Raw genomic sequence first — 115,343 nt, forward strand, 5'->3', positions numbered from 1 at the left:
ACGACCAGGGCGAGCGGCACGAACGGCACGACCAGGGCGAGCGGCACGAACGGCACGACCAGGGCGAGCGGCACGAACGGCACGACCAGGGCGAGCGGCACGAACGGCACGACCAGGGCGAGTGGGACGAGCGGCACGACCAGGGCGAGTGGCACGACCGCGGCGAACGGAACGGGTTGCAGGACCCGACGGCCGACGACACCTCCGACACCGACGGCACCGACGGCACGGGCGGCACGGGCGGCACGGGCGGCACGGGCGGCACGGGCGACGCGAGTAATTCGGCGAGCGCGGACGGCGCTGCCGATGTGATTCATCGCGGCGAACCGGCCGATCTGCCCGCGGCACCGCGCACAGCATCAGCCGACGCTGGTGCCGCGCAGGAGTTCACGCGACTGGCGCTCGGCGACACGCTCGAAGCCCGCCTCGCCGCCATCAAACACCACGCCCACAACAGCCGGCCCGGCGCAAACACCAGCCGACCGAACCGGCACACGCTCTATGTGCACCTCACCGACAAGACCCTCGCCACCGGCACCGGCGTACTGCGAACCGAAGACCTCGGCCCACTCCTCGCAAGCCAACTCAGCGAACTACTCGGCCACGATCGGGTAATAGTCAAACCCGTCATCGACCTGCACGACCAAGTCAGCGTCGACAGCTACGAGATCCCCGACCGGATCCGCGAACGAGTACGACTACGCCACCCCGTAGAGATGTTTCCCTACGGCAGTCGCGAAACCACGGCGTCGATGGACCTCGACCACGTCGCGCCCTACGACCGCACCGGCCCACCCGGCCAAACCAGCGTCGACAACCTCATACCCCAAGGACGACTCCACCACCGCGCCAAGACCTTCGGCGGCTGGAGCAATCGACGCCTGCCCGACGGAGGAATCGAATGGACCAGCCCGCACGGATTCCGCTTCCACGTCGACCACAAGGGCAGCCGCCCACTCCCACGCCGCCCAAGCCGTTCACGCACCCGACCTCAACCGAGTCGGCGCAGACCGCGCCACCGTCGCCGACCGTGAACTGCGCCTCGTTCCAGCTACCTGGTAGCTGTTGGCAAGGCGTCGAGCACGGCAGCGACGGCCTGCGGATCGCGGCGAGCGATGTTGTGCCCGACCGGGATCTCGTGCACCTGCCAAGCCGGGTCCTTACGCAACCGCTCCGTCAACTCCACGAAAGGGCTCCCCGTCCAGTCACCGCCGCTGATGTACGTACGGCGGAGCGCAGGCCACGGGTTGCCTTCCAGCGTGATGCCCTGGACGAAGCTGGCCAGCGGATGCGCTCGTGCGCGCGGATCCATCCCGTCAGGTACTTCGACCCACCGCCCGTCGGCCCTCGCGCCGGCGATGAACATCTCCCGGAACATTTCGGTGGTCAGCGACCAGCAGGAGTCGCCGTTGTCCGGTACGTACGCGTCGATGAAGACCAGGTGATCAAGCCGATCCCCCAGCCGATCCGCGACGCCCGCGATGACCAGCCCGGCGTAGCTGTGCCCGCACAACGCAACCGACGTACCGTCCAGCCTCTCGACGACCGCGGCCACCTGGTCGACATGCGCCGCAAGATTCGCCGGCCGCTCCAGATCCGCCGACCCCTCCAACTCCAGCCCAGCCAGCGTCACCGCCTCAACCCGGTGCCCCCTCCTCCGCAACTCCCCTGCCACCGAGTCGAAAACCCACCCGCCCTGCCAACCACCCGGCACCATCACAAACTCCACCGCGCCATCCTATGCAGCACTCATTCGCCTAGTGCGTGGAGTGCTTCCAGGAGGGCTTTGTGGTCGGGGACGGGATTGAAGAAGGTTTTGTCGGCTTCTCCGACGAGTTTTATCGCGCGTTGGGCGAGGTTCGCGCCAGTCGGGGTGACGGTTACGCGGATGGCGCGGGAGTCGGTGGGGTCGGGGGTTCGGGTCAGGAAGCCCTTTGTGGTCAGGGTTCTGAGGACCTGGGAGGTCATCATCGGGTCCGTGTTGGCGTGGTCGGCGATGCGGCGTTGGGTCGGGGATTCGCCGGCGACGTGGTTGAGCCACCAGGTGCTCGCGAGGAGGACGAACTGTACGTGCGTCAGCCCGAGCGGCTTCAGCGTCGACGTCATCAGGCGTTGCCAGCTCAGGGTCGCGCGCCAGAGCAGCAGGCCTGGGCTCTCGCGGGGTTCGAGCGCGTCAGCCACCGGGTTGTTCCGCACGTACGCCGAGTGCCGCGATCACGTCCTGGAAGTCCGAGGAGACCGCCGCACCCACCTCGGCGGCGGCATCGTCGGGGCCGTGGGCTTCGCAGCGGTAGGTGATCAGCGTGCCGTCGGCGGTCGGTGTCAGTTCATGCCGCACGCGTACGACGACCCCGGCGTCGGGTACCTCGGTGACATCCTCGAAACCCTTCCCCGCCTCGACCCACGCGAACGTGAACGGCAGCGCCGTCCCATCCGGCAGCACCATCACCGCTTCCGTGCCGGCCGCGAACGGACCGTGCATCTCGATCCGGCGGACTCCCGCGTTCCACTCGGCCCACTTCTCCGGCTCCGCCAGCACCGCGAACACCCGCTCCGCACTCGCCGCACACCTCCCGGTCACCTCGACGGACCACATGTCCCCTCCTTAGATAGTATGCGCACATACTATCTCGCGAAGCCGCGGAACACTCCGTCCGGATCGGCGTTGTCGGCGAACTCGTGGAAGTCCATGTTCGCGATCGAGAAGTTCGCGACGATCGGCTCGACCTGAGACGGGATCGCGCGAAACGTGCGGCCGACCTGCTTGTTCAGTTCGTTCAGGTCGACGAAGAGCACGGTCTGGTCGCGCATTGTCTGCGCATCGGCCACGGCGAGCTCGGCGAGATAGTCCTCGCGCGGGAGGCCTACCAGCTGAGCCGAGGTGAGACCCGAGAGCTCAGGAGACTCGACCGGCTGCAGTGCGGCACCGCAGCGTTCGAAGTCGTTGCTCGGGTGGACAGCGGTCGCCGCTGCCAAGGCATTGCGCCAAGCCTCGTCGTTCGAGTAGTCCGTGCGAACGAACAGTAGGTCGAAGCGAACAACTCTGGGCAGCATCACGCCGCGAGCGTAACCGGACTAGAACGGGAGTTTGGGTTGGGGTGGGGCGTGGGTGGGGTCTACGCCGTCGAAGAGGCTGCTGACGGATTCGCCGGCGTGGATTCGTTTGATGGCCTGGGCGAAGAGGCCGGCTACCGAGGTGATCTGGAGTTCGGGGAAGCCGTCGGGGCGGGGCACCGTGTCGGTGCTGATGACCTCGGTGATGGAGGGGTGGGAGCGGAGGCGTTCGACGGCGGCGCCGGCGAAGAGGCCGTGGGTGCAGGCGACGGCGGCCTGGGTACAGCCGAGGTCTTTGAGCCGGTCGAGGAGTTCGATGATCGAGCCGCCGGTGGCGATCTCGTCGTCCAGGACGATGGCGCGCTTGCCGGCGACGTCGCCGACGATCGCGTCGATAACGACCCGGTCGTCGGCCAGGCGCTGCTTGCTGCCGGCGGCGACGGGTACGCCGAGCAGGCGGGCGAACTGGGTCGCGGTCTTGGCGTTGCCGAGGTCGGGGCTGACGACGACCGTGTCGGACAGGTCGCGGCCGCGGAAGTGGTCGGCGAGTACGCCGATCGCGGTCAGGTGGTCGACCGGTACCGAGAAGAACCCGTGCACCTGCGGCGCGTGCAGCGCCATCGTCAGCACGCGGTTGGCGCCGGCCGTGGTCAGCATGTCCGCGACCAGCCGGCCGCCGATCGAGATCCGGGACGCGTCCTTCTTGTCGGACCGGGCGTACGCGTAGTGCGGCATGACGGCCGTGATCTGCGCCGCCGACGCACCGCGGGCGGCGTCGATCATCAGCAGCAGCTCCATCAGGTGCTCCTGCGTCGGCGGGACGAGCGGTTGCACTATGTACACGTCTCGTTGCCGGCAGTTCGTCTGCAGTTGAACCTGCAGACAGTCGTTGCTGAAACGATGAATCTCCACCGGTGACAGCGGTACGCCGAGATCACGGCAGATCTGCTCCGCCAACTCGGTGTGGGCACTTCCGCTGAACACGACGATTTCTCGCACGGCTCTCCCCGAATGCTGCGACCCGAACAGCTGAACCCTAACCGATGAGTCGCGCGAGCTTTTCCGCGGCTGTCCGGCAGTCCGCCGCCGACGCGTCGAGGTGCGTGACGATCCGCAGCTGGGTCGCCCCGACACCCCCGACGAGTACGCCGGCATCGCGGGCGCCGGCGACGATCTCCGGCACCGTGTGGCCGGTCCCGGCGAGGTCCACGACCACGATGTTCGTCTCGACCTGGTCGGGCTTCACCGACCCCGGCGCGGCGTCCGCGAGCACGGTCGCGATCACCTGGGCGTTGGCGTGGTCCTCGGCGAGCCGCTCGACATTGTGCTCCACGGCGTACAGGCCCGCGGCGGCCAGTATGCCGGCCTGCCGCCACCCGGCGCCGAGGCGTTTGCGCCAGACCCGCGCCTCGCGGATCAGCTCGGTCGAGCCGACGAGCACCGAACCGACCGGCGCGCCGAGGCCCTTCGACAGGCAGACGCTCGCGGCGGCGGCCCGTCCGGCGAACGACTCGAGGGTACGACCGGTCGCGACGGCGGCGTTCCAGAGCCGGGCGCCGTCGAGGTGCAGCGGCAGCCCGCGGGCGTCCAGCTCGTCGGCGAGGTCGTCGTACGCGTGCTGGATCGACCCGCCGCCGAAGTTGTGCGTGTTCTCGACCGAGACAGCCGTCGTCGTGACGAAGTACGGCCCGAGGTCCGGCGCGATCAGGGCGCGGATCTGGTCGAGGTCGATCTGCCCGGCCGGGGCACTCCAGGTGCGCGTGGTGACGCCGCTGACCGCCGCGTGCGAGCCGAGCTCGGCGCGCACGATGTGGGCGCTCGCCTCGCACAGCACCTCACCGCCGGGCGGGACCAGGCCGCGGACGCCGAGCATGTTCGCGAGCGAGCCGGTGACGGTGAACAGCCCGGCCTCGTGCCCGAGCAGCCCCGCGACCGTCTCCTCGAGGCGGTTGATCGTCGGGTCCTCGCCGTACACGTCGTCGCCGAGCGGGACGGACGTCATCGCCGCCAGCATCTCCGCCGACGGACGCGTGACGGTGTCCGACCGCAGGTCGATCGCGTTCATGCCCGGGCACCGCGCAGCCGCTCGGCGACCAGGAACGCCAGCTCCAGCGACTGGTGCCGGTTCAGCCGCGGGTCGCAGGCCGTCTCGTACCGGTTCGCCAGATCCTCCGCGACCAGCGCCTCACCGCCGCCGAGGCACTCGGTGACGTCGTCGCCGGTCAGCTCCATGTGTACGCCGCCAGGCCAGGTCCCGACCTGTTCGTGCGCGTCGAAGAAGCCCTGCACCTCGTCCATCACGTCGTCGAAGTTGCGGGTCTTGTACCCGTTCGGCGTCTCGAACGTGTTGCCGTGCATCGGGTCGCACACCCACGCGATCGGCGAACCGTGGTCGCGAACGGCCTCCAGCAAGGGCGGCAGCGCCGAGCGGATCTTGCCCGCGCCCATCCGGGTGATGAACGTGAGCCGCCCCTCGATCCCCTTCGGGTTCAGCTTGTCGATCAGCGCCCGGATGTACTCCGGGGTCGTGGTCGGCCCGATCTTCACGCCGAGCGGGTTCGACAGCGAGGCGAGGAACTCGACGTGCGCGCCGTCCAGCTGCCGGGTCCGCTCCCCCACCCAGAGCAGGTGGCCGGACACGTCGTACGGCTGCTCGGTGCGCGAGTCGATCCGGGTCAGGGCGTGTTCGTACTCGAGGATCAGCGCCTCGTGGGACGCGTAGAAGTCGACGGTCCGGAACTCGTCCGAGGTCGCGCCGCAGGCCCGCATGAACGCCAGCGCGCGCTCGATCTCGGACGCCAGCTGCTCGTAGCGCCGGCCGACCGGCGAGGACTTCACGAAGTCGGTGTTCCAGGCGTGCACCTGGTGCAGGTCCGCGTACCCACCGGTGGTGAACGCGCGGGTCAGGTTGAGCGTGGCGGCGGCAGCGTTGTAGACGCCCCGCAGCCTGGCCGGGTCCGGGATCCGGGACTCGGGGGTGAAGTCGAAGCCGTTGACGGCGTCACCGCGGTACGACGGCAGCGTCACGCCGTCCCGGGTCTCCTCGCCGGACGAGCGCGGCTTCGCGTACTGCCCCGCGATCCGGCCGATCTTCACCACCGGCACGCTGGCGGCGTACTGGAGCACGACCGACATCTGCAGCAGCACCCGGAGCTTGGCGCGGATGTTCTCCGCGGTCACGCCCGCGAAGGTCTCGGCGCAGTCGCCGCCCTGCAGGATGAACGCCTCGCCGCGGGCGACCGCGCCGATCTTCGTGGTCAGGTCGTCGCACTCACCGGCGAACACCAGCGGAGGCAGCGTCCGGAGCTCCGCGATCACCCGCTCGAGGGCCGAACCGTCCGGCCATTCCGGCTGCTGCAGCGGCTTCAGCGCCCGCAGCTCGTCCAGCGTCGGAACCCCCGGCACCTGCCCCGTCGTCAACGTCGCGAATTGCATGGGGCCAACTTTAGAGGAGGCCACCGAACCGAGCGTGACCGTCTCAGGTCAACGACCCCGGATCCGCCGGTACGTCGACCGCGTGCCGCCGCAGTACCGTCAGCGGAATCGTCTCCAGCGCCCGCACATGCGTGGACGCCAGTACGACGGGAGCCGCGGCGCCGTCGTGGTACGCCTGCAGCCACCGCGCCGCCACCACACACCACCGGTCGCCCGGCCGCAGGCCCGCGAAGCTGTACTCCGGGCGCGGTGTGACCAGGTCGTTCCCGACCGAGGTCTGATGCGTCAGGAATTCCGTCGTCATCACCGCACAGACCGTGTGACTGCCGAGGTCCTCGGGGCCGCTCGTGCAGCAGCCGTCGCGGTAGAAACCCGTGACGGGATCGCTGCCGCACTCCTCGAGCGCTCCGCCGAGGACGTTCAGGTCGCCGTCCATCCCGGCGGGGTCAGCTGGCCTTCGTGTCGCCGAGGCGGACGTGTTCGTCGATCGATTGGCCGGCCTTGAGCAGTTCCTTGGCCTTGTCGGCGTACATGTCGACATACTCCTGGCCGGACAGGCCCATCAGGGCGTACATGATCTCGTCGGTGACCGAGCGGAGCACGAAGCGGTCGCGCTCCATGCCCTCGTACCGGGAGAAGTCCATCGGCTCGCCGAACGCGACGCCCGGGCGGACCAGGCGCGGCAGCAGCCGGCCCTTCTCGCGGTAGAACAGCACCGGCTTCATCCGGCCCGCGGGCTGCAGCTTATGGGTGTCGATCATCGCGACCGGGATCACCGGCACGCCGGCCACGATCGCCATCCGGGCGACACCGGTCTTGCCCTTGTACAGCCGGCCGTCGGGCGAGCGGGTGCCCTCCGGGTAGATCCCGAACAGGCCGCCCTTCTCGAGGATCCCCAGGCCGGTGTTCAGCGCCGCCAGCGAGGCGCGGCCGCCGGAGCGGTCGATCGGGATCTGGCCGACCGAGCGGAAGAACGTGGCGACCAGCTTGCCCTTCAGGCCGGGACCGGTGAAGTACTCCGACTTGGCCGGGAAGACGATCTGGCGAGGCACCGAGACCGGCAGGAAGATCGAGTCGCAGAACGCCAGGTGGTTGCTGACCAGCAACGCCGGGCCGTCGGTGGGCACATGCTCGACACCGGTCACCCTCGGCCGGAACAGCAGCTTGACCAGTGGGGCGACAAAGAACCGTCTCAGGAACAGATAAAGCATCCGTCTCGACCTCCGTCAACTCGCCCGACACACATCTACACCCAGACACGACAACCGCGGCGCGTCAACCGTTCCGGTGCGGACACTACGTTCCAGCTTCCCCCTCAGGCAATGTCACCGCCAGGAATGCGGGTGTTGCTCACCGTGTTGTCACCTGGATGCAGACTGGATGCAGCCAAGATGCGACGATTGTCACGCGCTCCTGAGGCGCGTTGTGAGGACCGTGAACGGCGAGGAGTCGAGCGTGCCAGTGCAAGCCCACGCGGAGGAGTTTCGCAGTGCCGGGACCGGGGAGAACGCCGCCGTCGGCGTGCTGCTGAGTCACGGATTCACCGGCTCGCCACGCTCGATGCGGCCGTTCGCCGAGCACCTGGCCGCCGCGGGGTACGGCGTGGCGGTGCCGCGGCTGCCCGGTCACGGGACCAGCTGGCAGGAGATGAACAAGACCTCCTGGCAGGAGTGGTACGCCGTCCTCGACAACGAGCTGGAGCGGCTCCGCAAGGAGCACGACCAGGTCTTCGTGGTCGGTCTCTCGATGGGCGGCTGTCTCACTCTGCGGCTGGCCGAGGAACACGGTACGGACATTTCCGGCGTGATCCTGGTCAACCCGTCGGTGCAGACCGACGACAAGCGGCTGGCGCTGCTCCCGGTGCTGGCCCGGCTGCTGCCGTCGTTCCCCGGCATCTCGAACGACATCAAGAAGCCGGGCGTCGAGGAGGGTGCGTACGACCGGATGCCGCTGCGCGCGCTGCTCTCGCTGTCGCAGCTGTGGAAGGTCACCCGGGCGGACCTGGCGAAGATCACGCAGCCGGTGCTGTTGTTCCGCAGTACTGTCGATCATGTGGTGGAACCGAGCTCGGGGCGGACGATCCTGTCCTCGATCTCGTCCCGCGACGTGACCGAGACCCTGCTCGAGGACAGCTATCACGTGGCAACTCTGGACAACGACGCACCGCGGATCTTCGCGGACACCGCGGCCTTCATCAGCCGCTTGAGCGGTCGAGACGATGCGTGACAACGGCCTGACCGCGACGTCGTACACGTCGCTCGGCGGCATCGACCCGCTGGTCGCCGAGGCGGTCCTGGACGCACTCAAGGCGGCCGGGATCGCGGCGTACTGCGAGAACCAGAGCGAGGCCCACGACGAGATCTTCGTCGACGCCGAGGCGGTGGACCGGGCCCGCCCGGTGATCGACCGCAGTACCGAGGACGCCGAGTGGCGGTCGCTCGTCGAGCAGTTCAACAAGCCGTCTGCGCCCGGGCACGACGGCGGCGAGGACCCGGTGCCGCGGTGGCCGGCCAGCGAGGACGTCGACGAGAAGTACGAGCCGCTGATCGACGTACCGACCGGGCTGACCGTCCAGGCCGACGTCCCGGCGGAGGAGCCACCGAAGAAGCGGGACGATCCGCACGACCACTTCGTCCCGCCGGAGCCGCCGCGCGGCCCGCGGCTGGACTGGGTCAGCCGGCTCGCCTGGCTCGGCCTGCTCGGCGGCCCGCTACTGCTGATCGCGGCCGCGGTCTTCGACTTCGGCACCGGGCGGATCACCACGCTCGCGGTGGTCGGGTTCATCGGCGGCTTCCTCACGCTGGTGCTCCGGATGAAGGACCGGCTGCCACCCGGCGACGGTGGTGACGACGGGGCGGTCGTCTGAGCTAGCATGCGGATCGTCGGACAATCCGACGACATCGCTTTGGGGAGGTACCCGTGCCACAGGTCACCGAGACCGTCGAGATCACCGGCCACCTGATGGACTCCGGGCTGCTGTCCCGCGTCCTCGACGACATCCGCGGGTACGGCGGCGAGTACACGCTGGACAAGTTCGACCTCGGGTACGACAAGGACGACCCGTCCACCGTGCGGATGACCGTCGGCGCGGAGGACGAGGAGTCGCTGCAGCGGCTGCTGATGCGGATCCAGACCAAGGGCGCGAACCTGGTCGACCCCGGGACGCCGGAGATCACCGAGGTGACCCAGGACGGCGTCTTCCCGGACGGGTTCTACTCGACCACGAACCTGCCGACCAGCGTCCGGCTCGGCGGCCATTGGGTCCCCGTGCAAAATCCCGAAATGGACTGTGGGCTGCTGGTGGAGGGCGACATCGTGCGGACCATCCCGATGTCGGACGTGCGCGCCGGGATGAAGATCATCACCAGCGCGCAGGGTGTGCGGGTGATTCCGCCGATCGTGGTGAACACCGACGAGGGCTTCGGGTTCATGGAGTCCGACGTGTCCTCGGAGAAGCCGCAGCGGGTGCTGGTCAAGCAGGTCGCCGACGGGATGCGCGAGGCGAAGGCGAACGGGCAGAAGGTGCTCTGGGTCGGCGGCCCCGGCATCGTGCACACCGGCGCCGCCCCGGCGATGGTCGCGATCGTCGAGGCCGGGTACGTCGACGTACTGTTCGCCGGCAACGCGCTCGCGACGCACGACATCGAGTCTTCGCTGTACGGGACGTCGCTGGGCGTCGACCTGTCCCGCGGGCGCGGGGTCGAGCACGGGCACGAGCACCACATCCGCGCGATCAACACGATCCGCAAGGCCGGGTCGATCGCGGCGGCGGTCGAGCAGGGCGTGCTGACGTCGGGCGTGATGCACGCGCTGGTGCGGCAGGGCAAGTCGTTCGTGCTGGTCGGGTCGGTGCGCGACGACGGGCCGCTGCCGGACGTGTACACCGACGTCCTCGAGGGTCAGCGGGCGATGCGGGCCGAGCTGGACGGCGTCGGGTACTGCCTGATGGCCGCGACCATGCTGCACTCGGTTGCTACCGGCAACATTCTGCCGGCGTCCGTTCCGCTGACCTGCGTGGACATCAACCCGGCGACCGTGACCAAGCTCGCCGACCGCGGCTCGTCGCAGGCCCGCGGGATCGTCACCGACGTCGGGCTGTTCATCGAGCACCTGGCGCGCGAGCTGTCGCCGGAGTACACGAACAGGAAGTGACCCCGGCGGCGTACAGGGGGTTCGGCGGCCGGGAGGTCGGCTGGACCGAGATCGGGCCGCGCTACGAGTGGGCGTCGGCGCAGTTCCACGACACCGGGAACCCGGTCGAGTTCGAGTACCTGGACATGTACGTCGGCGCGGACACGGCGTACACCGTCGCGATCGAGCGCTGCACCGTGCACCACGTGACCCAGCCGGAGCCGGTCCCGCACGTACTGCGGGCCACGATGATCTTCCGGACCGAGGGCGACGAGTGGAAGATCACGCACCGGCACGCCGACCCGCATGTTTGGATGACCGCATGACCGAACTCGTGCAGCTGGCGGTGTCCGACGGTGTGGCGACGATCACGTTGAACTCGCCGCACAACAAGAACGCGTTGTCGCAAGCGTTGACCGGTGAGCTGCTCGCCCACCTGGAGACGGCCGGCGCGGACGACGCCGTACGGGTGATCGTGGTCCGGTCGGCGCTGGACGTGTTCTGCTCCGGGGCCGACCTGTCCGAGGCGACCACGGTCGGAATGGGCGTCGGCGCGCAGCGGATGGTCGACGTACAGCGCGCGATCGTCGCGAACCCGAAGCCGGTGGTCGCGCGGGTGGCCGGCCCGGTACGCGCGGGCGGGATCGGCATCGTGGCGGCGGCCGACATCAGCGTGGCCGGCGAGAGCGCGACGTTCGCGCTGACCGAAGTACGGCTGGGGCTCGCGGCGGCGACGATCTCGCTGACGGTCCTCCCCCGGCTCACGGACCGCGCCGCGGCGTACACCTTCCTCACCGGCAACGGCTTCGACGCCCTCGAAGCCGCACGCCTCGGCCTCCTCACCCTGACGGTCCCGGACGCCGACCTCGACGAGGCCCTCACCACCCTCCTCGCCTCCCTCCTGAAGGGCGCCCCCCAGGGCCTCCGCGAAACCAAGAAACTCCTCAACCGCACGCTGCTGGCCGACATCGACGCCCGCGGCAAAGACCTCGCCGAGCTGTCCGCCTCCCTCTTCGGCTCCCCCGCCGCCCAAGAGGCCATGCTCGCCTTCCTCAACCGCAAGAAGAAGTAGCTCGCTCCACCTCGATCAGGAGTGGCAGGTGGTCTGACGCCGTGGCTAGGTCGGCTGGGGGGATGGCGTGGAGGTGGCCGGTCAGCGGGGGTGTGAGTTGGGCGGTGTCGATGCGTTTGTGGGGGTTGGAGGAGCTGAAGGTGAAGGCGTCGCCCAGGTCGGTGAGGCCTTCGGTGGTGAGGCGGTTCCAGATGGGGCCGTCGGGTTCCTCGTTCAGGTCGCCGGCGAGGAGGTACGGGGTGCCGAAGGAGCGGCAGAGGGTGAGTACCTGATCGAGTTCGTGGATGCGGCCGCGGGGGTGGAGGCCGAGGTGGCAGACGACCACCGCGAGGCGGGTCGGGCCGAGCTGTAGGACGCCGCCGACCGCGCCGCCGGGGAGTTGGGTGGCGATGAAGTTCAGCCGGCGGCGGACGAACGGGCGCCAGATCCGGCGGCCGCGGATCCCGTCGAGGTGGATGCCGTCGGCAACCAGGATCGCGTTCCGGGCGGACGCCGCGACGTACCGCATCCCGAAGGTTGCGGCCATCGCCCGCCGCTTCCGCCGGGTGCCGAACCAGGTCGGCGCCTCCTGCACCAGCATCACCTCCGGCGCGCACGCGCGCACCACCCGCGCGAGCGCCGCGCGGTCATCGCCCCACCGGTGCACGTTGTACGACAGCACCCGCAGGCCGTCGGTCATGCGTCAGGGTCGCCGTTTGCGTCGGCGTGGTGGAGGTCGGCGTCTGCGCGCATTCCGGTACGCCGGGCCGCGGACTTGCGGGCGGCCCGCTCCAACCGGGTCGAGCGTGCCGCGGCCGTCTTCGCCGTCACGGCCGTGGTCTTCACCCGGACGCGGCGCAACCAGGTCGCCTCCTCGCGCGCCAGGTCGGCCGCGCCGACCATCCCCGCCTCCGGTCCGAGGACCGCGCGCACGATCCGCGCCTCGGGCCGGAACCCGCGGCCGGTCAGCGTCCGCTTGAACGCCTCCCGGGCCGGCGCCAGCAGCAGCTCGCCCGCGTCGGACACGCCGCCGCCGATCACGAACGTGCCGGGGTCCAGCGCGGCGGCGAGGTTCGCCAGGCCGATGCCGAGCCAGCGGCCGACGTCCTCGAGCAGCTCGACCGCGACCGGGTCGCCGTCCTTGGCCAGCTCGGTCACCATCGGGCCGTTGATCTTCCGCGGGTCGCCGCCGGCCGCCCGGAGCAGGTTGTGCGCGACCGGCGAACCGGACAGTGCCAGCTCGCGCGCCTCCCGGGTGAGCGCGTTGCCGGACGCGTACTGCTCCCAGCAGCCGCGGTTCCCGCACTCGCAGCGGTGACCGCCGGGCACGACCTGCATGTGCCCGAACTCGCCCGCGATGCCGAACTTCCCGCGCTGCAAGGCGCCGTCGTTCAGGATCGCGCCGCCGATGCCGGTGCCCAGCGTGACGCAGACGAGGTGGCTCTCACCCTGGCCGCCGCCGAACCGCCACTCGGACCAGGCGGCCGCGTTCGCGTCGTTCTCGACCACCACCGGCAGCCCGAGCCGGCGCTCGACCGCGTCCTGCAGCGGCTCGTGCCGCCAGGCGAGGTGCGGCGCGAACAGCACCGACGACCGGGTCCCGTCGACGAACCCGGCCGCACCGATGCCGACGGCAATCACGTCGTGCCGGGACTCCAGGTCGTGGACGATCTCCGCGATCGCGTCCTCGGTCTCCTTGGGGTCCGTGGTCGGCGTGTCCCGGCGCAGCCGGGCGAGGATGTTGCCCTCCGGGTCGACCACCCCGGCGGCCACCTTGGTGCCGCCGATGTCGATGCCGATCGTCAGAGCTTGTGTCAGAGCCAAGGTTCGACCTTCCTCGCGACCCCCGCCGGACTGTCTCCAGTATCCGTCATCGGGTGGGAGCGGGCTGCCGGGCGAGGTCGGCGGCGCCGATCAGGCCGGCGTCGTTGCCGAGTTCGGCGAGTCCGAAGCTCGCGTGCGGGCGGTTCGACTTGGCCGGCAGGTTCTTCTCGAACGCGCGCTGCGCGGACTTCATCAGCAGGTCCTTCGCCGCGCTGACGCCGCCGCCGATCACGATCTGGCTCGGGTCGAACATCGTCGCCAGGCTGGCCAGCCCCTCGCCGAGCCAGCGGCCGAGGTCCTCGAGCAGCTCGACCGCGCACGGGTCGCCCTTCATGGCGGCCTCGGTGATCATCGGCCCGGTCAGCTCCGCCGGGTCGGTGATCCCGCACACGCTCAGCATCTGCGCCGCCCCGAGCGACCCCGACTCCGCACGGGCCCGGCCCTCGCGGACCAGCGCCGTACCGGACGCGTACTGCTCCAGGCAGCCGCGGGCGCCGCAGCCGCACCGGTGCCCACCGGGTACGACGCGCATGTGGCCGAGCTCGGCCGCGACCCCGTGGGCGCCGCGCAGCAGCTGGCCGTCGATCACGACGCCGCCGCCGATACCGGTACCGACCGTGATGCAGATCATGTGCTCGGCGTCCTTCGCGGCGCCGAACGCGAACTCGCCCCAGGCGGCCGCGTTCGCGTCGTTCTCGACCACGACCGGGACCTTCAGCTGCTGCTCGACCCGGGCACCGAGCGGCTCGTCCCGCCAGGCCAGGTTCGGCGCGAACAGCACGGTCGAACGGTCCGAGGACACGAAGCCGGCGGCGCCGATCCCGACCGCCTCGACGTCGTGCGCGGCGATCAGTTCCGCGGCCGCGTCGCAGATCGCCGCCGCGATCGCGTCGGTGTCGTCGGCCGGGGTGTCGCGGTGCGTGCGGGCGATGATCGTGCCCTGCTCGTCCACCACGCCGGCCGCGATCTTCGTACCGCCGATGTCGATGCCGATCGTCAGTCCCATGGTTCGGGGTCCTCACTCACGTCGATCCGGTCCACCCGGGACCGGGTCGGTTCCTCCTCCGGTGGTGAGGTCCGCGACGCTGCGTCCTCCCGCGCCTGCCGGGCCGCGTCCGCGGCGGCCTCCAGCAGCGACCTCAGCGAGCCCAGGACGTGCGCGGCCGCGGTGGACAGCTGCTCGATCGTCTCGGGGCTGGTGTTCCGCACCCGATGGATCAGCTGACACACCGGGCACCAGACACAGTCCGGCCCGAGCTTGTGCTCGTGTTTCGCGGCTTCCTCGGCTTCCCCGGCCTGAGGTGGTGCGTCGGACGCCGCGTTCTGCAGTACGGCGAACAGCTTCGCCGCCTCCTCCGCGACCGAGCCGACCGGCTCCTTGCTCACCGGCCATCCCCGATCGCCGCTTCCCGCCTCGCAAGCTGCTCGTGGTACTCCGCCGTCAGCCCCTGCGCGAGCTCCTGCGCGGACTCCAGCGGACCGGCACCGCTCGGCACGTCCGAAGCCACCGCCGTACGCGCGGACTCCTTCGGCGCGAACCGGACCTGCAGCCGTCCCTCGTCCAGCCGCGCGCCCGCGACCACACCGCGCGCCAGTGCGGCCGGCAGCGGCAGGACCCGGCGGTACGACCCGACGGTGATGATCAGCTCGTCCCCGTGCCGCGCCAGCTCCAGCTCGTCGGCGGATGCCAGCGGCAACGGCATCGTCAGCGTGTACGTGCGCCCGTCGGTGTCGATGTGCCGGTCCACCCACAACGACGTGTCGTCGGTGGCCCGCGAGAACGGGTCGTCCCCGCCGTACATCTCGACCGCGAACGCCGCCAGTTCCTCGACGCCGACCGGTTCGCAGACGCGGTACGGCGACTCCCAGATCGGCAGCGGCCGGAACGAGTCCGCGACCTCCTCGAGGATGCCCCGCTGGGCGGCGACCCACTGCCGGCGCCAGGTGTCCGCGCCGGCCGCCGGGAACACCCGGTTCGCGACGACGCCGTCCACCCGGTACCCGTACAGCGACAGCCTGGTCAGCGAACGGCGCGCCTCCGCGACCACGACCGCCTCCGGCGTCAGCACCAGCCGCACGGAGGCGTCCGGGCCGGCCAGCAGCGCGCGGATGTCGGCCAAGTCGCCCTGCAGCTTGCGCAACGCGTCGAACACGTTGTCGTCCGGCACCGGCAGGCTGGATCCGCGGCTCAGACTGCTCCCTCTGTTGATGAAGGGCCGGAACGTACGCATCATCTTGCGCTCGGCGTTGAAGATCCGGTCGAGGTACCAGTTCAGCGCCTCCGGCAATCCCAGCAGCCGCAGGGTCTCCGCGGTCGGCGCGCAGTCGACGACGATCACGTCCCAGCGGCCGGACCGGACGTGGTCGCGCACCTCGAGCAGCGCGAGCACCTCCGCGGCGCCGGGCAGCACGGTCAGCTCCTCGGCCTCGATCGGGTCGACGCCGACCATGTGCAGCACCGAGCGCAGGTAGCTCTGGATCTCGCCCCAGGACCGCTCGAACTTGCGCTGCGCGTCGATCTGCTGGACGAACAGCAGGTCGTCGATCTCGGTCGGCTCCTGGCCGACCTCGGAGTCGAACGCGTCCGACAGCGAGTGCGCGGCGTCCGTGGACAGCACCAGCGTGCGCAGTCCGCGGAGCGCGGCGAGCGTCGCCGTACCGGCGGCGGAGGTCGTCTTGCCTACGCCGCCCTTACCTGTGTAGAGCAGTACCCGGGTCACTGGATCAGGACTCGACGCGCTTCTTGAGGCCCTTGAGGGCGGTGTCGATGATGACCTTCTCGGCCTTCCGCTTGAGCATCCCGATCATCGGGATCGCCACGTCGACAGCGAGCCGGTACGTCACCTCTGTCCCCTCCGCACCCAGGTCCTTCAACACATAGGCGCCGTCCATGCCCTTGACCATCTTCGCCTCGACCAGCGTCCAGGTCACCTCGTTGCGGGACCAGACGTAGGCCAGCGTGTACTCGTCGGAGATCGCCCCCGCGTCGACCTTGAACCGCACCTTGTTCGGCCGGCCCGCCTCGTCGGTGGACAGCACCTCGGTCTCCCGCATCGAGTCGGCCCACTCCGGGTAGGCCGCGAAGTCCGCGATCACCGCCATGATTTCCTTGGGGGTCGCGTTCACCTGAATGGTCGAGGTGGTCTGTTCCGCCATCGATTCACCTCTTACCTGTGCTGGGACGGGTGCTGCGAACGGCTGCCGGACCCCCCGATGGATCCGCGTCCTCCCCGGAGACTATCGCGGGATCGGATCCGGTACGGCGTTCGCCCGCCGCGCGGCCCGCCTCGGCCTCGTCCTTGAACCGCCACAGCCGCTCCCGGTACGCCGCGACGTACCGCTCCTCGAGCCGCGCGGCCGCCCGTCCGCGGACCGGTTTCGCCGGGTCGACCCGCAGGTACCAGTGCACGACCACGCCGTCCCGGACGGCCTCCAGCCACCACTCCGCCGTACCGGTCAGGGCACCCGTGACGGACCAGCGCACGCCCTCCAGGCCGCGGCGCTCGGACGGGGTCAGCGTGAGGTCCGGCCACCACTCGCGCCAGAGGGTGTCCGAACCGAGCCGCTCGGCGACGTAGGCTGGATCAGCAACGACCAAGTCGTCGCAACTGATGTCGAGCTGTGGCATGGCTAGAACCTAGTTCCGTGGGTCACATAAACCTGGCTACTTACGGGTAGGTGACTGTAGCGTGCGCCGGAAGTCGACAATTCGTGACCGACTGAGGAGACGCGGATGCGTGAGTACACCGTTCCTGCTGTGACAGAACCGCCCACCGGGAGCCTGAGCGACCCGGTGTGGGCGAACGCGTCCTCTCATCCTGACACCGCGGTGTTCAGCCGGCGTGCAGAATCCGGCTCAGGGGCGACCTGGACCGATGTGACCGCCGCGGAGTTCGCGCAGCAGGTGACCGGTGTGGCGAAGGGCCTGATCGCGGCCGGGGTGAAGCCCGGCGAGCGGGTCGCCCTGCTCAGCCCGACGCGGTACGAGTGGACCCTGATCGACTACGCGATCTGGAGCATCGGCGCGGTCACCGTGCCGATCTACGAGACCTCCTCGCCTTCGCAGATCCAGTGGATCCTGACCGACTCGGAGGCGGTCGTCGCGATCGTCGAGAACGCGACCCACGGCGCGGTGGTCGACTCCGCGCGGGCCGAGGCGCCGGCGCTGCAGGAGGTCTGGCAGATCGAGGCCGGCGCCGTCGACCAGCTGACCGCGCTCGGCCAGGACGTCACCGACGCCGAGTTCGACAAGCGCCGTACGGCGGTCACGCCGGCCGACCTCGCGACGCTGATCTACACCTCCGGTACGACGGGACGCCCGAAGGGCTGCAAGATCAGCCACTCGAACTTCCTGGACGAGCTCGGCCCGGCGGTGAAGATCCTCGACGGCCTCTTCGACACGACCGGTGCCAGCACGTTGCTGTTCCTGCCGCTGGCGCACGTGTTCGCGCGGATCATCCAGGTCGGCTGCGTGATGAAGCGGGTCAAGGTCGGGCACAGCGCGGACGTGAAGAACCTGGTCGAGGACCTCGGCGCGTTCAAGCCGACGTTCATCCTGAGCGTGCCGCGGGTGTTCGAGAAGGTGTTCAACTCGGCCGCGCAGAAGGCGCACGCGGACGGCAAGGGCAAGATCTTCGACGCCGCCGCCGAGACCGCGATCGCGTACTCGCAGGCGCAGGACAAGGGCGGCGCGGGCTTCGGGCTGAAGGCCAAGCACGTGCTGTTCGACAAGCTCGTCTACAGCAAGCTCCGCGCAGTGCTCGGCGGCCAGGTGCAGTACGCCGTGTCCGGCGGCGCCCCGCTCGGCGACCGGCTCGGGCACTTCTTCCGCGGGATCGGCGTACCGGTCCTCGAGGGGTACGGCCTGACCGAGACCACCGCTGCCGTGTCGGTGAACCTGCCCGACGACATCCGGATCGGCACTGTCGGCCGGCCGCTTCCTGGTGTGACGGTCGGGGTCGCGGAGGACGGCGAGCTGCTGTTCAAGGGCGGCCAGGTGATGCAGGGGTACTGGAAGAACGACGACGCGACCGCGGCCGCGATCGACGCGGACGGCTGGTTCCACACCGGCGACCTGGGCGAGTTCGACGTCGACGGGTTCATCCGGATCACGGGCCGGAAGAAGGAGATCCTGGTGACGGCCGGCGGCAAGAACGTCGCGCCGACCCTGCTCGAGGACCAGATCCGCCTGCACCCGCTGGTCTCCCAGTGCATGGTCGTCGGCGACGGCAAGCCGTTCATCGCCGCGCTGATCACGATCGACCCGGAGACGATCGTCGGTTGGGCGACCGAACGCGGCAAGCCCACCGACGTCGCGTCCCTCACCAAGGACCCCGACCTGATCGCCGAGATCCAGAAGGCGATCGACGCCGCCAACGCGTCGGTCTCCCACGCCGAGGCGATCAAGAAGTTCTCCATCCTCCCGATCGACTGGACCCAGGAGTCCGGCGAACTCTCCCTCAAACTCTCCCTCCGCCGCCACATCGTCATGAAGAACCACACCGCCGACGTCGAAGCCCTCTACGCGAAGTAGGTAGAGACAAAGGAAGAGAAATCAAAAGAAGGTTATTCAGAAACTGGGATGACCTGAAGGCAGTAAGGAATAAGGAAAAACAGATATAAAATGGTTGGTCTGATGAGAGTTGGCCGATCAGCCGCCAGTTCGGCGCAGCAGATGATGAGGTAGAACGAGCGTGGAGGCGGTGATGTTGCCGACTCTCCACGGGTCGAGGGCGATCCGGCGGATGCTTCCCAGGTGCTCTTGAGCAGCGCGTTCGCGCGTTCGGCGGGTCCACAGACTGCGCTGATCAGGGCGTTGCGGCGCGGCCTCGCGGCGGCTGCCGGGCAGAGCCCAGGCAGGACGTGGGCGCGGGCGGCGGTCATGTCGTGGGTCGAGCCGGGGGTTCGACGTCGCTGACCCACACCGGATACCCGGTCGGGTCGGCGAGTACCTGGAAGTTGCCGCCGTACTGGTCAGATTTGCCGGAGTACCACAGGTCGTGCCCGGCATCCGATGGTGCGTTGCAGCGAGTCGAGGCGATCAGCGTGCCGTCCGCTAAGCCGGCGCGCGACTTGGCGGGCGGTTTTTGCCGGTACGCCGAGAGTGGCACCACAGGTCATCACGTGGGGTCCTGCCTGGGAAGTCCTCTTTGGCGAGACCGACCCTGACGGCTCGGGCCCACACGACACGCCCGTTCACTACGCCGTTGCCCCAGACAACGACATCCGTAAGTCAGCAATCCCCGGTGAGAAACCTCACCAATTCGGCGGCACCCGGGGTATCATCACGCGAAAATTCGGCCACTGCTCGGACAACACACCGATCAAGCCGAAGTCAGGTCAGTGGAGCCAGCCGACAAGATTTGGGACCAGAATCACTAGTCCAACTGGCTGAGCATCAGCTAGCACTTTCTCCGCACCATAAATTGGCACAACAATACTGCGCCGAATAGGAAGCCAGCTTCAATCGCTGACGCAGTCCCCCAAGCCATCCCAGTTCTCACCGAAGCAGTAGGGGAACTGAAGTGTCGCCGCAAACTCGTCGAAAAGCCCTGCCACTGACGCACACACTTCGCCCCTCGGACTCCATGCACCACCAGTCCGACATCCGGCGCCGGAAGACCTCGACGATCGCGTCCAGGTCGGCCGCCATCCTGCTCACCTGGGACTTCGACAACGAGTCGCTGTCGAGGGTCTCGACCGCCTTGTCCATCCGCTGGGCGGAGACGCCGGGGCGGTAGCAGTCCGCCGCGAGTGGTGCACGATTCGCACTGTTCGCCTTGAGGCGCTCCCAGGCTGGCGAGGGCATCTCCTCAGCCACGACGTAGATGGTGGCGGCTGCTCGATGACACCCCGATCAGCTGCTAACCCCAACAGGTTTCAGGCATCCTGCCAGCAGAACTCCGACTCAACACGCTCCGACAATGCATCGATCACATACTCTCGAGTGACCTTTTCAACGATCAGAACGTTCGACAATGCGAGACTGCCAGCGGCGTGGATTTCATCGGCAATTTCTTGCTGAAGCCGCCCGGGGTCATAAATAGTCAGCCTGCACATTCGGGTACCACTGCGAATCACCACATCGACGAGGTACCCCTTGGATTCGGTCGCGAATTCGTATCCTTCAAGATATTCTGGGAATTTGATTTCAAATGCCATGCGAAACCAATCCTAGTGTCCTGAGTCGGTAATTCGAGTGCAGTAGGCGGCGAGGGTGTCAAGGATCTGGCTGGCGGTCTTGGTTCAGATGAAGGGTTTGGGGTCTTCGTTCCATTCGTTGATCCAGCCGCGGACGTCGGCTTCGACTTCGGTGACGGAGCGGCGGAGTTTGCGGTTGGTGAGTTCAGCGAACCAGCGTTCCACGAGGTTGAGCCACGACGAACTGGTGGGGGTGAAGTGCAGGTGGACCGGGGATGGCGGATCAGCCATTCCTTTACCTTGGGGTTTTGTGGTGGCGTAGTTGTCGAGCACCAGGTGCAGGTCCAGGTCCTTCGGCACCCCGACATCGATCAGTCTCAGGAAGCGCAGGAACTCCTGGTGCCGGTGTCGGCGATAGCGCTGGGCGATCACCGAACCGCTGGACAGGTCGAGCGCGGCGAACAGGCTGGTGGCGCCGGGCCGCATGTAGTCGTGGGTCATCCGCGCCGGTGTCGTCAGCAGGATCGGCATGGTCCGGTCGATCGCCTGCATCTGGCCTTTCTCGTCCACCGCCAGCACCAGCGCGTTCTCCGGTGGGCTCATGTACAGGCCGACGACGTCGCGGACCTTGTCGACGAACAACGGATCCGTCGACGGCTTCCAGGTCTCGATTGCGTGCGGCTTCAGCCCGAACGCACGCCAGATCCGCGACACTGCGCTCTGTGACATGCCGGTGCAAGCAGCCATCGACCGCGTCGACCAGTGTGTGTCCTTGTCTGGCGTGGATTCCAGCGTCTTGACGATCACCTGCTCGATCACGTCGTCGGTGATCGTGCGAGGCCGACCCGGACGCGGCTCATCCGACAACCCGTCCAACCGGCCGGCCTGGAACCGCGAACGCCACTTCGACACCATGTTCCGCGACACCCCGATGTCATGGGCGACCTCGCCGATCGTGCCGCCGTCAGCGCTCCGCAACACAATCCGGGCGCGCAACGCCAACGCCAACGCCTGCGAACGTTTTCCGGCATCGAGCCGGAGGCGAATGCGGCATACGAAGTCAAACGCCTGCCGTCCAGGCTGATGTCAGTGCCGCCGGGGGTCGGTACGAACGCGCAGCATCTCGTGAGGCCGTCACGATGAGCGAGTCCGGAATATACGCGAGCGCCCCATCAACCACTTCTCCGAGCGCCACCACCAACTCGCCCACATCTGCGAACGTGAGCGTTACCGCCCATGGCTGCAGGCCATCGCCGGTCTCGTGTTGAGCCCAGGACGCGGCGACCAACTCAGCGCCAAGGAAACCGTTCCACCGCACGGAGACATCGGTCCGCCGAACGAGGGGCCCGGGCGGTGAGCCATCGTCCAGATCCATCACCAACTGCTCGGTCGGCGGATTCAGATCCCATCTCAGCAGCAGGCTGATTCCGTCGAACTCTAGAATCACAGCCTTAGGGATCGTGTCAACGACCGACGTGGCCTCGGGCCGGTTTTCCCACTCCAGAAGGTCATATTTCACACCGCAGAGTCGTCTTCCCACGAACTGGTCCTCGGCAACTACGACCATCATCTGTACACCCCAAAGTACTGAAACGTGCCCGATGAATCAAAAGCTGCCCCTCTGCCGTCCGGGGCGATGTAGTACTTGCCGCCAGAGAAGTTGCCCTTCGTGATGTCAACGATTCGGGTGCCCGGAGAGGTAAGAATATCGTCCAGCTGTTCCTGACCTGCTTTGCTGATCATACTTGGCGAACCTTTTGGTATAGGGAAGGCGCCCTGGCCCGCATGCTTCGACAACTCATGCCCTGCCCGAGTCAAGTCCTTACCTACGGAGCGTGTCCCGGATGAGGAGAGATTGTCGACTGACCACTTGTCCGAAGCCGTGTCTTCGGGCTCGTGACCGCCCCCACCACCGCCGTCATCGTTCGGGTCGGGAGGTTGTGCGGCAACACCAGACTTATCACTGCTGGCAGATGAGGACTCCCCGCTTCCGCTGTTATGCGCCACAGCCCACAGCAGTCCGACTAGCGATGTGCCCTTGAGGAGGTCTGCTAGTGCCTCGCCGACGGCGAATCCTCCAGCGCCCGCTGCATAGCCGACACCGCCGCCCACGCCGCCGCCGTTTCCTCCGCCTCCTTGCGGCTCTTTGAAGTCGGTGTTGAACCAGTTGTAGGTGCCGGTGGAGCTGGCGTTGATGACGGAGCCGGCGGCGTTGAGGGCGTTCTTGTATTGCTGGTCGGACCATGCCGCGGTTTCACCGGTTAGGTCGTTGCCGGAGGTGACGACGGTGGCGGGTTGTGCCGGGTTGGTTGGGCAGAGTGGGTTGCCGCTGGCGCAGACTGGGTCGCCCGGTGGTGTGTGGGTCGTGTTCTGGGCGTCGTTGTCTATCTGTTCGCGTTCTTTGTCGATCTTCTTCTTGAGCTGGCACTGGGCGTCGCAGACCGGCGGGGGCGGGGGTTTCGGCGGGCATCGATGGGTCCCACAGGAGCCACCAGTGCCTCCACCGCCACCACCGCCGCCGCCACCACCACCACCTCCACCGCCTCCACCACCGCCACGACCACGCCCGCCGTCGTCGGTGGGTTTGACCGGCGGTTTGACCGGTGGCTTAACTGGCGGGGTGGGCTTGTCCGGTGGGCAAATCCACTCGTGGCCGTCGCCCTTCTGCTTCTTCTCACACTTTGTGTGCGGATCACCAGGCTCGTCGATGGGGTAGTTGCCGGTTGGGTCGCTGAGTGTGATGGGGTTGCCTGCAGCATACGAGTACAGGTTCAGAAGCGCGCTGTTGGCGCCTGCGGCGGCGTTGACGGTGTCTTGGCTGTTGAAGGTGGCGGTTCCTGGGTTGTACCAGCGGGCGCCTTGGTTGGTGTCGCCGGAGCGGGGGTCGGTCCAGTCGCCTTGGTAGCCGACGCGGTATTTGAGGCCGGTGGCGCTGGTGGAGTTGCCGAAGGGGTCGTAGGTGCGCGAGTCGGGCAAGCCGGCAGCGAGGGTCGTGTCGGCGGGGTCGAAGCCGGCGAAGACGTCGCCGTGGCGGTCGGCCAGGACGAGACGCTTGGTGGTGTCGTACCCGACCGCGAGGAGTCCGTCGGAGGCGGAGCGGCCGAAGAACTGGGTGCCGTCGGAGACGACCTCGCTGCTGAAGCCGTCGTAGCGCATGCGTGCGGTGCCGGCTTGGACTGGGCGGTCGAGGGCGTCGTAGGTGAAGTCACGGGCCGACCGGGTGATCATGCGGTCGAATGCGTCGAAGCTGAACGCTTCAGTTGTTGTTCCGGTGGTCTGGGTGAGCAGGGCGCCGCGGGGTGAGTAGGTGTAGGTGGAGGTGCCGTCGTCCAGGAGCCGGTTGCGTTCGTCGTACGTGGCGAGCTTGGTGCCGGCGGTGGTGGTGACCTTGGTGCGGTTGGAGTCGGCGTCCCACCCGTAGGTGGTGGTGTTGGTTCCCTTCGTCCAGGACGTGAGCCGTCCGAGCTGGTCGTAGGCGTAGATGTTGTTGCCGGCGCCGGCGACGCCGGTGGTGTTCTTCGAGGTCACGTTGTTGTCGGCGTCATACCCGTAGGCAATCGACGACACAGACGTCTGACCGGCCTTTAGTACGTCGGAGTTCATCCGGCCGTAGCCGTCGTACCCGATCGTGCGGACCCGGCCTGAGCCGTAGTCGATCGAGGCCAACTGGCCCGCCGCGTTGTAGCCGAGGGTCTGCAGGACCCGCGTGACCGGGTCAGTGGCTGTTGCCGGGCGGCCATTCACATAGGTGAAGTCGGCGGTACCGGCCGCGTCGATGCGCTGAGTGAGTTGACCGTCGGGGTCGTAGCCCTGGGTGGAGGTGCCGGATTGGCCGTCGGCGCGCAGCAGCATGCCGCGGTCGTTGTAGGTGTAGCTATTGACCCCGGTGGAGCTGCCAGAAGTGCTGGTGCTGTCGATCGTGCTCGAGGTCGCCAGCCGTCCGTCCAGGTCGTAGGTCAGGTTCCGGGCCGCGGTCGGCGCTTCCGCGTTCGCGCCGGTCTCGCTCTGCAGCCGCCCCGCCGCATCGAAGACCCGGGTCCGGGTGACACCGCCCGGCGACAGCAGCGACACCGCGTTCCCGGCGGCGTCGTAGGACGCGGTCCAGGTCCGGTCCGCAGCCGCGGGATGGGCCGTGGTGGAGGGTTCGATGACCTTCTCGGGCAGGCCGAGCGTGTTGAGCGTGTAGGTGGTCGAGTTCCCGCGCCCGTCGGTGTAGCGGGTCCGGTTACCGGCCGCGTCGTACCCGTAGGAGATGTTGACCTGATCGGTCGCCGACACCGGATCGGTCTGCGTCACCAGCCGACCGAGCGCGTCGTAGGTGTAGATCGTCGCCCGGTTCCCTGACGCAGGTGTCGACGAGACCAGGTTGCCGTCCAGGTCGTACCCGAGGCCAGTGGTGCCCAGGGAAACGTCGGATGCGTTGAGGGTCTTCGAGGCGACCAGTTGCCCGGCCCGGTCGTACATCGCGACACTGCTGCGCTTCATCGCATCCGTCGAGACCACCTGACGGCCCGCGTAGTCGTAGCCCAGCTGGGTGACCACGTTGTTCGGGTCCGTGGCCGTGGTGAGTTGCCCGAGCGAGTCGTAGCTGCTCTGCGCGACCGCGCCCGACGGCGACTGCGCGGACACGACGTTGTCCATGTCGTCATAGGTCAGCCGGGTCACGAAGTTCCCAGCGGTCGGTTTGCGTTCGACATCGGTCGAGGTGACGACGCGGTCGAGGTCGTCGTAGGTGTACTTCTTCACCGCACCCAGCGGGTCCGTGGTCGATTCGACGTCCCCGTTCGGCGTGTAGGCGATCTTCGTGACCGCCCGCTCGTCGTTCGTCGTGCCGGGGGCGTCGACCTGAACGCGCTGGTTCAGGTGGTCATAGCTGAACTTGGTCGTGTTGCCGCGCTCGTCGACCTGCTGCAACAGGTTCCCGACCGCGTCGTAGCTGAAGCTCGTCTTCGGCGTCACCGCGGTGCCGCCCGGCGGCGTGTAGGACGCCCCGCTCACCTCAGACGTGCGGCCGAGCTTGTCGAACGTCGACTTCGTGACGTTGCCGAGTGCGTCCTTCGACGAGGTCGCCTGCCCGAACGCGCCGTACCCGACCGCGGCGGCCGGCTGCACATCGGTCGCTATGCCGCCATCCTGTTCGGCCTTCACCGTCGGCGCGACTGTCTTGACCAGCCGGCCGAGCTCGTCGTTCACATAGCTCGTGGTGAAGTCGGCCTTCGTGGCGCCGCTCGCGTTACCTCGCGGCGTCGTCATCGACGTCGCCAGCCCCCGCTGGTCGTAGGTCCACGACGTCGACATGTTCGACGCCGCACCGCCGGTCGTGTTCTCCACCGTTTGCGACACCCGCCGCCCGGCCACGTCGAACACGTAACTCGTCGCGTCCGTCACAGTCGCTGGGCTCGCGAGGGTGGCGTTCGACCAGCCACCGGTGTCCGTTTGACGGGTGACGTTGCCGGCCAGGTCGTGCTCGTAGGTTGTGGTCCGCTTCAACCCGGCCGGGTCGACGGTCTGCGACGAGACCCTGCCGGCCGGGTCGATCGTGTAGTTGGTCGTGGTCTTGCCGTTGTCGGTGACCGCCTGGGTCCGGTTCCCGGCACCGTCGTAGGTGTCGGCCTCCAGCACGTACGGACGCGTGGAACCGTCCGGGTTGTGGAAAGGATCCAGCGTCTTGGTCTTGAGCGTGTCGTCACCGTTGTATGCGTAGGTGACGACCCGGCCCATCGCATCGACCTCGGCCTGCTTGCGGCCGGCCTTGTCGTACTGCGTCTTCGATCGGACCGCGTAATCGATCCCCTCCCGCGGCCCGTCGGTCGGCGGGTTGTTCGGGTCGGCCGGGAGGTTCATGTCCCAGACCTCGGTCAGCATGTTCAGGTCGGAGTAGTTGTACTCGAACCGGTTCCCGTTCGCGTCCTCCGACCACGTCCGGTTCCCCGCATCGTCGTACCCCTGCTGCGACTGCTTGCCGTCGGCATCGACCGTCGACGCCAGCCGGTTCCGGTCGTCGTAGGTCATCGTCGTGACCCGCGGCTCGTCCGGCGTCTTCAGGTCCCGCGCGGTCGTCTTCACCACGTTGCCGTCCGGGTCGTACTCCAGCTCCGCCTTCTGCTGGTGTTGCTCCCCCGTGACCGCGTCCGTCGTCACCGGCCCCGTCACGCCCGTGACCCGCGACATCTTGTCGTAGTCGTACGACGTCGTCACACCACCCGGGTAGGCATCCGAGATCTGCGTCTCGGTCTTCTTCCGCCCCACCTCGTCATAGGTGTACTTCGTCACCAGCCCCGACGGAGCCGTCACCTGCACCAGATCCCCATACTGGTCATACAGATACTGCGTCACCGCCGTCGCCGACGCGTTCACCTTCACCGACTCGGTCTTCAGCAACCCCGGCGGCATCGGCTTCCCGTCCGGACCCGTCTCCACACCATCGGTATAGGTGTAAAGCTTCACACCACCGTCCGGACTCACATCCGACGCCACGTCACCGTTGACGGTGAGGTTCGAGTACCGCTTGTAGGTGTCGTCGGTCGGTCCCGACGACCGGCCGTCCCGCTGCGTCGCCATCTTGTCCCACCGCGGATCCAACGCCGGCCACGCATCATTCGCGTGATACGTCGTATACGACGTATGACAGTCCACCTCAGCCGAGGTACGGCAGGTCTTGGTCGACGTCACGTTCCCGCGGGCGTCGTACGCCATCGAGACCACGTCGCCCATCTCACTCGTCACCGAGGTCAACCGGCCGGTCTCGTCGTGGGTGTAGCTGCGGACCCCGTACCCCCGGTGACTTGTCCAGTCGGGTGTGGTGTCCGGGGTCCACGGCTGGTGCGTGTCCTCGCCCAGTGGTCTGCCGGTTGCCAGCAGCCAGCCCCCGAGAGCGTCGTACTCGTACATGTACGACGTCTGGTTCGGGCCGGTCACCTGGACGTCCCGGCGCAGGTCCGCGCCAGTGATCTGTGGGGTGCCGATCGTCCAGCCGCCGCCGTTCTCGTCGACATACTTCTGGACCCGGTCACTGGCCGGGTTGTACTCGATCTGCGCCGTCGTCCGACCGCCTGCCGAGGTGATCGAGGAGAGCTGGTCTGCTGCGTTGCGGCCCTGCTGCCAGTGCGCGACCACGTCCTTGGTCGTCAACGGGTGCGAGTACATCGCGACCTCGTCGATCTGCCCGGTGAAGTACTTCACCGCGTCGGTCCCGTACGACGGCCACGCGCCCGGCGCCGCCGCGACCGCCGCACCGATCTGGTTCACCGCGAACTGCTCATGGTTCACGACGCTCTGGGTGATCGTCCCGATCGCGACACCGTCCAGGTACAGCGACTGACGAGTCCCCATCGAGCTCAGCACGACGTGATGCCACTGGTTGTCGTTCACCAGCCCAGTTGAGGTCATCGGCGCGGCCGAGCCGTGCCAGAACTGACCACGAAGCTTGCCGTCGGCACCGACATACAGCACCGGCATTCCACCGGTCGTCGGCTTGCCCCAGCTCTCCTTCTGATATCCGAGCAGCGGCTGACTCGTCGACCCGCTCGTCTTGAACCACAACTCGACAGCCTCGTCACGACTGCGTGTCGCCAAACCGTTCGGCAACTGGACCCGGCCGGCTCCGGCGAACGAGACCGACTTGTCCGCGTCGCCGACCGCGGCCAGCGGGCTGGCCTGGCCGTATTGCACACCCGAGTAGGTGCCGAAGCCGTCGTTCAGCGCGATGTCGATCTCGTTGGTCGCGTTGGCGTCGGTGCCGTCGTCGGACAGCCGGAAGTATCCGTCCGGCCGGCTGTCGAGCACCGCGCTGCGGTAATGCGAGCCCTGCGCCGACCCGTACGAGGTGCACTTCTGCTCCGCGTCACACGACTTGGTCAAGACGTCGCCGGAGTACTCATAGGTCCAGGTCAGCGATGCGCCGCCGACCGGGTCGGTGCTGACCGACGCGACGTGCTTGTTGTCCGCCGTCCAGGTGAACGTCAGCTTCCGGCCGGCCCCGGCGAGACTCGCGGCCGACTGCAGCGTCCCGTCAGCCCGGTACGTCAGCGTGACCGGCTGGCCTTGGGTGCTGTAGATCTTGCTGAGCTTCCCGGTCCCGGCCGCGAACTCGTACTTCGTCCCGGGCACGATCTGCAGCGTCCACGGACCGTTCGCCGACGCAGCGGTCAGGCTCGTCTTGGAGTCCCGCGGTGCCGCGAAGGTGCCGTCGGCGTTCGCGCCGAACCGAACCTGCCGGCCATCTGGGTACGTGACCAACGCGTTGCCGTCGTTCTCGAGCACCAACTGCATGTCGTACCGGCTCGACCAGCCCGCCCCGAACAAGCCCGTGCGCCGCGGGTCCAGACTGTTGTAGGTCCGTGCGACATTCAGCTCCGGACCAGCCACCGGTACGACGACATCCAGCGCCGACGCAGTGTAGTTGCCGACCGCCGGGTCGTACGGCTTGTCCTGCGACTTGCCGTCATTGTTCGCGATATGCCCGGTGATCGCCGGCTGCGGAACATCGGTGAACATCGTGATAGGAGCACCGATCGTGTGCTGCCCGTCGTTGTCCTGAACGTAGATCTGCCACTGGTACTCACGGTTCCAGGCCAGCTTCCCCGCAGGCACCACCCAGGTCTTCGACGACGTGTAGTCGCCGCTGAAGAAGCACCCCACCTCCGGGTTGCCATCTACGACCTCGCAGACCCGGAAGCTGTACTTCAGCGTGCTGTCCGGCTGGTCCGGATCGATCCCGGCCGCCCACACCTGCGGAGTCAACGTGTACGCCTGCGCGCCGTTCAGCGGCCACACCTTCGACAGATCGACCACGGGCGGAACGTTCACGATCGAGACCAACCGCGCCGCCGGTATCACACCCCAATCGGTGTACCAGCGATACACCGTCGTATCTCGATGCACCATCGAGAACTCAAGCTGATAATCGACCCCCGCAGCACTGCCCGGTAGCGGATTGACCGCAACGTCCAGATTGATCTTGCCGCCATGCGGCACCGAGGCCGTCACCGGCGTGGACAGCACCGCCCAGTTCTGCAGCACCCCGTCCTTGTAGATCCGGTAGCTCATGAAGTCGTCGCCCGGCTGCCACGTGAAGTCACCGAGGTTCGTGATCGTCATCGGGAACTTGCCGGCCTTGTCCTGCGTGACATAGTCCGCCGGCAACTGCTGCCGGAACGCGTACGACGCGTGGTACGGCGAGTGCGTCACCGCAAGCTTCGGCGGGTTCGCAGTCGTGATACCCGCGAGCTTCTTCCACGAGTACCGGTCCGACCGCTGGTTCGCGAACAACGCGAACCCGAAGTTCGACCGCTGCCCGTCGACCAGGCTCTGCAGCCACGACACACCGGCCGAGTTGAACGGCAGCGCGTCGTACATCGGCTGACACGCCGTCGTACCCGTCGTGTTCGACACATAACCACGCGAGAAACTCTTCGACGCGATCACCGACGGCGTCACCTGCGGACCCGGATACTTCAGATCCGCCAACGGCGTCGACTGCCACCCCGTCATCGCGCCGTACACATCCAGCTCACGCGACGAACACGTATCCGCCTGGTAGTTGTACACCTCCAACTGCGCCGCCACGATCGTGTCGTACCGGAACGCATCCACCAGACTCGGGAACGACAACAACGACGTGTACGCATTCCACCCCGACGTCGACGAACAGTTCGTCGCACCCGCCGCCGGACGGCACCCGACCTGCAACTCGCTGCCGCCACCGACCGAGCCATTCAACCCGGCACTGACCGCGTAGTTCGGCGTCACCCGATCCGTCGGAATCACCGTCGGATCGATCCGCACCGGGAACACCCGCGCCGGATCGTCCAACCACGCACTGTCCGCCGTGACCTTCAACGCCTGCCGGCCGTCAACCGTCACCAGCTCGTACGACACCGCGCTCGACGTCGCCCGAACCTCGACCGTGTTCGAGTCCTCCATCGACGCCGCCGGAATCCGCGCACGCTCCGTCCCGTGCTCATCAGTCAGCACAACCTCGCGACCGACCAGCGACGCCGACAAGTTGTCGCTCAAGTTCAACGGAAACACGAACGACCGCGGCGCCGTCGCCGCCTTCACAACGATCGTCTCCTTCAGACCGCGCGGCTGCGAATCCAACTGCAGATCCATCCCGGCCATGACCTCGGGGAACACCACCGTGCTCCCCGACATCTGCCCAGCCACCGGCGCCGCCCCGGACACACCCCAACCAACGTTGTGCCCATCACCCAACTCGACACCCGCCACCGGATCCGCATCCGCCTGCCCCGCGATCCACGAACGGATCTCCGTCGAGATCGTCTCCCAGCCACCACCATCACGCGGCTGCAGATTCGCGTCGATCTCCGCCCACGAACCATCCGGCTTCTGGAAGTTCAACGGCGCCGGCGACAACACACTCGTCTCCGTGCCATCCGTGTTCGCGAACGTCTGCGAGAACTGATCCCGCATCTGCGGCAACTCACGGCTCGTCTGCTTGTCGAACCCCTTCACTGGCGCATGCTTCGACGGCACCGGCTCCACCGCCTTCGGCGCCGGCTGCTCCGCCGCCGCATCCACCGGCTTCGCCGGCGTCACCGGGAACATCTCCCGCAACGTCGGCGGCTTCACCTTGTTCCGCCCCACAGCCGGCGCCGGCAGCTTCCCAGTACCGAGCCGCTGCGCCGGAGCCTTCGCCTCGCCCTTCCCCGACATCGCCGCCTGCGGTATCGGCGGCGGCAAACCCGCAGCAACCGCCGGTGCAACCGGCAACGCAGGCCCGACACCAGCCAACGGAACCGCCAGAGCAACAACCACCGCAACGAACCGCGCAACGCGAATCCGACGACGGCGGGCACGAGAAGACAGCCGGGACATGGCCATGAAAGATCCCCCTGGGCGTGGACGACCTGCACCTGAAGCCTGGGGTCCCCCGACCCCACCAGCGCCGACCGGAATGTATCAGCCACCAATCCATCACAGCCAGCAAACTGCAACTTCCTGCAAAATCCCGAAAATCTGTAACGGCGCAGGCAGGACATCCACTCGATGGACGCCGCCAGTAGTACTCCTGGGATCAGCCGATCGGTTGATCCTGGGTCGAGCTTGTCGGGCGATGTGGGGGTGGGGGCTGCTCCGCGAAGCTCTGGGTATGACGATTGTTGAGGTGGCCGGCCTGCGGAAGGCGTATGGCGGGCGGGTGGTGGTGGACGACGTTTCGTTCACCGTCGACGAGGGTGAGATCTTCGGGATTCTCGGGCCGAACGGGGCCGGGAAGACGACCACCGTCGAGTGTGTCGAGGGGCTGCGGATCCCGGATGCGGGGACGGTTCGGATCGCGGGGCTGGATCCGGTGGCGGATCACGCGGCGGTGACGCAGGTGCTGGGGGCGCAGCTGCAGGAGAGTGAGTTGCAGGCGAAGCTCACGGTCCGGGAGGCGCTGGAGTTGTACGCCGCTCTGTATCCGGAGCCGGCCGACTGGCGGGCGTTGGTGGAGCGGCTCGGGTTGGGCGGGCAGGTGGACACGCGGTTCGGGGTGCTCAGCGGCGGTCAGAAGCAGCGCCTGTTCATCGCGCTCGCGTTGATCGGCAACCCGCGGGTCGTCGTACTCGACGAGCTGACGACCGGCCTGGACCCGCGTGCCCGGCGCGACACCTGGGAGGTCGTCGAGGACATCCGCGCCCGCGGGGTCACCGTCCTCCTGGTCACGCACTTCATGGAGGAGGCGCAGCGGCTCTGCGACCGGATCGCCTTGATCGACAAGGGCCGGATCACCGCGCTCGACACCCCACAGGGCCTGATCAGCAGTACGGCGGGATCCACGATCATCTCGTTCACCCCGTCGGAGGAGCTCAGCGACGAGGATCTCGCCGCGCTGCCGGCGCTCGCGTCCGTCGAGCAGAACGACGGCCGGCTCACCCTCACCGGCTCCGACGAAACCGTGAACGCGCTGCTGTCCGTGCTCGCCCGCAAGCGGATCACCGCCCACCAGTTGCGCGTCACCGACGCCACCCTCGACGACGCCTTCCTCGACCTGACAGGAGCCACCCGATGACCACCGTCGCGACCACCGCCGCCGTACGGCGTCCCTCGCCGCGGATCGCCGTACTGCGGGCCGAAGCGAGGCTGTACCTCCGCGAGTACGGCACCTTGTTCTGGGTGCTCGGGTTCCCGCCGTTGCTGCTGGTGATCCTCGGGTCGATCCCGAGCTTCCGGCGGGTCGACCACGGGCTCGGCGTTCGCCTGATCGACCTCTACGTCCCGGTGCTGGTGATGGTCGGGCAGATCGTCGTCGGGCTGCAGGCGATGCCGCCGATCATCACCGGCTACCGCGAGCGCGGCATCCTGCGCCGGATGTCCACGACCCCCGTCCGGCCGTCCGCGCTGCTGTCCGCGCAGATGGGCCTGCACGGTGCGACCGGGCTGGCGTCGGCGCTGATCTGCCTGACGATCGGGCGGCTCGCGTTCCACGTCCAGCTCCCGCGTCAGCTCGCGGGCTACCTGATCGCCCTGCTGCTCACGGCCGCCGCCGCGCTGGCGCTCGGCGCCCTCGTGTCGGCGCGGGCCAAGACCGCACGCCTCGCGCAGGCCTTCGGTATGGCGGTGTTCTTCCCGAGCCTGTTCTCCGCGGGCCTGTGGCTCCCGGTCCAGTCGATGCCGCACGCGCTGCGGCAGATCGTCGTACTGCTGCCGTTCGGTGCCGCGTCGCGGGCGCTCGACCAGGCGGCCGCCGGGCAGTGGCCGGCGTGGTCGCACCTCGGGGTGCTGGCCGGTTGGACGGTCGTCGTGTCGGTGGCGGCGGCGCGCTGGTTCCGCTGGGAGTAGGTTCGTGCAAACTGGGCAGGTGACGACGGCCGACAGCGAACTCGAGCGGCGCCAGGCGGCATTCCAGCGCTGGGCGCCGTACTTCCTGCTCGGCCTCGGCACCCTGCTGGCGCTCGCGACCTCGGGCGAACTGACCCCGGTCACCCGCGAGCGGCAGCTCGGGTTCGCGCTGGTCGGGGTCGCGCTGGTCATGCAGGTGTGGTGGACGTGGAGCGGCCGCATGCACCGCGGGCCGAACGCGATCTCGGTGACGTTCTACGTGATCCGCTGGGTGCTCGCCTGCGTGCTGACGTCGCTGAACGGCTTCTTCGCGTTCTACGTCGTCGCGGGCTACTACGACGCCGACGAGATGATTCCCGGGCGGAAGCGGCAGCGGCTCGCGCTGTTCGCCTGCACGATCCCGATCGCCGGCGCGCAGACCGGCCACTGGCCGCCGCACGGCCCGATGTGGCTGGCGTTCGCCGGGCTCGTGATCGCGAACAACGTGCTGCTGACCGTCGTGAAGCACTTCGCCGAACAGCAGGAGGCCCGGTCCCAGGCGCGCGCGGACACGATCGCGGAGCTCGAACAGGCCCACGAGGAGAACGCCGCCCTGCAGGCCCAGCTCCTCGTCCAGGCACGCGAAGCGGGGATCGCGGACGAGCGCCGCCGGCTGGCCGCGGAGATCCACGACACGATCGCGCAGGGCCTGACCGGCATCATCGCCCAGCTCCAGGCGGTCGCGAACACCTCCGACCCGGACGTGGTCCAGGACCGCGTCGGCCGGGCGAGCGAGCTGGCCCGGCACAGCCTCGGCGAAGCCCGCCGTTCGGTGCAGAACCTGGCACCGGCCGGGCTGTCGTACGACGGTCTGCCCGAGGCGATGCGTAAGACCGTCGACCAGTGGTCGGAGCGGACCGGCGTACCGGCCGAGTTCACGCTGACCGGTACGGCGCAGCACCTGCACGGCGAGTTCTCCGCGACGCTGCTGCGGATCACGCAGGAGGCGCTCGCGAACGTCTCCAAACACGCCGCCGCAACTCGCGTCGGCGTGACGCTCAGCTTCATGGACGACGAGGTGACGGTGGACATCCGCGACGACGGCAAGGGCTTCGACCCGCTGGCACTGCCGGCCCGGTCGGGCACCGGCGGGTTCGGGCTGGACGGCATGCGCGCCCGCGCCGAACGGATCGCCGGCTCGCTCACCGTCGAGGCCGAGCCAGGGTTCGGTACGGCGATCTCCGCTCACGTACCGTTGGTGCTCCATGCCTGACATCACGCTGCTTCTCGTCGACGACCACCCCGTCGTCCGGAACGGCCTGCGCGGGATGTTCGAGGCCGCCGACGGCTTCACCGTGCTCGCCGAGGCGCCGGACGGCGTCCGAGCGGTCGAACTCGCCGCCGAGCTGGAGCCCGACGTGATCCTGATGGACCTGCGGATGCCGGGCGGCGGCGGGCTGGACGCGATCACGGAGCTGACCCGCCGCCGCATCCGCTCGAAGGTGCTGGTGCTGACGACCTGGGACACCGACACCGACACGCTGCCCGCGATCGAGGCCGGCGCGACCGGGTACCTGCTGAAGGACGCCCCGCAGGACGAGCTGTTCAACGCGGTCCGCCAGGCCGCCGCGGGCCGGACCGTCCTCTCCCCCGCGGTCGCGTCGCGGCTCGTCTCCGCGGTCCGCTCCCCCGCCCCGGCCCCACTCGCCGTCCGCGAACGCCAGGTCCTCGAACTGGTCGCGAAGGGTACGTCGAACCGCGACATCGCCCGCGAACTGTTCATCAGCGAGGCCACGGTGAAGACCCACTTGAGCCACGTCTTCACCAAGCTCGGCGTCACCGACCGCGCCGCGGCGGTTGCCAAGGGCTACGACCAGGGCATCCTCGGGCGCGACTGAGACAGCGACTGAGACAGCGACTGATAATTGGCTGAGGTCTGGCCGGGCCCGGATTCTGGGCATAGCCTCGGCTCAGGCGGGTGCCGAGGGGGCGCCGGCCGTACGCCGGTCCGGGGGGATTCGGTCAAGAAGGACTGAGGGTCTTTGGGTTCCTGGGGGTCACCTGACGTCCTGTGCTGCCTCCTGCCGTGACGGCGTTCCGTCTCATGGGAGGCCCTTGCATGAGGTCACCGATCCACCGACGAAGTTCTCGCCGTACCGCCATGGCCGGGGTGTCCGCCGGTCTGTTGGTCGCCGCTTTGCTGCCCGCGGGAACCGCGGCCGCCGGCACCCCACCGAGCGGCTGGTCCGCGAAGCCGTTGACACTCACCAGCACGGTGAACGGCGCCAAGTCCCCGAGCGGTCAGCTCGCGAAGAGCGACCCGGCGCTCGTGAACAGTACGTCCGGCAAGCAGGTCCGGGTGGTCGTCAAGCTCGACTACGACTCGCTGGCGGCGTACCGCGGTGGGCTCAAAGGCCTGCCCGGCACCAGCCCGGCCGTCACGGGCAAACACCTCGACCCGAAGAGCGCGAACGCGACGAAGTACCTGAAGCACATCGGCTCGCTGGAGAACGACTTCCTGTCGGCGCTGCAGTCGAAGGTGCCGAGCGCGAAGGCCGGCCAACGGCTGCGGACCGTGTACGGCGGGATCGCGGTCAGCCTGCCCGCGAACAAGGCCCGTGACCTGCTGAAGCTGCCCGGTGTGGCCGCCGTACAGCAGGACGGCCTGGAGCAGTTGCTGACCGACTCCAGCGGTACGTTCATCGGCGCGCCGACGATCTACAACCAGCTCGGCGGCTCGGCCGGTTCGGGCAAGGGCGTGATCGTCGGCGTCCTGGACAGCGGCGTCTGGCCGGAGCATCCGTCGTTCCGGGACCCGGGCAGCTTGCCGGCACCGGCCGCGAAGGCCGACGGTACGCCGCGGACCTGCAACTTCGGCGACAACCCGTTGACGCCCGCGACGGACGTGTTCGCCTGCAACAACAAGCTGATCGGCGGGCAGCCGTTCCTGGCCACGTACAACGCGGTGGTCGGCGGCGAGCTCTACCCCGACTCGGCCCGCGACTCCGACGGCCACGGGACGCACACCGCGTCGACGTCGGCAGGCGACCCGGTCGCGAACGCGAACCCGCTGGGCATCGACCGCGGCCCGATCCTCGGGATCGCGCCCGCCGCGGAAGTCTCGGTGTACAAGGTCTGCGGCGCCACCGGCTGCTTCCAGAGCGACTCCGTGCAGGCCGTCGCGCAGGCGATCCTCGACGGTGTCCGGGTGATCAACTACTCGATCTCCGGCGGCAGCGACCCGTACAGCGACCCGGTCGAGCTCGCGTTCCTGGACGCGTACGCGGCCGGCGTGTTCGTGGCCGCCTCGGCCGGCAACTCCGGTCCGACCGCCGCGACGACGGACCACCGCAGCCCGTGGGTCACCACGGTCGCCGCGTCCACGCAGAGCCGGACCTTCCGTTCGACCGTGACCCTGTCCGGTGGCGGCGCGACCGCGACGGTGTCGGGCGCGTCGATCACCGAAGGCACCGGCGCGCATCCGATGGTGCTCGCGTCGGCTCCGCCGTACAACAACGCCGGGTGCACGGTCCCGGCACCGCCCGGGATCTTCGTGGGCAAGATCGTGCTCTGCCAGTTCAGCTCCGGCCGGATCCTGAAGGGCTTCAACGTCAGGCAGGGCGGCGCGGCCGGCATGTTGATGTACAACTCGGCGCCGTTCGACGTGTTCACCGACAACCACTGGCTGCCCGCCGTACAGCTGGAGAAGCCGGATTCCGACACGCTGCTGGCGTTCCTCGCCGCGCACCCGGGGGCGACCGCGTCGTTCACGCAGGGCGCGAAGACCACCTGGCAGGGCGACGTGATGACGTACTTCTCGTCGCGCGGTCCCGGCGGCGACTTCCTCAAGCCCGACGTCACCGCGCCCGGCCTGCAGATCATGGCCGGTGAGACGCCGACGCCCGACTCCCCGGCCGCCGGCCCGCCCGGGAACCTGTACCAGGTGATCGCCGGTACGTCGATGTCGTCGCCGCACGTCGCCGGATCGGCCGCGCTGCTCTTCGCGCTACACCCGTCGTGGACGCCGGGACAGGTCAAGTCCGCGCTCGAGACGACCGCGAGGACGGCCGTCGTGAAGCCGGACCGGGTCACCCCGGCCGACCCGTTCGACGACGGCGGCGGGCGGATCGACCTCACCAAGGCCGGCGATCCCGGTCTGACGATGGACGAGACCGCGGCGAACTACGCGGCCTCCGCGACCGACGCGCTCGACCGGATCGACCTCAACCTGCCGTCGGTGAACGCGCCGACGATGCCGGGGCTGATCACCGCCGAGCGGACGGTGAAGAACGTCACCAACCAGACGCTGACGTTCAAGGCGAGCGGTACGACGGTGAACGGCGCGAACATCACCGTGCTGCCGCCGGCGTTCCAGGTGAAGCCCGGCAAGACGCAGAAACTGACGATCGCGATCACCGCACCCGACCTGCCCGACGGTCAGTACTTCGGCCAGGTCAACCTCACGCAGGTCGGCGGCAGCCGGGCCCTGCACCTGCCGGTCGCGTTCTACCGCAAGCAAGGCGTCGTACCGGTCGACCAGGCCTGTACGCCGTCCACGATCGCGCGGAACACCGGCCAGTCGACGTGCACCGTGACCGTGCAGAACAACAGCCTGCAGACCACGAGCGTGACGGCGGCCAGCACCCTCAGCTCGCAACTGCGGCTGAACAGCGTCACCGGCGCGACGAAGATCGGTTCGCAGATCGCCACCAAGACGGCGACCTTGGCCGGTCGCCAGCCCGACAAGCCGGTCATCGGACCCGGCACGACACCCGCGGGGTACATCCCGCTGGACGTGTTCGGGATCACGCCGATCCCGATCGGCGACGAGCAGGCGCTGAACTTCACGGTCCCGTCGTACGTCTACGCCGGTCAGACGTACACGTCGATCGGGGTGGTCTCCGACGGGTACACGGTCGCGGGCGGTACGACGTCCTCGGCCGACGTCCAGCCGGTGCCGCAGAACCTGCCGGATCCGGCGGCGCCGAACAACGTGCTCGCGCCGTTCTGGACCGACCTCGACGGCACGGGGACGCCGGGCATCCAGATCGCCACGCTGACCGACGGCGTGAGCTCGTGGATCGTCATCGAGTGGAAGGTGAACGTGTTCGGCACCACCAGTGGGCGGGTGTTCCAGCAGTGGATCGGCGTCAACGGCGCCGAGGACATCAGCTTCACGTACGACCCGGCCAACCTCCCGGCCGCCCCACCGGCGGGCTATGGCCTGACGGTCGGCGCCGAGAACCTCGACGGTACGGCGGGCAGCCAGCTCTCCGGCCCGCCCACCGCGGACCAGGTCGTCAGGTCCACCCCGGGCGCACCCGGCGGCACACTGACGTACTCGATGAACCTCAAGGGCGTCCAGAAGGGCACCGGCACCGTCACCACCGGCACCTCCACGCCCCTCGTGAAAGGCATAACCCTCAAGGTCAGCAAGATCCTCGTCAACTGAAACCCGTACGGGGACCGCGAACACAGCGTTCACGGTCCCCGCTACTTGCCGCCGGTGAACGTGATGCCGTTGGTGATCTGTTTCTGGGCGAGGAAGAAGATCAGCAGGCACGGGACCGTGATCAGGACGGACGTTGCCATCAGCAACGGGGTGTCGGTGCCGTTGACGGACTGGAAGCCGGCCAGGGCCAGCGGGAGGGTCTTCCACTGGTCGGAGTTGATATAGATCGCCGGGCCGAGGAAGTTGTTCCAGTAGCCCATGAACAGCAGGATCGACACCGCGACCACGGCCGGGCGCGCCAGCGGCAGGTACACCAGCCGGAACATCGTGAACCAGCCGCACCCGTCGACGACCGCCGCGTCGGCCAGCTCCTCCGGCATCCGGGCGAAGAACTGCCGGAACAGGAAGATGTAGAACGGCGACCCGAAGAACGCGGGCAGGATCAGCGGGTAGAGCGTGTCGACCATGCCGAGGTTGTTGAACAGCATGAACTGCGGCACCATCGTCACCTCCCCCGGCAGCAGCATGGTCGCCAGGACGACGGCGAACAGTACGCCGGAGAACCGCACCCGCAGCCGCGCGAACGCGAACCCGGCCAGCGAGCACGAGAACACCGTGCCGATGATCGGGATCAGCGTGGTCAGCACCGAGTTCAGCGCGTACCGCCAGAACGGGAACGACGTGACCGCGCGTACGTAGTTGTCCCAGAGGAACTCGTGCGGTACGACGCTCGCGCCCGAACTACCGACACCCGCCAGGGAGCGTAGTGAAGTCGCGATCATCCACAGGAACGGGTAGACGAACACCACCGAGCCGAGGACCAGGACGACGTACAGCAGTATCGACTTCTTCATCTCTTCCGGCTCCGCAGCTCGGTCTCGTAGTAGACGGCGAACGCGCTGCCGCGCAGGGTGACCGCGGTCAGCGCCAGGATGACCGCGAACAGGATCCAGGCCAGCGCGGACGCGTAGCCCATCCGGAAGTTCTGGAACGCGTTGTCGTACAGGTAGTAGACGAAGAACAGCAGCGAGTCCTTCGGGCCGCCCTTCGCGATGAAGCCCTGGGTGAAGATCTGCAGCGAGCCGATGATCCCGGTGAGCGCGTTGAACAGGATGATCGGCGACATCTGCGGCAGCGTCACGTGCCAGAACTGCCGGACCGGCCCGGCGCCGTCGAGCGCGGCCGCCTCGTACAAGTTGGACGGCACGTCCTTCAACCCGGCCAGGTATATCACCATCGCTCCGCCGACCGTCCACAGACTCATCAGGATCACCGTCGGCAGCGCCCACGACGCGTCGTTGAACCAGCCCGGCCCGTCGATCCCGAACCGGCCGAGCACGTCGTTCATCAGGCCGTACTGCGGGTTGAACACCCACAGGAACAGCACCATCTGCGCGACCCCGGAGACCAGCGACGGCAGGTACCAGATCGTCCGGAAGAGGCGCATTCCCGGCAGGTCGGTGTTCAGCAGCAGGGCGACGAGGAACGCCAGGGCCGTCTGGAGCGGGACGCTGAGCACGGCGTACAGCAGGGTGACCTTGAGTGCCTGCGCGACCTTCGGATCCTGGAACGCCTCCGTGTAGTTGGACAGGCCAACGAACTTGGGCGGGGTGATCAGGTCCCACGAGGTCAGGCTGACGTACACCGACGACGCCATCGGGCCGACCGTGAACAGCGCGAACCCGATCAGCCACGGCGACACGAACAGCCAGAACGCGATCGTCCGGTCCGCCCGCGGCCACTTCCGCCGGGCCCCGTACGCCGCCAGTCCGATGACGGCGTACAGGACGATCAGCAGCAGCAGGAACGGGACGAGCGGGACCAGTGCGCCTGGGACGCCCCAGGACGACGCCAGGTTCCGGATCCAGCCGACGGTCGGGTTCACTTGGCCAGGGCCTGGGTGCACTTGGCCGCGAGCTGCGGCAGCACCTTCGCGACGTCGTCCTTGCCGGTGCCGAGCGCGGTGTAGCTGGTCATGCCCTTCTCGGCGTCACCGGAGATCTGCGCCTCCTTCGGCACCGACACGTCCACCACACCCGACTTCAGCGCGGTCGTGAACGCGGCCAGGTTCCGCGCGGCGGGCAGTACCTTCTCCAGGGTCGGCGAGGACGCCTCGATGATCGGTACGCCGAGCGCCGTGCTGCCCTGGATCAGCTGGTCCTGAGCAACCTGCTGCGTACTGGCGAACTCGACGAACTTCTTCGCGGTCTCGAGCTGCTTGCCGCTCGCGTTCTTCGCGATGCCGAGGCCGTCGACCTCCATCGGGAACCCCTTGCCGGGGACCGGGACCAGCGTCCAGTCCGGCTTGCTGATCTTCGCGAAGTCCGCGACCGTCCACGGCCCGAAGTCGCTGAACGTCGCGAGCCGCCCGGCCGCGAACCACTGCGCCTGGTCCTGCCCCTGGATGTCGGTCGAGGTCGGCGCATAACGGTTCTTCTGCATGTCGACGACGTACTGCGCGGTCTTCACGCCGGTCTCGTCGCCGAACGAGCAGGCGGTCGCGTCCGAGTTGTAGTAGCTGCCGCCGGCCGCGGTCAGCCAGCCGCGGTACCAGAGGTTGCTGGAGCCGTAGACGCGGGTCTTGCCGTCACCGTGCGAGAGCTTCGCCGAGATCGCCTTGAACTCGTCGAGCGTCAGCGGTGTCGTTGCACTCGGCAACGGTACACCGGCGGCCTTGAACGCGTCGGTGTTGATCGCCATCACCTTCGGCTTGGCGGCGAACGGCATCGCGTACGACTTGCCCTGGTACTGCATCGCGGCCGAGATGTTCGGCTGCACGTACTTGTTCGGGTCGACGGTCTGCTCGGCGAAGCTCGGCGCGAAGCCGGCCAGGCTGGTGTTGCTGATCTCCATCACGGTCGACTGGGTACCGGCCGCGATCGACGTCTGCAGCTTCTGCTCGTAGTCGGACTGGATCCAGTTGGTGGTCACCTTGGTGCCCGGGTTCGCCTTCTCGAACGCGGCCGCGATCGCCTTCAGCGAGGCGGCCTCGGAGTTGGTGCCCCAGAAGGAGAACGAGATCTCGGCGCTGTCGTTCGCCGTATTGGACGCCGGGGCGTTGCCGGTCGCACAGCCGGCGGCCAGGAGTACGGCGAACGCGGCGGGGAGGAGCTTCTTCATGAACAGTCCTTGGGGTGGACGACCCGGGCGGTCCGGCCGGGTGCGAGGGAATGGGTCTCGGAACCGACGGTCACGGTGAGCGGACCCGGTCCGCTCCGCACGGTGACTTCGGTGGCGTGCTTGCCTTCTTGGTGGATCCGGAGGCTCCAGGCGCCGATCGGCAGATTGTCGACAATCAGCGTGTTGATCTCTACGGGCAGATGGGACGTGATGGTGAGGGCGGCGTTCGGTGCGTCCGGGCGCAGTCCGAGCAGGCCGGCGACCAGGTGCTCGACGACCGTGAACGAGATCTCCGGGTAGTCGTCGCGGCTGTCGATCAGGTGCTTCGTCCAGCGCCACGCCGACTCGTCCCGGCCGTGGTCGAAGAGGAACTCCGGCCAGTAGCTGAACGACTCGATGTTCTGTGGCGGCTCGGCTTCCATCTGCTGCTCGAGGTAGTCGAGGAAACGCTCGGCGCGCTCCCCCGTGCCACTCAGCCCGAACAGCGGAACGAGCGTGTGCGACTCCAGTCCCCAACTGAAGTCCAGCCCGTCCTTGGTGACGCCGCGGGCGAAGTGGTCGCCGTTCCACCACTCGTTGTAGGTGTTCTGGATCTTCTCGGCCGCTGCGTGCCGGCCGAGTTTGCGGAGGGCGCCGTACTGCGCGGCGAGGCCGTCGCCCGCCCGCAGCAGCGGGGCCTCGCGTTCGTTGTACGTCGCCGTACCGAGGAAGATGTCCGCGGTGCCGGCGGCCTCGGGAATGCCGTCGCCGTCGGCGTCGTGGGCCGCGACGAACTCGTTCGTGCTGTGCCGGTAGTACGCCGCCAGGTCGGGGTCGTCGATCCAGCGCCGGTCGCCGGTCCAGTCGTACTGCTCCAGCGCCCGGTAGGTCAGGTCGAACACCGCGGGGATCTCCCGGACGAAGTGCTCGTCGTCGTGGTAGTCGAGGTCGGCGATCCGGCCGTCGAAGTGGAACGCCCAGAGCGGGAACCACTTCCGTGCCGGGGTCGCTGAGCGGGCGAAGTGCCGGAACATCGCGAAGTTCTCCGCGTCCAGGCCGAGCAGGTGCGCGCCGGCCGCCTGGTGGCAGACGTCCCGGGAGTAGAACATCGGCCGGGACGGGTAGCCGGCCCAGTAGGACGGCAGGTTCCCAGGGCCGGTCCGCACCCAGGCGAGGGCCCGGTCCCGGGCCCAGCGGAAGGCGTCCTCGACATACGCCAGATCGGAGCTGACAGCCAGCACTCTCGCACCTCTCGCAAACTGCGCCCATGCAAAACGCGCAAAATTTGATATTAGCGGTAAAACTAGAGATCGGATCTCGTTCCGTCAATACCTTCAGCGGGCCTGGTTTTACCGCTATAGTCCAGCGCGTGACGACATTCGAGATCCGCTCTCCCGACGGTCGCACCGTTCGGACGGGGAGCATGAGCGGGGCCGGTACGCTGACCGTGCGGCCGTCCGCCGAGGCCGGGGTGCTGCGGTACGACGTGGTCGCGGACGGGCCGGTGACGCTGCGCTGGACCTGGCCGGCCGACGATGCGGTGACGCTCTGGCGGGCGGCCCAGGACTCGCACCGGCAGCTCCCCACCGACTGGGGCTCGCACCGCTCGGTCCGCTCGGTCCGCTCGGCCCCGGTGGCGGCGCTCGTCGATGCGCGGAGTTGTAGTTTGTCGACAATCTCCTTGTCGACCAACGTGCGTGGCTGTGACTTCGCGGTCGGCGTGAACGAGGAGACGGCGGAACAACTGATCGAGCTCACCGTGACCGATGTGGAGGACGGACGTTTCACACTTCGCATCGATCTGCGGGCCGAGCACTTCTCCGAGGCGTTGCGTGGTGTCACGGCCGACTGGACCGCCGAGCTGGGTGACCGGATCGCGCCGGTGCCGGCGGTTGCCCGGGAGGCGATGTACTCGACCTGGTACAGCGATCACCAGCACGTGTCGGCCGCGTCGGTGGAGCGGCACGCTCGCGCGGGTACGGCGTACGGGACCAAGGCGGTGATCGTCGACGACGGCTGGCAGACCGACGACACGCGGCGCGGGTACGCGTACTGCGGCGACTGGGAGCCGACCGGCGCGACCTTCCCGGACATCGCGGAGCATGTACGGCGGGTGCACGAGCTCGGGCAGCGCTACGTGCTGTGGCTCGCACCGCCGCTGATCGGCGTGCACTCGAAGGCCTGGCCGACCATGAAGGACCGCATCCTCGGGTTCGCCGACGCCGACGTCACGGCGGTCCTCGACCCGCGGTACCCGGAGGTCCGCGAGCACCTGCTCGAGGCGTGCGTCCGGCCGGTCCGGGACTGGGGCGTCGACGGGCTGAAGATCGACTTCATCGACTCGTGGGCGCAGGTCTCGCCGCCCGCCGGCCCGGGCATGGACTGCGAGTCGGTGGACGAGGGCGTCGAGCGGCTGCTCCAGTCGATCACCGACGAGCTGCGCGCGTTGCGGCCGGACGTGCTGATCGAGTTCCGGCAGGACTACGTGCATCCGCGGCTGTGGCAGTTCGGCACGTTCCTGCGGGCCGGCGACTGTGCACTTGACCCGGTCGAGAACCGGGTCCGGACAGTGGATTGCCGACTGTTGGCAGGTGACCGCGCGGTCCACTCCGACATGCTGGTGTGGCACCGGTCCGCGTCGGTCGAGAACGTCGCGCAGCAGTTCATCGGCGCGCTGTTCAGTACGGCACAGGTGTCGATGGAGCTCGACGAACTGTCCGCGGAACACCAGCAGGTCGTCCGGCACTGGCTCGGGTTCATGAAGGACCACGCCGACGCTCTGCTGCACGGCGTACTGCTGCCGTCGCGGCCGGACGCGCGCTACACGCAGGTGCGTACGGTCGGAGCCGGCAAAACTGTCGTTGCCGTGTTCACCGACCCGGTGGTGCGGGTAGAGGATGCCTGCACAGTGGTGGTCAACGGTGGCGCCGAGCGACGGCTGTACGTCGAAGGTGCGGCCGGCGGCCGGGTGGAACTCGTAGTGTCGGACTGTTCCGGCCACGAGGTGCACCGGGCGGCCACGACGCCGCCGGAGGTATGGGTGATCGACGTACCGGTCGGCGGGGTGGCCCGGATCGTACGGACCTGAGGGGGATCGACTTGGTGGCACAGAAGCCGCGGCGGACGACGGTCGCGGACGTGGCGCGGCTGGCCGGGGTGTCGGCGATGACGGTGTCGAACGTGCTGAACGCACCGCACCGCGTCGCCCCGCCGACGGTGCAGACCGTGCGCGCCGCGATCGAGGAGCTCGGGTACATCCCGAACCACGCCGCCCGCGCGCTGTCCTCCGGCCGCAGCCAGGTGATCGGCCTGCCGCTGTACTTCGACGACGAGGACGACTCCGGCGACACCGGGCTCGGCGGGTTCCTGCACGGGCTGCTCGGCGGCCTGGTGAAGGCGGCTGCCGTCTCCGGGTACGGCGTCCACGTGACCACGCCGACGGAGGGTGCGACCGAGATCGCCTTGTACGAGAAGCTGATCGCGGCGCGGCAGGTCGACGCGATCGTCGTACTGGAGACGATGCCGCACGATCCGCGGCTCGAGTTCCTCAGCCGGCGGCGGTTCCCGTTCGTCGCGTTCGGGCAGACGGCGGCCGATCAGCGGCAGTGCTGGGTGGACGTGGACAACGCGTCGTCGATGGCGGGGATTGCCGACCATCTACGGTCGACCGGCCGCGAACGGGCCGTCTACCTGGCGACGGACAGCGCGTTGCCGTGGGTGCATCAGCGGCGGGACGGGTTCGTGGACGGGTTCCCGGCGACCGAGGTGCGGTCGTTCGGTTCGCTGGAGGCGGTCGCGGAGTACGTCGCGGAGGCGGAGCTGCCGGACGCGTTCGTGGCCGACAACGACGCGTTCGCGGTGGTGGCGATGCGGACGCTGCAGCGCCGCGGGATCACGGTCGGCGAGGACGTCGCGGTGACCGGGTTCAACGACTTCCCGTTCGCGAGCATGCTCGACACGCCGCTGACCACGGCCCGGATCCCCCTGCAGGACATCGCAAGCCACCTGTTCACCCGCGCCCTGCACGAGATCGCGGGTCAGCCCGACGAACCTGGCAGGCTGGTCACCGCTCCGCTCGTGGTCCGCTCGAGTGCCTGACGGGCGACGAGCAGCGTGGTCGCCGTACCGAGGGCGCCGGCCAGTGCGATCGTCAGGTTCGGGGCGAGGAACGAGCCGACCACGCCGCCGAGCGCGATGCTGACGCCCTGGATCGCCATCAGGCCGCTCGTCTGGATGGTGAACAATCGACCGCGGTGCGCCGGGTCGACGGCGTTCAGGATCAGCGGGTCGATGCCCTGGTTGAACGCGTACCCGGCGCCGGAGATCGCCAGCAGCACCGCCGCCAGCGGGATCGGCGGCACCGTCAGGAACGCGACCGCCGGCAACTGGCTGGTGAGCAGGAACGGAACGACGAGCCGTCGCCGCACGGAAGGGGTGAACCGTGCGACGACGAGCTCGCCGAACACACCGCCGACCGCGTATCCGGTGAACAGCGCACCGGCGGCCGCGGCCGCGGTGCCGACCTGGGCGGTGTACGCGACGGCGAGTCCGTCCGGCACCGACGAGAACGCCGGCGCCACCCAGGTCAGCAGGATCAGGTTGCGGAGCCGCACGTTCCCGAACACCAACTGCAGGCCGGCCCACGAGTCGCGGACCGCGTTCCGGGTCCGCTCCCCCGGCGGCGTGGCCGGGGTCCCGGTGCCGATCAGGATTGCCGACAATCCGAAGGTCAGCACTTCGACGATCAGCAGCGACCGCGCGCCGATCGCCGCCACCGCGATCCCGCCGAGCGCGAAGCCGGTCAGCACCGCTGTCTGGCCGATTGCCCGCAGCAACGACCGGCCGACCGGGAACAGGTCCTGCGGCAACAGGTACGCCAGGCTCGCCGCACGGGCTCCGGCGAAGATCGGCGCGATCATCCCGAGCCCGAGCAGCAGTCCGAGCAGGCCGCCGACCGGCATCCCCGGCAGCAGCATCGCGAGCACACAGGTCGCACTGAGCAGGTCGCACGTCACGAGTACCCGCCGCGCGGGGAAGCGGTCCGTCATCGACGAGAACAGCACCCCGCTCACGGCGTACGGCAGGAACGAGCACACCAGCACGAGTGCCGACAGCAACGGTGAACCGGTACGTTCGAAGATCAGGATCGACAGCGCCACCTGCGCACCGACCGTCCCGAGCATGGAGACGGTGTGCGCGGCGTACACGGCACGCATGCCGGGAACGCGGAGTACAGCTCGGTAGGACGTCACGCAGCGAGCGTGCGGCATCTGACACCCGCGGGCGTAGAGTTTTGGTTGTGGCCGAAAGTTCTCTCCGATGACGGTACTGCGTTTCACCCAGGCCGACGCGCTCCGCTGCCGCTTCGGCGCCTCGCCGCTGTGGGAGACGATGTCGGCCGTCCGGGTCATGCACCAGTCCCACCGGCGATCGCTGTACGACGACTGGTTGGAGACGAAGCGTGACGCCGTCGCACACCTCGACCTGCGCGGGCTGCGCGCCGTACAGCCTCGGGTCGGGTTCACGCCGGACTTCCTGACCCCGCCGCCGAAGGCGTCCCGGGCGAAGTTCGCGACCGAGATCGCGCGCGTCCGCAGTACGCCGCTGGAGAAGGTCCGCACCGAGCTCGTCCAGTCCCGGGACGAACTGCAGAACCCGGCCGCACCTGAGATCGAGCGGATGCTCACCGACCTGTCCGGCACCCGGGAACGGCTCGCGGACGAGATCGAGAGCGCGTGGGAGGCGCTGGTCAAACCGGACTGGTCGTTGATCAGCCGGGTGCTCGAGGACGACATCGCGTACCGCGGCCGGCAGCTGACCGACGGCGGCCTGGCCGGACTGTTCGACGACCTGCACCCGACCCTCAGCTGGGAGAACGACCGGCTGATCGCGTCGAGGTACCGTTCCGCGGACCGCGACCTGTCCGGGCAGGGCCTGCTGCTCGTCCCCGGTGTGTTCGCCTGGCCGCACCTGGTGATGGTTGTCGATCCGGCGTACCACCCGACCCTCGTCTACCCCGCTCGCGGCGCTGCCCGTCTGTGGTCCGACGCACCGGCTCCCCCGGACGCGCTCGCCCGTCTCCTCGGCCGTACTCGCGCCACGCTCCTGGTAGCCCTCGATCCGCCGGCCACCACGAGCGCCCTCGCCACGCAGTACGACCTGGCCCTCGCCACCGTCGCCGAGCACCTGTCCGCCCTGTCCGACGCCGGCCTCGCGACGCGTCGACGGACCGGGCACCAGGTCCACTACCGGCGGACCGAGGTGGGACAGGCCGTCATCGACGCCTCCGTGGGACAGCCGTCCTCCGGCGGCAGAATGTTGACGTGAGCAAGCCGACGAAGGTCCGAGGACCCAGCATCCGGCACACCAGGCGTTGGCCGGCATCGCTGGCGGTGGTCTCGGTCCTGGTCCTGCAGTTGCTGGTGCCAACGCAGGTGAACGCGTTGCCGCGGTGGTTGATGCCGGCGCTCGGAGCGCTGCTGCTGCTGCCGTTGGTGTGGATGAACCCGTACCATCTGCGCCGCGACGAGCCGTGGTTGCGGCCGGTCGCCGTGACCCTTGTCGCCGTACTGGTCGCGGTGAACGCGTACTACCTCGCGGGGATGATCGCGTTCCTCGGCAACGGCGAGGCGAACCAGGGCAAGGTGCTGGTGAAGAGCGCGCTGCTGATCTGGGTGACCAACGTGGTCGCGTTCGCGGTGTGGCTGTGGGAGGTCGACCGCGGCGGACCGTTCGCCCGGGCGCCCGAGCACGCCCGGGAGGCTGAGCGGGCCGACCTGCTGTTCCCGCAGATGACCGTCGAACTGGACGGCTGGAAGACCTGGATCCCCGGGTTCACCGACTACCTGTACGTGTCGTTCACCAACGCGACCGCGTTCAGTCCGACCGACACGATGCCGCTGAGCGCCCGCACCAAGGTGCTGATGGGCATCGAGTCGGCGGTCTCGTTACTCACCGTCGCGGTGGTCGCGGCGCGCGCGGTGAACGTGCTCTGAGATCCCACTCGACAGGCTTGTAATGGGCGTGAGACCGTTATGCCCATGTACAGCACGAAATCGGTGGGATTGGGGTTCGCGGTCTTCTCCGCGATCACGTTCGGCGGGTCGGGGCCGTTCGCCAAGGCCTTGATCGAGGCCGGTTTCACGCCGCAGCAGGCCGCCTGGTTGCGGATCCTCGGCGCCGCCGCGGTGCTGGTCCCGCTCGTGCTGGTGTTCCGCGGCCGCGCCGGGCTGCGCGCGGCGCGGGCGTCCTGGAAGGCGCTGGTGCTCTACGGCCTGACCGGGATCGCCGGCTGCCAGACGCTGTTCTTCATCGCCGCGAGCCGGCTGCCGGTGGGCGTGGCGCTGATGCTCGAGTTCTCCGGGCCGGTGCTGGTGGTGCTGTGGCTCAAGTTCGGCGCGAAGGCCGCCGTACCGCGGTCGGCCGCGATCGGAGTGAGTATCGCGGTCGTCGGCCTCGCCGCGGTGGCGGAGATCTGGTCCGGGTCGCGGATCGACGCGATCGGCCTGCTCGCCGGGCTCGGCGCGGCCGCCTGCCAGGCGACGTACTTCATCCTCATCGACCGGTTGACCGGCGCCGCGGATCCGCTGGTGATGACCGCGGCCGGCAGCGTGGTCGGGGCCGTCGTACTGACATTGATCGCGGCTCCTTGGGGTACGCCGTGGCACGTGCTCGTGGACACGATCGCGATCGGGCACCGGCACGCGCCCGGGTGGGTGATGGCGGCCTGGCTGATCATGGTGAGCACGGTCGTCGCGTACCTCGCGGGTGCGGCCGCCGTCCAACGGTTGTCGGCGCCGATCGCCGGGGCGGTCGCGTACCTCGAGGTGGTCGCGGCCTGCATCTTCGCGCTGGTGCTGCTCGGCGAGATGCTCCGGACCAACCAGATCATCGGCGGCGCGATCGTGCTGGCCGGTGCGTTCGTGGCCCAGTCGTCGGTCGGGAAGGTCGCGTCCCCGGAGGTCCCCGAACCTCCCCGTACCGACGTGCCGGCACCGGTCACCTGAGCGAGTCCACCAACTCGCGGGGCAACCCGTGGGTCTCGTGCAGGTACTCGTAGTCGGTGTCGTCGAGCGACTTGTGGAACCGCTCGTGGCTGAGCACCTTGCGGCCGCGGTCGAGCAGGTTGCTGAACCGGATCTCCTCGTCGATCAGGATCCGCCGGATCAGCGTCACCGTCTCGCCCTGGTGGAAGTGGTTCTGGGTGTGCTCGAACAGCTCCAGCGGAACGTCGGACAGCGAGCGGGACTCGTCGTCCTGCCAGAGGATCGTCAGCATTCTGCGGATCAGCCGGCGGAGCACGTAGCCGCGGCCGGTGTTCGACGGGTGCACGCCGTCGCCGACGATCACGATGCTGGACCGCAGGTGGTCGATCACGATCCGCCGAGATCGCTCGTCGAGCTTCCACAGCTTCGGGATGATCCGCATCCACGGCTCGAACAGGGACGTCTCGTACACCGACGACCTGCCCTCGAGCAGCATCGTCAGCCGCTCCAGACCAAGACCGGTGTCGATGTTCTGCTGCGTGAGTTCCTCGAGCGATCCGTCGTCGTGCCTGCGGTAGCGCATCATCACGTGGTTCCAGACCTCGACCCAGCGGTCGTCGGTGGTCGGCGTACCCTCGGGCTCTTTGTCGCCGGTCCAGACGAAGATCTCCGAGTCCGGGCCACACGGGCCGGTCGGGCCGTTCGACCACCAGTTGTCGTCGGTGGTCAGCTCGATCGGCAGGCCCAGCTCCTGCCAGGTCCGCAGTGACTCCTGGTCGAGCGGCACCTGGTCGTCACCGCCGAAGACAGTCACGTACAGGCTCTTCGGGTCCAGGCCGAAGCCCTCGGTGAGCAGCTCGTACCCCCACCTCAGGGTCTGGCTGCTCCCGTAGTCCCCCAGCGACCACGAGCCGAGCATCTCGAACACGGTCAGGTGGGTGGAGTCCCCGACCTCGTCGAGATCCGTCGTGCGCAGGCATCGCTGGACGCCGTTGAGTCTGCGCCCCAGCGGATGTGGTTCGCCTTCCAGATACGGCGTGAGCGGATGCATCCCGGAGGTCGTGAAGAGCACCGGATCACCGAGCCGCGGAATGAGCGTGGACCCGGTGGTCGGGACGTGGCCGCGGTCGATGAAGAAGTCGACGAAGGTCCTGGTGATGTTCATGGTTCGTGTCCTTTGCGTGGAAGGACCGGAACCAGACCACCGGGCTACGGAAACAACAACACCGGCGAACCGTTTCCGGTCGCCGGTGGAGGTTTCAGATGTTCAGGCCGCGGCAGCCGGAGAGCTTGAAGCTCGTACGGCTGCGGCAAGTCGGAACATCCGGTGCATGTCGGCCAGAGTACACGACACCCGCCGTCAGATGTCCAGCAGTTCTCTCAGCGTGGCGCCGGACCGCCCCCATCCCCACTCCTCCTGCACCCACTTCCGCCCTGCCGCCCCCAACTCCGCACAGTGCTGGGCGTTCGTCAACAATCCGGCAATCCGCACACCTACGGCCGCCGGGTTGTACGGGTCGACGAGGTACCCCGTCGTACCGTGCAGCACCGTGTCGGCCGCACCCCCGGAGTCACCGACGACCACAGGTTTCCCGCACGCGGACGCCTCCAGCGTGACGATCCCCAGCGCCTCCGGCTCCAGCCCGAACCGCCGCGTCCGGCACGGCATCGCGAACACGTCCCCGGCATCGACGTACGGCGGGATGTCCTGCCACGGCACCGCTCCGGTGAACACGACCGAGTCCGCGATCGGCGCGGCCAGCTCCTCCAGGCGGCCCCGCTCCGGGCCGCCACCGACCAGCAGCAGCTTCGCCTCCGGTACGTCGGCCAGCACCCGCGGCCACGCCCGGATCAAGGTGTCCTGCCCCTTCCGCCGGATCAGCCGCGACACGCACACCACCACCGGAACCCCGACCAGCCCGAGCCCCTGCCGGATCTGCTCCCCGCCGGCGCCCGGGTGGAACCGTACCGAGTCAACGCCCGGCGTCAACCGCCGTACGACGGCCGTCGACGAGAGCGCGGGCCTGATCTGCTCCTCGCACCAGCCGGACACCGTGGTGACCGTGTCCGCCGCGTCCCCGATCCGCCGCAGCGCCTGCCGTGCACCCGGTACGCCGGCCCACCACGTCTCGTGCCCGTGGGTCATCGCGACGATCCGCCGCGCCCCGGCCCGCCGCAACGCCGGACCCATCAACCCAAGTGGCGCCGCCGCCCCGAACAGCACCCGATCGGCTTCGTACTCCTCGAGCAACTCCACCGCCCGCTTGGTGACCCGGGCCGTCGGCAACAACATCGACGTACGGTCGCGGACCACCGGGAACGGCAGCCGCGCGTCGTACGCCGCATCGCCCGGCTCACGCGACGTGTACACGACGACGTCCGGGAGCTCGTCGCACAACGAGCGGACGAACGTCTCGATCCCGCCCTGCCGCGGCGGGAAGTCGTTGGTGACGACAAGGACGGTCATCGCTTCGCTTGCGGCGGCACCGTCGCGCCGTTCTGCGCCGCCCACGCGCGTCCCATCGCGATCCGCTCCGGCGGCGTCGGGTGCGTCGCGAACATCCAGTACCGCCAGCGGCTCGGGTCCAGGCCGGAGATGTTCCGGACCGCCAGATCGCGTTGCATCGCGACGAAGTCCTGCGGGTCGTTCGTCAGCCGTAGCGAGTGGTAGTCGGCGCGCGCCTCGATCTTGCGGCTGACCAGGTTCTGCACCGGACTCGCGAGCGTGGTCGCGGCGACCACCAGCGCGACGAACAACCCGGTCCGGCGCGGATCCGCCATCCGCGATCCGAGCAGCAGGTACAGCAGGGTGATCCCGAACGCCGTACCGAGCACGCCGATCAGGGTCCCGTGCAGTACGTCGTCCTCGGCCGCGTGCCCGAGCTCGTGCGCGACGACGAGCCGGATCTGCGCGGGCGGTGTGTCCTTCAGCAGCGTGTCGTACACGACCAGCCGACGGGTCGACCCGAAGCCTGAAACGTACGCGTTCAAAGCCGTCGTACGCTTCGACGCGTCCGCGACCAGCACGTCCTTGACCGGTACGCCGTCCTCGTCCGCGAGCTTCAGGAAATCGTTGCGCAGGGCACCGGCCGGCATCGACGTGAAGTGGTTGAAGCGCGGCTCCACCAGCACCGGGTACGCGAACGAGACGCCGAGCACCAGCAGCGCCGCGATGATTGCGCCCGGCAACCACCAGTTGCGCGGCGAACGTTTCGCCAGCGCGATCAGCACGACCGCGATCACCGCGACGCCCAGCGAGGTGAGCAACCAGTTCACGCCACGGTCCCAGACCCACAACCGCCAGTTCTCCACCGACAGCCCGTACTTCAGGCTGACCCGCTCCGCGAGGACGTCGGTCGGGACGGTGACCAGGTTCGTGATCAGCGCGATCCCGGCGACCGTGACCGGTACGGCGAGGAACCACGGGCGGACGCGCAACGCGTCGTACAGCTTACGGCCCAGCGGGCTGAAGCCGATCACCAACGGGACCACGACCGAGAGGATCCAGGACGTCGTCGACCACTTCAGGATCTCGTGCCGGAACGCCTCCTGCCGGGCGATCTGAGCGCCGGTGAAGTCCAGCGCGGCGTCCGGCTTCGGCAGGTCGATCAGGTGCCACGGTGTGGTGACGGCGATCGTGAAGACCAGCGCGAGCGCGAGCAGTCCGCCCGTCGCGCGCGGAGCCCACGCGCCGGCCGGGCGCTTAGGCACCGGCGAGCCTCTTCAGGTACTTCTGCCACTGGACGACGAACTCGGCCTCGGTCATCCCCAGCACCGACTTGAACGCGTCCGCCAGGCCGGTCGCACTCCCCGACCGGTCCACCGCGTGGTAGAGCGCCACCAGCTTGTCCTGCCCTTCATGCTCCGCGATCAGCCGGCAGGCCAGCCACGCCGACTCGTACGCCTGCGGCAGGTCGGCCGCCGACGCCGCGAACGCCTCCGGGGTCGGCAGCGTGGCCGGCACCTTCCCGGCCCGGACCGCCTTGAACAGCTCCTTCGCCGCCGAGTCGTCCTGCACCGGTACGGCGGTGAACGCGACGTAGTCCGCGAACCCCTCGGCCAGCCACAGCGGGACCGGCGACGCGGTCGCGTTCGACGCGACGTGGGTGGTCTCGTGGGTGAGCACGATCCGGCGGCCCTGCTTGCCGAGCTCCTCGAACAGCTTCGGGTTCGCCACGATCCGCACCGGGGCGTTCGCGGCCGGCTGGTCCAGCTCGGCCATCGTGACCGCCGCGATCTGGGTGTACGTGTTCGGCTGGGCGCCGAGGATGCCCTCCATCTGGGCCTGTTTCGCGGGCAGGTAGACGATCACCTTCTGCCGCCACTTCTTGCCCCACACCTTGGACACCGACTCGACCGCCTTGTCGGCGACCGAGACGTAGCTCTTCGTGTCGGCCTCCGAGCCGAGGCCGATCACCAGGCTGCGCTTGCCCTTGGACAGCTCGAGCGGACCGAGCGCCCAGATCGGCCGCCGCTGCCCGGCCGCGAACCGCTCCGAGAACGATGCGGCGTACGTCGTGCCGTCCCGGGTCACGAACGTCACCGGGAGCGTCTCGCGGGCCGGCGTCAGGTCGAACCCGGACAGCTGCCAGGAGACCTCGACCTGCGCGAGCCACGCCTGCGTGCCGCCGAGTTCGAGCTTCCGGTCCGGGGTGAGGCCGGTGCTGTCGTCGCTCACGTAGCGCAACTGGAAGCCGCTGATCGGGAGCGTGCTCAGGTTGCCGAACATCATCCGGGCGTTGGCCTGGAACGCGGTCGACTGCGGGTCGACCGCGTTCAGGAACTCGCCGCGGTTGTCGTTCGTGACCGCGTCGGCCATCTTCTGCAGAACGGCCTGGCCCGCGACCGCACGCTGGACACCGGCCTGCGCCTGGTCCGTGCTCGGCGTCGTGACCGGCTGGTGGGACCCGCGCGTATTCGTGCCGGCGGGGGCGTTGGCGACGTACTGCAGACCGGCGTACCCGGCGCCGGCGACCAGGCAGACCGCCACGGCGAGCGCGACCTTCTTGAGAACCGGCGCGAACGGACCAGGCTGCCCGGGGTGCCGGCCCGGCTGCTCTGGGTCACTGCCGGACGGGACGACCGGCAGCGGAACCGTATCGCCGTGCTCGTCGATCACCTCGGCCCCTCGCTGCTCACCTGCCCCAGTCAGGCGGGACACCCGGCCTCCTCCGACACTACGGCATCAGGAAATGACTCGGCTCCGGGGATGGGATCCCCGGAGCCGCAGAGTATGTCAAAGGTCCCAGGTCAGCCCGGGCGGACCATCGAGTTGATCGGCATCTCGTCCATCGGGGCGATCTCGACGCTCTTGCCCGGCCGCGGGGCGTGCACAATCCGGCCGTTACCGAGGTACAGGGCGACGTGACTGACCGGGGAGTAGTAGAAGATCAGGTCACCAGGCATCAACTCGGACCTGCTGACCTGGCGGCCCTCACCGGTCTGCGCCTTCGAGGAGTGCGACAGCGAGACACCGGCCTTGCCCCACGCATACATGGTCAGACCGGAGCAGTCGTACGAGTTCGGGCCGGCCGCGCCCCACACGTACGGGTCGCCGAGCTGGGACAACGCCGCGTTGATCGCGATCGCGCCGCGGCCGCTGGCCGGGATGTTCGGGATGCTCTTGTTGTCGCTGGTCCGGGTGCTGTCGCGGGTCGGGCGCTGCTTGCGCGCGTTCGCCGCTTCCTTCGCGTTCTCTTCCTCGATCCGCTTGCGGTCCGCCGCGCTGAGCTTGTCGAGGACCTTCTGCGCCTTGTCGAGGTTCGCGTTCAGCTGGCCGACGAAGCCGTTCTGCTTCGCCTGGACGGCCTGCAACGCACCCAGCTCGGTCTGCTCGCTGGCCTGCAGGTCGGTGAGCTTGCCCTGCGCGAGCTGGTAACGCCGGAGCGCCGAGTTCTGCTGGCCGGCGAACGCCTGGGCGGTCGACGCCTGGCTGAGGAACTGGTCCGGGTTCGTCGACAGCAGCAGCTGCGCGGTCGTCGAGATACCCGAGGTCTGGTAGCCGGCCACCGCGAGGGAGCCGATCTGCCGCTTCACCGCGTCCACCTGGCCCTGCTGCTTGGCGATCGCGGTCTGCAGCGCCTTGACCCGCGACTGCGAGGCGCTGATCTGGCCGCGCAGCTCGTTCGCCGACTCACCGGCCGTCTCGGCCTGATGCTGGAGCTCGGCGACCTGCTTCTTCGCGTCCGCCAGAGAGGGCGTGGGGTCGGCGTCCGCCGCTCCCTGGATCAGAATCACGCCCGCAGCGACAGCCGTGCTGGTGATGGCGGCGAGAGCGATTCCCTTGGTGCGGTTGACGCGTCCGATGGACACAGCCCGGTCGGTCCCTTCCTCTGCTCGCGCCGTCCCCGTTGACCAGGCCGGGCGCGGACTTCAGGTCCGCGGATCCGCCGGGTCACTCCCTCGGCTTGCCGCTGCCCGGTCGGCCGGAGCGGCCGACACCCTGAGGCAACGAGAGGTAACAGTAGTGACCGTTTCGTGACCAGTGCAATTCGCCCCTCGGGTTTGATCGAAAATTAACGAAGCGTGTTCGCGGTCAAACGGCCGTTTCGCCTTCCGTCACAGGGCTTCAGCCGGTCTGCTCGTTGGGGCGCGCGCCCGGCTCGATGCTGTCGACCGCGTGCACCAGCCGCAGCGGCGGGACCAGCCCCGAGTCGGCCAGCGCGTCCAGGGCGGCCCGCTCGTCGTCGTCGATGCGCAGACTGCCGGACCGTTCGGCCGACAACCCCAGCACCACCGTGACGACACAGTCCTGGCATCCCGGGCCCTTCATCACACAAGCGTCGCAGTCGATCAGCACAACATCCTCCAAGTGGGGAAGCACCCGGACTTGCATCCGGCTGACAAGGACGCTAAAGAACCCCACCGACAGTTTTGGTGGGCTAGGTGCGGGCGATGCGTGCGACCAGGCTGGCGGAGGTGAGGGCGCGGGCGCCGAGTTTGACGATGCTTTCGGCAACTTCGCGGTCGGTGGAGACGACCACCACCGGGCGGCCCGGCGGCTCGGCGCGGACCAGTTGCCGGATCACCTCGTCGGCGATCACGCCGGCCGGGCTGAACCGCACGCGGACGCCGCGCGGTGGGTTCAGCTGCACCGGCCCGGACAGCTCCGCACCGTCGAACACCACCGTGACCTCGATGCGCCGCTGCGCCACCAACGCCCCCAGCGCGGTCACCAGCCGCTGCCGCTGCGAGTGCAACGGCGAGTTCGGCCACGCGGTCTTGGTCACGTTGTACCCGTCGACGATCAGATGCACCTGCGGCAACGACAACAGCTCGTCGAACAACGCCGGGTCGTCCTCAGGCGCCGTACGTCCGACCGGGGCCGCCTCGGGCTCGGAGCCGGCCACGGTGTCCGCCGGACGGAGCTCTCCCCCCGGCGGCAATGCCAGCTCACGACGCAGCCCACTCGCTGCCTCCAGCAACGTGTCCAGCAGCAGCCGGGTGCGGGTCGTCGCCAGCTCACGCTCCTGTCCCGCCGTCCGCCGGGCCGCGTGCTCGACTGCTTCCAGCTCGGTGATGCGGGCGCGGAGCTTGCGCAGCTCGCGGTCGACGTCGGCGCGGGCCGCGTCGACCCGCTCGTCGGCGGACGCGGCCTCTTTCGTGCGTTGCTCGAGCTCGGTGTGCAGACCGGTGATCCGCTGCCGGGCCTCGTTCAGCTTGCGGCGGAGCGTGACGTTCTCGGCCTTCAGCTCGTTGACCTGTTCACGAAGCCGTTCGCGGACCTGACGGGTCTCGGTCCGGGCTTGGTCGAGCTGGTCGGACAGCCGATGGACGGCTTCGGCGTCGGCGCGCGGGTTCTCCACCGGGGCCTGCGCGACCGCTGCCACGTGCTGCTCCCAGTCGTCCGGGCGCAGCAGGTACGCGAGCGCGGCGACCTCCACCGGGTCGGCGGCCGGCACCGGTACGCCGTCCGCGACCGCGTCGCCGAGCTCCGGGTGCGCGCGCCGTACCTCGAACGCGGTCAGCTTCCGGAAGTGGTCGTCGGTCTCCAGGATCGGGCCGAGCACCGACGCCGAGAGCTTCGCGCGTTTGGCCGGCGCGAAGCTGGCGAACCGGCGCAGCGGGGCCGGGATGTCGGTCGCGGGGAGCTGGCCGAGGGCGTGCGCGGCGAGGGTCAGGACGCGTTGCCGGACCGGTTCAGGCAGAGTCGTGGCGGCAGAGCTCGCGGCGGTGCCGGCCTCAGTCACCGGTCCGCAGTCCGGCTGGTACGGCGACCGGGAACGGCCGGTGACGCAGACCACAGTGAACGGCCCTCCGGCCCTGATTCACGGTGATCGCCTGTGTACGCATACAGAGAGCCTAGTCGACTCGCAGGCGTGTCACCCGCGGAATTGTCGGTGGCGGCTCCTAGCGTCGTGGGCATGACCAGCCCAGGACGTGCCCAGGTCGCGGATCCGCAGCTGCCGATCCGCGGCGTCCAGCACAGTTTCGACGACCTGGGTACGCCGCTGCGCGACATCACGTTCTGCATCGTCGACCTGGAGACGACCGGCAATCCGCCGGGCGAGGGCGGCATCACCGAGATCGGCGCGGTGAAGGTGCGCTCCGGCGAGGTGCTCGGCGAGTTCCAGACGCTGGTCAACCCGTCCGAGCCGATCCCGCCGTTCATCGCCGTGCTCACCGGCATCTCCGACCTGATGGTTGCCTCGTCACCACGGATCGAGTCGGTGCTGCCGGCGTTCCTGGAGTTCGCGGACGGCTGTGTGATGGTCGCGCACAACGCGCCGTTCGACATGGGCTTCCTGAAACACGAGACGCAGGTGCACGGGTACGACTGGCCCGACTTCGCGGTCGTCGACACCGCGCTGCTGGCGCGCCGGGTGATCACCCCGGACGAGGCGCCGAACTGCAAACTGGGCACGCTCGCCAAGCTGTTCCGGACGACCACCACGCCGAACCACCGCGCCCTGTCCGACGCGCGCGCCACCGTCGACGTGCTGCACGGGCTGTTCGAGCGGGTCGGGTCGTTGGGCGTGCAAACGTTGGAGGACCTGCAGACGTTCTCGTCCCGCGTCGCGCCCGCGGTCCGGAAGAAGCGGCACCTGGCCGAGTCGTTGCCGCACACACCGGGTGTGTACCTGTTCACCGACGACCGCGGCGAGGTGCTGTACGTCGGCAAGTCGAAGGACCTCCGCACCCGCGTCCGCTCGTACTTCACCGCCTCCGAGACCCGGAACCGGATCGGCGAGATGGTCGGCATCGCCACCGGTGTCCGCGGGATCGAGTGCGACACGCCGCTGGAGGCTGAGGTCCGCGAGCTCCGGCTGATCGCGGAACACAAACCGCGGTACAACCGGAAGTCCAAGTTCCCCGAGCGGCAGCACTGGCTGAAGGTCACGGTCGAGCCCTTTCCGCGGCTGTCGCTGGTCAAACAGGTCCGCGACGACGACGCCGGCTACCTCGGCCCGTTCAGCTCGCGGAAGACCGCCGAGCGGGCGATGGCCGCGCTGCACGAGGCGTTCCCGATCCGGCAGTGCACCGCGCGGATGTCGAAGCGGCCTTCGTTGTCGCCGTGCGTGCTGGCGGAGATGGGCCGGTGTGTGGCGCCGTGCGACGGGCGGATCTCGGCGGATACGTACGGCGAGTTCGTCACCGGGCTGCGGTCCGCGCTGACCGTGGACCCGACGCCGGTCGTCGACGCGCTGGACCGGCGGATCGACGTGCTGTCGGCGGACGAGCGGTTCGAGGACGCCGCCGTGCACCGGGACCGGTTGAGCGCGTTCGTGCGGAGCTCGGCGCGGATGCAGCGGATGGCGTCGGTGACCGGATGCGCGGAGATCTGCGCGGCGCGGCGTACCGACGACGGCGGGTGGGAGCTGCACGTGATCCGCCGCGGCCGGCTCGCGGCGGCCGGGTTCAGCCCGCGCGGGACCGATCCGCGGCGGCATTTGGAGATGCTGCGGGCGTCCGCCGAGACGGTGCTGCCCGGGATCGGCCCGGTCGCGACGGCGTCGCCGGAGGAGATCGAGCTGATCCTGCGCTGGCTCGACCTGCCCGGCGTCCGGCTGGTCGAGATGGACGGCACCTGGACCTGCCCGGTCAGCGGCGCCGGCCGGCACCTGACCCGCCTCGACAACGCCCACAGCGACCTCCACCAGCACCCCACCGAACGCCGCCGGCACATGCGGCCGCTGGGTCCGGCCCGGGTGGGTTAGATGGCGTCAGAGGTGGCCGCTGGTCTGCGCGCGTGGCGGACGCGGCGGCGTGTCAGTCAGTTGGAGCTGGCGGTTCGCGCGCGCCCCGGCGTACGACGAGACGCCGTACGACGCACCCGGCCTCGACGCGATCCGTGCGGCGCTGACCGGGATCCTCGAGGGGCACCGGCCCAGCCCGGCGATCGTGGCCCGACCACCTCGGGTTCGCCGTGCCGCTGCGGTTACGGACAGCGAGCGGGGAGTTGCGGTTGATCACCACGCTGACCCGGTTCGGTACGGCGATCGACGTCACCGTCGCGGAACTGCGGATGGAGGCGTTCCTGCCCGCCGACGAACCGACGGCGCGGGCACTGCGCGGCCTCGACCGCACTATGCTTTCGCGGGTCGAGGCGTGAGGATTCAGCGCACGTCAGGAGTGTCAGAGGAGAGGACGGCATGGTCACCGCGATCGTGTTCATCAAGGCCGACGTCGCACGGATCCCGGAGGTCGCCGAGGCGGTGGCCGCCATCGACGGCGTCAGCGAGGTGTACTCCGTCACCGGCGGGCTCGACCTGATCGCGCTCGTCCGGGTCGCGCGCCACGACGACCTGGCGACCGTCATCCCCGAGCACGTGAACCGGGTCTCCGGCGTGCTCAGCACCGAGACGCACATCGCGTTCCGCGCGTACTCCAGCCACGATCTGGAAGCAGCCTTCAGCCTGGGCGAGGACGGTGTCTGAGGACCGGTCCGTTCCGGTCCGACTGACACGAGCTGAAGTTACGGTGAGCACATGAACGTCTGGGGTCAGTTCGTCGCCGAGCAGGTCCGCGCATGCGCGCCGACGGTGCAGCGAGGACGCGGATGAGCAACCCACCCGCCGGCTGGTACCCCGACCCCACCGGCCAACCCAAAACCATCCGCTTCTGGAACGGCGAGAAGTGGACCAACCGAACCGACCACGAGGACCAGGCCGACCGCCTCTCCGCCGAGGTCGCCTCGGAACACCCCACCGCCCCTGAACCTGCCCAGGCGGACGCGACCCCCGAGCCCTCCCCGGCCGACACGACCCCGGAGCAGCCGACCACGCCCGACCAACCGGCATGGTCCGCCGACCAACAGCCCTGGGGCGCCAACCAACAGCCCTGGGGCGCCAACCAGTTCTCGTCCTACGACCAACCGGCGGACCCGAACAACCAGCAAACCCAGATCCAGCCGCCGGACCAGCACTCCACCAACGCGGACCCCAACCAGCCCCCCTGGTCCGCCAACCAGCAGCCGTGGAGCGCCGACCAGTTCACGTCGTACGACCAACCGGACCCCAACGTCCAGCAAACCCAGATCCAGCCTCCACCGGCTCAGGACCAGCAGGCGTGGTCCACCGACCAACAGACCTGGGGCGCCAACCAGTTCACCTCGCACGACCAACCGGACCCGAACACCGAACAAACCCAGATCCAGCCGTGGTCCGGCCAAGAACAACAACACCCCAGCAACAACCAATGGTCAGCCCAGCAACCCAACCAAGCAGCCTGGTCCGCCGACCAACAGCCCTGGGCCGCTGACCAGTTCACCACGCCCGAACAGCCCGACCCCAACACCGAACAAACCCAGATCCAGCCCTGGTCCGGCCAAGAACAACAACACCCCAGCAACAACCAATGGTCAGCCCAGCAACCCAACCAGGCAGCCTGGTCCGCCGACCAGCAACCGTGGGCCGCTGACCAGTTCACGTCGTACGAGCAGCCGGACTCGGAGCGGACCCAGATCCAGCCATGGTCGGGCGACCAGTCCTCCCCCGACGTCGAACAGACCCAGCAACAGCCGTGGTCCGGCCAACAGTTCCCGGTCCACGAGCAATCCCCGCAGCAGCCGTGGTCCGCAAACCAACAGCCCTGGGGCGCTGACCAGTTCACGTCCTACGAACAGCCCGCCCCGGACCAACAGCACGAGCAACCGGCCGACCCTCAGTCCGCCAACCAGCCGTGGGCACCCCAACAGCCACAACAACCGTGGCCAACCAATTCTCCGACGAACCAGCCCTGGGCAGCCAACGAGACACCGGCAGCCAACCAGCCCTGGCCGTCCCAGCAACAACCCGACAGCCAGCAGCAACAGCCTTGGCCGTCGCAGGAACGGCCAGTGCAGCCGGCTGACGGCGTACAGCCGCAGCAAACCCAGCCGGAAGCTCAGTCAACTCCTGCGCCGACGGACGACACGGGCGCGCCGGTGTCACGTACGTCGGGCCTGCGATCGGTCGGCGCCTCCTCCGAGGCACCCGCTCCTCAAGAAGCCCCCTCCGACGGCGGCTGGTGGCAGCCGTCCGCGACGCCCCAACTCTGGTCCACCCCACAGCCCGGCAACACCGCCCCCCCGACCGACGGCCCCCGCCTCCGCGCAGTCTCCCGCGACGAGTACGCCCAACCGCAACCGTCACCCGTCGAGTACGCACACGAGTCCGCCCAACCCCAGGAGTCCGCGCACCCCGACGAGCACGCGCCGCGGACTGCCGCGCACCCCGACGAGTACGCGCAGCCGCAGGAGTCCGCGCCGTACGCCGACGTCCAGCGCCCCGGCGTACCGGCCCCGGACACCGGCGTACCTGTCGCGGACACCGGCGTACCCGCCCCGGACAACGGCCCCTCCCCGGCGGAACGCGCCCGCGCCACCTGGGGCGCCCCCGAGCTCGCCCCGGCCCCCGCCGAACACTGGACCCAACGCGACGTAGCCGAGGCCGAAGCCGCCGAGGCCGCCCTGGCCGCCACCGCAGAACCAGAACCGGAACAACCCGCCACCCCCGCCCTCAGACTCGCCCCAACCCCAGCCAACGAAGCCACCGCCGAGGTTTCAGCTCCTCAACCAACTGGTACGTCGGCGACAGGTCCTGCGGATGACGCGCCGACGGTCGACGAGCCGACAGCGCAAACAGCAGCCCAGACCGCAGCAGATGAAGAAGCGGCCCGCTTGGCGGCTGAGGACTCCGAGGCAGCGACTCCGCAGCCCGACTGGGGCAGCCAGGGCGGCGAGGAGCAGGCCGACACGGCGAGCGACGTACCCGCGTGGGGTGTCGAAGCCAGCGACGAAGACGACCTGGCGACCCCGGAAAAGGCCGGCCCGCTCTGGACCGTTCCCGAGTCGACCGACCCCACACCGGACCAGCCGGTCCAACTCTGGGGCGACCAGAACCAGAACCAGCCCCCGCCCGACCCACAGCCCGCCAACCAGAACCAAAGCTGGGCCGACCAACAGCCCGCGAACCAGAGCTGGGACAACCAGCAAGCCACCAACCAGAACTGGAACCAGCAACCCCAGCAGAACCAGAACTGGAACCCCCAGCAGCCCAACAGCGAGCAGCAGTCCCAACAGCTCTGGGGCTCGCAGCAGGGTTCAGCGGGTACGGACGCACCGGCCGACAACGGCTGGGGCGTCGGCGACCAGCACGGCGTACAAGAATCAGGGCCGTGGGGTCAGCAGAACCCCAACCAGCAGCAGAGCAGCCCGCAGCAGTGGGCTGCTCAGCAAGGCACTGCCACACAGCAAACGCCGCAGCAGGCCTGGAGTGAGGGTGGCAACGAAGCTTGGGGCGGCAAGGCCGACCTGAGCTCCGGCGCCGGCAAACGCGACAAGGGCAAGACCAAGAAGTCCAAGAGCCCCGGTGGCGGCGGTCCGTTCGGTGGGAAGCTGCCGTTGATCGTCGGTGGCGGTATCGCGCTGGTACTGCTGATCGTCGCCGCGATCGTCCTGCTCACCAACCACGACGACAAGACCGCGAACCCCGACCCGACCGGTTCGCCGACGCAGAGTGCGTCCCCCGGGCCGACCGGCGGGACCACGCCCGGCCAGTCGAAGAACCCGAAGCTGCACGAGGGCGACGGCCGGATCGCGTCGAGTGCGATCTCGTTCCCGCGCCGGAAGCCGCCGTGGTCGGACCGGATCCGGCTGGTCCAGCAGCTCCAGCACTCGAACGGCCAGCGCGTCGTACTGACCGAGAGCGCCGTCGGCTCGGACGACTGGTCCGCGGACATCTTCGTCGGCGGGCTCGGTACCGGCGCCGGCTTCACCGGCGACCCGAAGGCGACCGCGCTGTCGCTGTCCACGCAAATGCACGACGGCGGCCTGTACGGCAACATCCCGGTGACCTTCAAGCCGCTCGCGAACGGCGCGGTGAAGCGTTCCGGCAAGTCGGGCTGGTTCGTCCAGCAGACCGTGACCACGACCGCCGCCAAGGTGACCGACCGCGTGCTGACGCTGACCGTGGCCGTCTTCGACCTCGGCGACGGTACGGCGGTCGCGTACATCAGCGAGATCCCGATCAACCGCCCGGACCTGAAAGCGGCCGCAGACGAGGCCTTTAAGGGAATTCAAGTTGGCTGACAACAACAACCCACCCGCCGACCACGAGCCGCACCCCGACACTACTGCGGGTGGTGAGGTACGTCCCACCCCAGGCGATCCCCTGGCCGGTACGCCGGTAGCTCCCCCCGCCCCGGCCCCACGCCCCACCCAGCCGGGCCCCCAGGACTCCCTTTCCTCGGACGCCCTCTTCGGCCAGTCCCCCGCCCCAGCGCCACCCCCTCCACCCCAGGCCCGTCCTCAACACGCGGCCCCACCCCAACCACCCCATTGGTCCGCCCAACAGCCACAAGCTGACTCGGGCAACCAGCAGCTAAGCAGCCAGCACCTGGGCCCGCAGCAGCCGAGCGGACCAACCGGACCGCCTGCTCAGCAGACAGGCGGCCAGCACTCCCGCACACCCCAACCAACCGGACCAGGAACCCAGCAGGCAGGCAGCCAGCAGCCTGGTGGTCAGCCGCCTGGTGGTCAGCAGCCGGGTCTGCAGCAGCCGGGTGGATCCGCTAGTCAGACCCCTGGTGCGCAGCAGCCGGGTGGTCAGTACGCGGGTGGTTGGCAGGCGGGTTCGCAGCGGTCGGACAGCCAGCAGCAGCCCGGGACACAGGAACCTGGCCAGCAGCCGTGGAGCCAGCAGCAGCAACCTGGCACGCCACAACCAGCCCCTAGCCAGCAGGCGTGGGGCGCTCAGCCGGGCGCACAGCGTGCTGACACGCAGCCACAGTCCGCGCAGCAGCCGGCGCCTCAGCAACCAGCTTCACCGCAGCCACGTCCGCAGCACGCGGCTCCCCCGGCGGGGGCGCAGTACTCCCAACAGCCGTCGCCACACAGCCAGCCTGGCCAACCGCAGAGCGGACCAGCCAGCCAGACACCAGGTGCACCGCAGGGCGGACAAGCCGGTCGGACGCCCGGCATACTGCAGCACGGTGGACAGGTTCGGGGTCCGCAGCAGGCCGGCCAGCGGCAGACCGGCTGGCAGGCGCAACCGATGGGTCCGCAGACAGGCGGGCAACAAGCCGGCCCGCAAGGCGGTCGGCCACCTACGACGCCGCAAGGTGGTCCGCAAGCCGCACAAGGTGGTCCGCAAGCTGCGCAAGGTGGTCAACACCCCGGGCAGGGGCGTCCGCAGGGCGCGGGCGGTCCGCAGGGCGCAGGCGGTCCGCAGAGCGCAGGCACTCCGCCGGGCGCAGGTGCGGGCGGTCCGCAGGGTGGTGCGTACGGCGGTCCTGGGCAGGTTGGTGGGGTGCACGGTGGGCAGCAGATGCCGCCGGCGTTCGTGGAGGTGATCTCGCGGGCGGCTGGGCCGTATGCGCAGCCGCCTGGAGGGCACGCAGCCGGGCAGGGCACACCCGCGGGAGCCCACAGCACGCCTACGGGCGGGCGCAGCGCTCCCACAGGCGGGCACGGTGGTCCCGCGGGTGGGCACGGTGTTTCTGTGGGTGCTGAGGAGCACTCGGGTGTTGATGGTTGGTTGCGTGGTGGGTCGACAGGCGGGAACGGTCGCGCGAGGGCGATCGGGGCCGTCGTGCTGGTGGTTGCTGCGCTCGCGGCTACCGGGCTCAGCGCCGGCTGGATCTGGAACAAGGCCGACGCCCTCACCCCGGTCGCACTCCCTTCCACCGGCAAACCGCTCGAGACCGTCAACCCGTCGGCCAAGCCGACCAAGACGGAAACGCCGTACGGCAAGGTGATCGGGACCGAGATCGTTGCCGCGAACACCGACACGATGCCGATCATGAGCTCCGCCTGGGGCAACTCGGTCGAGCGGACCGGTCTCTGGGGCGCTGGCGCAATCTGGCTGACGGTGCACAACAACTACGACGGCAAGGGCGCGACCTGGGGCAACTACACGGCGTTCGGTCAGCTCCCGCCGGAGGTCCCGTACAAGAACACGCCGGCCGGGCTGAAGGCGGCCGCGATCCAGGTCGGTGTCACCGCGATCACCAACCTGTACGACAAGAACGCGCAGCTCATGAAGGGCACGCAACACAAGGCGATCACGGTCAACGGCCACCCGGGCCACGAGATCGTCGCGAAGGTGGTCGTCAAGGTCCCGAAGCTGGCCGAGACGTACTCGACCGTGATGATCGCGGTGGTCGACCGCGGTGACGGTACGGCGGACGTGTCGGTGGCGGACATCGCCGGCTCCACGCCGGCGTGGCAGAACGTCTGGCGCACCAAGGTCAGCCAGATCAAGATCAACAAGTAAATGCGAAAGGGGGCCGACCCGAGGCCGGCCCCCTTCAAAAGCTCAGCGAACCGAGGCGCAAGCAGCGATCCACCGGTCCAGCACATCCTTCGCGGCGCCGGAGTCGAGCGCCTCCGCGGCCCGGTCCATCCCGATCCGGATCCGCTCGGTCACGGTGCCGGCCACCGGTGTGTACGCCGCCAGCGCCGCACCGGCGTTCAGCAGTACGACGTCCCGCACCGGCCCGGGCTCGCCCTCGACGAGCGCCCGCACGACCTTCGCGTTGTACGTCGCGTCCGCGCCCTTCAACGCGTCCGCGGACACCGGCTCGATGCCGAGCTCCCGCGGATCCAGCGTGACCGGCCCGTCGACCTCGCCGCCGCCGACGCTCCACACCCGCGACGTCGTCCGCGTGGTCAGCTCGTCCAGCCCGTCGTCGCCGTGGAACACCAGCGCGTCGATCCCGCGCCGCGCCAGCACTCCGGCCATCAGCCCGGCGACCCGCCCGTCCGCGACACCGACGGCCTGCGCCGACGGGTCGCCCGGGTTGGCCAGCGGGCCGAGCAGGTTGAACGTCGTCGGTACGCCGAGCTCGCGCCGCGGTACGGCGGCGTTCCGCAGCGCCGGGTGGAACGCGGCCGCGAAGCAGAACGTGATCCCGGCCCGCTCCCCCACCTCGGCCACCTGCGGGCCGGTGAGGTCGAGCGGGATCCCGAGTTCCTCGAGGACGTCGGCGGCGCCGCACGCGGACGAGGCCGCCCGGTTGCCGTGCTTCACGACCTTCGCCCCGGCACCGGCCGCGACGATCGCGGACATCGTGCTGATGTTCACAGTGTGGGCCTGGTCGCCGCCGGTACCGACCACGTCCAGCGTCCGGCCGGGGACGGTGATCGGGGTGGCGAACTCGCGCATCGTCTGCACGAGGCCCTCGACCTCGGTGACTGTCTCGCCCTTGGACCGCAGCGCGATCACGAACCCGGCCAGCTGGGCCGGCGTCGCGGCCCCGGACAGGATCTGCTCCATCGCCCACGCGGTGGCGGCGGCCTCCAGGTCCTCGTGCCGCAGCAGCGGCCCGATCACCTGGGACCAGGTGTAAGCGCCCATGGGGGTCAGGAGGTGCTGGCGGGGAGCGCTGCCACGCGCTGCCGGAGCAGGTCGGCGGTGACCTCGGCGAGCTTGATCGGGTCGATCGGGTGCGACACCGCGCCCTCGGCCCGCGACCAGGTCGCCAGCCACGCGTCCTGCGGGCGGCCGGTCAGCACCAGCACCGGCGGGCACTGGAAGATCTCGTCCTTCAGCTGCCGCGCGATCCCCAGACCACCGGCCGGAACGGCTTCGCCGTCCAGGATGGCCAGGTCGATCTTGCCCTTGTCCATGGTCTTGATCACGGCCGGCTCGGTCGCGCACTCGACGTACTCGAGCTCGGGCAGATCGGCCGTCGGCCGCTTGCCGAGGGCCAGCCGCACGGACTCCCGCGTCGTACGGTCGTCGCTGTAGACCAGGACCCTCAGCGGACGCTCTGAACTCATCGATCCATCCCAAGCTTTGTTCTGAAGAAGACTGGACACCCGAATGCTACCGGGGCACCTGTCCGGCCCTGCGAGCCTGTTCCTCCAAGCGGTCCAGACGCCGGTCCTCGCGGCGCGCCTCGCGCTGCGACTCGCGCACCCACTGGACGAAGAGTACGGCGAAGAAGACCACGCCGACGATGTCGCCCGAGCCCCACAACAGCCCGCCGGCGAGGTACTGGTCGTGCAGCGGCGACGGCGGCCAGGACCGGTCGAAGCTGGTGTACCAGTCCTCCGCGATCAGCTTGTTCGCCGACATGATCGTGATCCCGAGGAACGCGTGGAACGGCAACGTGAGGAACGTCATCAACAGCCGGAACGGGTAGATCACCCGCCCGGGCACCGGGTCCAGCCCGAGCAGCGGCCAGAAGAACAGCGACCCGACCAGGATGAAGTGCAGGTGTAGCAGGTCGTGCAGGGCGGTCGACCGGAGCGTCGCGTCGTACCAGCCGCTGAAGTACAGCGCCCAGGGGCTCAGGACGAACAGCGTGAACCCGATCAGCGGGAAGCAGATCAGCTTCGCGAACCGCGAGTGCAACACGGAGAGCAACCACTTCCGCGGCCGTCGCGGCAGCGTCCGGAGCGCCAGCGTGACCGGTGCTCCGAGCGCCAGCGCGAGCGGCGTCAGCATCGACAGGATCATGTGCTGGACCATGTGCACGCTGATCAGCACCGTGTCGTATGTCCCGAGCGCCGACTGGGTGGCGATCACGGCGCTGCCCAGACCGATCCCCACGAACGCGAACGTCCGGCCGCGGGACCACTTGTCACCACGCTTCCGCAACTTGTGGACGCCGTACAGATAGACCGCCCCGAGCACCACGATCACGCCGAGTAACACCGGTTCGAAGGTCCATGCCGTCAGCAACCGGACCGCCGTGAGCGGCTCGATCTGGTCGCCCGGCGAGGCGTGGAGGGGAAGCACGGTTCCACAGTAGGAACAGCCCGTCGACGACATGCACGGGGGTGGTCGTAGCGCTGAACGCAAGGACCGACATAATGACCGCGTGGCCACTGCAACCGCGCTCCCAGCGTCTCGTGAACACGGTCATGCCGACCGTCCCAGCATGGTCAGTGTCGGCACGATCGTCTGGCTCTCGAGCGAACTGATGTTCTTCGCCGCCCTGTTCGCGGCGTACTTCACCATCCGGTCGGTGACGACCGCTGCCGCCGCTCCGGGAACGGAGACGCTCTGGCAGCTCATGACCGAGCGCCTGGACGTCCCGTTCGCCGCGGTGAACACGACGATCCTGGTGCTGTCCTCGTTCACCTGCCAGTTCGGCGTCTTCGCCGCCGAGCACGGCCGGGTGGGCCGGACCGGCTCGGTGCTGAACCCCCGGACCTGGGGCATGCGTGAGTGGTTCATCCTCACGTACCTGATGGGCGCCGTGTTCGTCGCCGGTCAGGTGACGGAGTACACCGGGCTGGTGCAGGAGGGCCTGACGATCTCGTCCAACGCGTACGGATCGGTCTTCTACCTGGCCACCGGGTTCCACGCCCTGCACGTGACCGGCGGCCTCATCGCTTTCGTGTTCGTCCTGGCCAGGACGTACATGGCTCGTAAGTTCACCCACGAACAGGCCGTCTCGGCGATCGTCGTGTCGTACTACTGGCACTTCGTCGACGTGGTCTGGATCGCCCTGTTCGCGACCATCTACCTGCTCAAATGAGTGAGAAGAGAAATCCCTTGTCACCGGCGCGCTTTCTCTCTGCGCGACGACGGCACCGGTCCGCCGGCCTCGTCGTGCTCCTGTTCGGCCTCCTCGCAGTCGGCTCGGCGTACGCCGCCTTCGCCCCTGACAACGCGGTGGCGGACAACTCGGCCCAGTCGCAGCAGATCGAGGAGGGCAAGAAGCTCTTCGCGGTCGGCTGCTCCAGCTGCCACGGCCTCAACGCCGAGGGCGGTACGAACGGTGGGGGCAAGTTCACCGCGCCGTCGCTGATCGGTGTCGGAGCGGCCGCGGTCGACTTCCAGGTCGGCACCGGCCGGATGCCCGCGCAGCAGCCGGGTGCGCAGATCCCGCGGAAGACGCCGGTCTACTCGCAGGCCGAGATCGAGGCCCTGGCGGCGTACGTCGCCTCGCTGGCCCCCGGCCCGGCGGTGCCGTCCGCGGACTCGTACGACGTGAGCAAGGCCACCGACGAGCAGGTCACCCGGGGCGGCGAGCTGTTCCGCACCAACTGCACCGCGTGCCACAACTTCGCCGGCAGCGGTGGCGCGCTGCCGAACGGCAAGTACGCGCCGTCGCTGATGGGCGTCAGTGAGAAGCACATCTACGAGGCCATGCTGACCGGCCCGCAGCAGATGCCGGTCTTCTCCGACCAGGTCATGCAGCCGCAGGACAAGCAGGACATCATCGCCTACCTGAAGGCGCTGCAGAGCCAGAAGAACCCCGGCGGCTTCGGCCTCGGCCGGCTCGGTCCGGTCTCCGAGGGTCTGTGGGGCTGGGTCGTCGGAATCGGCCTGCTGGTCGCCGTAGCGGTCTGGATCGGCGCCAAGGGCGTCAAGGCCAAGGGAGCGAAGGCCGAATGAGCGACGAGAAGAACCTTCCGGCCAAGGCGGAAGCGGAGCACCACGGCTCCGCCCTCGAGGTGGCGGAGCCGATCCCGGACCCGGGCCTGGAGCCGCACGAGCCGCGGATCACCGACATCGACCCGAAGGCCGCCGACCGCGTCGAGCGCCAGGTGTCGGCGATGTTCGGTGTGGCGACGCTGCTGGTGCTGGGCGCCTGCGTGGCGTACTTCGCGATCCCGCGGCACTCGATCCTGGTGTTCGGCCCGCTGTCCGGCAACGCGAACAACATGGTCATCGGCCTGTGCATCGGGCTCGCGCTGTTCCTGATCGGGGCGGGCGCCATCCAGTGGGCCAAGAAGCTGATGGTCGACGAGGAGATCGCCGAGGACCGGCACGCGGCGCACTCGTCGCCGGAGCAGATCGCCGAGATCACCGAGGCGTTCCAGCAGGGCGCCGCGGAGTCCGGCTTCGGCCGCCGCAAGATGATCCGGAACTCGCTGATCGGCGCCCTCGGCGTCCTCGGGCTGCCGGCCATCGTGCTGCTCCGCGACCTCGGCCCGCTGCCCGGCCGGGCGCTGTACAACACGATCTGGGCGAAGGGCATCCGGGTCGTCAACGACATCACGAACCGCCCGATCAAGCCGTCCGACCTGGTCGTCGGCCAGCTGGTCAACGGCGCGCCGGCGAACCTGGCCCCGATGCAGGAGGAGGACCCGGTCGGTTACCAGAACGCCCGGGCCAAGGCCGCGGTGATCATGGTCCGGATCAAGCCCAGCGAGATCCGCACCAAGCCCGGCCGGGAGAACTGGGGCATCGACGGGATCCTCTGCTACTCGAAGATCTGCACCCACGTCGGCTGCCCGATCTCGCTGTACGAGCAGACCACGCACCACGTGCTCTGCCCCTGCCACCAGTCGACCTTCGACCTGTCCGACGGGGCAAAGGTCGTCTTCGGCCCTGCGGCCCGGCCACTGCCTCAGCTACCGTTGGCACTGGACAGTGAGGGCTACCTGGTTGCGCAGAGCGGCTTCACCGAGCCGGTCGGCCCGAGCTTCTTCGAACGAGGGTGACAACAGTGTCAACAAACACAGAGTTCCCCGGACCGGTCAAGTGGTTCGACGATCGCCTCGGCATCGCGAAGATCGGGAAGAAGAACCTACGGAAGATCTTCCCGGACCACTGGTCCTTCATGCTGGGTGAGATCGCGCTCTACAGCTTCATCATCCTGATCCTCACCGGCACGTTCCTGACCTTCTGGTTCAAGCCCTCGATGGCCGAAGTCACGTACAACGGCTCGTACAGCCTGCTCAAGGGCGTGCACATGTCGGAGGCGATGGCCTCCACGCTGAACCTGAGCTTCGACATCCGCGGCGGCCTGCTGATCCGGCAGATCCACCACTGGGCGGCCGTGCTGTTCATCGCCGCGATGATGGTGCACCTGCTCCGGATGTTCTTCACCGGCGCGTTCCGCAAGCCGCGTGAGCTGAACTGGCTGATCGGGTTCGGGATGCTGTTCCTCGGCATCATCGAGGGCTTCATCGGGTACGGCCTCCCCGACGACCTGCTGTCCGGTACCGGTCTGCGGATCACCAACGGCATGATCCAGGCGTCGCCGGTGGTCGGCACGTACATGAACTTCTTCATCTTCGGCGGCGAGTTCCCCGGCGGCGACTTCGTCTCCCGGTTCTTCATCGCGCACGTGCTGCTGATCCCAGGCATCATCCTCGGCCTGGTCACGGCGCACCTCTTCCTGGTCGTGTACCACAAACACACGCAGTACGCCGGTCCCGGCCGGACGCAGAAGAACGTGGTCGGCTACCCGCTGTTCCCGGTGTACACGGCCAAGGCCGGCGGCTTCTTCTTCGTGGTCTTCGGCATCACCGCGCTGATGGGCGCGCTCATGCAGATCAACCCGGTCTGGCTGTACGGGCCGTACGACCCGGCCGCAGTCACCGCGGGATCCCAGCCCGACTGGTACATGGGCTGGCTGGAAGGCTCAGTACGTATCTTCCCCGGCTTCGAGTCGCACTTCTGGGGCATCACACTCAGCTGGAACCTGATCATCCCGGCGCTGATCGTGCCACCGGCGTTCGTCACGCTGGTCGCGCTCTACCCGTTCATCGAGGGGTGGATCACCGGGGACAAACGTGAGCACCACCTGCTGGACCGGCCGCGGGACGTGCCGACCCGGACCGGTATCGGCGTCGCGTTCATCACGTTCTACGCGCTGCTGTGGGTCGGTGGCGGTAACGACGTACTCGCCACCCACTTCCACATCTCGCTGAACAGCGTGACCTGGTTCCTGCGGTTCGCCGTGATCCTCGGCCCGATCCTGGCCTTCTGGATCACCCGCCGCTGGGCGATCTCGCTGCAGCGGGCCGACGGGGAGCGGCTGCTGCACGGTCTGGAGACCGGCGTCATCGTGCGCGACGCGGAGGGCAGGTACACCGAGAAGCACCAGCCGATCTCGACGTACGAGGCCTACTCGCTGACCGCGCGGGACCGTCTCGTGCCGCACGAGATCGGCCCGGAGACCGACGACAACGGCGTCCGCGCCCCGCGCCGGGCCCTGAACAAGGCTCGCGCCGCCCTGTCGCGGTGGTACTTCGCCGACGCGGTCCAGAAGCCGACCGCTAAGGAGATCGAGGAGGCGCACGAGCACGCTCACGACGCCGACGAGATCCACGAACTGACGGAGGACACGGAGACCTACCGCGAGGTCACCAGCGATCACTCCTGACGCTCACGCACCAGACGAAACGGCCCCGGGCACTCGCCCGGGGCCGTTTCGTTTGGGTCAGCCGATCGCCTCGGCCATAGCTGTCAGCCAGCGGCTTATGGATATCTGCTCGCCTGGGGTCAGTTGGGTGGTGCCGGCGGTCATCCGGTTGAGCAGGGGGCCGAAGAAATGCCAACCGAGTTCTACGGCGCTGTCGGAGACCTGTAGGTGGGTGCTCCGGCCATCTGAGCGGCTTCTGAGGCGTTCTACGTGTCCGGCGGTCTCCAGGCGGTGGATGACTGCTGTTGTCGCCTGAGAGGTCATTCCCAGCTGCTGGGCGAGCCAGCTGGGCGTTGCGTCCACTCCGGCGCGTTCGGCGTCCAGGAGGCGGACCAGCGCGCGTACGTCGGTCCCGTGCAGTCCCGTCGTACGGGCGAACTCCCCGATCGCCAGCTCCAGCTTGAGCGCGACCTCGCGCAGCCGGTGCACCAACTCCAGCGCCGCGGCCCGCTCAGGGTCCGTCGGCATCACTCCTTCACGCATACCCAGCAATGTACCTCACTCAGTGAGCTATTCTCGGCAGCATGAGCTTCCAGGACGCGTACGACGCATTGCTCGCCCGCTGGGGCGTACCGGTCGAGCAGCTCGAGCTGACCGACGAGTTCGGTACGACGCACGTCAACGCGTGCGGTCCCGCGGACGGCCCGCCCGTCGTACTGCTGCCGGGCCACGGCGCGACCTCGCCGGTGTGGTTCACCGTGGCGCCGGAGCTCGCGAAGGACCACCGGGTGTACGCCGTCGACCTGATCGTCGACGCCGGCCGCAGCGCCAACACCGGCCGGAGACCGCGGACGCCCGAGGACCTGCACAGCTGGCTGACGAACGTGCTCGACGGCCTCGGGATCGAGCGAACGGCGCTGTGCGGCCACTCGTACGGCTCCTGGATCGCGCTCACGTACGCGATCGCCCAGCCGTACCGGGTCGACCGGCTCGCACTGATCGACCCCACCGACTGCTACCTCGGACTGCGGATCCCCTACGTCCTCCGGGCGCTACCGGCCCTCCTGCGGCCCTCACTGGCCCGCAGCGCCGCGTTCCTCCGCTGGGAGACCCAGGGGCTCCCGCTGGATCCTCAAGTCCTGGAACTGGCCGGTCTCGCCGCCGAACAGCCGTCAACACCGTTCGTCCGCACCAAGCGCCCCACCGACGACCAACTGGGCACGGTCGCTCCCCTGGTCTTCGTCGCCACCCGCAGCAGGAGCCACGACGCCACCCGACTGACCCGCCGCATCACCACGCTCAGCCCCGGCGCAATCGTCATACCCCTCGAGACAGCAACGCACCACTCGCTCCCGTCCCTGCACGCGAACGAGGTCGCACCCGAGCTGCAGAAGTACTTCAACTGAAAAGCCCCCTTCCTGCCGGCCGGCAGGAAGGGGGCTTGTTCGTCAGAGGGTCAGGACAGGGCCGAGCCGGCCTTGTAGGCGGCCCAGGTGGTGTTCCAGTCGGTCCAGCCGTTGCCGGGCTCCATGGTGCGGCTGGTGCCGGTGACGGTGACGGGGTCGCCGGTCAGGGTCTGGTCGAAGAACCACTTGGCATCCGCGAGGCTCATGCCGACGCAGCCGTGGCTGACGTTGGCACTGCCCTGGCTGCCGGCCGACCACGGTGCGCCGTGGATGAACTCGCCGGAGCTGGTGACGCGCTGCGCCCACTTCACGTCCGGGATGTTGTAGTAGTTCGGGTCGCCGGGCTTGATGCCGACGGTCGCCGCGTCCATCCGCTTGGTGGTGAACTTCTCCATGATCACCTTCACGCCGCTGCGGGTGGTGAACCCGTCCTTGCCGGCGGTGATCGGGATGGTCCGGGCCAGCTTGCCGTTGATCGTGACGGTCATCACATGCCTCTTCACGTCGACATGGCTGACCACCGACTTGCCGATCGTGAACTTGATCGTCCGGCTGCTCGTGCCCCAGGTGTTGTTCCCGGCGTTCACGCCCTGGGTGTCGACGTTCACCGTCACCTTCGTGCCGGCCGGCCAGTAGTTCTTCGGCCGGTAGTTGACCTGCGTGCTGCTCACCCAGTGCCAGCTGCCGTCGAGCGGGACCGAGGTCTTGACCGAGAGCCGCTTCTCGACCGCGGCACGGTCCTTGACCGGGTTGTTCCAGTAGATCTGGACCGGGAACGCGACACCGACGGTCGAGGTGTTCAGCGGCGAGATCGAGGCCTTCAGGCTCTTGGACGCCTTCAGCGTCTTGAAGGTCGAGCTGACCGGCACGCTGCCGCCGTCCGTGCCCTCGGCCGAGCCGCTGACCGTGTACGACGTACCCGGCTTGAGCAGGTCCGTCGACGTCCACTGGGTCTTGTCGGCGTTGAAGCTGCCGGCGATCGTGTTGTCGTCGCCGTCCTTCACCGTGACGGCGGTGAGCTTGCCGCCCGTGCTGGTGACCGTCACCGGCTTGTCAGGCTGCACCGAGGTGGCGCCCTTGGCGGGCACGACAGCGATGCTGGCGGCCGCGTTGGTCTCCGACGGAGTGGTCGAGGCACCGGGCGTGCTCGACGCGCCCGGCGTACTGCTCTGCGACGTGGAGGCGCCGGGCGTCGACTGCCCGCCGGTACCGCTGCCGTCGGCCTTCGTGTCGCTGCACGCCGTACCGGCCAGCAGCAGGACACAGATTCCCGCCACGGCAAGGCCGTGCTTCCTCACCGAACCGCTCACCATTCCCCAGCTCTCCCCTGTTTAGTCAGACCGCGGTAAGGGTAACTTGCCACGGCGACATTTCCCTGCATCGCGCGCAACCGTACCGGTACGGACCACAACCCTCCGTACCCACAACGCTCTTAAGACGCACGAAAACGCCGTCCGGTTCGTTCCCGGACGGCGTTTTTCGTACGACTCTCAACTAGTGAGCGTGGTCACCGCGGTAGTACTCGAAGATGAAGCCGCTCAGCGTGACGATGCCGATGCCGACACCGGCGATGAACAGCCACCAGCCGAACACGATGCCGAGCACGACCACCGAGAGCGTCATCGCGCACCACAGCGGCCACCAGGAGTACGGCGGGAAGAAGCCGAGCTCGCCGGCTCCGTCGACGACCTCCGCCTCCTTGCGGTCCTCCGGGCGGGCGTCCATCCGGCGCGCGGTGACGCTCAGGTAGAACGCCACCAGCAGCGACAGGAAGAACGTCATCACCAGCGCGGTGGTCCCGGTGGGGTCCTCCGACATCAGCCAGTAGATCGGCGTGACGATGACCAGGAACACACTCAGGATCCCGAAGACCCAGGCTTCGACCTTCACGCCTCGTCCTTCCCCTCGGTCTCGGGCTGCTCGGCCTCCACGACCGGCTGCCGGTCATCGGCGGCGAGCAGGTTGTCCGACCCGGCCGTGCTCACCGGGCGGTCGGCCACGGCCAGCTCGGGGTGGTGCAGGTCGAACGCGGGCGACTCCGAACGGATCCGCGGCAGCTTCTCGAAGTTGTGCCGCGGCGGCGGCGAACTGGTCGCCCACTCCAGCGAACGGCCCCAGCCCCACGGGTCGTCGACGCCGACCTTCGGCGACTTGCGCGACTTGTAGACGTTGTAGAAGAACGGCAGCATCGACGCGCCCAGGATGAAGGCACCGACGCTGGACACCTCGTTCAGCGTGGTGAAGCCCTCGTTCGGGCTGTAGTCGGCGTACCGCCGCGGCATGCCCTCGACGCCCAGCCAGTGCTGGACCAGGAACGTCGTGTGGAAGCCGATGAACAGCAGCCAGAAGTGCAGCTTGCCGAGCTTCTCGTCCAGCATCCGGCCGGTGAACTTCGGCCACCAGTAGTAGAACCCGGCGAACATCGCGAACACCACGGTGCCGAAGACGACGTAGTGGAAGTGCGCGACCACGAAGTACGAGTCGGACAGCTGGTAGTCCAGCGCCGGCGAGGCCAGGATGACGCCGGTCAGGCCGCCGAACAGGAAGGTCGTCAGGAAGCCGACCGACCAGAGCATCGGCGTGTCGAACGAGATCGATCCGCCCCACATCGTGCCGATCCAGTTGAAGAACTTCACCCCGGTCGGTACGGCGATCAGGAACGTCATGAACGAGAAGAACGGCAGGTTCACCGCGCCGGTGACGAACATGTGGTGCGCCCACACGGCGATCGACAGCACGCCGATGCCGAGCGTCGCGCTCACCAGTCCGATGTAGCCGAAGACCGGCTTGCGGCTGAAGACCGGCAGGATCTCGGTGACGATGCCGAAGAACGGCAGCGCGATGATGTACACCTCGGGATGCCCGAAGAACCAGAACAGGTGTTGCCAGAGTATGGGCCCGCCGTTGGCCGCGTCGAAGACATGGGCCCCGAGTGTTCGGTCCGCCTCCAGCACCAGCAGCGCCGCGGCCAGGATCGGGAACGCGATCAGCACCAGCAGCGAGGTGACCAGGATGTTCCAGGTGAAGATCGGCATCCGGAACATCGTCATACCGGGTGCCCGCATGGTGATGATCGTGGTGACGAAGTTGACCGCACCGAGGATCGTGCCCAGGCCGGCCATCCACAGGCCCATGATCCACAGGTCGCCGCCGACACCCGGCGAGCGGACCGCGTTGGACAGCGGCGCGTAGGCGAACCAGCCGAAGTCGGCCGCGCCGCCCGGGGTGAAGAAGCCGCTGATCGTGATCAGGCCGCCGAACAGGAACAGCCAGTAGCTGAACATGTTCAGCCGCGGGAACGCGACGTCCGGGGCACCGATCTGGATCGGCATGATCTCGTTCGCGAAACCGACGAACAGCGGGGTCGCGAACAGCAGCAGCATGATCGTGCCGTGCATCGTGAAGAGCTGGTTGTAGACCTCTTCGTTCACGATCTGCAGGCCGGGCTTGGCCAGCTCGGCGCGGATCAGCAGCGCCATCACGCCGCCGATCAGGAAGAACGCGAACGACGTGACCAGGTACATGTGCCCGATCAGCTTGTGGTCGGTCGTGGTCAGCAGCTTGACCAGCAACTGGCCCTTGGTACGCCGCCGGGGCAGCGCGGTGGTGCTACCGATAGCGCCGGTGCGCTCGGCGAACTCGGTCACTTCTCGCCCTCCCCTGTACCGGGAATGGTGGTGGCGTCGGCGCCACCGGTGGCAGCTCCGGTCTGGCCCTTGGCGGCCAGGTCCTTCAGGTGCTGGTCGTACTCCGCGCGGGTGACCACCTTGACGCTGAACACCATGCGGCTGTGGTAGAGCCCGCAGAGCTCGGCGCACTTACCGGCGAAGGTGCCGGTCTTGGTCGGGGTCAGCTCGAACTTGTTGGTCCGGCCCGGGATCACGTCGAGCTTGAAGTAGAACGACGGCACCCAGAAGGAGTGGATGACGTCCGGCGAGGTCAGGTCGAAGTGGACCGACTCGTTCACCGGCAGCCACAGCGTCGCGGGCTTGTCGAGCGTGCCGGTCTCCCAGACGCCCTGCTGCCCGTCGACGGTGTCCTTGTAGTTGAAGGTCCACTGCCACTGCTGGCCCACCACGTTCACGGTGTGCTGCGGGTTGGCGTCCATCTTCGTCACCGTGTTGCCGTGCTCGACGGTGTAGAAGAAGAGCACGCCGATGATCGCGAACGGCGCCAGGGTGTAGAGGACCTCGAGCGGCAGGTTGTACCGCACCTGCCGGGGCGCGTCCTCGTTGCGCTTGCGGTACCGCACGGACGAGTACAGGATCAGCGCCCAGACCAGGACGCCGGTAATCAGGGCGGCGGTCCACGCGCCGATCCACAGACTCCTGATCGCCTCGGTGCGGTCCGAGGCGCCCTCGGGCAGACCGAGTCGCTTCCACTGCTCAGTGGTCGCCGACGAACAACCGGTCAGCAGCGTGGTGCCGAGCACCACTGCCGCACCGACCAGCAGGCGTCGCTTCGCCGGACGTGTGGCGCCGGCAGAACCTGCCGGTCGCTCCTCCACTCCGGGCGTGCCGTTCGAACCCACGGGGCGCCTTTCCCTTCCCAAGTGAGACTGACGACCAAACACTACTGGACCCCTTCCCCGATCCTGCGGAGAGGTAGGGCTTAGCGTTTCCCGCGTGAGCGAACGTGCGTATCTGGACGCCGCGTCGGCCGAGCCGATGCACCCGGCGGCACGGGAAATGTTGCTGTCGGCAGTGGATTCCGGATGGGCCGATCCGGTGCGGCTGCACCACGAGGGGCGGACCGCGCGGCTCCTGCTGGACAACGCCCGCGCGGTGCTCGCGGACGCGGTCGGCGTGCGGCCGGACGAGCTGTACCTAACCACCTCCGGTACGGCGGCGATCCGGGACGGGCTGACCGCGGTACGGGCGGCCAGGCGACGGGCCGGTACGTCGGTGGTGCACAGCGCCGTCGAGCATTCCGCCGTACTGCACACGGCCGGTGGGGACGCCGTCGAGGTCGGGGTGGACCGGCTGGGGCGGGTGGACCTGGACGCGTTCGCGGAAGCGGTACGGCGGCCCGGTGTGGTCGTGGCCGCGCTGCAGTCGGCGAACCACGAGGTCGGGACACGTCAACCCGTCGACGCGGCGGCCGCGGCGTGCGGCGACGTACCGCTGTTTGTTGACGCGTCCGCTTCGATCGGGCACGACGTCGTACCGGGCGGGTGGTCGATGCTGGCGGCAAGCGCGCAGAAGTGGGGTGGGCCGGCCGGCGTCGGGCTGCTGGCGGTACGGAAGGGCACGCGGATCGCGCCGGCCTGGCCTATGGACGAGCGGGAGGACGGCCTCTCCCCCGGTTTCCCGAACGTACCGAACGCGCTGGCTGCGGCCGCGGCGTTGCAGGCGAGGCTGGCCGAGGCCAAGGAGCTCAACGAGCAGCACAGGGCCTGGGTGGACGAAGTACGGGAGCGCGTGGCGGCCGACGTACCGGATGTGGAGGTCGTAGGTGACCCGGAGGACCGGTTACCTCACGTACTCACGTTCTCGTGTCTCTACGTCGACGGTGAGGCGCTGGTGACCGCCCTGGACGCGGAAGGCTTCGCTGTCTCCAGCGGATCCGCCTGTACGTCGAGCACGCTCCAGCCGTCGCATGTACTCGCGGCCATGGGCGTACTGACCCACGGCAACGTCAGGCTCTCGCTGGCGCGCGACACGACGCATGACGACGTACTGCGGTTCTGTGCGGTGCTGCCGGGGATCGTGCAGCGCATCCGGGCGGAGGTGGGGATGTGAACGTGGACCTGGACTGCAACGGCCTGCTCTGCCCACTCCCCGTGATCAAGCTGGCGAAGACACTGCCCACCGTTGCCGTCGGCGACACCGTCACCGTGCTGGCCGACGACCCGGCCGCGGCCACGGACATCCCTGCCTGGTGCAGGATGCGCTCACAGGAGCTGGTGTCGTCGGCCGAAAACCAGTACGTCGTACGGCGGGTCAACTGACACACTGCGCGGCGTGACCGACTTCGCGTACAAGCCGACGCTGACCGGCGGCCTGGTGGTCCTGCGACCGATGGACGAAGGCGACTACGACGCGCTGTCCGCCGCCATGGACGACCCGGACGTGACCCGCTTCACCGGCAGCCACGGCGAGATCACCGAGGAGCGGGCACGCGAGTGGATGCGGACCCGCAAGGACCAGACCGACCGGTTGGACCTCACGATCGTCGACAAGGCGTCAGGTGTGGCCGTCGGCGAGGCCGTACTGAACCAGTGGGACCCGGACAACGAGTCCTGCAGCTTCCGCATCCTGATCGGCCCGGCCGGCCAGAACCGTGGTCTTGGCAGCGAGGCGACCCGGCTGATCGTCGGCTACGGCATCGAGGAGCTGGGCCTGCACCGGATCAGCCTGGGCGTCTACGCGTTCAACCCGCGCGCCCAGCGTGCCTACGAGAAGGCCGGCTTCAAGAGAGAAGGCGTACTGCGCGACGCGCTGCGCTGGGACGGCGAATGGGTGGACGAGATCGTGATGTCGGTCCTGGCCACCGAATGGATACCGTCGGGGGTGTGATCAAAGCCGACCGCATCGCCGTGCTGACCGGAGCTGGGATCTCCACGGCCTCCGGTATCCCCGACTTCCGCGGGCCCGAGGGCGTGTGGACGAAGAACCCCGCTGCCGAGGCGATGTTCGACATCGAGGAGTACGTCGACAGCCGGGAGGTACGGGTGGCGACCTGGAGGCACAGGCTCGCCGTACCGGCCTGGGAGGTCCAGCCGAACCCTGGCCACCTGGCCCTGGTCGAGCTGGAACGCCAGGGCCGGCTGACCGGGCTGATCACCCAGAACGTCGACGGGCTGCACCAGAAGGCCGGGTCGTCGCCAGAGCTGGTCCATGAGCTTCACGGGACGGTCTGGTACGTCGACTGCCTCCAGTGCGAGCACCGGCTCCCGATGGCCGACGTACTCCCCCGGCTCGAGGCCGGCGAGGAAGACCCGGCCTGTGAGGTGTGCGGCGGCATCCTGAAGTCCGCGACGGTCTCCTTCGGCCAGTCGCTCGACAGGGCTGTGCTGGATCGAGCTGTTGCCGCTACCGAGGCAGCCGACCTCTTCCTGGCGGTTGGTACGTCCCTGCAGGTCTACCCGGCCGCGGGCCTATGTGACCTCGCTTTGAACTCCGGCAAGCCCCTGGTCATCCTCAACGCGCAGCCGACGCCGTATGACGAGCACGCGACGACCGTGCTGCATACGCCGATCGAGACGACGCTCCCGGACCTCGTGACCTTACCGTGATGTTCGAGGCCTCCTCACGGTAAAACCTGACCGCTACCGTCCCCGGCATCAGACGGCGGGGAGGGGTGCGCGATGCGCGGGTTCAGGCGTTGGGCTGCAGGTATTACCGCGGCCGCGGTAGTAGTACTCGGACTGGGTACGCCGACACCGGCTCCAGCAGCCGAGCAGCGGGTGATCACACTCGCCGGATCGCTGCAGAGCGAGCTGGGCTGTGCGGGTGACTGGGACCCAGGCTGCGACGCGACGAGTCTCGGTAGCAGTGCGCCGTACACGAAGGTGTTCGACGTACCGGCGGGATCGTACGAGTTCAAGGTCACGGTCAACAAGAGCTGGGACGAGAACTACGGCGCGGGCGGTGTGCTGAACGGCCAGAACATCCCACTGCGGATCGAAGGCCCGGCCAAGCTGCAGTTCAGCTACAACGACACCAGCCATGTCGTAACCGTCAAGCCGGTCGACCTGGCCGGTCCGACGGTGACACCCGCCGACAAGGCGCTCGCGACGCCCAGCCTGCGGCAGGGCCTCACCAAGGAGCGCTTCTACTTCCTGATGGCGGACCGGTTCGCGAACGGCGACAAGTCGAACGACTCAGGCGGCCTCACCGGCGACCGGCTGCAAACCGGGCTCGACCCGACCGACAAGGGCTTCTACCACGGCGGCGACCTGGCCGGTGTGATCCAGAAGCTCGACTACATCAAGTCTTTGGGTACGACGGCCATCTGGCTCACGCCTTCATTCAAGAACCGGCCCGTGCAGGGCTCGGGCGCCGACGTGAGCGCCGGGTACCACGGCTACTGGATCACCGACTTCACCCAGATCGACCCGCACCTCGGCACGAACGCGGACATGAAGCAGCTGATCGACCTCGCGCACCGCAAGGGCATGAAGGTCTTCTTCGACATCATCACCAACCACACCGCGGACGTCATCGACTACCAGTCCGGCAACCACGGGTACATCCCGAAGTCGACGGCGCCGTACAAGGATGCTCAGGGCAACGTCTTCGACGACAAGCAGTACGCGGCCGGCGACACGTTCCCGACGCTCGACAAGAACACGTCGTTCCCGAACGTGCCGATCTTCCACAGCAAGGCCGACGAGACCGTGAAGGTGCCTGCCTGGCTGAACGACCCGACGCTGTACCACAACCGCGGCGACTCGACGTTCGCCGGTGAGAGCGCGGAGTACGGCGATTTCTCCGGGCTGGACGACCTGTTCACCGAGCAGCCGAAGGTCCGGGACGGGATGATCGACGTCTACAAGACCTGGGCCGAGTTCGGCATCGACGGGTTCCGGATCGACACCGTGAAGCACGTCAACATCGAGTTCTGGCAGAAGTTCTCACCGGCGATCCTGGCCGCGGCGCGCGGTGCGGGCGCGAAGAACTTCTTCATGTTCGGCGAGGTGTACGACGCGAACCCGCAGTTCATGTCGACGTACACGACCAAGGGCGACCTGCAGGCGACCCTGGACTTCGGGTTCCAGCAGAACGCGGTGGCGTACGCGAAGGGCGACCCGAGTACGAAGCTGCAGGACTTCTATGCGGGCGACGACTACTACACCGACACGGACTCCAACGCGTACGAGCTGCCCACGTTCCTCGGTAACCACGACATGGGGCGTGTAGGCACGTTCCTGAAGCAGGGCGGTGCGTCAGGGCAGGAACTGCTCGCACGGGACGAGTTGGCGCACTCCTTGATGTACCTGACCCGTGGGCAGCCAGTCGTGTACTACGGCGACGAGCAGGGCTTCACTGGCGCCGGCGGCGACAAGGACGCGCGGCAGGACATGTTTGCCACCAAGACCGCCGACTACGCGGACGACGAGGTCGTTGACGGCACGGGTACGACGACGATCGGCAGCAAGGACCGGTACGACGTCAACGCGCCCATGTACAAGCACATCGCGGCACTGGCGCAGCTACGGGCGAAGTACCCGGCGCTGTCGGACGGGCGCCAGGTGAACCGGTACTCGTCGAACAGCAACGGGCTGTACGTGTTCAGCAGGCTGGGCAGTGACAACGTCGAGTACCTAGTGGTGTCAAACAACTCGAAGACGGCCGCATCCGCGACCGTACCGACGTACGGCCCGAACACGTGGCTCAAGCCGATCTATGGTGGCTCGCGGTCGGTCAAGACAGACCGTGAGGGCCGGGTTGTCGTCAGCCAGGCGCCCCTGTCCGTGACGGTGTACCAGGCACAGAACAAGGTCCCGCCGCGCGCCAAGGCGCCAAACGTCTACCTGAGCTCGCCGGAGCTCGGCGCGACGGTCGGTGGGCGTGCTGAGATCGCGGCTGCTGTCCCTGAGAACACACCGGCCACCGTGACCTTCGGCTACCGCCCAGTGGGTACGACGGAGTGGAGGCGGATCGGCTCCGACGACAACGCGCCGTACCGGGTCTTCCAAGACGTCAGCGGGCTCGCGAAGGGCACGCTGCTCGAGTACCGCGCCGTACTGCGGGACACCTCGGGCAACTACTCGGTCTCGGACTCGTACGGCGTGGTGGGCGATGCTGCTGCGCCAGGAGGTGGCGGTGGCTCTACCGGGCCCGTCGTACAGCCCAACAACGTGTCCGTGCCGGGTGACCACAACAGCGAGATGGGCTGTGCTGCGGACTGGTCGCCGGACTGCGACCAGGCGCAGCTGAAGCTGGACCCGAAGGACAATGTGTGGAAGGGCACGTACACCATTCCGGCCGGTGAGCACGCGTACAAGGCGGCCGTCAACAAGAGCTGGGACGAGAACTACGGTGCCGGTGGTGTCGCGAACGGCGCCAACATCTCCTACACGGCGCCTAGCGGGCCTGTCACGTTCTACTACGAGCACGGGCGGCACTACGTCACGTCCAGCGCGCAGGGGCCGATCATCACGGTGCCTGGCTCGTTCCAGACCGCTCTGGGCTGCCCCACCGACTGGGATCCGTCCTGCATGCGACCCTGGTTGACCGACGAGGACGGCGACGGGACCTACACCTGGTCCACCAGTGAGCTGAAGGCGGGCAACTATGAAGCGAAGGTCGCGCACAACCTGTCCTGGGACGAGAGCTACCCGGCGCAGAACGTGCCGGTCTCGGTCCCGAGCGACGGGCTGGTCGTCACGTTCTCGTACGTACTCGCGACCCACCAGCTCACGGTGACCACTTCCAAGCCCGGTGCGCACCCAGACCTCGGCCAGGCCAAGGCGTACTGGCTGAACCGCGACACGCTCGCCGTACCGGCCGTCGACCACCCGGAGCGGTACCGGTGGCGGCTGCACTGGTCGGACACCGGCTCGCTGAAGGTGGACGCGGACGACATCGGCGGCTCGTCGGCGGCTCTGCGATACGACCCGACGGAGGTCAAGCCCGGCTACACCACACTGCGGCTGGACCACGCCGACGTCGGCAAGATCCTGACCGGGCAGCTCGGTCTGGCGCAGTACGACGACACAGGCCGTCTGCTGGATGCCACCGGCGTGCAGATCCCTGGTGTGCTCGACGATGCGTACAGCAGCGCGGTCAACCGCTCCTACGGCGTCACGTGGCAAGCAGGCAAGCCCACCTTCACAGTCTGGGCGCCCACAGCCCAAACCGTCCGCCTACTGGTCGCCGGAACTGCTGTGGCGATGAACCGCAACTCAGATGGGTCCTGGGCCATCACTGGCCCCCGCTCTTGGAAGGACGATTCGTACCGCTTTGAGGTCACGGTCTACTCCCCCAGTACTGGGAAGGTAGAGCAGAACGCTGTCACGGATCCGTACTCGGTGGCCCTCACCACGGACTCGACCTACTCGGTGGCCGCCGACCTGAACGACCCAGCAGGGAAGCCGGCGCTGTGGTCATCCACAGCGTCGCCCAAGCTAGCCCGGGGCGTCGACTCGACGATCTACGAGCTGCACGTGCGGGACTTCTCCATCAACGACAACACCGTGCCCACAGCGCACCGCGGTACCTACCTGGCCTTCGCCGACAACGGCAACGGTACGAAGCATCTGCGGTCGCTGGCCGCGGCAGGGCTCAACACCGTGCACCTGCTACCCACCTTCGACATCGCTTCGATCCCAGAGACGGGGCAGCAGACACCGGCCTGCGACCTGAAGTCCATGCCCGCCGACTCCGACCAGCAGCAGGCCTGTGTGACCGCGGTAGCCGCCAAGGACGGCTTCAACTGGGGCTATGACCCGTTCCACTGGCTGGCGCCGGAGGGTTCGTACGCAACGCAGAAGGACGGCCTGCCGCGGGTGGCCGAGTTCCGCACGATGGTCGGTGCGATCCACAAGTCGGGGCTGCGCGTCGTACTGGACCAGGTCTACAACCACACGCCCGCGGCGGGTCAGGCCCCGACGTCGGTGCTCGACCGGATCGTGCCCGGGTACTACCAGCGGCTGGACGCGACCGGCAAGGTCGAGAACTCGACCTGTTGCAGCAACATCGCCACCGAGCACGCGATGGCCGAGAAGATCATGGTCGACGGCACAGTGAGCTGGGCGCGCAACTACCACGTGGACGGCTTCCGTTACGACCTGATGGGCCACCACACCAAGGCGAACATGCTGAAGATCCGCGCCGCGCTGGACAAGCTGACGTTGGCGAAGGACGGCGTCGACGGCAAGTCGATCTACCTGTACGGCGAGGGCTGGAACTTCGGCGAGGTCGCGAACGACGCGCTGTTCGTACAGGCCCGGCAGGGCAACCTCGGCGGCACCGGGATCGGCACGTTCTCCGACCGGCTGCGGGACGCCGTCCGCGGCGGCGGGCCGTTCGACGACGACCCGCGCGTCCAGGGCTTCGGCTCCGGCGAGGCGAGCGACCCGAACGGCGCGGCCGTCAACGGCACGCCGGCCGACCGCGCGAAGCGGCTCGCGCACGACACGGACCTGGTCCAGCTCGGGCTGGCCGGAAACCTGCGGTCGTTCACGTTCAAGTCCGTGGCTTCCGGGGCCGAGGTCCGCGGTGACCAGGTCGACTACAACGGCTCGCCGGCCGGGTACGCCGACCAGCCGGACGAGGTGGTGACGTACGTCGATGCCCACGACAACGAGACGTTGTGGGACACGCTGACGTACAAGCTGCCGGCCGATCTGCCGATGGCGGACCGGATCCGGATGAACACGTTGTCGCTGGCAACGACCGCGCTGGCGCAGACGCCGTCGTTCTGGCACGCCGGCGCGGACCTGCTGCGGAGCAAGTCGCTGGACCGCAACTCGTACGACTCCGGCGACTGGTTCAACACGCTGGACTGGACCGGGGCGGACAACGGGTTCGGGCACGGTCTGCCGCCGAAGGCCGACAACGAGGCGAAGTGGCCGTTCATGAAGCCGCTGCTCGCGAACCCGGCGCTGAAGCCGTCGGCGGGTGACGTGGCGACGGCGTCGGCGGCCGCTGACGATCTGCTGAAGCTGCGGTTCTCCACTCCGCTGTTCCGGCTGGGGTCCGCGGCGCTGATCAACCAGAAGCTGAGCTTCCCGGTCAGCGGTACGACGCCGGGCGTGATCACGATGCGGATCGACGACACGGTCGGCCCCGACGTGGATCCGGCGCTGAAGGGGGCCGTGGTCGTGTTCAACTCCACCAACGCCGCCGTCACCCAGCAGATCCCGGGCCTCAGCGGTGCCGACCTCAGCCTCTCCCCGGTCCAGGCCTCCGGGTCCGACCAGGTGGTCAAGCAGACGACCTGGTCGGCCGGCAGCGGTACGGCGACGGTGCCGCCGCGGACTGTCGCCGTACTAGTCCAGCACTAAAGCGCAGCGAAGCGAGCCGCGGCGACGAACGCCGCCAACGCCAGGAGGACGGTGTTGGCGGCCGTTGACCGCGGCTCGCGCAGTGACGAGTGGGAGGTGGCGGCGCCGACCATCACCACGCACAGGCCGACCGCGGCGAGTGGGGTGAGGACGCGGGCCCGGTCGCTCAGCCAGGGCGCGAACAGGCCGGCTACCGCGAGGAGCTCGCAGACGGCGACCGTACGGACGAGCGGCATCGGGAACGGCGCGATCCCGGTCTGACCGGTGGCGATCAGGCGTGCGCGGGACATGGTGGCCTTCAGTACGCCGGAGATCGTGAAGACCACGCCCAGCGCGCCGGTGAAGATCCAGACGATTGTGTTCATGCAGATTGCAGACGATCCGGCAATCTTGTCTGTGACACTGTCACGGAGAAGGTGACTCGATCGTCTGAGATGGATGTGATGGAGGAACTCAGACCGCTGCTGCTGTCGATCGCGTACCGGATGCTCGGAACGTTCGGGGACGCGGAGGACGTCGTCCAGGAGGCGTACCTGCGGCTGCACCGCGAGCCCGAGGTGACCTCGCCCAAGTCGTTCCTCACCACGGTCACCACCCGGCTGGCGATCGACCAGCTGCGCTCGGCGCGACGCCGGCGGGAGCAGTACTTCGGCCCGTGGCTCCCGGAGCCGGCCGTCGACGAGTACGTCGACCTCGCGGACCGGGCCGCGCTCTCGGACTCGCTGTCGACGGCGTTCCTCGTCGTACTCGAGCGGCTCTCCCCCGACCAGCGCGCGGTGTTCCTGCTCGGCGACGTGTTCGGCTACTCCTACGACGACCTGGCCGCGATCCTCGGGAAGACCCCCGCGAACTGCCGCCAGCTCGCGGTCCGCGCGCGTCGTAGGATTGCCGACAATCGACCGCGCTTCGACCCGTCCCCGCGGGAACGCGACGAACTGCTCCGCCGCTTCGTCGCGGCCGCCGAGGACGGCGACCTCGAGGCGCTGGTCGCGCTCCTCACCCCCGACGCCACCTTCACCGGCGACGGCGGCGGCAAGGGCGGCTTCCCGCGACCGATCCACGGCGCGCTCAACATCGCCCGCCTGGTGATCGGCTCCTTCGGCAAGTTCACCGCTGCGGACTCGGCAGGACTCAGGGAACTCGGGAGGCTGACCGTCGAGGTTGTGCACGTCGGCGGCCTGCCGGCGCTCCGGATGCTCGATCGAACAGACCGGACGATCGCGATCTGGTCGTTCACGATTGCCGACAGTCAAGTGTCGACAATCCACGGAGTGGTCAACCCGGACAAGCTCACCCACCTCCAGCCCTGACGGCGCGCTATCGAGCGCCCGTCCGTCGGCGTGGGGAGATAGCGTGCTGCGGGTGAGCAGACTTCCCCGGAGTACGCCAGCAGCCCAGGGTCTGTCCGCGGCCGCGCTCGACAGCTTCGTCGGAGCGCTCGACGCAGGGCAGCCGGAGATCCAGACAGTGATGCTGGTGCGGCACGGCCACGTGGTCCTGGAGGACGCGTGGGCGCCGTACCGGCTCGACGACCGGCGCCTGTTGTTCTCGGTGTCGAAGAGCTTCACGTCGACAGCGGTCGGCCTCGCGGTCGACGCAGGATTGTTGACAATCGACGATCCGGTCATCTCGTTCTTCACCGCGGACGAGCTGCCGGAGACGATCAGCGACAACCTGGCCGCGATGAAGGTCCGGCACCTGCTGACGATGACCACCGGCCATTCCAAGGACACCGTCGAGGCGCTCAGCCGGGACCGCCGGATGGTGAAGGTCTTCCTCGGCCTCGACGTCGAGCACGAGCCCGGCAGCGTGTTCGTCTACAACAGCGGCGCGACGTACATGCTGTCGGCCATCCTGCAGCGCCTGACCGGCGGCAACCTGCTCGACTACCTCCGCCCGCGGCTGTTCGAGCCGCTGGGCGCCACCGAGGCGATCTGGCAGGTGTCGAAGGAGGGCATCACTGTCGGCGGCTGGGGGCTCAGCCTGAACACCGAGTCGCTCGCCTGCTTCGGGCAGCTCATGCTGCAGCACGGCGAGTGGGACGGCAAGCAACTGGTCCCGGCCGAGTGGTACGAGGCCGCCACCTCGAAGCAGGTCCCCAACGACAGGGAGGAGAACCCGGACTGGAAGCAGGGGTACGGGCTCCAGTACTGGCGCGGACGGCACGGCACGTACCGCGCGGACGGCGCGTTCGGGCAGTTCATCCTGGTGTTCCCGGCGTACGACGCGGTGCTGATCACCACGAGCGCGACCGGCGACATGCAGGCGATCCTGAACACCGCGTGGGACTACCTGCTGCCAGCGCTCGAGGGCAAGGACGTGCCTGCGACGCCGCGCCCGGAGCAGCTCGAGCTAGCGCCTCCGACCGGCGCCACTCCCCCGCCGGGCGACGGGCGGACGTACCGGTTCGCCGGCCACAACCCGGCCGGACTGACCGCCGTACGGCTCGATGCCGACGGCACCGGGACGTTCAAGTTCGAGGACCCGCAGGGCGGGACCCACGAGCTCGTCAGCGCCGCCGGCGCGTGGCAGGAGCGGCGGGCGGCGAGCACGGTCGCCGACGCCGGCCCCGAGTCCGGCGAGCGGATCCTGACCAGCGCGTACGGCGACGGCGACGCGTTCGTCGCGACGTTCCGCTGGGTCGAGACGCCGTTCCTCGCGACCCTCAGCTGCCGGGTCGCGGACGGGGTGATGACGGTCGACGGGAAGCTCAACGTGTCGTTCGGGCCGACCGAGTTCACCCTGGTTTCGGAGGAGATGTCACAGGGCTGAGCCGGCGCGTGTCCTCCGGGTCGTAATCATCGACAACGGAGGACGAAATGAAGGTCTTGGTGGCAGGAGCGACCGGCGGACTGGGCCGGTCACTGGTACCGCAGCTGGTCGCGGCCGGACACGAGGTGACCGGGATGATCCGGTCCGGGTCCGGCGCGGCCGGCGTCCGGGCGTTCGGCGCGGACGTCGTACTCGCCGACGGTCTCGACGCCGACGCCGTCCGGGCCGCCGTACTGTCGGTCCGGCCCGAGGTGGTCGTCCATCAGATGACCGCGCTCAAGGGCGGGATCGACTTCAAGCATTTCGACGACAGCTTCGCGCTGACGAACAAGCTGCGGACGACAGGTGTCGACAATCTGCTTGCCGCTGCCCAAGCTGCCGGCGTACGACGGTTCGTCGTCCAGTCGTACGCCGGCTGGAACCTGCAGCACGGCGGCTCCGCCACCAAGACCGAGTCCGACCCGCTCGACCCGGCCCCGGCGCCCGCGCAACGGCAGACGATGGCCGGCATCAAGCACCTCGAGTCCGCCGTACTGAACGCCGACGGCATCGAGGGCGTCGCGCTCCGGTACGCGAACTTCTACGGCCCGACCGCCGACCTCGGCAAAGGCGGCTCGATGGTGGAGCTGATCCAGAAGCGCCGGCTCCCGGTCATCGGCGACGGCACCGGCGTCTGGTCGTTCATCCACTACGACGACGCGGCCGCGGCGACCGTGAAGGCCGTCGAGAGCGACGTCACCGGGGTGTTCCAGATCGCCGACGACGACCCGGCGCAGGCGGCGGTCTGGCTGCCGGAGTTCGCGAAGATCCTCGGCGCGAAGGCACCGCGCCACATCCCGTCCTGGATCGGCCGGCTGGCCGTCGGCGACGTCGGCGTGGCGGCGTTCACGGAGATCCGCGGCGCGTCGAACGCGCTCGCCAAGTCGACGTTCGGCTGGCAGCCCGGGTACGCCTCGTGGCGCGCAGGGTTCCGCAACGGCCTCTGAGCGGCCCTCTAAGGTGGGTGAGCATGAGCCTGACGCCCGCTGAACAGAAGGTGCTGGACCGCATCGACGAGGAACTACTGGTCCGGATCACCCAGGCCCTGCTCCGCGCCCCCGGGCAGAACCCGCCCGGCGAGGAGGCCGCCACGGTGGCCGTCCTCACCGCGGCGGCACGCGACCTCGACCTGGACGTCGCGACCGCCGCCGTCGAACCCGACCGCGAGAACGTGACCGTGACACTTGCCGGCGGCAACGGTCCCGGACTCCTGCTGCTCGGCCACACGGACGTCGTACCGCTGGGAGACGGCTGGACGGTCGACCCGTACGGCGGCCTCGTCCGCGACGGGCGGATCTACGGGCGCGGCGCCTCCGACATGAAGGGCGGCCTGGCCGCCGGGCTGGCCGCCCTCGCAGCGCTTCGCGGTACCGCGCTCAGCGGCCCGGTCGACCTCGCCGCGGTCGTCGACGAAGAGGAAACCGGCAAAGGCATCCGCGCCTATCTGGCAGCCACACAGCACACCCCTGTGGATAACTCCCAGCCGGCCACCCTGCCGACGGATAGACTTGAAGCGGAAAGGACAGGGGCGGAACCTCGATACCTCGGATGCATCACCGCCGAGCCGACCGACCTGCAGACCATCATCGCAGCGCGCGGCGACTCGTACCTGCAGGTCGCGGTCCACGGCCGAGCCTCGCACGCGGGCAACCCGGACGGCGGCGCGAACGCCATCTACGGCGCCGCCGCCGTCGTCGCCGAGATCGAACGCCTGCACGCCGAACTCGCCCAGGCGCCACATCCCCTACTCGGCCCGGCCACCTGGAGCGTCGGCCAGATCAACGGCGGCACGGGCGGCTCGATCGTCCCCGCCGAATGCGTGGTCGTCGCCGACCGCCGCCTCCTCCCCGGCGAATCCCCCGCCGCCGTACTCGCCGACCTTCAAGCGCGCGTCGCCGCCCTCCACCTGGAGAACCGCGGGCTGACCGTCGACCTCTCGATGCCGATGGAGATGCCCGCGTTCGAGACCCCCGAGGACCACGACCTGGTCCGCATCACCGAAGCCGCCCGCTTCGACGCCGGCGGCCCACCACTCCCCCTCGCCGGCTGGACCGCCGCCTGCGACGGCGGCTACATCGCTCGCGACCTCGGCGTACCGGTGGTCGTCGTCGGGCCCGGGTCAGTCACCACCCAGGCCCACCGCGCCGACGAATCCGTCGCCATCACAGAACTCATCACCGCAGCCCGCGCCTACACCCTGATCGCCCTCCGCCTCCTCAACCCGTCGTGACCCCACTACGTCACCACCAGCCGGTACGACGTGAGGTGGGATGTTTCGCCACCGGACACGCTGCACACCTCTCACAAGCGCGGCTGCTCGCGCTGTCCTCGTTGGGCATGCGCTGTACGTCCGGCGTCGTCTACGGCCTGCCTTCGACAAGGGCAGGTCGTAGACAGCAACGTCATGGGTGAACTCGCCGGGACGCCCGATCTGGCGTTGGCCTTCAGCGAGACCGACGGGCGACTCGTGGTCACTCTGTAGGAGTCGAAGTCTTCTGGATGGGCGGGTGAGAGCTCCATCATCGGTAGACCCCTCCTCCTAGCAATCGAACCGGAGATCCCGTGAAATCGCGCTGCTCTTGATGCGTGATTTCCACAGTCGACCCGGGAGCACATGCCGACAGCTCACCACGAATCTGTGGATAACTAATTCCCTTGAAAATAAGGGGTTCCCAGCTTTGAAAACTGTCGGAGGCGCCAGCTAGAGTCTAGTCATGGACATTCTCGGCGGACGCACAGTGGTTGCTATCGGCAACCATGAGGTGGTGCCTGCCCTCGACGACGTCAACGCCGAGATCACCCGCCTGCAAGCCGTCCGCCTCCAACTCATCGCCCGCGCCGAGACCGACGGCCTCGCCCAGGAACTCGGCGCCCGCGACACCGTCGAACTCCTCACCCTCCGCCACCGCCGCGACCGCACCGAGGCCTGGCGCGACGTCCACCTCGCCCGCGCCCTCCCCAAATACCGCGCCGTCGACACCGCCCTCACCAACGGCGTCCAATGCGCCGACGGCACCGTACGCCAGATGCAAACCGGCCACGCGGCCGCGATCATCACCGAACTCGAACGCGTCCGCACCCGCGTCCCGACCGAAACCCTCGACGTCACCGAACAACAACTGGTCGGCCTCGCACCGCATCTCACCCCCAAGGAACTGCGCACCGCCGCGAAACAGTTGTGTGACCGGATCGACGCCGACGGCCCCGAACCCGAAGAACAGAAGGCCTCCGCGCGCGAATCGCTGACGTTGACCACCGCGGAGAACGGAGTGAAGTTCCGCGGCTACCTGGCCAACGAGAACGCCGAGCTGTTGCGGGCGATCGTCCACGCCGGCGCCCGCCCGCACAAGACCGTCGACGGGGAACACGATCCCCGGCCGCGGGACAAGCGCCAGGCCGACGCGCTGACGACCGCGTTGACGGTGGCCGCGAACGCGTGGGACACCGACACCGCCGGGCACGGCGCGAAGGCGAACATCACAGTGACGATCGACCTGGAGGACCTGCGGTCCGCGACCGGGCACGCGACCGGCCAGACGGTGTACGGCGACGACCTCTCCGCCGCCACGATCCGCCGTCTGGCGTGTGACGCGAACGTCATCCCGCTGGTCCTCGGATCGAACTCCCAGCCGCTGGACGTCGGGCGTAGCGAACGCCTCGTGACCAGGCACATCCGGCACGCGCTGGTCGCCCGGGACCGGGGCTGCGTGGTGTGTGCGGCGCCGCCGGTGATGTGTGACGCCCATCATCTGACGCACTGGGTCGACGGCGAACCGACCGCCGTCGACAACCTCGCGCTCTTATGCCGACGGCACCATGTCGATCTGCACAACGACCGCTGGACCATCACCATCACCAACGGCAAGGTCCAAGTAGCCCGCCCAGCCTGGGCCGACCCAACCGCCGTATGCGCAACCCAGCTACCGGGCTCTCACCTCGCCCAGCCGGCAGAGGCGGGCTCAGTCCAGCCTGCCGCTGCATACACGCGACCTGCAGGGGCCGGCTCCAACAGACCTGCGGCCGCCTACCCGCCGCAACCTGCGGAGGCGGAGCCTGCCCGATCTCCAGGTGCCTATCCCGGGCGACCTGCAACTGCTGGCTCGACCCCTGCGGCTGCGGCCGCCGTCCGAGCTGATCGGCCGTCCGTTGGAGTGGCGCGTGTACCTGAGCCGTCGGGTGGTGTGCCTGCCTGGCCTGAGCGTGCCGACGGCAGACCCAGACCCGCCGAACCCAACGAACCGCCAAGCGATCCCTGGGGCGGTACGGCCGTGCCCGCTGCACGGAGCGGTCGGTGGAGGGCTGACGACGCGACCCTCACTGCTGCGGCTCGTTTCGCGGTGTGGGGTGAGCCTGCGCCGACCGAGTCTGCGACCGGTCCGCCGTCGTTCGTGACCATCTGAATTGGTCTCCGGTTGGCGGCGGACTGGTGGCCGTGATTCTTGTGCTGATCGCGAGGACAACATCAGGCCGGACGGTTTCGCGGCGTACTACGTCGTCGAGGAGAGCTGGGGCCGCTGGGCATGCCGTTCGCCAGTCCGCGTCCCGCCGCGCGGGGTGTGCGTTGCAGCAGCCCGACGGCTTGGTGGTGCTGTCGATGATGGTCAGCAGGCCTGCGCTGATGCTGTCGCCAGACCGCGGCCTGCCGGGGGTGATCTCGACGGCTTGCGGTGTGGGGCCGCAGGAGGCGCCGGTCTCGGTTGTGCCGTCGCGGTCGGTGAGGTTGGACGACCAGACGCCGGGGTCGCCCCGGGTTCCGATCCTGCGCCTCGAAGTCGTCAGCCTCAGCCCGAAACTGGCTCCTTGCAGTTCAGGATGTAACGCCCGTCAGCGGGTTGGTGGCGGGACAGGGGGTCAGGTCTTGCCGTAGACGATCGGGTACTGATCGATGATCCAGGCCGGTTCGACGATGTGGCTGTGGTCGGCGCGGACGGGCATGTGTGGCGACGCACCGGCTGTCCCGGACGTGGCGACTATTACGTCACCGGGGTCATCGATCTCACCCGATCCGCGATAACACCGGCCGGCACGCGTCATGGTCGAGGGTCCCCTCCAAGAGGTTTCAAACCCAGGCGCGCCGAACAGCCGAGCCCTGGCACCGGGCGGCGCAGGAAGCGGCGGCAGAGAAGGCGGCGGAGGAGCAGGCGGAGGCGGAGGCGGCGGCTCGCCGGAGTCGGCTCGGCTCGGCGGAGACGGCTGCTGCGGAGGCGGCGGAGGCGGCGGAGGCGGCGGCGGCGGAGGCGGAGGCGGCGGCGGAGGCGGAGGCGGAGGCGGAGGCGGCGGAGATGGTCGCGGTGGATGGGGGGCGGCGGGTTCAGGCTGCCGCGGCTGAAGGGCTGCTCGGTGTGGTCGCGGTGGGGGGCGCTTCCGCGTCGTGCGGTGTGGCATACGCGGCTACTTCGACCGACCTGGCAGCAGTGGCGGACGTACCGAAGCCGTCTACGACCGGGTCGAACGCGTCCGAAGATTTGGGCTCGGCTTCGGTGGGCTCGGCAACTGCATCGCCGGATCGCGGCTCTAGAACGGCGGGTTCGGGCCTCGGGTGCGCATTCGACCGTGAAGGGTCGGGCTGGGGCATACTCCGGGGCGATGGGGTTTGTTGGGTTGATCGCGGAGGGGTGGCTCGGGGTGAGGCGGGTGGTGCTGCATTCGGGGGTGGTGGTGGATGTTGGGGTGGGTGAGGTGCGGGGTGCGGATGTGGTGATTGCCGGCGGTCGGATTGTGGACGTCGGGGTTGGGTTGGACGGGGACGACGGGATCGACTGCACCGGGGCGCTTGTGGTGCCTGGGTTTGTGGATTGTCATACGCATGTGTGTTTCGGGCCGGCGGGGATGGATGGGTTGCGGGTGCCGCGGTCGGCTCGGGTGTTGTCGGCGGTTCCGGCGTTGCGGACGTTGCTGCGGCTCGGTGTGACGACGGCGCGGGACGCGTGGGGTGCGGACGCGGGGGTGCGGCTCGCGATCGCGAACGGGTGGATCGAGGGGCCTGATCTGCAGCTGAGTCTGCGACAGGTCGGTACGACGGGAGCGATCGGGGACCTGTGGGCTCCACGTACGGGGACGCTCGACTACTACGACGACCCGTCGCTGCCGGATCCGATCTTCGACGGGGCGGATGCGGGGCGAGCCGTCGTACGGCGGATGGTGCGGGCGGGTGCGGACTGGATCAAGGTGACGGCGACCGGGTCGCTCGCGCTCGGGACCGGCGTACACGATCTGCAGTTGACGTTCGAGGAGATGGCCGCGGTGGTCGACGAGGCGGCGCGGCGTGGTGGGCGGCGGGTGATGGTGCACGCGCATGGTGCGCGGGCAGCGGAAATGGCAGCGCGGGCCGGCGCTGCGAGTGTGGAGCATGGGACGTACTTGGACGCCGGCGCCGTCGAGGCGATGGCCGAGAACGACACCTGGTACGTGCCGACCTTGTCGGTGACGCAGTCCGATCCGGAGCACGCGCCGGACGGAGCGGCCGAGGCGCATCGGGAGTCGATGCGGTTGGCGATCGACGCGGGGGTGCGGATCGCGATGGGGACGGACAATCCGGTACGCCCGTACTCGGAGGCGTTGTGGGAACTGCGGCACCTGTCCGCGGCCGGTCTTGGTGATGCGGGCGCATTGCGCGCGGCGACCATCGACGCGGCGCGGTTGCTCGGGCTGGCGGACGATCGGGGCGAGATCGCGGCAGGCAAGCGGGCGGATCTGTTGGTGCTGGACGGTACGACGCTGGACTGCACGGCTGTGGAGGAGCGGATCCGGCGGGTGTTTCGCGACGGGGTCGAGGTGGGGCGTTGACTCTCACACTGTGTCAGACCGTAGACAATCGGCATGTTCACAGCTGGAGAGATCGCGGAGCGGATTCGTACGGGGCAGACGACGTCCCGGGAGGTCACCGAGGACCTGCTCAGGCGGATCGCGGCTGACACCGAGGTCAACGCGGTGGTCGAGGTACGCCGGGAGCACGCACTGGCCGCAGCGGCTACCGCCGACGCACAGCTGGCACACGCGGCACACGCAGCGCCCGCGGCACGCACAACACCCGCAGCACACACGGCAGGCACAGCACCCGCAGCACCCGCAGCACGCACCACGAGCACGGCACCCACGGCGCCCACAGCAGGCACGATGCCCACAGCAGGCACGGTGCCCACAGCAGGCACGGTGTCGGCAGCAGACACGGTGTCGGCAGCAGACACGGTGTCGGCAGCAGACACGGTGTCGGCAGCAGACACGGTGCCCACGGCACGCACGGCGTCCACGGCACGCACGGCGTCCACAGCACATGCGGTGCCCGGTGGCCGGACCGTGCACGGAGGGCCCGCGGTTGAGGGGACCCGGCTTGGGCCGTTGCACGGCGTACCGATCACGGTGAAGGACTGCTTCGACGTCGCAGGCATGCATACGACCTGGGGCAACCCGGCGTTCGCGGACTTCATCGCGGACGAGAACGCGGTGATTGTGCAGCGGTTGGAGCGGGCCGGCGCGCACGTTGTCGGCAAGACGAATGTTCACACGATGCTGGGCGACTTCGGGCAGACGGTCAACGAGGTGTTCGGGCGTACCAACAACCCGGCCGACCTGACCCGCACTCCAGGCGGCTCCTCGGGTGGAGCAGCCGCGGCGCTGGCGGCGGGGCTCACGTATCTCGAGTACGGCTCCGACCTGGTCGGCTCGATCCGGCTGCCGGCGGCGTACTGCGGCGTCTACGGACTGAAACCGACCAACGGACTCGTCCCAGAACGCGGCTTCCAGATCCCCGGTACGCCGTACGTCCCCAGCGAACTGCCCAGATTGTCAACAATCGGACCACTCGCCCGCTCCGCCGCCGACCTGCGGATCGCCCTCCGCGCAACCGCCGGCCCGGAGGCGCCGTACTCCTACAACCTCGCAACCCCAAGGCACCGGAACCTGAAGGACTACCGCGTCGGCATCGTCACCGACCACCCCGCCGCACCGGTGACGAGCGACGTAGGTGACGCGCTCTCCGACACGGTCGACCGCCTCGCCGCGGCCGGCGTGAAGATTGTCGACAGTTGGCCGTCCGGCGTCGACCCGAATGAACAGGCCGAGGAGTTCGGCCGGCAGGTGGAACTGTTCTTCGCGCTCCACGGCGGCGAACCGACCACGATGACCGTCGACCACCTGCTCACCACCGAACGCAACCGGCTCGCCGCCCGGGCGAAATGGCAGCGGTACTTCGAGGACGTCGACGTGTTCCTCTGCCCGACGAGCTTCACGGTCGCGTTCCCGCACGGCTCGACGACGATCGAAGGACGCCCGTACGAAGCGCAGGTGTTCTGGATCGCCCACGCCTCCCTGACCGGCCATCCCGCGCTCAGCATGCCGATCGGCCGTACGGCGACCGGTCTCCCGACCGCGGCGCAGGTCATCGGCCCGTGGCACGAGGACGACACCGCGATCACGTTCGCCGAACTGCTCGCCGAACACCTCGGATCCCGCTAGCGAGCTGGTTGACTGTCGGCATGTTCGCAATCGGCGAGTTCGCGCGGCACGGCCGGGTGTCGGTCCGGATGCTGCGGCACTACGACGCGATCGGGCTGCTGCGGCCGGCGTACGTCGATCCCGCGACCGGGTACCGCAGCTATACCGCCGCCCAGCTCGCCGACCTGAACCGGATCGTCGCGCTGAAGGACCTCGGCTTCTCGCTCGAGCAGGTCGACACGATGATTGCCGACAATCCGACGCCGACCGAACTCCGCGCGATGCTGACGATGCGCCGCGCGCAACTCGAGACCACCCTGGCCGAGAGCTATGCCCGGCTCGCCCAGGTCGAGGCGCGGCTCCGCGGCCTGGAGGCGGACATCCCCGCCAAGGACATCGTCGTCACGGAACTGCCCGCCGTACGGCTCGTCGGCCTGACCGCGACCGCGCCGAGCTTCACCCCGGACGACATCACGCCCGTGGTGCACCCCCTCTGCGCGGAACTCGGCCGCCGCCTGCCGCACGCCGGCGTACGACCGGCCGGTCGCCTCACCTGCCTGTACGAGCAGGAGACAGACATCGTCGTACGGGCGACCGTCCCGGCCGCGGTCGATGCCGAAAGCAACCTCAACGGCCTGGAGGTCATCGACCTACCGGCAACGCAGGCGGCGACGCTCGTCCACCGCGGCCCCATCGACCAGGTCCTCCCGTCCTGGCAGGCGCTCGCCCGCTGGCTCGAGGACAACGGCCGGCGCGCCGCCGAGCCGGCCCGCGAGCTCTACCTCGACACCCCGGAGAACCCGGAGGACTGGGTCACCGAGCTGCAGCAACCGTTCACAGCAGGCTGAACGACAGCGTCTCCCCGCGCGCCCCGCCCATCCACAGGTCCTGGCACGCCGCGGCGAACTCCTCGAGATTCTCGGTGACGGCCCCGAACACGTTCCCGGGCACCCAGCCCTGATCGCCGTTGATCAGCAGGTTGTTCCGTCCGTAGAACACGGCGAGGTCGACGATCGACCCGGTCGTACCGGTGCCGGTCGTGTTCTCGTAGCCGTACGCCGGATTCCCGAGGTCATCGGAGTCGAACGAGAACCAGCACAGGTCCCCCGGGATCGGAGTGATCGTGGTGTTCTCCTTTCCCGGGTCGCGCGCGAACCCGGGCAGTAACGTGTAGATCTCGTTCCGCGCGTACTTCCCGTGGAACACCGGCGCCGACAGCGGCAGCGCGTCCCACACCGCCGCGCACGTCCGCGGCGCGACGTCGTCGAGCAGCTTCGCCACGCAGCTGACGCCGCGCTTGTCCAGGCTGACCGTGATCTGCTTCATCGTGCCTCCAAGCTCGGGGTACGCCGATGCCAGTCGGTCGCGGCCTGGTACGCCTCGCCGACCCGCAACGTCAGATGGTCGGCATGCCGACGGCAGACAATCTGCAATCCGACCGGCAGACCGGTCTTCGTCAACCCGCACGGCACCGTCAGCGCCGGCTGCTGAGTGAGGTTGAACGGATACGTGTACGGCGTCCAGTCCGTCCAATCGGGCGACGCCGATCCGTCCGGGACGTCCTGCCCGACGGGGAACGCCGTGATCGGCAGAGTCGGCGTGACGAGTACGTCGTACTGCTCGTGGAACCGTCCCATCAGCGTGCCGAGCTCCATCCGGACCGCGGTCGCGTCGAGGAAGTCCGACGCCGTGTACGCCGCGCCCTGCTCGGCGACCCTGCGCAGCCCGGGATCAACCCGATCGTCAACACTGTGACCAGACAGCACTTTGGCCGCTCCGGACCACCAGAGCACGTTGAAGGCGTCGATCGGGTCCGCGAACCCAGGGTCCACCTCCGTCACCTCGGCGCCGAGTCCGGCGAGGACGTCGACCGCCGAGCGCACCAGCGCCTCGACCTCAGGATCGTTCTGGACGAACCCGAGATCCGCCGAGAACCCGATCCGCAGCCCGGCAACCCCGTCGTCCAACCCGTCCAGGAACGACCGGCCCGGCGTCGGCATCGCCGACCAGTCCCGCGGGTCGTACCCGGTCACGACGTCGAGCAGCGCCGCCGCGTCGCGCACGGTCCGCGTCATCGGCCCCGCGTGCGACAACGTGCCGAACGCGCTCGGCGGGAACAGCGGGATCAGCCCGTACGTCGGCTTCAACGCCACCGTGCCGGTGAACGCCGCCGGGATCCGCACCGAGCCACCGCCGTCGGTGCCCAGCGACCACACGCCCATCCCGAGCCCGACCGCCGTCGCGGAGCCGCCGCTCGAACCGCCCGAGGTCTTCGCCGGATCCCACGGGTTGCCGGTCGCGCCGTACGTGTAGGAGTCGGTGACGCCCTTCCACGAGTACTCCGGGGTGGTCGTCTTGCCGAGGATGACCGCACCGGTCTCGCGCAGCCGGGCGACCGACGGCGCGTCCTCGGCCCATGGCCCGGCCGGGTCGATCATCGTGCTGCCGCGCAGTGTCGGCCATTCTTTGGTCCACAGTGCGTCCTTGATCGAGGTCGGCACCCCGTCGCCGGGGCCGAGCGGCCGGCCGGCGCGCCAGCGGCCCTCCGACTCCTTGGCCGCGGCCAGCGCACCCTCGGCATCGACCAGGACGAACGCGTTCACCTGCTCGTCGTACCGCTCGATCGCGTCCAGCGCGGCCTGGGTCGCGTCGACCGGGGACAGCGCCCCGGTCCGGTAGCCCTCGACCAACTCGGTTGCCTGAGTCATCGATCTCCTGTCGGAATGTAGCCGAGCTTCTTGTCGACCATGTTCAGCAGCGGTTCGCCGGCCAGCCAGCGGTGCGCGTTGTCGGCGAACTGGGCCGCGAGGGTGTCCCGCCAGCCGATGACGTCGCCGGACATGTGCGCGGTGACCGTCACGTTCGGCGCCGACCAGAGCGGGTGGTCCGGCGCCAGCGGCTCGCGGTCGAACACGTCCAGGGTGGCCGCGATACGCCCGGTGGCCACGGCGTCGAGCAGCGCGCCTTCGTCGACAATCGGGCCCCGGGCAACGTTGACGAGATGCGATCCCGGCCGCATCGCAGCCAGTACGCCGGCATCGACCAGCCCTCGGGTCGCCGCGGTCAGCGGCGCCGCGAGCACCACGTGATCGGCCCAGCCGACCTCGGCGGACAGATTGCCACTGGCAACGATCTCGCCGAAGTCGGGGTCGTCCCCACGCGCGACCCGGCCGGCGCCCCGCACCTGCAGGCCCGCCGCGCCGAGCAGCCGGGCGGTGGCACGGCCGATCGCCCCGGTACCGACGACGAGCGCCTTCGCGCCGAGGACGCTCCGGGTCTCGCGGTGCTGCCAGCGGTGCTCGCGCTGCAGGTCGAAACTGCGCCGGCTGTCCTTGGCGTGCGCGATCACCGCTCCCAGCACGTACTCGGCGATCGGGCGGTCGAACACCCCGTGTGCGTTGGTGACCACAACTGCCGAGTCCCGCAGTTCGTCGAAGAGCAGCGTGTCGACGCCGGCCGCCGTGACGTGGATCCACTCGAGCGATCCCGCGTCGGACCAGACGTCGCGGACTGCGGTCGAGAAGAAGTCCCAGAGCAGGAGTGCCCGAGCACCTCGTACCGCGGCCCGCAACCCGTCGGCGGCGCAGTACCGGAAGTCGATCGGCAGGCCGTCCAGACCCGCCGGGCGGTCCGTCGCCCGCTCGCAGAGCACCGCGACGACTGGGCGTTCCACGGGGGCCGGCACAGCTTCGAGGCTAGGAACTCGTTGGTAGGATTGTCAACAATCTGCCCTGGGCCGCACACTGACTCGCATGAGCACGCGTCCCCTCACCAACCCGATGCCGGCAGCGGTCCCACCGCTGCTCCAGACCGGCATCGGCGTCGTCGCGCCGTACGACTTCGCGCTCGACCGGGAGCTCTGGCGCTGGGTGCCCGACGACGTCACGTTGCACCTCACCCGGACGCCGTACGCCCCGATGGCCGCCACGGTCGAGATGGCGTTGCACATCTCGGATCCGGGGCTCATTGCCCGGACGACGTACAACGTCCTCCCGGTCGCCCCGCTGGCGGTCGCGTACGCCTGTACTTTCGGCAGTTTCGTCGGTGGGCTCAACGGTGAGCTCGCGCTCGTGGACGCCATGGTCGGCGCCGGCGCACCGGCCGCGGTGACCACGAGCGGCGCCCTGCTGCTCGCGCTCCGGCGGCTCGGGATCAACCGGATCGCGACCGTCACGCCGTACACCAACGACCTGACCGCGGGCCTGTCCGCGTACCTCGCCGAGGCCGGGATCGAGGTGGTCGCGACGGCCGGGCTCGGGCTGATCGCGCAGATCTGGGCGGTGCCCTACGAGACGACGGTCGAACTCGTGCAGACTGTCGACAATCCTACAGTCGAGGCGATCTTCATCAGCTGCACCAACCTGCCGACGTACGACGTGATCGCCGGGCTGGAGGCGGCGCTCGGCAAGCCGGTGCTGACCGCGAACCAGGTCACCATGTGGGCGGTCCTGGAACTCGTCGGGCGCACCGGCATCGGGCCCGGCCAGCACCTGCTGACGGCGAGTTGCCCATGAGCGAACCGGGAAGAGGCGAGTCCGTGTCCGACCTGCTGGAGCAGGCGGTCGAGCCCGACGAGTACGCCGGCCGGCTGGCCCGGGTCCGCGCCGTCCTGGCCGAACGCAGCCTCGGCGCGCTGGTGGTCAGCGATCCCGCGAACCTCTTCTATCTGACCGGGTACGACGCGTGGTCCTTCTACACGCCCCAGTGCCTGCTGGTCCCGGCCGACGGCGAGGTGCAGCTGTTCGCGCGGGCGATGGACGCGGCCGGGGCGTCGTACACCTGCAATCTGCGCGCCGACCAGATCCACGGCTATCCGGAGCGGCTGGTGCACCGGCCGGACGTCCATCCGTACGACTGGATCGCGGACGTCTGCCGCGACCTCGTACCGGCCGGCACCGACGTCGCGGTCGAGGCAGACGCGCATTACTTCACGCCGCGCGGCTACCTTGCCCTCGGCAACGGACTGCCCGGCCGCCGACTGGTCGACTCGGCCGAGCTGGTGAACTGGGTCCGGCTGGTGAAGTCGGAGCACGAGCTCCGCCAGCTGCGGATCGCGGGCGGGATCGCCGAGCAGGCGATGCGGATCGCGCTCGACCAGCTCCGGCCCGGCCGGCGGCAGTGCGACCTGGTCGCCGAGATCCTGGCCGCGCAGGCCACCGGTACACCGGAGCACGGCGGTGACTACCCGGCGATCGTGCCGATGCTGCCGACCGGCAACGCCGCCGGTACGCCGCACCTGACCTGGACGGACCGCCCGTTCCGCACCGGCGAGGCGACCACGATCGAGCTGGCCGGCGTCTTCGGCCGGTACCACGCCCCGCTCGCTCGGACGATCGTGCTCGGCGCTCCGCCGCAGCGGCTCCGCGAGACCGCGAAGATCGTGGCCGACGGGATGCGTGCCGCGCTGTCGACAATCCGGCCAGGTGTCACCGGCGGTGCGGTGCATGCCGCGTTCAACGACGTGATCGCCGCGCACGGCCTGGTGAAGGAATCCCGGATCGGGTACTCGATCGGTATCGGGTACCCGCCCGACTGGGGCGAACGCACCGTCAGCCTGCGCCCCGAGGAGACCACCGTGCTGACCGCGGGAATGGCGTTCCACGTCATCCTCGGGATGTGGATGGACGGCTGGGGCTACGAGCTGTCCGAGCCGGTGGTGGTCACCGCCGACGGAGTGGAACGACTGACCGGTCTGTCCCACGAACTGACGATCAGGAGGTAAGCCCTTGTCCGCACTCCCGTACGCGGCCCGCGCGACCGGACTCGTAGGTTCGGTGATCGACTCGAGTACGTCGCTCCTGCACAAGCAGACCCACGACATCGTCCGCTTCGCGATGGGTTCGCCCGCGGCCGAGGCCGTACCGGCGCAGATCCTGTCCGCGATCGCGGCCGCCGAACTGGCCCGCCCGGACGCGTACGACTACGCGGCGACCGAGGGCGATCCGCCACTGCACGCCGCGTTGCTGGAGATGCTGCGCGGCACGAGCGACGAGACCACCGCGGACCGCCTCACCGTTACGGCCGGCGGCATGCAGGGCCTCGACCTGTTCTGCAAGATCTTCGTCGACCCGGGCGACCTCGTCGTCGTGGAGTCCCCGACGTACACGAACGGCAGCGCGACGGCACTGTCGTACGGCGCGGAGCTGCTCGAGGTACCGGTCGACGCCGACGGTATGATTGTCGACAATCTACCGAAGCTGCTGGCCGGACGGCGACCGAAGGCGATCTACACGATCCCGACGTTCCAGAACCCGTCCGGCGCGACGCTGTCGCTGGCGCGGCGGCATCAGCTGCTCGAGCTGGCCCGGTCGTGGGGATCGATGGTGATCGACGACGACCCGTACGGGCTGCTCCGGTTCGCCGGCGATCCGCTGCCGACGTTGCGGGAGCTGGGCGCGGGCGATCCGCTGGTGTTCTCCGTGCGGACGTTCTCGAAGATCGTCGCGCCCGGCCTGCGGGTCGGGTGGGTCGACGCGGATCCCGAGCTGCAGCAGTTGCTGATCAACGCGAAGCAGGCGATGGACACGTGTACGAACCTGCCGGCGCAGCGGCTGCTGGCCGGGTTCCTCAGCGGTGGTCATCTGGAGGAGCACCTGGTGCGGCAGCGTGCGGAGTACCGGACGCGCAAGGAGGCGATGCATGCCGCGCTGAGGGAGCACTTCGGCGACATCGCGCGGTGGACGGATCCGGAGGGCGGCTTCTTCCTCTGGGTGACGCTGGAGAACGGCGTCAACACCCAGCAGCTGTTCGAGGTCGCGCTGGCGGAGGGCGTGGCGTTCATCCCCGGTCCGGCCTTCTCCCCCAGCGGGCGCTTCGCCGACGCCTTCCGGGTCTGCTTCGCGTCGACGACCCCCGACCGTATCCAGGAAGGCGTCACCCGGCTCCGCCGCGCCGTCGACAAACTCGCCACCAACTAACTGCCACCGCTGTCCGGGAGACCTGAGGCGAGTACCTCCGCCAGGTGCCGGGCGGTCCGCGGGGTGCCCTGAGCGATCTGGGTCCGGCAGCTGAAACCGTCGGCGAGAACAGCTGTTGTCGACGGCAACGAGCGTACGGCGGGTAGCAGCGTGCGTTCGCCGACCGCCTTGGACACGTCGTAGTGGTCGCGCTCGAACCCGAAGTTGCCCGCCAACCCGCAGCAACCAGGCGCGGCGAGATCGCTGTCGATCCCGGCGGCCGCCATCAGCTTGCGGTCGGCGTCGAACCCCAGCACCGCGTGCTGATGACAGTGCGGCTGGACGAACGCCTCTCCCCCGACCTGCGGCGGCGTCCAGCCGGCAGCGACGAGGAACTCGGAGAACGTCCGAATGCCGGCACTCGCCAACCCGGCAAGAGGATTGTCGACCAGCGCGGGCGCGTCATGCCGGAACGCCGCCGTACAGCTCGGTTCGAGGCCGACGATCGGCGTACCCGCGGTCAGATGCGGAGCCAGCACGGCCAGCGACCGGTTGAGAACGCGGCGCGCGGTAGTGAGCTGCCCGGTCGAGATCCACGTGAGGCCGCAGCAGACCGGCTTGTCAGGCAGGACGACTTCGAAGCCGGCGTCCTCCAGTACGGCGACCGCGGCCCGCCCGATCTCCGGCGCCAGGTAGTTCGTGAAGGTGTCCGGCCAGAGCACCACCTTCCGCCCGGCGGCCGCCGGCGTACGACCCTTGAACCACTGGGCGAACGACTGCGCAGCGAAGCCGGGAACGTCGCGCTCAGCGGCGATTCCGCCGAGGCGTTTCGTCAACGGCAACGCAGCGAAGCGGTTGGCGAGCCTCGGAGCGCGCGACGCGAGCCGGGACCACAGCGGCAGCCACCCCATCGACCAGTGCGACAGCGGCCTGGCCCACGGCCGGCGGGCGTAGTGATGATGCGTGAACTCGGCCTTGTACGTCGCAATGTCGACGTTCACCGGGCAGTCCGACAGGCAGCCCTTGCAGGACAGGCACAGGTCGAGGCCGTCCCGTACTTCGGTGGACCGCCACCCGTCCGTGACCAGGTCGCCCTGCAGCATCTCCCAGAGCAGGTGCGCCCGCCCGCGCGTCGAGTGCAGCTCCTCGCGCGTCACCTGATAGCTCGGGCACATCACGCTGCCCGACGTCTGCCGGCACTTCCCGATCCCGACGCACCGGCGCTGCGCCTGCGCGAAGTCGTGCCCGTCCTCCGGATAGCTGAAGATTGTCAACAGTTGACGATCCTTCGCCGGGCCGTCGTGCCGGATGCCGGCGTCCAGCGGCGGCGGGTCGGCGATCATTCCCGGATTCAGCACGCCCGCCGGATCCCAGATCCGCTTCAGCTCACCGAACAGCGCGACCCCGTCCGCGCCGTACATCCTGGCCAGCAGCTCGCCCCGCGCCCGCCCGTCGCCGTGCTCACCGGACACCGACCCGCCGAGCCCGACCACCAGGTCCGCGGCCTGCTCGACGAACTCCCGGTACGTCGCGATCCCAGGCCGGCTCAGCAGGTCGAAGTCGATCCGCATGTGCATGCAGCCTTCGCCGAAGTGCCCGTACGACGCCCCCGACAACCCGTGCCGTCCGAGCAGCTCGTCGAGCCCGCGCAGGTACGCGCCGAGCCGCTCGGGCGGTACAGCGGCGTCCTCCCAACCGCCCCACGCCTCCGCCCCGTCCGCGCGCCGGGTCGCCAGACCCGCGGCGTCCGTACGGCAACGCCACAGCACGGCTTGCGCGCGAGGGTCGGTCACCAGCGACGCGGTGGCACCCGAATCGCGCAGCTCCGCCAGCATCGACCTGGCCGCGGCCGCGGCGTCCGCGTCGTCCGAGCCGCCGACCTCGACCAGCAGCCAGGCGTTGCCCTCCGGCAGACCGGCATGTACCGCGGCATCACGGACTTCCGTCGGCAACCGGTCGACGAGCTCGTTGTTGATCGACTCCATCGTCAACGGCGCATGCCGCAGTACTACTGGCACACAGTCCGCCGAAGTGATCGAGTCGGCGAACCCGAGCACGCACAGAACCCTTGCCTTGGGCAACTCGACGAGCTCGACCGTCGCCCGGAGCGTCGCAGCCAGGCCGCCTTCGCTGCCGGACAGCAGCCCGGCGACGTTGTAGTCACCGAGCAGCCGGTGCAACGCGTACCCGGAGATCTGCCGGGTGAACTGCCCGAACCGCCGCCCGATCAGCAGCTCGTGCCGCTCCGCGAAGGCCTGAAGCGCCCGGTGCAGTTCGCCTTCCCGCCCAGGCCGCGCCGCGGCGACCGCCCGATCGGCATCCGCGTCGACCGTCAGGCGGGTGCCGTCGGCAAGGACCAGCTCGAGCGATCGCAGGTTGTCGGCCGTCGTCCCCCAGGCGACCGAGTGCGCGCCGCAGGCGTTGTTCGCGATCATCCCGCCGAGCGTCGCCCGGCTCGCCGACGACGGATCCGCGCCGAACGCGAGCCCGTGCGGCTTCGCGGCCGCCAGCAGATCGGTCAGGACGACACCGGGTTCCACCAGCGCGGTCCGTGCCCCGGCGTCGAGGTCGAGGATCCGGTTCACGTGCCGGGACGCGTCGATCACGACGCCGCCGATCGCGTTGCCGGCCATCGACGTACCGCCGCCCCGGACGACCACGGGTGCACCGGCTGCCGCGGTCAGCGACACCGCCGCGGCCAGGTCGTCGACGTCGAGCGGTACGACGACGAGATCGGGGACGGCGCGGTAGTTCGAACCGTCCGCCGCGTACAGCGCGCGGGTGCGGCGATCGTCGGCCGCCGTACCCCGGAGCTCCCGACGGAGCGTGGTCAGCAGGGCCTGAGCGTCGTACGCAGAGTTATCCACAGGGTGCCTCGCAGCGGACCCGGGCTCCGGACGCTCTGGGGTTAACATTGTCGACAATCTACCTATTCGGTGCACATCAAGCCAGGAGGTCCGATGGTCACGGTAGGGCTGCTCTATCCCGGACACAGTGCCGAGGACGACTACTCCATGCTCGAGGCGAAGCTGAACGGACAGGTCAAGCTGCCGGTCGTGATCACCTCGGTGGGCGAGGACGCCCATCGCGTGGACGCGCTCCTCGACCTCGGCCGGGCCGAGCGTCTCGCCGAGGGCGCCGTGCAGCTCAAGCAGGCGCAACCGGACTCCGTGATGTGGGCGTGCACCTCGGGCAGTTTCGTGTTCGGCCGCGAGGGCGCGAACATCCAGGCGGGCGGGGTCGCGCAGGCGGTCGGCGTACCGGCGTCGTCCACCTCGATCGCGTTCGTCGAGGCCTGCCAGGCGATGGCGATCGACCAGGTCGCGGTTGCCGCGTCGTACCCGGAGGACGTCGCCCAGCACTTCGTCCGGTTCCTCGCCGCGGCCGGCATCGAGGTGGTGTCGATGGGCAGCAGCGGGATCGTCACCGCGGCGGAGGTCGGGACGCTGGAGCCGGAGCAGGTGATCACGATGGCGAAGGCCGCCAACCACCGCGACGCCGACGCGGTCCTGATCCCGGACACGGCGCTGCACACGCTGGGAATCATCGACGAGTTGGAGATCGCCACCGGCGGCGCGGTGCTGACCGCGAACCAGGTGACGGTGTGGAAGGGTCTGGAACTGGTCGGCCCGGTGCCGTCGCTGCCGGATCTCGGGATGCTGTTCGTGCAAGGGGAGAATCAGCTGTGACAAGTTACATCGAGCCGCTGGCACAGGAGTCGACGCCGAGCATCATCGCCGACAAACTGCGCCAGGCCATCAGCCACGGGGAGTTCAAACCCGGCGCCCAGCTCGTCGAGGCCGACCTGGCCCGCAAGCTCGGCGTCAGCCGCGGTCCGTTGCGCGAGGGGATGCAGCGGCTCACCCAGGAGGGGCTGCTGGTCCCGATCCGGAACCGCGGCCTGTTCGTCATCGACATGAACCCGCCCGACATCCGCGACATCTACTACGCCCGCGAGGCGATCGAGCAGGCCGCGGCCCTGCTGATCCTCCGCGACGGCGACTTCGAGACCGTCGGGCTGGACCTGCACGCGATCGCCGAGCGGATGAAGCCCGTCCGCCACGATCCGGCCGCGGTCGGCGAGATCGACATCCAGTTCCACGAGCACCTGGTCCGGGCCTCCGGCAGCCCGCGGCTGGTGCGGATGCACCGGACCTCGATCATCGAGACCCGGATGTGCATCCACGCGCTGGAGGCGACGTACGCCGACGAGGACAACCGCTACCTCGAGCACCGCCGGATCGCCGCGGCGATCCGCGACTGCGAGATCGAGCGCACCGACGAACTGCTCTCCGACCACATGCAGGACGCCATCGAACGCCTCATCCACAAGTAGCCCGGCCGGCCCAGCCGGCTCAGTTGCCGATCGCGATGCCGATGTACTTGGTCTCCAGGAACTCGTCGATGCCGATCGCGCCGCCCTCGCGGCCGAGGCCGGACTGCTTGACGCCGCCGAACGGCGCGGCCGGGTTCGACACCACGCCCTGGTTGAGCCCGACCATCCCGGTCTCGATCGCCTCGGCCACCCGGAGCGCCCGCCGCAGGTCGTTCGTGAACACATAGGCGACCAGCCCGTACTCCGTGTCGTTGGCGGCCCGCACCACCTCGTCCTCGGTGCTGAACGGCGTCAGCGGCGCGACCGGCCCGAAGATCTCCTGGTCCGCCATCGCCGCCTCCCGCGGTACGCCGGTGAGCACCGTCGGCGGGTAGAAGTACCCGTTGCCCGGGGCAACCTCTCCGCCGGTGAGCACGGTCGCGCCGCGGCCGACCGCGTCCGCGACCAGCGCGCGCACCTTGTCCCGGCCGGCCTCGTCGATCAGCGGGCCGACGTTCACGTTCGGCTCGGTACCGCGGCCGACGGTCAGCGCCCCCATCCGCTCCGCCAGCCGGCGGCCGAACTCGTCGATCACCGAACTGTGCACAAAGATCCGGTTCGCCGCGGTGCAGGCCTCGCCCATGTTCCGCATCTTCGCCGCGATCGCGCCGGTCACCGCCTCGTCCAGGTCGGCGTCCTCGAACACGATGAACGGCGCGTTGCCGCCGAGCTCGAGCGAGGTCCGCAGCACCTTCTCCGCGCACTGCTCGAGCAGGATCCGGCCGACCCGGGTCGAGCCGGTGAACGACAGTTTCCGCGCCGCCCCGGACCGGATCAGCGGCTCCATCACGCCGCCTGCGTCCATCGCGGTGACGCAGTTGACCACTCCCGCGGGCAGGCCCGCCTTGGCCAGGATCCCCATCAGGGCAAGCATCGACAGCGGTGTCTGGTGCGCGGGCTTGATGACGCTCGTGCAACCGGCCGCGATCGCGGGGCCAAGCTTGCGGGTGCCCATCGCCATCGGGAAGTTCCACGGCGTGATCAGCAGGCACGGGCCGACCGGCTGCTTGGTGATCAGGAACCGCGCGGTGCCGGCCGGCGCGGTCTGGTACCCGCCGTCGATCCGCAGCGCCTCGGCGGCGAAGTGCCGGAAGAACTCGGCCGCGTACGCGATCTCGCCGCGCGCCTCCGCCAGCGGCTTGCCCATCTCCAGCGTCATCAGCAACGCCAGCTCGTCGACCCGCTCCATCAGCAGCCGGTACGCCGTCATCAGCAGGTCGGACCGCTCCCGCGGCGAGGTCCGGGCGAAGTCCGGCTGTGCGGCGACCGCGGCGTCGAGCGCGGCCCGCCCGTCGGCCGGCGACGCGTCGGCGACCGCGCACAGCACCTCGCCGGTGGACGGATCGACGACGTCGAACGTCCTGCCGCCGGTGGCGTCGGCCCATTTCCCGTCGATGAACAACCGCTTCTCGACGGCCTGGACCACGGTGGACTCGTCCATCTGCACCCCTTCACCGGCCTGAACTGCTGAGGTAGGATTGTCAACAATCTACCATCCTACGGTTGGAGGGAAGTCCGTGGCCGAGCTCTCGCAGATCCTGAAACAGGCGACCGGCGTGGTCGCCGCCCGCGGTGTGGGTGTGCAACTGTTCGACGAGGACGACCGCCGGTTCCTGGACTTCACCGCCGGCATCGGCGTCACGTCGACCGGGCACTCCCATCCGCGAGTGGTCGCGGCGGCGCAGGAGCAGGTCGGCCGGATCATCCACGCGCAGTACACGACCGTCATGCACCGGCCGCTGCTGACGCTGGTCGACCGCCTCGGCGAGGTGCTCCCGCAGCACCTCGACCGGATGTTCTTCGCGAACTCCGGCAGCGAGGCGATCGAGGCCGCGCTCCGCCTCACCCGGCAGGCCACCGGCCGGCCGAACGTGATCGTCTTCCACGGCGGCTTCCACGGCCGGACCGTCGCCGCGGCGTCGATGACGACGTCCGGCACCAAGTTCCGCTCCGGCTTCAGCCCGCTGATGGCCGGCGTGCACGTGTCGCCGTTCCCGGACCCGGGCCACTTCGGCTGGCCGGTCGAGCAGGCGACCGACTTCGCGCTCAGCCAACTGGACTACGTGCTGCAGACGTTGAGCACGCCCGCCGACACGGCCGCGTTCTTCGTCGAGCCGGTGCTCGGCGAAGGGGGCTATGTCCCAGCAAATGAACGGTTCTTCGCCGGCCTGCGCGAACGCGCCGACGCCCACGGGATCCTGCTGGTTGTCGACGAGGTGCAGACCGGCTTCGGCCGGACCGGCAAGTTCTGGGGCGGCGACCACTTCGGCTCGCACCCGGACGTGCTCGTCACCGCGAAGGGGCTCGCGTCCGGCTTCCCGCTGTCCGGGATCGCCGCGTCGTCGGAGCTGATGGACAAGGCCTGGCCCGGGTCGCAGGGCGGCACGTACGGCGCGAACGCGGTCGCCTGCGCGGCGGCAATCGCGACACTCGACGTGATCCAGGACGAAGGGCTCGTGCAGAACTCGGCCGACCGTGGCGCGCAGCTCAAGCAGGCGCTGCAACTGGTCGCGGACAAGCACGAGCAGATCACCGACGTCCGCGGGCTCGGCCTGATGATCGGCAACGAGTTCCGGGACGCGGACGGCAAGCCCGACGCCGCGACCGCCACCGCCGTACAGCAGGAAGCCGCGCGCCGCGGACTGTTACTGCTCACCTGCGGCGCCTGGGGTCAGGTCGTGCGGTTCATCCCGGCGCTGGTCGTCTCCCCCTACGAGGTCGACGAGGCGGCCGGCCTCTGGTCGGACGCCGTCTCCGCCGTCCTCGACTGAACAGCAGCAGGCCAGCCTTTCCGGAAACAATCCCGCGGTATGCGGCGAATTGTTTCCGGAGAGGCGGACCCTTGCGTGGTCAGGCCTTCGCGTGGGCCGGTTCCAGGGCGACCGGCGGCGGGGCGTCCTCGGTGCCCGGGATCTCGGTGCCGTTGATCGGGCACCGCGACGTCTCCGGCACCTTCGCCAGTGCGAGCGCACCGATCACGCAGGCCGCCATCATGTAGTACGCCGGGACCAGCGAGTCGCCGGTCTTCGCGGTCAGCCAGTCGTTGACCGCGGGCGCCGTACCGCCGAACAGCGACGTCGACACGTTGTACGCGATCGCGAACCCGGCGTACCGGACATGTGTCGGGAACATCGCCGGGAACGTCGCGGAGATGGTCGCGAGCTGCGGCACGTACAGCAGGCCGAGCACCGCGAAGCCGACGATCGCGCCGGCCAGGTTCGTGCTCATCAGCAGGAACATCGGTACGCCGAACACGAACAGCCCGGCCAATGACGCCCACCACAACGGTTTTCGCCCGATCCGGTCCGACGCACGGCCCGCGAACGGCACGAACACCATCATCGCGAGCATGCCGATGATAGGTACGACCAACGACTTGTCCGCGCTCAGGCCGATCTGTTTCTCCAGGTACGTCGGCATGTAGGTGAGCAGCGTGTAGTTCACCACGTTCAGCGCGATCACCATGCCGCCGAGGCGCAGGATCGGCTGCCAGTAGCCGGACAGCAGGTCCTTGAACTGGGTCGCGGTCTGCTCTTCCTTCTGGCCTTTCGCCTCGAGCTCACGGAAGACCGGCGTGTCCTCGAGCCGCGACCGCAGGTAGACGCCGACCAGGCCGAGCGGCGCGGCCACCAGGAACGGCAGTCGCCAGCCCCAGGCGTGCATCTGCTCGTCGCCGAGCACCAGCGAGAAGCCCAGCATCAGCAGGGCACCGAGCGAGAACCCGGACAGCGTGCCGAACTCCAGGAAGCTGCCGAGGAACCCGCGCTTGCGGCTCGGCGCGTACTCCGCCATGAAGGTTGCCGCACCGCCGTACTCGCCGCCGGTCGAGAAGCCCTGCACCATCCGCAGCAGCACCAGCAGCACCGGTGCCCAGTAGCCGATCGTGTGGAACGACGGCACGAGTCCGGCGAACAGGGTCGCGCCGGACATCATCAGGATCGTGATCGCCAGCACGTGTTTGCGGCCGAGCCGGTCGCCGAGCGGACCCCAGACCAGGCCGCCGAGCGGGCGGACCAGGAACGAGACGGCGAACGTCATCAGCGCCAGCAGCGTCTGGCTCTGGGTGTCGCCGGGGAAGATCGCGGCCGAGATGTACGTCACGCCGTAGGCGTAGATGCCGTAGTCGAACCACTCCGTGGCATTGCCGATCGCCGAGGCGGCGATCGCCTTCTTCAGTACATCGGGAGGCTGCTCCTGTTCGGTCGGCGGAACCACTGGCGGCGGGGTGTCGGCGTCCACGATCTCCTCCTGTCGTCATACGGCCCCACCCGAGTGCCCACCCCACACGCAATCCACACGCCTCACGTGAGGTGAAGTCGTAGTTTTGTTGACAATCCGAATGTTAACCATGTGCATTCGTGAACCACAAGGACTTGAACCCACAGGCAGCAGCCCCGCCCACCGGCCTGCTCAGGCGGCGGACGGGGCTGCGATTCGGGTTGGATCATGGCTGGGCGAGGGCGGCGAGGCCGGCCGTGATGACCGAGATGCCGAACTCGAACCGCTCGTCGCCGGAGGCACCGGACGTCAGCGGACCGGCGAGCGCGACGATCAGCGGGAAGCGATCGACCGGCTGCCCCGCGAGGTAGGTGCGCAGACCCTCGACGAAGGCTTCGACGTCGTCGAGGGTCCAGTCGGAGGCGCTTTGCACGGTCTCCTCGAACGCGACCGCCGTGACATACAAGGGAATCAGGTCGACCGCCCAGGCCGCGGCCTGGTCCGGGAGATTGCCGGCCTTGAGCAGGGTGAGCATGCGTTCGGTGGTCTGCAGGGCGCGCTCCCCCGTCGGTACGGCGCCGATTGCGGCACGGGCGACACCCGGATTCGCGCGCATCGCGGCGAGCATCGCCCGCATCAGGTCCTTGAGCTGCTCCTGCCAGCGCGCCGGGTCGACCGGCTCGTCGAACGACAGCTCGGCGTTCGCCCGTTCCACCAGGAGCTGGTCGAGCTCCCGCTTGTTCGCGACGTGGGCGTAGAGCGAGGCCGGGCCGGTCCGCAGCTCCTGGGCGACCTTGCGCATCGAGACGCCGTCGTACCCCTCCTTGCGCAGCAGCTC

Annotated in this window: 98 protein-coding genes and 3 pseudogenes (1 of these 101 running past the window's edge); 47 read left to right on the top strand and 54 right to left on the bottom strand. The window is 68.8% G+C overall.

All coding sequences use genetic code 11. The annotated features are described in order from the left end of the window. Window positions 1–176: 176 nt before the first annotated feature. Window positions 177–1,034: a hypothetical protein gene (locus tag ACFV9C_RS27995; protein ID WP_380198276.1), complete on the top strand. Its 858-nt coding sequence runs from the start codon at window positions 177–179 to the stop codon at window positions 1,032–1,034. A 17-nt stretch (window positions 1,035–1,051) separates the two neighbouring features. On the opposite strand, the gene ACFV9C_RS28000 is transcribed toward ACFV9C_RS27995, so the two are convergent. Genes ACFV9C_RS28000 through ACFV9C_RS28040 form a run of 9 tightly spaced genes read right to left on the bottom strand, consistent with a single transcriptional unit; the run spans window position 1,052 to window position 7,700 of the window. Beyond that, a complete protein-coding gene (locus tag ACFV9C_RS28000) occupies window positions 1,052–1,729 on the bottom strand; it encodes an alpha/beta fold hydrolase (protein WP_380198277.1) in 678 nt (225 codons plus the stop codon). 20 nt (window positions 1,730–1,749) lie between these two features. After that, window positions 1,750–2,181: a MarR family winged helix-turn-helix transcriptional regulator gene (locus tag ACFV9C_RS28005; RefSeq protein ID WP_380198278.1), complete on the bottom strand. Its 432-nt coding sequence runs from the start codon at window positions 2,179–2,181 to the stop codon at window positions 1,750–1,752. Further along, window positions 2,174–2,596, bottom strand: coding sequence for an SRPBCC family protein (locus ACFV9C_RS28010; RefSeq protein ID WP_380198279.1), 423 nt, complete (start codon window positions 2,594–2,596; stop codon window positions 2,174–2,176). Before ACFV9C_RS28010 ends, ACFV9C_RS28005 begins: the two co-directional genes overlap by 8 nt. Before the next feature lie 29 nt (window positions 2,597–2,625). Then, window positions 2,626–3,054, bottom strand: coding sequence for a DUF6924 domain-containing protein (locus tag ACFV9C_RS28015; RefSeq protein ID WP_380198778.1), 429 nt, complete (start codon window positions 3,052–3,054; stop codon window positions 2,626–2,628). A gap of 21 nt (window positions 3,055–3,075) precedes the next feature. Next, a complete protein-coding gene (locus ACFV9C_RS28020; protein WP_380198280.1) occupies window positions 3,076–4,053 on the bottom strand; it encodes a ribose-phosphate diphosphokinase in 978 nt (325 codons plus the stop codon). 37 nt (window positions 4,054–4,090) lie between these two features. Next, window positions 4,091–5,119 carry a threonine aldolase family protein gene (locus ACFV9C_RS28025; RefSeq protein ID WP_380198281.1) on the bottom strand — a complete coding sequence of 343 codons (1,029 nt, stop codon included), beginning with the start codon at window positions 5,117–5,119 and terminating at the stop codon, window positions 4,091–4,093. Beyond that, a complete protein-coding gene (locus ACFV9C_RS28030; RefSeq protein ID WP_380198282.1) occupies window positions 5,116–6,489 on the bottom strand; it encodes a class II 3-deoxy-7-phosphoheptulonate synthase in 1,374 nt (457 codons plus the stop codon). The genes ACFV9C_RS28025 and ACFV9C_RS28030 overlap by 4 nt, the downstream gene beginning before the upstream one ends. A gap of 43 nt (window positions 6,490–6,532) precedes the next feature. Further along, window positions 6,533–6,925 (bottom strand): DUF2237 family protein, encoded by a 393-nt coding sequence (locus tag ACFV9C_RS28035; RefSeq protein WP_380198283.1) that lies wholly within the window; start codon window positions 6,923–6,925, stop codon window positions 6,533–6,535. A 10-nt stretch (window positions 6,926–6,935) separates the two neighbouring features. Next, window positions 6,936–7,700 (bottom strand): lysophospholipid acyltransferase family protein, encoded by a 765-nt coding sequence (locus tag ACFV9C_RS28040; RefSeq protein ID WP_380198284.1) that lies wholly within the window; start codon window positions 7,698–7,700, stop codon window positions 6,936–6,938. A gap of 244 nt (window positions 7,701–7,944) precedes the next feature. On the opposite strand from ACFV9C_RS28040, the gene ACFV9C_RS28045 reads away from it, so the two are divergent. From ACFV9C_RS28045 to ACFV9C_RS28065, 5 genes are read left to right on the top strand one after another with little or no spacing between them, the layout of a single operon-like run. Beyond that, a complete protein-coding gene (locus ACFV9C_RS28045) occupies window positions 7,945–8,715 on the top strand; it encodes an alpha/beta hydrolase (protein ID WP_380198285.1) in 771 nt (256 codons plus the stop codon). Then, a complete protein-coding gene (locus ACFV9C_RS28050) occupies window positions 8,708–9,355 on the top strand; it encodes a hypothetical protein (protein WP_380198287.1) in 648 nt (215 codons plus the stop codon). Before ACFV9C_RS28045 ends, ACFV9C_RS28050 begins: the two co-directional genes overlap by 8 nt. 53 nt (window positions 9,356–9,408) lie before the next feature. After that, window positions 9,409–10,641: a TIGR00300 family protein gene (locus tag ACFV9C_RS28055; RefSeq protein ID WP_380198288.1), complete on the top strand. Its 1,233-nt coding sequence runs from the start codon at window positions 9,409–9,411 to the stop codon at window positions 10,639–10,641. Beyond that, complete coding sequence (locus ACFV9C_RS28060) at window positions 10,638–10,946, top strand: nuclear transport factor 2 family protein (RefSeq protein ID WP_380198289.1); 309 nt, start codon at window positions 10,638–10,640, stop codon at window positions 10,944–10,946. Before ACFV9C_RS28055 ends, ACFV9C_RS28060 begins: the two co-directional genes overlap by 4 nt. Further along, window positions 10,943–11,692 (top strand): enoyl-CoA hydratase-related protein, encoded by a 750-nt coding sequence (locus ACFV9C_RS28065; RefSeq protein WP_380198290.1) that lies wholly within the window; start codon window positions 10,943–10,945, stop codon window positions 11,690–11,692. The genes ACFV9C_RS28060 and ACFV9C_RS28065 overlap by 4 nt, the downstream gene beginning before the upstream one ends. Here the strand turns inward: ACFV9C_RS28065 and ACFV9C_RS28070 are convergent. Genes ACFV9C_RS28070 through ACFV9C_RS28100 form a run of 7 tightly spaced genes read right to left on the bottom strand, consistent with a single transcriptional unit; the run spans window position 11,673 to window position 17,123 of the window. Next, window positions 11,673–12,371 (bottom strand): endonuclease/exonuclease/phosphatase family protein, encoded by a 699-nt coding sequence (locus tag ACFV9C_RS28070; protein ID WP_380198291.1) that lies wholly within the window; start codon window positions 12,369–12,371, stop codon window positions 11,673–11,675. The two genes, ACFV9C_RS28065 and ACFV9C_RS28070, sit on opposite strands and share 20 nt — an antisense overlap. After that, a complete protein-coding gene (locus ACFV9C_RS28075; RefSeq protein ID WP_380198292.1) occupies window positions 12,368–13,495 on the bottom strand; it encodes an ROK family glucokinase in 1,128 nt (375 codons plus the stop codon). Before ACFV9C_RS28075 ends, ACFV9C_RS28070 begins: the two co-directional genes overlap by 4 nt. 46 nt (window positions 13,496–13,541) lie before the next feature. Beyond that, window positions 13,542–14,501 carry an ROK family glucokinase gene (locus tag ACFV9C_RS28080; RefSeq protein WP_380198293.1) on the bottom strand — a complete coding sequence of 320 codons (960 nt, stop codon included), beginning with the start codon at window positions 14,499–14,501 and terminating at the stop codon, window positions 13,542–13,544. Next, window positions 14,492–14,881 carry a hypothetical protein gene (locus ACFV9C_RS28085; RefSeq protein ID WP_380198294.1) on the bottom strand — a complete coding sequence of 130 codons (390 nt, stop codon included), beginning with the start codon at window positions 14,879–14,881 and terminating at the stop codon, window positions 14,492–14,494. The genes ACFV9C_RS28080 and ACFV9C_RS28085 overlap by 10 nt, the downstream gene beginning before the upstream one ends. After that, a complete protein-coding gene (locus ACFV9C_RS28090) occupies window positions 14,878–16,215 on the bottom strand; it encodes an ArsA family ATPase (protein WP_380198295.1) in 1,338 nt (445 codons plus the stop codon). Before ACFV9C_RS28090 ends, ACFV9C_RS28085 begins: the two co-directional genes overlap by 4 nt. 4 nt (window positions 16,216–16,219) lie before the next feature. Further along, window positions 16,220–16,651, bottom strand: a complete 432-nt coding sequence (locus ACFV9C_RS28095; RefSeq protein ID WP_131342091.1) for an SRPBCC family protein — start codon at window positions 16,649–16,651, stop codon at window positions 16,220–16,222. A 4-nt stretch (window positions 16,652–16,655) separates the two neighbouring features. Then, window positions 16,656–17,123, bottom strand: a complete 468-nt coding sequence (locus tag ACFV9C_RS28100; RefSeq protein WP_380198296.1) for a hypothetical protein — start codon at window positions 17,121–17,123, stop codon at window positions 16,656–16,658. A 105-nt stretch (window positions 17,124–17,228) separates the two neighbouring features. On the opposite strand from ACFV9C_RS28100, the gene ACFV9C_RS28105 reads away from it, so the two are divergent. Further along, a complete protein-coding gene (locus tag ACFV9C_RS28105) occupies window positions 17,229–19,028 on the top strand; it encodes an AMP-dependent synthetase/ligase (protein ID WP_380198297.1) in 1,800 nt (599 codons plus the stop codon). A gap of 117 nt (window positions 19,029–19,145) precedes the next feature. Here ACFV9C_RS28105 and ACFV9C_RS28110 read toward each other — a convergent pair. The 8 genes and pseudogenes from ACFV9C_RS28110 to ACFV9C_RS28145 form a co-directional block, all read right to left on the bottom strand. Next, a pseudogene (locus ACFV9C_RS28110) lies at window positions 19,146–19,315 on the bottom strand (IS5/IS1182 family transposase); the annotation flags it as partial. A gap of 48 nt (window positions 19,316–19,363) precedes the next feature. Beyond that, window positions 19,364–19,548: pseudogene (locus ACFV9C_RS28115) on the bottom strand (transposase family protein); the annotation flags it as partial. 409 nt (window positions 19,549–19,957) lie between these two features. Beyond that, window positions 19,958–20,065, bottom strand: coding sequence for a barstar family protein (locus ACFV9C_RS28120; RefSeq protein WP_380198298.1), 108 nt, complete (start codon window positions 20,063–20,065; stop codon window positions 19,958–19,960). A gap of 94 nt (window positions 20,066–20,159) precedes the next feature. Further along, a pseudogene (locus ACFV9C_RS28125) lies at window positions 20,160–20,303 on the bottom strand (IS256 family transposase); the annotation flags it as partial. Window positions 20,304–20,374: 71 nt separating this feature from the next. Then, window positions 20,375–20,656: a hypothetical protein gene (locus tag ACFV9C_RS28130; RefSeq protein WP_380198299.1), complete on the bottom strand. Its 282-nt coding sequence runs from the start codon at window positions 20,654–20,656 to the stop codon at window positions 20,375–20,377. A gap of 84 nt (window positions 20,657–20,740) precedes the next feature. Further along, window positions 20,741–21,643: an IS630 family transposase gene (locus ACFV9C_RS28135; protein WP_380198300.1), complete on the bottom strand. Its 903-nt coding sequence runs from the start codon at window positions 21,641–21,643 to the stop codon at window positions 20,741–20,743. A 52-nt stretch (window positions 21,644–21,695) separates the two neighbouring features. Next, on the bottom strand, window positions 21,696–22,205 hold the full coding sequence (locus ACFV9C_RS28140; RefSeq protein ID WP_380198301.1) for a hypothetical protein: 510 nt from the start codon (window positions 22,203–22,205) through the stop codon (window positions 21,696–21,698). Beyond that, window positions 22,202–31,312 carry a LamG-like jellyroll fold domain-containing protein gene (locus tag ACFV9C_RS28145; RefSeq protein ID WP_380198302.1) on the bottom strand — a complete coding sequence of 3,037 codons (9,111 nt, stop codon included), beginning with the start codon at window positions 31,310–31,312 and terminating at the stop codon, window positions 22,202–22,204. The genes ACFV9C_RS28140 and ACFV9C_RS28145 overlap by 4 nt, the downstream gene beginning before the upstream one ends. Window positions 31,313–31,748: 436 nt before the next feature. On the opposite strand from ACFV9C_RS28145, the gene ACFV9C_RS28150 reads away from it, so the two are divergent. From ACFV9C_RS28150 to ACFV9C_RS28170, 5 genes are all read left to right on the top strand, one after another. Next, entirely contained in the window at window positions 31,749–32,651 is a 903-nt protein-coding gene (locus ACFV9C_RS28150; protein WP_380198303.1) for an ABC transporter ATP-binding protein, read from the top strand. Next, window positions 32,648–33,421, top strand: coding sequence for an ABC transporter permease (locus ACFV9C_RS28155; RefSeq protein WP_380198305.1), 774 nt, complete (start codon window positions 32,648–32,650; stop codon window positions 33,419–33,421). The genes ACFV9C_RS28150 and ACFV9C_RS28155 overlap by 4 nt, the downstream gene beginning before the upstream one ends. Before the next feature lie 19 nt (window positions 33,422–33,440). Then, window positions 33,441–34,673, top strand: a complete 1,233-nt coding sequence (locus ACFV9C_RS28160; RefSeq protein WP_380198307.1) for a sensor histidine kinase — start codon at window positions 33,441–33,443, stop codon at window positions 34,671–34,673. Further along, a complete protein-coding gene (locus tag ACFV9C_RS28165; RefSeq protein ID WP_380198308.1) occupies window positions 34,666–35,298 on the top strand; it encodes a response regulator in 633 nt (210 codons plus the stop codon). Before ACFV9C_RS28160 ends, ACFV9C_RS28165 begins: the two co-directional genes overlap by 8 nt. A gap of 221 nt (window positions 35,299–35,519) precedes the next feature. Beyond that, entirely contained in the window at window positions 35,520–38,852 is a 3,333-nt protein-coding gene (locus ACFV9C_RS28170; RefSeq protein ID WP_380198309.1) for a S8 family serine peptidase, read from the top strand. A gap of 41 nt (window positions 38,853–38,893) precedes the next feature. On the opposite strand, the gene ACFV9C_RS28175 is transcribed toward ACFV9C_RS28170, so the two are convergent. From ACFV9C_RS28175 to ACFV9C_RS28190, 4 genes are read right to left on the bottom strand one after another with little or no spacing between them, the layout of a single operon-like run. After that, window positions 38,894–39,706, bottom strand: a complete 813-nt coding sequence (locus ACFV9C_RS28175; RefSeq protein WP_380198311.1) for a carbohydrate ABC transporter permease — start codon at window positions 39,704–39,706, stop codon at window positions 38,894–38,896. Further along, a complete protein-coding gene (locus ACFV9C_RS28180; RefSeq protein WP_380198312.1) occupies window positions 39,703–40,737 on the bottom strand; it encodes a carbohydrate ABC transporter permease in 1,035 nt (344 codons plus the stop codon). Before ACFV9C_RS28180 ends, ACFV9C_RS28175 begins: the two co-directional genes overlap by 4 nt. Further along, the gene (locus ACFV9C_RS28185; protein ID WP_380198314.1) at window positions 40,734–41,972 is read right to left on the bottom strand and encodes an extracellular solute-binding protein; all 1,239 of its coding nucleotides are present in this window, start codon (window positions 41,970–41,972) and stop codon (window positions 40,734–40,736) included. Before ACFV9C_RS28185 ends, ACFV9C_RS28180 begins: the two co-directional genes overlap by 4 nt. Continuing rightward, window positions 41,969–43,192: a hypothetical protein gene (locus ACFV9C_RS28190; protein ID WP_380198315.1), complete on the bottom strand. Its 1,224-nt coding sequence runs from the start codon at window positions 43,190–43,192 to the stop codon at window positions 41,969–41,971. The genes ACFV9C_RS28185 and ACFV9C_RS28190 overlap by 4 nt, the downstream gene beginning before the upstream one ends. 128 nt (window positions 43,193–43,320) lie before the next feature. On the opposite strand from ACFV9C_RS28190, the gene ACFV9C_RS28195 reads away from it, so the two are divergent. Together ACFV9C_RS28195 and ACFV9C_RS28200 are read left to right on the top strand one after the other, a co-directional pair. Then, window positions 43,321–45,039 (top strand): glycoside hydrolase family 36 protein, encoded by a 1,719-nt coding sequence (locus tag ACFV9C_RS28195; RefSeq protein ID WP_380198316.1) that lies wholly within the window; start codon window positions 43,321–43,323, stop codon window positions 45,037–45,039. 14 nt (window positions 45,040–45,053) lie between these two features. After that, complete coding sequence (locus ACFV9C_RS28200) at window positions 45,054–46,049, top strand: LacI family DNA-binding transcriptional regulator (RefSeq protein WP_380198317.1); 996 nt, start codon at window positions 45,054–45,056, stop codon at window positions 46,047–46,049. Here the strand turns inward: ACFV9C_RS28200 and ACFV9C_RS28205 are convergent. Continuing rightward, window positions 45,989–47,203, bottom strand: a complete 1,215-nt coding sequence (locus tag ACFV9C_RS28205; RefSeq protein WP_380198318.1) for an MFS transporter — start codon at window positions 47,201–47,203, stop codon at window positions 45,989–45,991. The two genes, ACFV9C_RS28200 and ACFV9C_RS28205, sit on opposite strands and share 61 nt — an antisense overlap. Window positions 47,204–47,270: 67 nt before the next feature. On the opposite strand from ACFV9C_RS28205, the gene ACFV9C_RS28210 reads away from it, so the two are divergent. Genes ACFV9C_RS28210 through ACFV9C_RS28220 form a run of 3 tightly spaced genes read left to right on the top strand, consistent with a single transcriptional unit; the run spans window position 47,271 to window position 49,957 of the window. Beyond that, window positions 47,271–48,278 carry a DUF5937 family protein gene (locus ACFV9C_RS28210; protein WP_380198319.1) on the top strand — a complete coding sequence of 336 codons (1,008 nt, stop codon included), beginning with the start codon at window positions 47,271–47,273 and terminating at the stop codon, window positions 48,276–48,278. After that, window positions 48,275–48,946: a hypothetical protein gene (locus ACFV9C_RS28215; RefSeq protein ID WP_380198320.1), complete on the top strand. Its 672-nt coding sequence runs from the start codon at window positions 48,275–48,277 to the stop codon at window positions 48,944–48,946. The genes ACFV9C_RS28210 and ACFV9C_RS28215 overlap by 4 nt, the downstream gene beginning before the upstream one ends. 45 nt (window positions 48,947–48,991) lie before the next feature. After that, a complete protein-coding gene (locus ACFV9C_RS28220; RefSeq protein ID WP_380198321.1) occupies window positions 48,992–49,957 on the top strand; it encodes a DMT family transporter in 966 nt (321 codons plus the stop codon). Here ACFV9C_RS28220 and ACFV9C_RS28225 read toward each other — a convergent pair. The 7 genes from ACFV9C_RS28225 to ACFV9C_RS28255 all read right to left on the bottom strand — a co-directional run bounded on the left by ACFV9C_RS28225 (window position 49,950) and on the right by ACFV9C_RS28255 (window position 58,125). Further along, window positions 49,950–51,101 carry an alanine--tRNA ligase-related protein gene (locus tag ACFV9C_RS28225; RefSeq protein ID WP_380198323.1) on the bottom strand — a complete coding sequence of 384 codons (1,152 nt, stop codon included), beginning with the start codon at window positions 51,099–51,101 and terminating at the stop codon, window positions 49,950–49,952. The genes ACFV9C_RS28220 and ACFV9C_RS28225 overlap by 8 nt on opposite strands. A gap of 195 nt (window positions 51,102–51,296) precedes the next feature. Continuing rightward, the gene (locus ACFV9C_RS28230) at window positions 51,297–52,403 is read right to left on the bottom strand and encodes a glycosyltransferase family 4 protein (RefSeq protein WP_380198324.1); all 1,107 of its coding nucleotides are present in this window, start codon (window positions 52,401–52,403) and stop codon (window positions 51,297–51,299) included. Then, window positions 52,400–53,647 carry a M48 family metallopeptidase gene (locus tag ACFV9C_RS28235; RefSeq protein WP_380198325.1) on the bottom strand — a complete coding sequence of 416 codons (1,248 nt, stop codon included), beginning with the start codon at window positions 53,645–53,647 and terminating at the stop codon, window positions 52,400–52,402. The genes ACFV9C_RS28230 and ACFV9C_RS28235 overlap by 4 nt, the downstream gene beginning before the upstream one ends. Then, window positions 53,640–55,097, bottom strand: coding sequence for a hypothetical protein (locus ACFV9C_RS28240; protein WP_380198326.1), 1,458 nt, complete (start codon window positions 55,095–55,097; stop codon window positions 53,640–53,642). Before ACFV9C_RS28240 ends, ACFV9C_RS28235 begins: the two co-directional genes overlap by 8 nt. Before the next feature lie 89 nt (window positions 55,098–55,186). Next, complete coding sequence (locus ACFV9C_RS28245) at window positions 55,187–56,248, bottom strand: NlpC/P60 family protein (protein ID WP_380198327.1); 1,062 nt, start codon at window positions 56,246–56,248, stop codon at window positions 55,187–55,189. A gap of 256 nt (window positions 56,249–56,504) precedes the next feature. Continuing rightward, window positions 56,505–56,708 carry a hypothetical protein gene (locus ACFV9C_RS28250; RefSeq protein ID WP_380198329.1) on the bottom strand — a complete coding sequence of 68 codons (204 nt, stop codon included), beginning with the start codon at window positions 56,706–56,708 and terminating at the stop codon, window positions 56,505–56,507. A gap of 109 nt (window positions 56,709–56,817) precedes the next feature. Next, a complete protein-coding gene (locus ACFV9C_RS28255; RefSeq protein WP_380198331.1) occupies window positions 56,818–58,125 on the bottom strand; it encodes an NYN domain-containing protein in 1,308 nt (435 codons plus the stop codon). 174 nt (window positions 58,126–58,299) lie between these two features. Between ACFV9C_RS28255 and ACFV9C_RS28260 the strand changes: the two genes are divergently transcribed. The 4 genes from ACFV9C_RS28260 (at window position 58,300) to ACFV9C_RS28275 (ending at window position 64,445) form a co-directional block, all read left to right on the top strand. Next, complete coding sequence (locus ACFV9C_RS28260) at window positions 58,300–60,093, top strand: DEDD exonuclease domain-containing protein (RefSeq protein WP_380198333.1); 1,794 nt, start codon at window positions 58,300–58,302, stop codon at window positions 60,091–60,093. A gap of 248 nt (window positions 60,094–60,341) precedes the next feature. Further along, window positions 60,342–60,488, top strand: coding sequence for a hypothetical protein (locus ACFV9C_RS28265; RefSeq protein WP_380198336.1), 147 nt, complete (start codon window positions 60,342–60,344; stop codon window positions 60,486–60,488). 40 nt (window positions 60,489–60,528) lie between these two features. Further along, entirely contained in the window at window positions 60,529–60,813 is a 285-nt protein-coding gene (locus ACFV9C_RS28270; RefSeq protein ID WP_380198338.1) for an Lrp/AsnC family transcriptional regulator, read from the top strand. Window positions 60,814–60,935: 122 nt separating this feature from the next. Then, window positions 60,936–64,445: a hypothetical protein gene (locus tag ACFV9C_RS28275; protein ID WP_380198340.1), complete on the top strand. Its 3,510-nt coding sequence runs from the start codon at window positions 60,936–60,938 to the stop codon at window positions 64,443–64,445. A gap of 292 nt (window positions 64,446–64,737) precedes the next feature. Here the strand turns inward: ACFV9C_RS28275 and ACFV9C_RS28280 are convergent, their stop codons facing one another. Next, the gene (locus tag ACFV9C_RS28280) at window positions 64,738–65,172 is read right to left on the bottom strand and encodes a hypothetical protein (RefSeq protein WP_380198342.1); all 435 of its coding nucleotides are present in this window, start codon (window positions 65,170–65,172) and stop codon (window positions 64,738–64,740) included. A 175-nt stretch (window positions 65,173–65,347) separates the two neighbouring features. On the opposite strand from ACFV9C_RS28280, the gene ACFV9C_RS28285 reads away from it, so the two are divergent. Further along, a complete protein-coding gene (locus ACFV9C_RS28285) occupies window positions 65,348–65,707 on the top strand; it encodes a hypothetical protein (RefSeq protein ID WP_380198344.1) in 360 nt (119 codons plus the stop codon). Between the two features lie 149 nt (window positions 65,708–65,856). Next, window positions 65,857–66,630: a hypothetical protein gene (locus ACFV9C_RS28290; RefSeq protein WP_380198346.1), complete on the top strand. Its 774-nt coding sequence runs from the start codon at window positions 65,857–65,859 to the stop codon at window positions 66,628–66,630. A 42-nt stretch (window positions 66,631–66,672) separates the two neighbouring features. Here the strand turns inward: ACFV9C_RS28290 and trpD are convergent, their stop codons facing one another. From trpD to ACFV9C_RS28305, 3 genes are read right to left on the bottom strand one after another with little or no spacing between them, the layout of a single operon-like run. Beyond that, entirely contained in the window at window positions 66,673–67,713 is a 1,041-nt protein-coding gene (trpD, locus tag ACFV9C_RS28295; protein WP_380198348.1) for an anthranilate phosphoribosyltransferase, read from the bottom strand. A gap of 5 nt (window positions 67,714–67,718) precedes the next feature. Then, window positions 67,719–68,138: a hypothetical protein gene (locus tag ACFV9C_RS28300; RefSeq protein ID WP_380198350.1), complete on the bottom strand. Its 420-nt coding sequence runs from the start codon at window positions 68,136–68,138 to the stop codon at window positions 67,719–67,721. A gap of 46 nt (window positions 68,139–68,184) precedes the next feature. Further along, window positions 68,185–69,102 (bottom strand): cytochrome c oxidase assembly protein, encoded by a 918-nt coding sequence (locus ACFV9C_RS28305; protein WP_380198352.1) that lies wholly within the window; start codon window positions 69,100–69,102, stop codon window positions 68,185–68,187. Between the two features lie 142 nt (window positions 69,103–69,244). Between ACFV9C_RS28305 and ACFV9C_RS28310 the strand changes: the two genes are divergently transcribed. The 4 genes from ACFV9C_RS28310 to ACFV9C_RS28325 are packed head-to-tail and all read left to right on the top strand — an operon-like array spanning window position 69,245 to window position 73,432. Continuing rightward, window positions 69,245–69,847: a heme-copper oxidase subunit III gene (locus ACFV9C_RS28310; RefSeq protein WP_380198354.1), complete on the top strand. Its 603-nt coding sequence runs from the start codon at window positions 69,245–69,247 to the stop codon at window positions 69,845–69,847. Further along, window positions 69,844–70,710 carry a c-type cytochrome gene (locus ACFV9C_RS28315; protein ID WP_380198356.1) on the top strand — a complete coding sequence of 289 codons (867 nt, stop codon included), beginning with the start codon at window positions 69,844–69,846 and terminating at the stop codon, window positions 70,708–70,710. The genes ACFV9C_RS28310 and ACFV9C_RS28315 overlap by 4 nt, the downstream gene beginning before the upstream one ends. Then, on the top strand, window positions 70,707–71,762 hold the full coding sequence (locus ACFV9C_RS28320; RefSeq protein WP_380198358.1) for a Rieske 2Fe-2S domain-containing protein: 1,056 nt from the start codon (window positions 70,707–70,709) through the stop codon (window positions 71,760–71,762). The genes ACFV9C_RS28315 and ACFV9C_RS28320 overlap by 4 nt, the downstream gene beginning before the upstream one ends. Continuing rightward, the gene (locus ACFV9C_RS28325) at window positions 71,759–73,432 is read left to right on the top strand and encodes a cytochrome bc complex cytochrome b subunit (RefSeq protein ID WP_380198360.1); all 1,674 of its coding nucleotides are present in this window, start codon (window positions 71,759–71,761) and stop codon (window positions 73,430–73,432) included. Before ACFV9C_RS28320 ends, ACFV9C_RS28325 begins: the two co-directional genes overlap by 4 nt. A 57-nt stretch (window positions 73,433–73,489) precedes the next feature. On the opposite strand, the gene ACFV9C_RS28330 is transcribed toward ACFV9C_RS28325, so the two are convergent. Further along, a complete protein-coding gene (locus tag ACFV9C_RS28330; protein WP_380198363.1) occupies window positions 73,490–73,954 on the bottom strand; it encodes a MarR family winged helix-turn-helix transcriptional regulator in 465 nt (154 codons plus the stop codon). A gap of 41 nt (window positions 73,955–73,995) precedes the next feature. On the opposite strand from ACFV9C_RS28330, the gene ACFV9C_RS28335 reads away from it, so the two are divergent. Continuing rightward, complete coding sequence (locus ACFV9C_RS28335; protein ID WP_380198365.1) at window positions 73,996–74,817, top strand: alpha/beta fold hydrolase; 822 nt, start codon at window positions 73,996–73,998, stop codon at window positions 74,815–74,817. Between the two features lie 50 nt (window positions 74,818–74,867). Here the strand turns inward: ACFV9C_RS28335 and ACFV9C_RS28340 are convergent, their stop codons facing one another. The 4 genes from ACFV9C_RS28340 to coxB form a co-directional block, all read right to left on the bottom strand. Then, window positions 74,868–76,115, bottom strand: coding sequence for an Ig-like domain-containing protein (locus tag ACFV9C_RS28340; RefSeq protein ID WP_380198367.1), 1,248 nt, complete (start codon window positions 76,113–76,115; stop codon window positions 74,868–74,870). Window positions 76,116–76,311: 196 nt separating this feature from the next. After that, entirely contained in the window at window positions 76,312–76,707 is a 396-nt protein-coding gene (locus ACFV9C_RS28345; protein ID WP_380198369.1) for a cytochrome c oxidase subunit 4, read from the bottom strand. Further along, complete coding sequence (gene ctaD / locus ACFV9C_RS28350; protein WP_380198779.1) at window positions 76,704–78,341, bottom strand: cytochrome c oxidase subunit I; 1,638 nt, start codon at window positions 78,339–78,341, stop codon at window positions 76,704–76,706. The genes ACFV9C_RS28345 and ctaD overlap by 4 nt, the downstream gene beginning before the upstream one ends. A 119-nt stretch (window positions 78,342–78,460) precedes the next feature. Then, window positions 78,461–79,348 (bottom strand): cytochrome c oxidase subunit II, encoded by an 888-nt coding sequence (gene coxB / locus ACFV9C_RS28355; protein ID WP_380198371.1) that lies wholly within the window; start codon window positions 79,346–79,348, stop codon window positions 78,461–78,463. Between the two features lie 94 nt (window positions 79,349–79,442). Here coxB and ACFV9C_RS28360 point away from each other — a divergent pair, with 94 nt between their 5' ends. The 5 genes from ACFV9C_RS28360 to pulA all read left to right on the top strand — a co-directional run bounded on the left by ACFV9C_RS28360 (window position 79,443) and on the right by pulA (window position 87,772). Continuing rightward, a complete protein-coding gene (locus ACFV9C_RS28360; protein WP_380198373.1) occupies window positions 79,443–80,558 on the top strand; it encodes a cysteine desulfurase family protein in 1,116 nt (371 codons plus the stop codon). After that, window positions 80,555–80,767 carry a sulfurtransferase TusA family protein gene (locus ACFV9C_RS28365; protein ID WP_380198375.1) on the top strand — a complete coding sequence of 71 codons (213 nt, stop codon included), beginning with the start codon at window positions 80,555–80,557 and terminating at the stop codon, window positions 80,765–80,767. Before ACFV9C_RS28360 ends, ACFV9C_RS28365 begins: the two co-directional genes overlap by 4 nt. A gap of 13 nt (window positions 80,768–80,780) precedes the next feature. Continuing rightward, window positions 80,781–81,335 (top strand): GNAT family N-acetyltransferase, encoded by a 555-nt coding sequence (locus ACFV9C_RS28370; protein ID WP_380198377.1) that lies wholly within the window; start codon window positions 80,781–80,783, stop codon window positions 81,333–81,335. Next, window positions 81,332–82,054 (top strand): NAD-dependent deacetylase, encoded by a 723-nt coding sequence (locus ACFV9C_RS28375; RefSeq protein WP_380198379.1) that lies wholly within the window; start codon window positions 81,332–81,334, stop codon window positions 82,052–82,054. Before ACFV9C_RS28370 ends, ACFV9C_RS28375 begins: the two co-directional genes overlap by 4 nt. A 72-nt stretch (window positions 82,055–82,126) precedes the next feature. Continuing rightward, a complete protein-coding gene (gene pulA / locus ACFV9C_RS28380; RefSeq protein ID WP_380198381.1) occupies window positions 82,127–87,772 on the top strand; it encodes a pullulanase-type alpha-1,6-glucosidase in 5,646 nt (1,881 codons plus the stop codon). On the opposite strand, the gene ACFV9C_RS28385 is transcribed toward pulA, so the two are convergent. After that, on the bottom strand, window positions 87,769–88,137 hold the full coding sequence (locus ACFV9C_RS28385; RefSeq protein ID WP_380198383.1) for a DoxX family protein: 369 nt from the start codon (window positions 88,135–88,137) through the stop codon (window positions 87,769–87,771). The two genes, pulA and ACFV9C_RS28385, sit on opposite strands and share 4 nt — an antisense overlap. 69 nt (window positions 88,138–88,206) lie before the next feature. Here ACFV9C_RS28385 and sigJ point away from each other — a divergent pair, with 69 nt between their 5' ends. From sigJ to ACFV9C_RS28410, 5 genes are all read left to right on the top strand, one after another. Beyond that, window positions 88,207–89,082 (top strand): RNA polymerase sigma factor SigJ, encoded by an 876-nt coding sequence (gene sigJ / locus ACFV9C_RS28390; protein ID WP_380198385.1) that lies wholly within the window; start codon window positions 88,207–88,209, stop codon window positions 89,080–89,082. Window positions 89,083–89,134: 52 nt separating this feature from the next. Next, window positions 89,135–90,544, top strand: a complete 1,410-nt coding sequence (locus ACFV9C_RS28395; protein WP_380198388.1) for a serine hydrolase domain-containing protein — start codon at window positions 89,135–89,137, stop codon at window positions 90,542–90,544. Between the two features lie 47 nt (window positions 90,545–90,591). Next, window positions 90,592–91,530 (top strand): NAD-dependent epimerase/dehydratase family protein, encoded by a 939-nt coding sequence (locus ACFV9C_RS28400; RefSeq protein ID WP_380198390.1) that lies wholly within the window; start codon window positions 90,592–90,594, stop codon window positions 91,528–91,530. Window positions 91,531–91,553: 23 nt separating this feature from the next. Next, a complete protein-coding gene (locus ACFV9C_RS28405) occupies window positions 91,554–92,813 on the top strand; it encodes a M20/M25/M40 family metallo-hydrolase (protein WP_380198391.1) in 1,260 nt (419 codons plus the stop codon). A 484-nt stretch (window positions 92,814–93,297) separates the two neighbouring features. Next, the gene (locus ACFV9C_RS28410) at window positions 93,298–94,983 is read left to right on the top strand and encodes a DUF222 domain-containing protein (RefSeq protein ID WP_380198393.1); all 1,686 of its coding nucleotides are present in this window, start codon (window positions 93,298–93,300) and stop codon (window positions 94,981–94,983) included. 451 nt (window positions 94,984–95,434) lie between these two features. Here ACFV9C_RS28410 and ACFV9C_RS28415 read toward each other — a convergent pair whose 3' ends face one another. Next, window positions 95,435–95,617 (bottom strand): hypothetical protein, encoded by a 183-nt coding sequence (locus ACFV9C_RS28415; RefSeq protein ID WP_380198395.1) that lies wholly within the window; start codon window positions 95,615–95,617, stop codon window positions 95,435–95,437. 552 nt (window positions 95,618–96,169) lie between these two features. Here ACFV9C_RS28415 and ACFV9C_RS28420 point away from each other — a divergent pair. Genes ACFV9C_RS28420 through ACFV9C_RS28430 form a run of 3 tightly spaced genes read left to right on the top strand, consistent with a single transcriptional unit; the run spans window position 96,170 to window position 99,864 of the window. Continuing rightward, the gene (locus ACFV9C_RS28420; protein WP_380198397.1) at window positions 96,170–97,369 is read left to right on the top strand and encodes an amidohydrolase family protein; all 1,200 of its coding nucleotides are present in this window, start codon (window positions 96,170–96,172) and stop codon (window positions 97,367–97,369) included. A 33-nt stretch (window positions 97,370–97,402) separates the two neighbouring features. After that, window positions 97,403–99,037 (top strand): amidase family protein, encoded by a 1,635-nt coding sequence (locus ACFV9C_RS28425; protein WP_380198399.1) that lies wholly within the window; start codon window positions 97,403–97,405, stop codon window positions 99,035–99,037. Window positions 99,038–99,057: 20 nt separating this feature from the next. After that, window positions 99,058–99,864 carry a MerR family transcriptional regulator gene (locus tag ACFV9C_RS28430; RefSeq protein WP_380198402.1) on the top strand — a complete coding sequence of 269 codons (807 nt, stop codon included), beginning with the start codon at window positions 99,058–99,060 and terminating at the stop codon, window positions 99,862–99,864. Here the strand turns inward: ACFV9C_RS28430 and ACFV9C_RS28435 are convergent. From ACFV9C_RS28435 to ACFV9C_RS28445, 3 genes are read right to left on the bottom strand one after another with little or no spacing between them, the layout of a single operon-like run. Beyond that, entirely contained in the window at window positions 99,851–100,342 is a 492-nt protein-coding gene (locus ACFV9C_RS28435) for a DUF3830 family protein (protein WP_380198404.1), read from the bottom strand. The two genes, ACFV9C_RS28430 and ACFV9C_RS28435, sit on opposite strands and share 14 nt — an antisense overlap. Continuing rightward, the gene (locus ACFV9C_RS28440; RefSeq protein ID WP_380198407.1) at window positions 100,339–101,724 is read right to left on the bottom strand and encodes an amidase; all 1,386 of its coding nucleotides are present in this window, start codon (window positions 101,722–101,724) and stop codon (window positions 100,339–100,341) included. Before ACFV9C_RS28440 ends, ACFV9C_RS28435 begins: the two co-directional genes overlap by 4 nt. Then, entirely contained in the window at window positions 101,721–102,701 is a 981-nt protein-coding gene (locus tag ACFV9C_RS28445) for a D-2-hydroxyacid dehydrogenase (protein ID WP_380198409.1), read from the bottom strand. Before ACFV9C_RS28445 ends, ACFV9C_RS28440 begins: the two co-directional genes overlap by 4 nt. Before the next feature lie 67 nt (window positions 102,702–102,768). Between ACFV9C_RS28445 and ACFV9C_RS28450 the strand changes: the two genes are divergently transcribed. Genes ACFV9C_RS28450 through ACFV9C_RS28460 form a run of 3 tightly spaced genes read left to right on the top strand, consistent with a single transcriptional unit; the run spans window position 102,769 to window position 105,933 of the window. Then, entirely contained in the window at window positions 102,769–103,530 is a 762-nt protein-coding gene (locus ACFV9C_RS28450) for an Asp/Glu racemase (RefSeq protein WP_380198412.1), read from the top strand. 23 nt (window positions 103,531–103,553) lie between these two features. Beyond that, the gene (locus ACFV9C_RS28455) at window positions 103,554–104,738 is read left to right on the top strand and encodes a M24 family metallopeptidase (protein ID WP_380198414.1); all 1,185 of its coding nucleotides are present in this window, start codon (window positions 103,554–103,556) and stop codon (window positions 104,736–104,738) included. Window positions 104,739–104,742: 4 nt separating this feature from the next. Continuing rightward, window positions 104,743–105,933: a PLP-dependent aminotransferase family protein gene (locus ACFV9C_RS28460; protein ID WP_380198417.1), complete on the top strand. Its 1,191-nt coding sequence runs from the start codon at window positions 104,743–104,745 to the stop codon at window positions 105,931–105,933. Here ACFV9C_RS28460 and ACFV9C_RS28465 read toward each other — a convergent pair. Continuing rightward, window positions 105,930–108,779: an FAD-binding and (Fe-S)-binding domain-containing protein gene (locus tag ACFV9C_RS28465; RefSeq protein WP_380198419.1), complete on the bottom strand. Its 2,850-nt coding sequence runs from the start codon at window positions 108,777–108,779 to the stop codon at window positions 105,930–105,932. The two genes, ACFV9C_RS28460 and ACFV9C_RS28465, sit on opposite strands and share 4 nt — an antisense overlap. 93 nt (window positions 108,780–108,872) lie before the next feature. Here ACFV9C_RS28465 and ACFV9C_RS28470 point away from each other — a divergent pair, with 93 nt between their 5' ends. Together ACFV9C_RS28470 and ACFV9C_RS28475 are read left to right on the top strand one after the other, a co-directional pair. Continuing rightward, complete coding sequence (locus ACFV9C_RS28470; protein ID WP_380198422.1) at window positions 108,873–109,601, top strand: maleate cis-trans isomerase; 729 nt, start codon at window positions 108,873–108,875, stop codon at window positions 109,599–109,601. Then, on the top strand, window positions 109,598–110,248 hold the full coding sequence (locus tag ACFV9C_RS28475; protein ID WP_380198424.1) for a GntR family transcriptional regulator: 651 nt from the start codon (window positions 109,598–109,600) through the stop codon (window positions 110,246–110,248). Before ACFV9C_RS28470 ends, ACFV9C_RS28475 begins: the two co-directional genes overlap by 4 nt. Window positions 110,249–110,267: 19 nt before the next feature. Here the strand turns inward: ACFV9C_RS28475 and ACFV9C_RS28480 are convergent, their stop codons facing one another. Next, window positions 110,268–111,728: an NAD-dependent succinate-semialdehyde dehydrogenase gene (locus tag ACFV9C_RS28480; protein ID WP_380198426.1), complete on the bottom strand. Its 1,461-nt coding sequence runs from the start codon at window positions 111,726–111,728 to the stop codon at window positions 110,268–110,270. 76 nt (window positions 111,729–111,804) lie between these two features. Between ACFV9C_RS28480 and ACFV9C_RS28485 the strand changes: the two genes are divergently transcribed. Continuing rightward, a complete protein-coding gene (locus ACFV9C_RS28485) occupies window positions 111,805–113,058 on the top strand; it encodes an aspartate aminotransferase family protein (RefSeq protein WP_380198428.1) in 1,254 nt (417 codons plus the stop codon). A 79-nt stretch (window positions 113,059–113,137) separates the two neighbouring features. Here ACFV9C_RS28485 and ACFV9C_RS28490 read toward each other — a convergent pair whose 3' ends face one another. Further along, window positions 113,138–114,526, bottom strand: coding sequence for an MFS transporter (locus ACFV9C_RS28490; protein WP_380198430.1), 1,389 nt, complete (start codon window positions 114,524–114,526; stop codon window positions 113,138–113,140). A gap of 205 nt (window positions 114,527–114,731) precedes the next feature. Continuing rightward, window positions 114,732–115,343, bottom strand: the 3' portion of a protein-coding gene (locus ACFV9C_RS28495; protein WP_380198432.1) for a TetR/AcrR family transcriptional regulator. 96 nt of this gene lie beyond the right edge of the window; the window shows 612 of its 708 coding nt (coding positions 97–708); the start codon falls outside the window, past its right edge — the gene reads right to left on this strand; the stop codon is at window positions 114,732–114,734.

This window comes from Kribbella sp. NPDC059898 (assembly GCF_042730855.1).
Lineage (GTDB): Bacteria > Actinomycetota > Actinomycetes > Propionibacteriales > Kribbellaceae > Kribbella.

What these genes read in the sequence shown, in the direction of transcription:
- ACFV9C_RS28010 (WP_380198279.1), bottom strand. Translation starts at nt 2,596, where the DNA reads ATGTGGTCCGTCGAGGTGACCGGGAGGTGTGCGGCGAGTGCGGAGCGG.
- ACFV9C_RS28015 (WP_380198778.1), bottom strand. Translation starts at nt 3,054, where the DNA reads ATGCTGCCCAGAGTTGTTCGCTTCGACCTACTGTTCGTTCGCACGGAC.
- ACFV9C_RS28025 (WP_380198281.1), bottom strand. Translation starts at nt 5,119, where the DNA reads ATGAACGCGATCGACCTGCGGTCGGACACCGTCACGCGTCCGTCGGCG.
- ACFV9C_RS28030 (WP_380198282.1), bottom strand. Translation starts at nt 6,489, where the DNA reads ATGCAATTCGCGACGTTGACGACGGGGCAGGTGCCGGGGGTTCCGACG.
- ACFV9C_RS28035 (WP_380198283.1), bottom strand. Translation starts at nt 6,925, where the DNA reads ATGGACGGCGACCTGAACGTCCTCGGCGGAGCGCTCGAGGAGTGCGGC.
- ACFV9C_RS28040 (WP_380198284.1), bottom strand. Translation starts at nt 7,700, where the DNA reads ATGCTTTATCTGTTCCTGAGACGGTTCTTTGTCGCCCCACTGGTCAAG.
- ACFV9C_RS28050 (WP_380198287.1), top strand. Translation starts at nt 8,708, where the DNA reads ATGCGTGACAACGGCCTGACCGCGACGTCGTACACGTCGCTCGGCGGC.
- ACFV9C_RS28065 (WP_380198290.1), top strand. Translation starts at nt 10,943, where the DNA reads ATGACCGAACTCGTGCAGCTGGCGGTGTCCGACGGTGTGGCGACGATC.
- ACFV9C_RS28070 (WP_380198291.1), bottom strand. Translation starts at nt 12,371, where the DNA reads ATGACCGACGGCCTGCGGGTGCTGTCGTACAACGTGCACCGGTGGGGC.
- ACFV9C_RS28080 (WP_380198293.1), bottom strand. Translation starts at nt 14,501, where the DNA reads ATGGGACTGACGATCGGCATCGACATCGGCGGTACGAAGATCGCGGCC.
- ACFV9C_RS28095 (WP_131342091.1), bottom strand. Translation starts at nt 16,651, where the DNA reads ATGGCGGAACAGACCACCTCGACCATTCAGGTGAACGCGACCCCCAAG.
- ACFV9C_RS28100 (WP_380198296.1), bottom strand. Translation starts at nt 17,123, where the DNA reads ATGCCACAGCTCGACATCAGTTGCGACGACTTGGTCGTTGCTGATCCA.
- ACFV9C_RS28105 (WP_380198297.1), top strand. Translation starts at nt 17,229, where the DNA reads ATGCGTGAGTACACCGTTCCTGCTGTGACAGAACCGCCCACCGGGAGC.
- ACFV9C_RS28130 (WP_380198299.1), bottom strand. Translation starts at nt 20,656, where the DNA reads ATGGCATTTGAAATCAAATTCCCAGAATATCTTGAAGGATACGAATTC.
- ACFV9C_RS28140 (WP_380198301.1), bottom strand. Translation starts at nt 22,205, where the DNA reads ATGATGGTCGTAGTTGCCGAGGACCAGTTCGTGGGAAGACGACTCTGC.
- ACFV9C_RS28145 (WP_380198302.1), bottom strand. Translation starts at nt 31,312, where the DNA reads ATGTCGGGGAAGGGCGAGGCGAAGGCTCCGGCGCAGCGGCTCGGTACT.
- ACFV9C_RS28150 (WP_380198303.1), top strand. Translation starts at nt 31,749, where the DNA reads ATGACGATTGTTGAGGTGGCCGGCCTGCGGAAGGCGTATGGCGGGCGG.
- ACFV9C_RS28155 (WP_380198305.1), top strand. Translation starts at nt 32,648, where the DNA reads ATGACCACCGTCGCGACCACCGCCGCCGTACGGCGTCCCTCGCCGCGG.
- ACFV9C_RS28165 (WP_380198308.1), top strand. Translation starts at nt 34,666, where the DNA reads ATGCCTGACATCACGCTGCTTCTCGTCGACGACCACCCCGTCGTCCGG.
- ACFV9C_RS28170 (WP_380198309.1), top strand. Translation starts at nt 35,520, where the DNA reads ATGAGGTCACCGATCCACCGACGAAGTTCTCGCCGTACCGCCATGGCC.
- ACFV9C_RS28175 (WP_380198311.1), bottom strand. Translation starts at nt 39,706, where the DNA reads ATGAAGAAGTCGATACTGCTGTACGTCGTCCTGGTCCTCGGCTCGGTG.
- ACFV9C_RS28185 (WP_380198314.1), bottom strand. Translation starts at nt 41,972, where the DNA reads ATGAAGAAGCTCCTCCCCGCCGCGTTCGCCGTACTCCTGGCCGCCGGC.
- ACFV9C_RS28210 (WP_380198319.1), top strand. Translation starts at nt 47,271, where the DNA reads ATGACGGTACTGCGTTTCACCCAGGCCGACGCGCTCCGCTGCCGCTTC.
- ACFV9C_RS28220 (WP_380198321.1), top strand. Translation starts at nt 48,992, where the DNA reads ATGTACAGCACGAAATCGGTGGGATTGGGGTTCGCGGTCTTCTCCGCG.
- ACFV9C_RS28225 (WP_380198323.1), bottom strand. Translation starts at nt 51,101, where the DNA reads ATGAACATCACCAGGACCTTCGTCGACTTCTTCATCGACCGCGGCCAC.
- ACFV9C_RS28230 (WP_380198324.1), bottom strand. Translation starts at nt 52,403, where the DNA reads ATGACCGTCCTTGTCGTCACCAACGACTTCCCGCCGCGGCAGGGCGGG.
- ACFV9C_RS28250 (WP_380198329.1), bottom strand. Translation starts at nt 56,708, where the DNA reads ATGAAGGGCCCGGGATGCCAGGACTGTGTCGTCACGGTGGTGCTGGGG.
- ACFV9C_RS28260 (WP_380198333.1), top strand. Translation starts at nt 58,300, where the DNA reads ATGACCAGCCCAGGACGTGCCCAGGTCGCGGATCCGCAGCTGCCGATC.
- ACFV9C_RS28270 (WP_380198338.1), top strand. Translation starts at nt 60,529, where the DNA reads ATGGTCACCGCGATCGTGTTCATCAAGGCCGACGTCGCACGGATCCCG.
- ACFV9C_RS28275 (WP_380198340.1), top strand. Translation starts at nt 60,936, where the DNA reads ATGAGCAACCCACCCGCCGGCTGGTACCCCGACCCCACCGGCCAACCC.
- trpD (WP_380198348.1), bottom strand. Translation starts at nt 67,713, where the DNA reads ATGGGCGCTTACACCTGGTCCCAGGTGATCGGGCCGCTGCTGCGGCAC.
- ACFV9C_RS28300 (WP_380198350.1), bottom strand. Translation starts at nt 68,138, where the DNA reads ATGAGTTCAGAGCGTCCGCTGAGGGTCCTGGTCTACAGCGACGACCGT.
- ACFV9C_RS28310 (WP_380198354.1), top strand. Translation starts at nt 69,245, where the DNA reads ATGGTCAGTGTCGGCACGATCGTCTGGCTCTCGAGCGAACTGATGTTC.
- ACFV9C_RS28315 (WP_380198356.1), top strand. Translation starts at nt 69,844, where the DNA reads ATGAGTGAGAAGAGAAATCCCTTGTCACCGGCGCGCTTTCTCTCTGCG.
- ACFV9C_RS28320 (WP_380198358.1), top strand. Translation starts at nt 70,707, where the DNA reads ATGAGCGACGAGAAGAACCTTCCGGCCAAGGCGGAAGCGGAGCACCAC.
- ACFV9C_RS28330 (WP_380198363.1), bottom strand. Translation starts at nt 73,954, where the DNA reads ATGCGTGAAGGAGTGATGCCGACGGACCCTGAGCGGGCCGCGGCGCTG.
- ACFV9C_RS28335 (WP_380198365.1), top strand. Translation starts at nt 73,996, where the DNA reads ATGAGCTTCCAGGACGCGTACGACGCATTGCTCGCCCGCTGGGGCGTA.
- ctaD (WP_380198779.1), bottom strand. Translation starts at nt 78,341, where the DNA reads ATGTACCTGGTCACGTCGTTCGCGTTCTTCCTGATCGGCGGCGTGATG.
- pulA (WP_380198381.1), top strand. Translation starts at nt 82,127, where the DNA reads ATGCGCGGGTTCAGGCGTTGGGCTGCAGGTATTACCGCGGCCGCGGTA.
- ACFV9C_RS28385 (WP_380198383.1), bottom strand. Translation starts at nt 88,137, where the DNA reads ATGAACACAATCGTCTGGATCTTCACCGGCGCGCTGGGCGTGGTCTTC.
- sigJ (WP_380198385.1), top strand. Translation starts at nt 88,207, where the DNA reads ATGGATGTGATGGAGGAACTCAGACCGCTGCTGCTGTCGATCGCGTAC.
- ACFV9C_RS28400 (WP_380198390.1), top strand. Translation starts at nt 90,592, where the DNA reads ATGAAGGTCTTGGTGGCAGGAGCGACCGGCGGACTGGGCCGGTCACTG.
- ACFV9C_RS28405 (WP_380198391.1), top strand. Translation starts at nt 91,554, where the DNA reads ATGAGCCTGACGCCCGCTGAACAGAAGGTGCTGGACCGCATCGACGAG.
- ACFV9C_RS28410 (WP_380198393.1), top strand. Translation starts at nt 93,298, where the DNA reads ATGGACATTCTCGGCGGACGCACAGTGGTTGCTATCGGCAACCATGAG.
- ACFV9C_RS28415 (WP_380198395.1), bottom strand. Translation starts at nt 95,617, where the DNA reads ATGACGCGTGCCGGCCGGTGTTATCGCGGATCGGGTGAGATCGATGAC.
- ACFV9C_RS28420 (WP_380198397.1), top strand. Translation starts at nt 96,170, where the DNA reads ATGGGGTTTGTTGGGTTGATCGCGGAGGGGTGGCTCGGGGTGAGGCGG.
- ACFV9C_RS28425 (WP_380198399.1), top strand. Translation starts at nt 97,403, where the DNA reads ATGTTCACAGCTGGAGAGATCGCGGAGCGGATTCGTACGGGGCAGACG.
- ACFV9C_RS28430 (WP_380198402.1), top strand. Translation starts at nt 99,058, where the DNA reads ATGTTCGCAATCGGCGAGTTCGCGCGGCACGGCCGGGTGTCGGTCCGG.
- ACFV9C_RS28435 (WP_380198404.1), bottom strand. Translation starts at nt 100,342, where the DNA reads ATGAAGCAGATCACGGTCAGCCTGGACAAGCGCGGCGTCAGCTGCGTG.
- ACFV9C_RS28440 (WP_380198407.1), bottom strand. Translation starts at nt 101,724, where the DNA reads ATGACTCAGGCAACCGAGTTGGTCGAGGGCTACCGGACCGGGGCGCTG.
- ACFV9C_RS28450 (WP_380198412.1), top strand. Translation starts at nt 102,769, where the DNA reads ATGAGCACGCGTCCCCTCACCAACCCGATGCCGGCAGCGGTCCCACCG.
- ACFV9C_RS28470 (WP_380198422.1), top strand. Translation starts at nt 108,873, where the DNA reads ATGGTCACGGTAGGGCTGCTCTATCCCGGACACAGTGCCGAGGACGAC.
- ACFV9C_RS28480 (WP_380198426.1), bottom strand. Translation starts at nt 111,728, where the DNA reads ATGGACGAGTCCACCGTGGTCCAGGCCGTCGAGAAGCGGTTGTTCATC.